84 protein-coding genes, 1 tRNA gene, 1 pseudogene and 1 riboswitch (2 of these 87 only partly in view) are annotated in these 115,343 nt (G+C 70.2%); of the genes and pseudogenes, 43 read left to right on the top strand and 43 right to left on the bottom strand.

From position 1 onward, the window contains the following. Positions 1–152, top strand: partial view of a helix-turn-helix transcriptional regulator gene (locus BKA14_RS01655; protein ID WP_184949171.1) — the end only. Its footprint begins 295 nt before the window's first position; 152 of the gene's 447 nt are visible here — the last part of the coding sequence; its start codon lies off the left edge, out of view; the stop codon is at positions 150–152. On the opposite strand, the gene BKA14_RS01650 is transcribed toward BKA14_RS01655, so the two are convergent. Beyond that, positions 153–245 (bottom strand) — tRNA-Sec (locus BKA14_RS01650). Positions 246–301: 56 nt separating this feature from the next. Here BKA14_RS01650 and selD point away from each other — a divergent pair. Both selD and BKA14_RS01640 read left to right on the top strand, forming a co-directional pair. Then, positions 302–1,315, top strand: coding sequence for a selenide, water dikinase SelD (gene selD, locus BKA14_RS01645; RefSeq protein ID WP_203722316.1), 1,014 nt, complete (start codon positions 302–304; stop codon positions 1,313–1,315). A 33-nt stretch (positions 1,316–1,348) separates the two neighbouring features. Then, positions 1,349–1,741 carry a MerR family transcriptional regulator gene (locus tag BKA14_RS01640; protein ID WP_184949169.1) on the top strand — a complete coding sequence of 131 codons (393 nt, stop codon included), beginning with the start codon at positions 1,349–1,351 and terminating at the stop codon, positions 1,739–1,741. Here BKA14_RS01640 and nrfD read toward each other — a convergent pair. From nrfD to fdh, 3 genes are read right to left on the bottom strand one after another with little or no spacing between them, the layout of a single operon-like run. Further along, the gene (gene nrfD / locus BKA14_RS01635; RefSeq protein WP_308441477.1) at positions 1,680–2,672 is read right to left on the bottom strand and encodes an NrfD/PsrC family molybdoenzyme membrane anchor subunit; all 993 of its coding nucleotides are present in this window, start codon (positions 2,670–2,672) and stop codon (positions 1,680–1,682) included. The genes BKA14_RS01640 and nrfD overlap by 62 nt on opposite strands. Beyond that, positions 2,669–3,781, bottom strand: a complete 1,113-nt coding sequence (locus BKA14_RS01630; protein ID WP_184949168.1) for a 4Fe-4S dicluster domain-containing protein — start codon at positions 3,779–3,781, stop codon at positions 2,669–2,671. The genes nrfD and BKA14_RS01630 overlap by 4 nt, the downstream gene beginning before the upstream one ends. Beyond that, on the bottom strand, positions 3,771–7,031 hold the full coding sequence (gene fdh / locus BKA14_RS01625; RefSeq protein ID WP_275412385.1) for a formate dehydrogenase: 3,261 nt from the start codon (positions 7,029–7,031) through the stop codon (positions 3,771–3,773). Before fdh ends, BKA14_RS01630 begins: the two co-directional genes overlap by 11 nt. A gap of 181 nt (positions 7,032–7,212) precedes the next feature. Between fdh and BKA14_RS01615 the strand changes: the two genes are divergently transcribed. The 4 genes from BKA14_RS01615 (at position 7,213) to fxsT (ending at position 13,590) form a co-directional block, all read left to right on the top strand. After that, positions 7,213–7,449, top strand: coding sequence for a hypothetical protein (locus BKA14_RS01615; protein ID WP_239092874.1), 237 nt, complete (start codon positions 7,213–7,215; stop codon positions 7,447–7,449). A gap of 206 nt (positions 7,450–7,655) precedes the next feature. Further along, complete coding sequence (locus BKA14_RS01610) at positions 7,656–8,090, top strand: hypothetical protein (protein WP_184949165.1); 435 nt, start codon at positions 7,656–7,658, stop codon at positions 8,088–8,090. 30 nt (positions 8,091–8,120) lie between these two features. Next, the gene (locus tag BKA14_RS01605) at positions 8,121–9,635 is read left to right on the top strand and encodes a VMAP-C domain-containing protein (RefSeq protein WP_184949164.1); all 1,515 of its coding nucleotides are present in this window, start codon (positions 8,121–8,123) and stop codon (positions 9,633–9,635) included. 112 nt (positions 9,636–9,747) lie between these two features. Then, positions 9,748–13,590, top strand: a complete 3,843-nt coding sequence (gene fxsT / locus BKA14_RS01600; protein ID WP_184949163.1) for an FxSxx-COOH system tetratricopeptide repeat protein — start codon at positions 9,748–9,750, stop codon at positions 13,588–13,590. A gap of 25 nt (positions 13,591–13,615) precedes the next feature. Here the strand turns inward: fxsT and BKA14_RS01595 are convergent, their stop codons facing one another. The 3 genes from BKA14_RS01595 to BKA14_RS44860 form a co-directional block, all read right to left on the bottom strand. Beyond that, complete coding sequence (locus BKA14_RS01595; RefSeq protein ID WP_184949162.1) at positions 13,616–15,427, bottom strand: HEXXH motif domain-containing protein; 1,812 nt, start codon at positions 15,425–15,427, stop codon at positions 13,616–13,618. Further along, positions 15,424–15,642 (bottom strand): hypothetical protein, encoded by a 219-nt coding sequence (locus BKA14_RS01590; RefSeq protein WP_184949161.1) that lies wholly within the window; start codon positions 15,640–15,642, stop codon positions 15,424–15,426. The genes BKA14_RS01595 and BKA14_RS01590 overlap by 4 nt, the downstream gene beginning before the upstream one ends. A 103-nt stretch (positions 15,643–15,745) precedes the next feature. Continuing rightward, positions 15,746–16,855, bottom strand: coding sequence for an effector-associated domain 2-containing protein (locus BKA14_RS44860; RefSeq protein WP_184949160.1), 1,110 nt, complete (start codon positions 16,853–16,855; stop codon positions 15,746–15,748). Positions 16,856–17,013: 158 nt separating this feature from the next. Here BKA14_RS44860 and BKA14_RS01580 point away from each other — a divergent pair, with 158 nt between their 5' ends. The 3 genes from BKA14_RS01580 (at position 17,014) to BKA14_RS01570 (ending at position 22,794) form a co-directional block, all read left to right on the top strand. Then, positions 17,014–18,357 carry an FAD-dependent oxidoreductase gene (locus BKA14_RS01580; protein ID WP_184949159.1) on the top strand — a complete coding sequence of 448 codons (1,344 nt, stop codon included), beginning with the start codon at positions 17,014–17,016 and terminating at the stop codon, positions 18,355–18,357. Positions 18,358–18,506: 149 nt separating this feature from the next. Continuing rightward, a complete protein-coding gene (locus BKA14_RS01575; protein ID WP_184949158.1) occupies positions 18,507–20,183 on the top strand; it encodes a GGDEF domain-containing protein in 1,677 nt (558 codons plus the stop codon). An 820-nt stretch (positions 20,184–21,003) separates the two neighbouring features. After that, positions 21,004–22,794, top strand: a complete 1,791-nt coding sequence (locus tag BKA14_RS01570) for an NAD-binding protein (protein ID WP_184949157.1) — start codon at positions 21,004–21,006, stop codon at positions 22,792–22,794. On the opposite strand, the gene BKA14_RS01565 is transcribed toward BKA14_RS01570, so the two are convergent. Further along, a complete protein-coding gene (locus BKA14_RS01565) occupies positions 22,735–24,909 on the bottom strand; it encodes a beta-galactosidase (RefSeq protein ID WP_184949156.1) in 2,175 nt (724 codons plus the stop codon). The genes BKA14_RS01570 and BKA14_RS01565 overlap by 60 nt on opposite strands. A gap of 251 nt (positions 24,910–25,160) precedes the next feature. Between BKA14_RS01565 and BKA14_RS01560 the strand changes: the two genes are divergently transcribed. From BKA14_RS01560 to BKA14_RS01535, 6 genes are all read left to right on the top strand, one after another. Next, complete coding sequence (locus BKA14_RS01560) at positions 25,161–26,471, top strand: extracellular solute-binding protein (RefSeq protein WP_184949155.1); 1,311 nt, start codon at positions 25,161–25,163, stop codon at positions 26,469–26,471. Continuing rightward, positions 26,468–27,364, top strand: a complete 897-nt coding sequence (locus BKA14_RS01555; RefSeq protein WP_184949154.1) for a carbohydrate ABC transporter permease — start codon at positions 26,468–26,470, stop codon at positions 27,362–27,364. Before BKA14_RS01560 ends, BKA14_RS01555 begins: the two co-directional genes overlap by 4 nt. 2 nt (positions 27,365–27,366) lie before the next feature. Beyond that, a complete protein-coding gene (locus tag BKA14_RS01550) occupies positions 27,367–28,254 on the top strand; it encodes a carbohydrate ABC transporter permease (RefSeq protein WP_184949153.1) in 888 nt (295 codons plus the stop codon). Positions 28,255–28,271: 17 nt separating this feature from the next. Next, the gene (locus BKA14_RS01545; RefSeq protein ID WP_239092870.1) at positions 28,272–29,306 is read left to right on the top strand and encodes a LacI family DNA-binding transcriptional regulator; all 1,035 of its coding nucleotides are present in this window, start codon (positions 28,272–28,274) and stop codon (positions 29,304–29,306) included. 90 nt (positions 29,307–29,396) lie between these two features. Then, the gene (locus BKA14_RS01540; protein ID WP_184949151.1) at positions 29,397–30,506 is read left to right on the top strand and encodes a glycoside hydrolase family 53 protein; all 1,110 of its coding nucleotides are present in this window, start codon (positions 29,397–29,399) and stop codon (positions 30,504–30,506) included. A gap of 254 nt (positions 30,507–30,760) precedes the next feature. Continuing rightward, positions 30,761–32,218, top strand: coding sequence for an NAD(P)/FAD-dependent oxidoreductase (locus BKA14_RS01535; protein ID WP_184949150.1), 1,458 nt, complete (start codon positions 30,761–30,763; stop codon positions 32,216–32,218). 5 nt (positions 32,219–32,223) lie between these two features. Here BKA14_RS01535 and BKA14_RS01530 read toward each other — a convergent pair whose 3' ends face one another. The 5 genes from BKA14_RS01530 to BKA14_RS01510 all read right to left on the bottom strand — a co-directional run bounded on the left by BKA14_RS01530 (position 32,224) and on the right by BKA14_RS01510 (position 41,677). Further along, the gene (locus BKA14_RS01530) at positions 32,224–33,045 is read right to left on the bottom strand and encodes an ATP-binding protein (protein WP_184949149.1); all 822 of its coding nucleotides are present in this window, start codon (positions 33,043–33,045) and stop codon (positions 32,224–32,226) included. 57 nt (positions 33,046–33,102) lie between these two features. Continuing rightward, complete coding sequence (locus BKA14_RS01525; protein ID WP_184949148.1) at positions 33,103–37,896, bottom strand: PDDEXK-like endonuclease domain-containing protein; 4,794 nt, start codon at positions 37,894–37,896, stop codon at positions 33,103–33,105. A 92-nt stretch (positions 37,897–37,988) separates the two neighbouring features. Then, the gene (locus tag BKA14_RS01520; protein WP_184949147.1) at positions 37,989–40,169 is read right to left on the bottom strand and encodes an MMPL family transporter; all 2,181 of its coding nucleotides are present in this window, start codon (positions 40,167–40,169) and stop codon (positions 37,989–37,991) included. Between the two features lie 35 nt (positions 40,170–40,204). Next, a complete protein-coding gene (locus BKA14_RS01515) occupies positions 40,205–40,771 on the bottom strand; it encodes a TetR/AcrR family transcriptional regulator (protein WP_184949146.1) in 567 nt (188 codons plus the stop codon). 138 nt (positions 40,772–40,909) lie between these two features. Further along, positions 40,910–41,677 (bottom strand): S1 family peptidase, encoded by a 768-nt coding sequence (locus BKA14_RS01510; protein WP_184949145.1) that lies wholly within the window; start codon positions 41,675–41,677, stop codon positions 40,910–40,912. A 227-nt stretch (positions 41,678–41,904) separates the two neighbouring features. On the opposite strand from BKA14_RS01510, the gene BKA14_RS01505 reads away from it, so the two are divergent. Further along, positions 41,905–44,100, top strand: coding sequence for an MMPL family transporter (locus BKA14_RS01505; RefSeq protein WP_184949144.1), 2,196 nt, complete (start codon positions 41,905–41,907; stop codon positions 44,098–44,100). A 293-nt stretch (positions 44,101–44,393) separates the two neighbouring features. Here BKA14_RS01505 and BKA14_RS01500 read toward each other — a convergent pair whose 3' ends face one another. From BKA14_RS01500 to BKA14_RS01480, 5 genes are all read right to left on the bottom strand, one after another. After that, on the bottom strand, positions 44,394–45,236 hold the full coding sequence (locus BKA14_RS01500; RefSeq protein WP_184949143.1) for a PHP domain-containing protein: 843 nt from the start codon (positions 45,234–45,236) through the stop codon (positions 44,394–44,396). A gap of 536 nt (positions 45,237–45,772) precedes the next feature. After that, on the bottom strand, positions 45,773–46,612 hold the full coding sequence (locus BKA14_RS01495; protein WP_239092868.1) for a PHP domain-containing protein: 840 nt from the start codon (positions 46,610–46,612) through the stop codon (positions 45,773–45,775). 72 nt (positions 46,613–46,684) lie between these two features. Next, entirely contained in the window at positions 46,685–48,733 is a 2,049-nt protein-coding gene (gene ftsH, locus BKA14_RS01490) for an ATP-dependent zinc metalloprotease FtsH (RefSeq protein ID WP_239092866.1), read from the bottom strand. 134 nt (positions 48,734–48,867) lie between these two features. Next, on the bottom strand, positions 48,868–50,088 hold the full coding sequence (locus tag BKA14_RS01485) for a hypothetical protein (protein ID WP_184949142.1): 1,221 nt from the start codon (positions 50,086–50,088) through the stop codon (positions 48,868–48,870). Positions 50,089–50,215: 127 nt separating this feature from the next. After that, complete coding sequence (locus BKA14_RS01480) at positions 50,216–51,088, bottom strand: NAD-dependent epimerase/dehydratase family protein (protein ID WP_184949141.1); 873 nt, start codon at positions 51,086–51,088, stop codon at positions 50,216–50,218. 84 nt (positions 51,089–51,172) lie between these two features. On the opposite strand from BKA14_RS01480, the gene BKA14_RS01475 reads away from it, so the two are divergent. Then, a complete protein-coding gene (locus BKA14_RS01475; protein WP_184949140.1) occupies positions 51,173–52,072 on the top strand; it encodes a LysR family transcriptional regulator in 900 nt (299 codons plus the stop codon). Here the strand turns inward: BKA14_RS01475 and BKA14_RS01470 are convergent. After that, the gene (locus BKA14_RS01470) at positions 52,066–53,307 is read right to left on the bottom strand and encodes an FAD-binding protein (RefSeq protein WP_184949139.1); all 1,242 of its coding nucleotides are present in this window, start codon (positions 53,305–53,307) and stop codon (positions 52,066–52,068) included. The two genes, BKA14_RS01475 and BKA14_RS01470, sit on opposite strands and share 7 nt — an antisense overlap. Before the next feature lie 1,976 nt (positions 53,308–55,283). On the opposite strand from BKA14_RS01470, the gene BKA14_RS01455 reads away from it, so the two are divergent. After that, entirely contained in the window at positions 55,284–55,655 is a 372-nt protein-coding gene (locus tag BKA14_RS01455) for an STAS domain-containing protein (RefSeq protein WP_184949138.1), read from the top strand. Here the strand turns inward: BKA14_RS01455 and BKA14_RS01450 are convergent. After that, entirely contained in the window at positions 55,566–56,540 is a 975-nt protein-coding gene (locus BKA14_RS01450; protein ID WP_184949137.1) for a sigma-70 family RNA polymerase sigma factor, read from the bottom strand. The two genes, BKA14_RS01455 and BKA14_RS01450, sit on opposite strands and share 90 nt — an antisense overlap. A 107-nt stretch (positions 56,541–56,647) precedes the next feature. On the opposite strand from BKA14_RS01450, the gene BKA14_RS01445 reads away from it, so the two are divergent. Then, positions 56,648–57,472, top strand: a complete 825-nt coding sequence (locus BKA14_RS01445; protein ID WP_184949136.1) for an alpha/beta fold hydrolase — start codon at positions 56,648–56,650, stop codon at positions 57,470–57,472. Positions 57,473–57,528: 56 nt separating this feature from the next. Here the strand turns inward: BKA14_RS01445 and BKA14_RS01440 are convergent, their stop codons facing one another. The 7 genes and pseudogenes from BKA14_RS01440 to BKA14_RS01410 form a co-directional block, all read right to left on the bottom strand. Beyond that, a complete protein-coding gene (locus tag BKA14_RS01440) occupies positions 57,529–58,950 on the bottom strand; it encodes a hypothetical protein (RefSeq protein WP_184949135.1) in 1,422 nt (473 codons plus the stop codon). A gap of 29 nt (positions 58,951–58,979) precedes the next feature. Then, a complete protein-coding gene (locus BKA14_RS01435; protein WP_184949134.1) occupies positions 58,980–60,275 on the bottom strand; it encodes a M23 family metallopeptidase in 1,296 nt (431 codons plus the stop codon). Between the two features lie 107 nt (positions 60,276–60,382). Further along, complete coding sequence (locus BKA14_RS01430) at positions 60,383–61,066, bottom strand: hypothetical protein (RefSeq protein WP_184949133.1); 684 nt, start codon at positions 61,064–61,066, stop codon at positions 60,383–60,385. Positions 61,067–61,072: 6 nt separating this feature from the next. Further along, positions 61,073–61,939, bottom strand: coding sequence for a carbohydrate ABC transporter permease (locus BKA14_RS01425; protein WP_184949132.1), 867 nt, complete (start codon positions 61,937–61,939; stop codon positions 61,073–61,075). After that, on the bottom strand, positions 61,939–62,904 hold the full coding sequence (locus BKA14_RS01420) for a carbohydrate ABC transporter permease (RefSeq protein ID WP_184949131.1): 966 nt from the start codon (positions 62,902–62,904) through the stop codon (positions 61,939–61,941). Before BKA14_RS01420 ends, BKA14_RS01425 begins: the two co-directional genes overlap by 1 nt. Then, complete coding sequence (locus BKA14_RS01415; RefSeq protein WP_184949130.1) at positions 62,901–64,223, bottom strand: ABC transporter substrate-binding protein; 1,323 nt, start codon at positions 64,221–64,223, stop codon at positions 62,901–62,903. Before BKA14_RS01415 ends, BKA14_RS01420 begins: the two co-directional genes overlap by 4 nt. Positions 64,224–64,311: 88 nt before the next feature. Next, positions 64,312–65,277, bottom strand: a pseudogene (locus BKA14_RS01410) (LacI family DNA-binding transcriptional regulator); the annotation flags it as partial. Positions 65,278–65,494: 217 nt separating this feature from the next. Here BKA14_RS01410 and BKA14_RS01405 point away from each other — a divergent pair. From BKA14_RS01405 to BKA14_RS01385, 5 genes are read left to right on the top strand one after another with little or no spacing between them, the layout of a single operon-like run. Continuing rightward, on the top strand, positions 65,495–66,742 hold the full coding sequence (locus BKA14_RS01405; RefSeq protein WP_184949128.1) for a Gfo/Idh/MocA family protein: 1,248 nt from the start codon (positions 65,495–65,497) through the stop codon (positions 66,740–66,742). A gap of 6 nt (positions 66,743–66,748) precedes the next feature. Further along, positions 66,749–68,161 (top strand): glucuronate isomerase, encoded by a 1,413-nt coding sequence (uxaC, locus tag BKA14_RS01400; RefSeq protein WP_184949127.1) that lies wholly within the window; start codon positions 66,749–66,751, stop codon positions 68,159–68,161. Continuing rightward, a complete protein-coding gene (locus BKA14_RS01395; RefSeq protein ID WP_184949126.1) occupies positions 68,158–69,435 on the top strand; it encodes an enolase C-terminal domain-like protein in 1,278 nt (425 codons plus the stop codon). The genes uxaC and BKA14_RS01395 overlap by 4 nt, the downstream gene beginning before the upstream one ends. Further along, entirely contained in the window at positions 69,426–70,877 is a 1,452-nt protein-coding gene (locus tag BKA14_RS01390) for a mannitol dehydrogenase family protein (protein ID WP_184949125.1), read from the top strand. Before BKA14_RS01395 ends, BKA14_RS01390 begins: the two co-directional genes overlap by 10 nt. Before the next feature lie 25 nt (positions 70,878–70,902). Then, positions 70,903–71,979 (top strand): Gfo/Idh/MocA family protein, encoded by a 1,077-nt coding sequence (locus BKA14_RS01385; protein ID WP_184949124.1) that lies wholly within the window; start codon positions 70,903–70,905, stop codon positions 71,977–71,979. On the opposite strand, the gene BKA14_RS01380 is transcribed toward BKA14_RS01385, so the two are convergent. Together BKA14_RS01380 and BKA14_RS01375 are read right to left on the bottom strand one after the other, a co-directional pair. Next, positions 71,976–72,485, bottom strand: a complete 510-nt coding sequence (locus tag BKA14_RS01380; RefSeq protein ID WP_184949123.1) for a hypothetical protein — start codon at positions 72,483–72,485, stop codon at positions 71,976–71,978. The genes BKA14_RS01385 and BKA14_RS01380 overlap by 4 nt on opposite strands. Positions 72,486–73,028: 543 nt before the next feature. Beyond that, entirely contained in the window at positions 73,029–74,036 is a 1,008-nt protein-coding gene (locus tag BKA14_RS01375) for a LacI family DNA-binding transcriptional regulator (RefSeq protein WP_184949122.1), read from the bottom strand. Positions 74,037–74,167: 131 nt separating this feature from the next. Between BKA14_RS01375 and BKA14_RS01370 the strand changes: the two genes are divergently transcribed. From BKA14_RS01370 to BKA14_RS01350, 5 genes are all read left to right on the top strand, one after another. Next, positions 74,168–75,319 (top strand): Gfo/Idh/MocA family protein, encoded by a 1,152-nt coding sequence (locus BKA14_RS01370; RefSeq protein ID WP_184949121.1) that lies wholly within the window; start codon positions 74,168–74,170, stop codon positions 75,317–75,319. Beyond that, positions 75,316–76,410: a dihydrodipicolinate synthase family protein gene (locus BKA14_RS01365; RefSeq protein WP_184949120.1), complete on the top strand. Its 1,095-nt coding sequence runs from the start codon at positions 75,316–75,318 to the stop codon at positions 76,408–76,410. Before BKA14_RS01370 ends, BKA14_RS01365 begins: the two co-directional genes overlap by 4 nt. After that, on the top strand, positions 76,410–77,213 hold the full coding sequence (locus tag BKA14_RS01360) for a sugar phosphate isomerase/epimerase family protein (RefSeq protein WP_184949119.1): 804 nt from the start codon (positions 76,410–76,412) through the stop codon (positions 77,211–77,213). Before BKA14_RS01365 ends, BKA14_RS01360 begins: the two co-directional genes overlap by 1 nt. Beyond that, positions 77,210–77,959 (top strand): DUF6807 domain-containing protein, encoded by a 750-nt coding sequence (locus tag BKA14_RS01355; protein ID WP_184949118.1) that lies wholly within the window; start codon positions 77,210–77,212, stop codon positions 77,957–77,959. The genes BKA14_RS01360 and BKA14_RS01355 overlap by 4 nt, the downstream gene beginning before the upstream one ends. A gap of 85 nt (positions 77,960–78,044) precedes the next feature. Beyond that, positions 78,045–79,922 carry a S41 family peptidase gene (locus BKA14_RS01350; RefSeq protein WP_184949117.1) on the top strand — a complete coding sequence of 626 codons (1,878 nt, stop codon included), beginning with the start codon at positions 78,045–78,047 and terminating at the stop codon, positions 79,920–79,922. Between the two features lie 224 nt (positions 79,923–80,146). On the opposite strand, the gene BKA14_RS01345 is transcribed toward BKA14_RS01350, so the two are convergent. Both BKA14_RS01345 and BKA14_RS01340 read right to left on the bottom strand, forming a co-directional pair. Beyond that, a complete protein-coding gene (locus tag BKA14_RS01345) occupies positions 80,147–80,716 on the bottom strand; it encodes a hypothetical protein (protein ID WP_184949116.1) in 570 nt (189 codons plus the stop codon). Positions 80,717–80,826: 110 nt separating this feature from the next. Beyond that, positions 80,827–91,806, bottom strand: a complete 10,980-nt coding sequence (locus BKA14_RS01340) for a LamG-like jellyroll fold domain-containing protein (protein ID WP_184949115.1) — start codon at positions 91,804–91,806, stop codon at positions 80,827–80,829. 155 nt (positions 91,807–91,961) lie between these two features. Between BKA14_RS01340 and BKA14_RS01335 the strand changes: the two genes are divergently transcribed. The 4 genes from BKA14_RS01335 (at position 91,962) to BKA14_RS01320 (ending at position 96,418) form a co-directional block, all read left to right on the top strand. Continuing rightward, positions 91,962–92,474, top strand: coding sequence for a type 1 periplasmic-binding domain-containing protein (locus BKA14_RS01335; protein ID WP_184949114.1), 513 nt, complete (start codon positions 91,962–91,964; stop codon positions 92,472–92,474). Between the two features lie 288 nt (positions 92,475–92,762). Further along, on the top strand, positions 92,763–93,806 hold the full coding sequence (locus BKA14_RS01330) for a pectinesterase family protein (protein ID WP_184949113.1): 1,044 nt from the start codon (positions 92,763–92,765) through the stop codon (positions 93,804–93,806). A gap of 264 nt (positions 93,807–94,070) precedes the next feature. Further along, on the top strand, positions 94,071–95,549 hold the full coding sequence (locus BKA14_RS01325; protein ID WP_260416347.1) for a pectate lyase family protein: 1,479 nt from the start codon (positions 94,071–94,073) through the stop codon (positions 95,547–95,549). A gap of 257 nt (positions 95,550–95,806) precedes the next feature. Next, complete coding sequence (locus BKA14_RS01320; protein ID WP_184949112.1) at positions 95,807–96,418, top strand: NADPH-dependent F420 reductase; 612 nt, start codon at positions 95,807–95,809, stop codon at positions 96,416–96,418. A gap of 10 nt (positions 96,419–96,428) precedes the next feature. On the opposite strand, the gene BKA14_RS01315 is transcribed toward BKA14_RS01320, so the two are convergent. Both BKA14_RS01315 and BKA14_RS01310 read right to left on the bottom strand, forming a co-directional pair. After that, on the bottom strand, positions 96,429–97,151 hold the full coding sequence (locus tag BKA14_RS01315) for an anti-sigma factor family protein (protein WP_184949111.1): 723 nt from the start codon (positions 97,149–97,151) through the stop codon (positions 96,429–96,431). Then, the gene (locus BKA14_RS01310) at positions 97,148–97,648 is read right to left on the bottom strand and encodes a sigma-70 family RNA polymerase sigma factor (RefSeq protein ID WP_275412384.1); all 501 of its coding nucleotides are present in this window, start codon (positions 97,646–97,648) and stop codon (positions 97,148–97,150) included. Before BKA14_RS01310 ends, BKA14_RS01315 begins: the two co-directional genes overlap by 4 nt. 244 nt (positions 97,649–97,892) lie before the next feature. On the opposite strand from BKA14_RS01310, the gene BKA14_RS01305 reads away from it, so the two are divergent. After that, entirely contained in the window at positions 97,893–98,657 is a 765-nt protein-coding gene (locus tag BKA14_RS01305; RefSeq protein WP_184949109.1) for a COG4315 family predicted lipoprotein, read from the top strand. Between the two features lie 94 nt (positions 98,658–98,751). Further along, positions 98,752–98,952 carry a hypothetical protein gene (locus BKA14_RS01300; protein ID WP_184949108.1) on the top strand — a complete coding sequence of 67 codons (201 nt, stop codon included), beginning with the start codon at positions 98,752–98,754 and terminating at the stop codon, positions 98,950–98,952. Here BKA14_RS01300 and BKA14_RS01295 read toward each other — a convergent pair. Next, entirely contained in the window at positions 98,942–99,679 is a 738-nt protein-coding gene (locus BKA14_RS01295) for a methyltransferase domain-containing protein (RefSeq protein WP_184949107.1), read from the bottom strand. The two genes, BKA14_RS01300 and BKA14_RS01295, sit on opposite strands and share 11 nt — an antisense overlap. Before the next feature lie 47 nt (positions 99,680–99,726). Between BKA14_RS01295 and BKA14_RS01290 the strand changes: the two genes are divergently transcribed. Together BKA14_RS01290 and BKA14_RS01285 are read left to right on the top strand one after the other, a co-directional pair. Next, on the top strand, positions 99,727–100,143 hold the full coding sequence (locus BKA14_RS01290; protein WP_184949106.1) for a MerR family transcriptional regulator: 417 nt from the start codon (positions 99,727–99,729) through the stop codon (positions 100,141–100,143). A 9-nt stretch (positions 100,144–100,152) separates the two neighbouring features. After that, positions 100,153–101,457: a GH1 family beta-glucosidase gene (locus tag BKA14_RS01285; protein WP_184949105.1), complete on the top strand. Its 1,305-nt coding sequence runs from the start codon at positions 100,153–100,155 to the stop codon at positions 101,455–101,457. On the opposite strand, the gene BKA14_RS01280 is transcribed toward BKA14_RS01285, so the two are convergent. Together BKA14_RS01280 and BKA14_RS01275 are read right to left on the bottom strand one after the other, a co-directional pair. Further along, on the bottom strand, positions 101,436–102,449 hold the full coding sequence (locus BKA14_RS01280) for a 1-aminocyclopropane-1-carboxylate deaminase (protein ID WP_184949104.1): 1,014 nt from the start codon (positions 102,447–102,449) through the stop codon (positions 101,436–101,438). The genes BKA14_RS01285 and BKA14_RS01280 overlap by 22 nt on opposite strands. Next, entirely contained in the window at positions 102,446–103,078 is a 633-nt protein-coding gene (locus BKA14_RS01275; protein WP_203722302.1) for a GntR family transcriptional regulator, read from the bottom strand. Before BKA14_RS01275 ends, BKA14_RS01280 begins: the two co-directional genes overlap by 4 nt. Before the next feature lie 995 nt (positions 103,079–104,073). Here BKA14_RS01275 and BKA14_RS01270 point away from each other — a divergent pair. From BKA14_RS01270 to BKA14_RS01255, 4 genes are read left to right on the top strand one after another with little or no spacing between them, the layout of a single operon-like run. Further along, positions 104,074–104,466: a YbaB/EbfC family nucleoid-associated protein gene (locus BKA14_RS01270; RefSeq protein ID WP_184949103.1), complete on the top strand. Its 393-nt coding sequence runs from the start codon at positions 104,074–104,076 to the stop codon at positions 104,464–104,466. Beyond that, positions 104,463–104,768: a hypothetical protein gene (locus BKA14_RS01265; RefSeq protein ID WP_184949102.1), complete on the top strand. Its 306-nt coding sequence runs from the start codon at positions 104,463–104,465 to the stop codon at positions 104,766–104,768. The genes BKA14_RS01270 and BKA14_RS01265 overlap by 4 nt, the downstream gene beginning before the upstream one ends. Beyond that, positions 104,768–105,769: a hypothetical protein gene (locus BKA14_RS01260; RefSeq protein WP_184949101.1), complete on the top strand. Its 1,002-nt coding sequence runs from the start codon at positions 104,768–104,770 to the stop codon at positions 105,767–105,769. The genes BKA14_RS01265 and BKA14_RS01260 overlap by 1 nt, the downstream gene beginning before the upstream one ends. 18 nt (positions 105,770–105,787) lie before the next feature. After that, complete coding sequence (locus BKA14_RS01255; protein ID WP_184949100.1) at positions 105,788–106,363, top strand: DUF6346 domain-containing protein; 576 nt, start codon at positions 105,788–105,790, stop codon at positions 106,361–106,363. Between the two features lie 50 nt (positions 106,364–106,413). Here BKA14_RS01255 and BKA14_RS01250 read toward each other — a convergent pair whose 3' ends face one another. After that, positions 106,414–108,201: a hypothetical protein gene (locus BKA14_RS01250; protein WP_184949099.1), complete on the bottom strand. Its 1,788-nt coding sequence runs from the start codon at positions 108,199–108,201 to the stop codon at positions 106,414–106,416. A gap of 856 nt (positions 108,202–109,057) precedes the next feature. Continuing rightward, positions 109,058–109,207: riboswitch (cyclic di-AMP (ydaO/yuaA leader) on the top strand. Positions 109,208–109,212: 5 nt separating this feature from the next. Between BKA14_RS01250 and BKA14_RS01245 the strand changes: the two genes are divergently transcribed. After that, positions 109,213–109,701, top strand: a complete 489-nt coding sequence (locus BKA14_RS01245; protein WP_184949098.1) for a C40 family peptidase — start codon at positions 109,213–109,215, stop codon at positions 109,699–109,701. A gap of 210 nt (positions 109,702–109,911) precedes the next feature. Here BKA14_RS01245 and BKA14_RS01240 read toward each other — a convergent pair whose 3' ends face one another. The 6 genes from BKA14_RS01240 to BKA14_RS01215 all read right to left on the bottom strand — a co-directional run. Then, entirely contained in the window at positions 109,912–110,619 is a 708-nt protein-coding gene (locus tag BKA14_RS01240; protein WP_184949097.1) for a Pr6Pr family membrane protein, read from the bottom strand. 5 nt (positions 110,620–110,624) lie between these two features. Then, on the bottom strand, positions 110,625–111,956 hold the full coding sequence (locus tag BKA14_RS01235; RefSeq protein ID WP_184949096.1) for an acyl-CoA synthetase: 1,332 nt from the start codon (positions 111,954–111,956) through the stop codon (positions 110,625–110,627). After that, positions 111,953–112,531 carry a hypothetical protein gene (locus BKA14_RS01230; RefSeq protein ID WP_184949095.1) on the bottom strand — a complete coding sequence of 193 codons (579 nt, stop codon included), beginning with the start codon at positions 112,529–112,531 and terminating at the stop codon, positions 111,953–111,955. The genes BKA14_RS01235 and BKA14_RS01230 overlap by 4 nt, the downstream gene beginning before the upstream one ends. A 31-nt stretch (positions 112,532–112,562) precedes the next feature. Continuing rightward, positions 112,563–113,240 carry an HAD family hydrolase gene (locus BKA14_RS01225; RefSeq protein ID WP_184949094.1) on the bottom strand — a complete coding sequence of 226 codons (678 nt, stop codon included), beginning with the start codon at positions 113,238–113,240 and terminating at the stop codon, positions 112,563–112,565. Continuing rightward, positions 113,237–113,776, bottom strand: coding sequence for a TetR/AcrR family transcriptional regulator (locus BKA14_RS01220; protein ID WP_203722298.1), 540 nt, complete (start codon positions 113,774–113,776; stop codon positions 113,237–113,239). Before BKA14_RS01220 ends, BKA14_RS01225 begins: the two co-directional genes overlap by 4 nt. Before the next feature lie 1,192 nt (positions 113,777–114,968). Beyond that, a protein-coding gene (locus BKA14_RS01215) for an esterase-like activity of phytase family protein (RefSeq protein ID WP_184949092.1) crosses the window boundary here: on the bottom strand, positions 114,969–115,343 show its 3' end. The gene runs 798 nt beyond the window's last position; the window shows 375 of its 1,173 coding nt (coding positions 799–1,173); its start codon lies off the right edge, out of view; the stop codon is at positions 114,969–114,971.

Genomic DNA, 115,343 nt, shown 5'->3' with positions numbered 1-115,343 from the left:
TCCTCGGAGTAACGAAGGCCCGCGTCAGCCAGCTCATGCATAAGGAAGGCTTCCCGACACCCGTAGCGAAACTCAAGATGGGTCCCGTTTTCCTTGAACGAGCCGTCCAGGAATACCGGCACGCGCGCGAAGAGGCCGGCCGGGCTGATTGACGGAGGCGGACGGGAATCGAACCCGCCCAACTCGGATGCCGAGTTGCACCGGTTTTGAAGACCGGGAGGGGCACCAGCCACCTGAACGCCTCCGTGGGAAACCATAGCCCGGTGGCCGGGCGGTTCGATCACGGGCGTGCCACAGTGGGGTGGTGACGACTACCGATGCTCCCAGGTTGACCCAGTACGCGCACGGCGGCGGTTGTGCTTGCAAGATTCCGCCGGGTGAGTTGGAAGCTGTGGTGGCCGGGCTGGTCGGCACGGGGGCGCCCAAGGGGCCGGGTGAGCTGCTGGTGGGGCTCGACGACGGGGACGACGCGGCGGTGGTGAGCTTGGCCAACGGCACGGCGGTGGTGGCCACTGCCGACTTCTTCACGCCGGTGGTGGATGACGCGTACGACTGGGGGCGGATCGCGGCGGCCAACGCGTTGTCCGACGTGTATGCGATGGGGGGCACGCCGGTCGTTGCGGTGAACCTGTTGGCGTGGCCGCGGGATCTGCTGCCCATGGAGCTTGCTGGTGAGGTGCTGGCGGGTGGGCTGGCGATCGCGCGGGAAGCCGGTTGTCACCTGGCGGGTGGGCACAGTGTGGACGACCCCGAACCCAAGTACGGCATGGCGGTGACCGGTATCGCGGACCCGGAGCGGCTGATGCGTAACGACGCGGGGGTGGCGGGGGTGCCGCTGACGTTGACCAAGCCGCTCGGTGTCGGGGTGCTCAACAGCCGGCACAAGTCGACCGGTGAGGTGTTCGACGAGGCGGTCGCGGCGATGACCACGCTCAACCTGCGGGCCTCGGTCGAGGCGCTCAAGGCGGGCGCGGTCTGCGCCACCGACGTGACCGGGTTCGGGCTGCTGGGCCACCTGCACAAGCTGGCCCGGGCGAGCGGTGTCACGGCCCGCGTCGAGGCGAGCAAGGTGCCCTATCTCGGCGGGGCCCGGCAGGCCCTCGAGGACGGCTTCGTCAGCGGCGGCACGCGGCGCAACCTGGACTGGGTCCGGCCGCACCTGGACGCGGATGTCAGCGAGGACGAGTTGTTGCTGCTGGCCGACGCGCAGACTTCCGGGGGCCTGCTCGTGGCGGGTGAGGTGCCGGGTTATCCGGTCGTCGGCGAGCTGCTGCCGGGCCGCGCGGACGGCGTGACCCTGGAGGTGCGCGCTTGACTTCGAGTGCACTCGAACTGGAAGGCTGAGGCCATGGCGAACGGGGTTACCGTCGGCGAGGCGGCGGAGATGGTCGGGCTCACCGTGCACACTTTGCGCTGGTACGAGCAGGAAGGTCTGGTCGAGCCGATCGAGCGCGATTCGGCGGGCCGCCGCCGTTACTGCGAGGACGACATCGGCTGGCTGCGGCTGCTCATCCGGCTGCGGACGACAGGCATGCCCGTACGGGAAATGCGTCGTTACGCCGAGTTGGTGCGTGCGGGCGACGCCACCCTGGAGGACCGCTTGCAGCTTTTCGTCGAGCACCGGGAGCGGGTGCTGGCGCGTATCGACGAGCTCAAGCAGGACCTCGAGATGCTGGACATCAAGATTTCTCTGTACGGGGAGATGGCTCGGGCGCAGCAGGAGATGACGACCGCGCGTTGAGCCGTTCGCGCTGCGGGACGACCGTGTAGCGGGGGTCCTTGGCCGAGTCGACGCCCGCCTCGAACACGCCGAAACGGGTCAGCAGGGAACCCGCGAGCAGCGACGCCCCGGCCAGCGCGGAGACGACCCGGCTGCGGCGGCCCACGACGGCCCCGACCGCGCCGGCGATGGTCAGGGCCCGGGCCGCGCGCAGCATCTTGCCCGGCCGGCCCGTGTGGTAGGGCTCGCTGAGCAGGCCGTACTTGGTTTCGACGCGATGCCCGGCGACCAGTTCGACGGCCGCGCCGGTCACCGCCATCCGGCGCGCGGGCCGCCCGGGGGCGGCGATCAGGCCCACGCCGGCCCCGCTGGCCAGCGCACTCCCGGCGAACATGAACGGCAGGTCCGGGTGGACGGCGTTCCAGCTCGGCACCGCGGTGTCGGCGAAGAGCACGGCCGTGTACGTGGCCAGGCCGGGTGCGAGTGCGGCGGCGCCGTAGCCCGCGGCCGACCCGACCGGTGGCAGCAGCTTGAAGACGCCGCGCGCCGGCAGCAGCGGCGCCACCTCGGCCGCCGCCGCGACCGCGGCCGCCCCGCCGAACGCGCTCAGCAGCCACGTGCCCACCGACATCGGCGACGTCGGTTTGGCCACGCGCAGCATGTGGTGGAAGCGTTCCGGCCGGCCCAGGTCCTTGATCAGAAAGAACGTGCTGGCCCCGAGCGCCCCCAGTGTGACGGCCCGGCCCGTACGGCGTAGCGCAACGTCACCGGTGACCTGCGCGCCCGCGGCGAGCAGTGCGGAGCCGGCGGCCAGCCCGCCGGTGAACAGGTAGATCGCGATGTCGTGGGTCCACACCGGCGGCCGCACGATTGGACGGCCGTAGTAGGACTGGAACTCGGCGCGGGGAACCATCGACCGGTCGCCGCCACCACCGCCGCGCTTCGGGCTCACCCGCGCCTCCCCGCGAACGCCACGACCGCCGTCGCGGCCATGGTCAGCGCGGCCAGTCCCGCCCGCTTCCACATGGCCGGCAGGTCCCGTGTCGGCACGTGCGGGTCCGGCGGCAGCCCGTACACCTCGGGCTCGTCCAGCAGCAGGAAGAACGCGCCGTCGCCGCCCACGCCGTCGTCGGGGCTCTCCCCGTACAGCTTGGCCTCGGGCACCCCGGCCTCGTGCAGCTGCTCGACCCGTTTGGCCGCACGCTGGCGCAGCTCGTCGAGCTCGCCGTACTGGATCGACTCGGTCGGGCAGGCCTTCGCGCAGGCCGGTGTCTGTCCGTCACCGAGGCGGTCGTAGCAGAGCGTGCACTTCCAGGCGCGCCCGTCGTCCTCGCGACGATCAATGACCCCGTACGGGCATCCGGAGATGCAATAGCCGCAGCCGTTGCAGATGTCGTCCTGCACGACGACCGTGCCGAATTCGGTGCGGAACAGTGCGCCGGTCGGGCAGACGTCGAGGCAGCCCGCGTGGGTGCAGTGCTTGCAGACGTTCGACATCATCAGCCAGCGGAAGTCGGTGCGGGGCGCCGGAGCCGACTTGCCCGGCAGATCCGACATGGGCATGCCGATGAACTCCCCGCCGGACGGGGCTGCACCGCCGGACCGAGCCCCGCAGCCGGACGAGGACGCGCCGCCGCACGAGGACGTGCTGCCGACGAAATCGGTGCCGGCAGTGGCGGCTGCGGCGAGCGCGTCGACAGCGGGCGGAATGCCCGGCTCGGTGCCCGTCGGCGCCCCGTGCCGCGCGGCGACCACATTGGTGGCGGGAACAGAGGAGGGCCCGGTCGGCATCCCGAGGAAGGCGCCCGACCCCCGTACGGGCTGCTCGATGAAGGCCACGTGCCGCCACGAGTTGGCCGTCAGCCCGCCCGTGTTGTCGTAGGAGTGCCCGAGCAGGTTGAAGCCGTCGTCCGGCACGTTGTTCCACGTCTTGCAGGCCACCTCGCACGCTTTGCAGCCGATGCAGACCGACGTGTCGGTGAAGAACCCCATGCGGGGCGGCGGCGCGGAGTAACCCGCGTCCTCCGCCGGGTCGATCGGGCCGTACAGGCTATTGCCCATCGTCCGCGTTCTCCTCCCCCACCGTCATGATCGGCGTGTGGTGGTCGGCGGCCAGTCCGGCCCGGTCCCGATAATCCTGCACATACCTCAGCAGTTCCTGCCCGGTGGGGCGGCGGCCCGGCTGGATGTCACACGTGCCGACCTTGCTCTCCTGGATCAGCACGTTGGGGTCGAGCGTGATGCCGATCAGGTCGTTGGCCGAGTCGCCGGTGACCAGACCTTCGCTGCCCCAGTGGTACGGCATCCACAGCTGGTGCACGATGCGGCCCTCGATGCGCAGCGGGGACAGCCGGTCGGTCACCATCACCTTGGCCTCGATGGCCGCGCGGGCGGTGACTATGTGCGCCCACCCCATGTGCTCGAGCCCGCGTTCGGCCGCCAGCTCGGGCGACACCTCGACGAACATCTCCGGCTGCAGCTCCGACAGGTACGCCAGCTGCCGGCTCATGCCGCCGGCCGTGTGGTGCTCGGTGAGGCGTGAGGTGCTGAAGACGTACGGGAAGACCTCGGCGTGCCGCTCGGGCGGACTCGGGTTGGTGAGGTTGTCGGACCGCTCGTAGACCTTGCGGGTCGGGTTGGCCTGCTGGCCGTAGAGCGGGTTGCGCACCATCGACTCGGCCGGCTCGTAATGCGTCGGCATCGGCCCGTCGATGAGCCCGCTCGGCGCGTACAGCCAGCCCTTGCCGTCGCCCTGCATGATGAACGCGTCGTCGCCGGAGATCGCCTCGACGCCGCTCGCGCCCTCGGGCGGACGGTAGGACGGCGGCTTCGTCTTCTCGAAGTCGGGCACGTCGTCGCCGACCCATTCGCCCTTCTCGGCGTCCCACCACACGTACTTCTTGCGCTCCGACCACGGCTTGCCGTCGGGGTCGGCCGACGCGCGGTTGTAGAGCGTGCGCCGGTTGGCCGGCCAGGCCCAGCCCCACTCGGGCGCGACGTAGTTCTGCTCGCTGCCGGGTTTGCGCCGGTTGGCCTGGTTGACGCCGTCGGAGAACACGCCCGTGTAGATCCAGCAGCCGCCGGAGGTCGACCCGTCCGGCTTCATCTCCGTGAACGAGCTCAGCAGCTTGCCGGTCGTCAGGTCGTACCCGTTGATCTCCTTGAGCACGGCCTCCCCGTCCGGTTCGTCCTCGCCGTACTCCCAGGTCAAATTGAGCAGACCCTGGTCCTGCGGACGCGTCGAGCCGGCCAGCCGCTCCCGAATGATCTTGCCGAGGTGGTAGAAGAACCAGAGTTCGCTGGTCGCGTCGCCGGGCGGCGCGACGGCCTTCTCCCGCCACTGCAGCATGCGCTGGGTCTGGGTGAAGGTGCCCTCCTTCTCGGCGTGCGAGGCGGCCGGCATGAAGAACACCTCGGTCTTGCACTCCTCGGGCACGATCTCGCCCGTCCCCACCTCGGGCCCGTTCTTCCAGAACGTCGCGCTCTCGATCATGTAGAGGTCGCGCACGACCAGCCAGTCCAGGTTGGCCATGCCCAGCCGCTGCGCGCGCCCGTGGGCCGAGCCGACGGCCGGGTTCTGCCCGAGCAGGAAGTAGCCCTTGATCTTGCCGTCGATCATGTCGAGCACCTGCTGATAGGTGCCGTGGTCGCCGGTCAGGCGGGGCATCCAGCCGTACCCGTAGTCGTTCTCCTCCGTCGCCGCGTCGCCCCAGTACGACTTGAGCAGGCTCACCGCGTACGACTTGGCGTTGGCCCAGAAGCCCTTCTGCTCGGGATGCCTGATCGCGTCGATCCACTGGTCGAACGTCTCGTGCTGGCTGACGTGCGGCATCGGCAGGTAGCCGGGCAGCAGGTTGAACAGCGTCGGGATGTCGGTCGAACCCTGGATGCTGGCGTGCCCGCGCAGCGCCATCACGCCGCCGCCGGGCCGGCCCATGTTGCCCAGCAGCAGCTGGATGATCGCGCCGGTGCGGATGTACTGAACGCCCACGCTGTGCTGCGTCCAGCCCACCGAGTAGACCAGCGCGGTCGTGCGCTCGCGGCCCGAGTTGGCTGTCCAGGCCTCACAGACCTCGAGGAACTTCTCCTGCGGCACGCCGCACAGCCGCTCCACGACCTCGGGCGTGTATCGCGCGTAGTGCCGCTTGAGCACCTGATACACGCAGCGCGGGTCCTGCAGCGTGGGGTCGCGGGGCACGTCGGCCGGGATCGGCGGGCCGTGCGACTCCTGCTCCAGGCCCGAGGCGGTCTCGCGGTCGACGTGCGAGTCCTCTTCCTCCTGGCCCTCGTCCTGCTGCCCCGCGTACTGCCAGCTCGACTGGTCGTACGTGTTGGTCTCGGGGTCGTAGCCGGAGAACAGGCCGTCGAGGTCCTCAGTGTCCTGGAAGTCCTCGCTGACGAGCATTGACGCGTTGGTGTACGCCAGCACGTAGTCGCGGAAATCCTTCTCGTTGCTGAGGATGTAGTTGACCACGCCGCCCAGGAACGCGATGTCGGCTCCCGCGCGCACCGGCAGATAGGTGTGCGCGAGCGCGCTCGTCCGGGTGAACCGCGGGTCGACGTGAATGACCTTCGCACCACGGTTCTTGGCCTCGATCACCCACTGGAAGCCCACCGGGTGCGCCTCGGCCATGTTCGAGCCCTGGATGATGATGCAGTCGGCGTTAGCCAGATCCTGGAGGAATCCGGTGGCCCCGCCACGGCCGAAGGAGGTTCCCAGACCGGGAACCGTGGCGGAGTGTCAAATACGCGCCTGGTTCTCGATCTGGATGGCGCCCATCGCCGTGAAGAGCTTCTTGATCAGATAGTTCTCTTCGTTGTCGAGCGTCGCGCCACCCAGACTGGAAATGCCCCGCGTCCGGTTCAGCGGCTTGCCGTCCGGGTCGGTGTCTTCCCAGGTGGCGTCGCGCGCGGCCAGCACCCGATCGGCGATCATCTGCATCGCCGTGCTCAGGTCGAGCTCTTCCCAATCTTTGCCGTACGGCCGGCGGTAGAGCACCTTTTTCTGCCGGCGCTCACTGGTCACCAGGCTCAGGCTGGCCGAACCCTTGGGACACAGCCGCCCCCGCGACACCGGGCTGTCGGGGTCACCCTCGATCTGGACGACCTTCTCGTCCTTCACGAAGATCCGCTGCCCGCAGCCGACCGCGCAGTAAGGGCAGACCGACTTGGCCACCCGATCAGCGGTCTCGGTGCGCGGCTGCAGCTCCTTGGACTTCCTCGACTGGGCGGCAGCCCCGCGCCCGAGCGGATCCGTGCCCGTGAGCTGCCGATACACCGGCCAGCCTTCGATCCACGTCTTCACGCCCACGACCAAACCCTAACCCCTCCCCCGGCGGCCCGCACGCCGTGACAATGGGACCGAAACCACCGTTTGAAGCCCGCCGCGAGTGGTATGCGCGCGCACGGTGGTGCGCTTGTGCCATCACCTCCCCGGCCCCGAGTTGTCCACAACCCTGCCGATCGGCGGTCCGGCCGCGATACTGGGGTCGATGACCGGTCCGGCAAGTCACGCTGAGATGCGGCGGTGCCCCCGCTGCGGCCACCTCACGCGAGCCGACCGCATGGTCAAGGGCTTCGGCCGCGACTGCGCCACCCAGCTCGGCCTCACCGGGCGCGCGGTCGACGTCGGCCATGCCGGGCCCGACCTCTTCGACCTCCTGCCCACCCCGGAGCCCGAAGACGAGTGCGACGGCTGGGACCGACCGGCCGACGCCCCACGACCCTGAGCGCGGCGGTGGACGTGACGCACCTCGGCGCGAATCCGACGACGCAGCACCATCACCGATTCGGCCCCCCTGCACGGCATTCCGCCAGCCGCATCTGCCCGTTCCGGCGAAGTCGGCCACTTGTACGCCATAGCAGTCCCGCGCGACTGTCCACTGTCGTCTAGCCGACAATTTTCTCGCGTGTCGATAACCAATACGATGGCGGCATGCCGCCACGGATTTCCGCCGAACCCATCGGTAGCGATGACGCTCCCGGCCCGGTGGCCGACTCCGACGTGGTTTTCCTGCCCGCCTTCGAGGCGGACACTCCGATCTATTCGGCGGCCGTGCCCGAACTGGTCGCCGCCCTCCGGGCGGCCGACGTCTCCGCTCGCACGTGGCACGCCGACGGGCTCGCCGAGTTCGCCGCGACCCGGGGCCCGGTCACCGAGGCGCTGATCCAGATAGCCGTCGGCATCGCCTCGTCCGGCGGGTGGTACGCGGTGCAGTCCTTGCTGGAGCGCCGCCACGAGAAAGTGCATCTGATCGCCGTCTACGAGAAGGACGGTCAGCGCTTCCGTATCGAGGTGACCGGCCCGGCCCCCGAGGTCGCGCGGGAACTGGGACAACTCGACCCGTTCCGTGTGGAGCCGCCGGAATGACACCGGCCGCCACGATCCCGAGCCGCGCTCATGGTTGACACGAGCGAAATGCGGCAGACTCCTCAGAAGTTGGCCGCGGACCGGCTGCGCATCGTCAAGGACGCCACCAACGTCCTACTGGCCTCGCCCGTGGTGCGTGACGCCAACGCCCGGGTGGCTCTGATGGACGAGTTGGATCTGGCCCTCGGCGCCGCGCTCGGGCTGCGCGAGGTCGGCCTTCCCCGTCCTCAACTCGCCCTGCTGGCCACCGCGTGCGTGGACCGTCCGGGTGGTCTGCGCAGTCTCGCCGAATGCCTCGACCTCCTGGAGTCTGACCCGAGACGGGTGCACGCCATCCTCCGGCTGGCTGATGAATGGCAGGTGCTGCAGCAGTTCGCCGAGCACGACCTGCACGAGCTGCGACCCGACTTGAACAACGTGCCGCTGACGGGTGATCTTCGCAGTTTCGTGGCCGAGCGCCGGGACGAGCCCCTGCCGCTCTACTGCGAGACCGCCTGGCATCTCTTCGCCCATCTCGCTGCGATCCCGGCGGCCGACGGGCCGGCTTGGCTACCGTTCCTGGAGCGATTGACCACAAAGGTTCACATCAGTGCCCAGGCCCGCCTGAGGGGCGTCGTCCAGAACCTCTCTGTCGTTTGGGGCGCTGTGGAGCCGGCTGCCGAACCCCCGGCGGTGACGACAGCTCGCGCCGGCACCGCGTATCTGGTCATCCAGTTCGAGAAGCACGGCGTCGAGGACGACATCTTCATCATGTCCCACTGGTATCAGTGGGCTTCGCCGTCCTGGCAACCGATTCGCGGTGAAGATCGCCGGGTGCGGCGCGACGAGCTGGAGACAGCCGTCGACCAGGTGGTGCTCGAGACGGAACGTCGCTGGGCCGACCGGGACGGCCCGGTGGCCATCGAGTTCGTTCTGCCCAGTGCACTGCTCAACGAGCCCGTCGACCGCTGGAGTAAGGACCTTCGAACCCGCAGCCGGCGTCTGGCCATCCACTATCCACTGGTCATCCGCAGTCTTGAGCGCATCCGGGCCGAGGAGTGGCACCGCGGCTGGCGAGGGCGTTGGCGAATCGTGCGAGAAGCGACCGTCCTCGAAGGCCTGATCCATTGCGCCTCCGGCGACGAGACCGACGTACAGCTGGAAGCGGAGCTTGAACGAGAGGGAACTGCGGTCGTTCTCGTCTTGAGTGAACCACCCCAGCCCAACACGGCAGGCGAACAACAGCTCTTGGTAGGGTTGCAGGAGGGTTTGCCAGCAATTGTCTGGTTTCGGGACACCGGATCACAGCATGAGGACCTTGAATCACAACGTGAGGAGCCGTGTGAGGTCATCTCGGAGATGGTGAAGGCGTGCCTGGACTCCCCGGAGGGAGTAGCGCAATTGCCGGAAGGTGTCGCAGAGTTAAGACGGAGGGCTTGGCGCGAAGACCCATCGGCGTCGACCGATCGTATGGGCCACAGGTTAGTGATCTTGTGGGACGATCCTGATCGGCAACCGACTCGCACCGGACCTGCCGGCAGTGACAACCGAGAGGTTCACGCATGAGCGGGAACGGTCACCGGGCGGCACGCGGCACCGTCGCTGGATCCCTTGTGCTCAGCGACGGCACGACCGCACGTCTCCGGTCGGCCCGATCCGCACGGGCGGCGATTCCTTCATGATGGACGAACCGCCCCCAGGGGTTGCCCCGCCGGCGCCCGGCCAACCGGCGTCCTCGCCGATCCGGCCCGCGGCGTTCGTTGTGCTCGACGACGATCCCGCCCTGGAGTTCTGGTCCACCGAGATCGACGAGCTCGAGCAGTCCGTACGGGATCTGAATGTCTTCTCCTCAGTCGAGAAACGATCGCTGGCCTTCACTCCCGGCGGCCGTCTGGCCACGCCCGACGGTTCTGAGGACCTCTCCGCGCCCGGTTCGCCACCGCGGGCGATTTTCCTGGTGACTCCGGGCCGCCTGCTGCCACCGCTCCGGCAACTGATCATCGGCTGGGCGCACGACGGCCTGACAGCCATCGTCAATCTCCTTCCGCAACAGCATTGGCGAGACCGTGACTTGCGGATCACCGATGCCACCTGGACGCCGGGCGATCCTCCGGGGCCGACCGCCGCGACGCCGTGGCACGTCTCCGGCCTCGACCTGCGCTCCGCCGAGGAGAAGCAGCGGGACTCGACGCGGACGGCCGTGCCGATCCTGGAGCGTGGCCGGGAGTGGCTCACCCAATGGGCCCGGCTTCTCGATCGGTCGGCTCGCAGTCCCGTCACCACGCCCGCGCTGCTGCTGTCATCCGATGGCGACACTCGTCCGGCCGGCCGGCCGCTGAGCGCCGCGATGCTGGTGGCCCGGTTCCGCACGACTGCTTCCCCCCAGGCATTCGCGTTGGCGACCCGGCTTGCCGCGGCCCCGCTGAACGTCCGCGCCATGCGGGCCTTGCAACGCACGGCGCTCCGATCCGGGCCGGTTCATCTGACCGAGGTGCTGACGAGCAATCTTCTGCTTCCGCCGAAGCACGGACGACGCGACAGCGACACGGACATCGTGTACGAGTTCGTGTACGGCGTACGGGAGCAGTTGCTCTCGCTCGCTTATCGCGACCGCACGATCGAGGTGCAGCACGTCGTCGAGCATGAGCTCGAGCGCGACGTCGAGGCGGTCCGCAATTTGACCTTGCGGGTCCGGGAGCCGCGCCGAGCCGCTTATCAGACGGTCAACCACGCCGCCCTGCCCTATCTCAAGGTCGAGCTCGCCGTCCATGTCGCGCTCGGCGGGCCAAATCTGAACGCCGCACAGCAGTTGAGCCGCAAAATCGGCAGCCCTGTCCCCATGCAGGCGCGCCGGACCCCCCTCGTTTTGCCCTCTTCGCGCATGGAGTCCGTAATGTCTGAGACAATTCCCTCTCAGGGTTCGCCGAACCCGATCGGCACCGCAGGGCAGAGTTACGGACATGAGCGGGAGGACAGCACCGTGCCCACGATCACCGACGGGTCGCGGACGACACAGCGGCGCGACATCCGCCTGCCGGCCGTCGTCGGTAACCTGCCCATGCGCAACCCGACGTTCACGGGCCGACGTGACCTCCTCGACGCGTTGCATCAGCGGCTCCGCGCAGGCACCACCGCGGTTCTGCCCGAGGCCCTGCACGGTGCGGGCGGCGTGGGCAAGTCACAGCTGGTCATCGAATACGTCTACCTCCATCAGCAGGACTTCGATCTGATCTGGTGGATCCCCGCCGAACGGCCGGCCCAGATTCAGAACTCGCTGACCGAGCTGGCCGGGCGGCTGAACCTGCCGGTGCAGTCGACGGCCAACACCGCAGTGCCGGCCGTGCTCGAGGCGCTGCGCGTCGGCCGCCCGTTCCTCAACTGGCTGCTGGTCTTCGACAACGCGGAGGACCCGGAGGACGTCGAGCGGTTCTTCCCCAAGGGAGGTCCGGGCAGCATCGTCGTCACGTCCCGCAACGCCAGTTGGGGCGGCATCGCCAACACCCTGGCGGTGGACGTCTTCGACCGGCAGGAAAGCATCGAGCTGATGCGGCGCCGCGACCCGCGACTCGCCATCAGCGACGCCGACCGCCTGGCCGAGCGGCTGGGTGACCTGCCCCTGGCGATCGAGGCCGCCGCGGCCTGGCGCAGCGAGATGAAGATGACGGCCGACGAGTACCTCTCGCAGCTGGAGCGCAGCCAGCCCGAGCTCGACGAGGACGCCGCGGTCAGCGAGCAGGACTATCCGGAACACGTCGCCGCGGTATGGAACATCTCGCTCAGTGGTCTGCGTGATCTGGAACCGTCGACGCTCCGGCTGCTTCAGCTGTGTGCGTTCTTCGCGCCCGAGCCGATCGGCAAAGTTCTGCTGTCCAAGCCCCGGAGCCTGCGCATCCACCCTGATCTTGACCCCTTGATGCGGAACACCGCGGGTCTCAACCAGGCCATCGGCACGATCGGCAAGCTGGCTCTGGCCCGTATCGACTACCGCACCAACTCCTTACAGATGCACCGCCTGGTGCAAAGGGTCCTGATCCACCAGATGGACCCGGAAACCCGGGAGGCCATGCGCCACGGTGCGCACGTGCTGCTGGCCGGCAACGACCCGGACCAGCCGGACGACTCCCTGCACTGGGGACGTTACGCGGAGCTCTACCCGCACATCATCGCCTCTCGTGCGGAACGTTGCCGGGATGAGCTGGTTCGCGACACCATCTTGAACGAGTCCCGGTACCTGTGGCGGTGGGGCGACCACGCAGAGGCCCGCAACCTGGCCCAGCGCGCGTACGACGCCCTGATCGAAATGGGGGACGAGACGCATCCGGACAGCCTGCGGATGGCGCACTGGCTGGGGTCGATGCACTTCGTCAACGGCAGCTATGCCGAGGCCGCCGCCCTGAACGCGAGGACGCTGGAGCTCTACCGGCAGAATCTGGGCGACGATCAAGAGGAAACGCTCAACGTGATCGGTGCGGTCGCCGCCGATCACCGCGTCGCGGGTGACTTCGCCGGTGCTCTCGAACTGTCGCTGACAGTGTATGAGCGCTCGAACGCGAAGTTCGGCGAGAGCTGGCCGTTCACTCTGCGAGCCGCGCACAACCTCGCGGTCAGCATGCGGCTGTCCGGCCTTTTCGGCCGGGCGCTGCAACTGGACGAGAACACGTACGCCCGGCTCGTTCAGATCTACGGAACCGACCACTCGGAGAGCATTCCCACGGCCGGGGGCATCAACCTCGACCGGCGAGAACTCGGCGACTACGTCGCCGCGCACCGCAACCAGGAGACTGTGGTCGCCGACGCCCGGCGGGTGCTCAAGTTCGAGGACCATCCGGATGTGCTTCGCCAGAGCCACTTCCTGGCCAGCTTCCGGCGCAAGGCGGGCCAGTTGACGGCGGCCCTGGAGTTGTCCAGCGAGGTTCTCCGTCGCTACCGCAGCCGGTACGGGGACAACAGCCCGGAAACGGTGCTCGCACTGCTCACCGTCTCCATCGACCAGCGGGTGACCGGCGACCTGGCCGCCGCGCGGGAAGCGGGCGAAGCTGCCGTCGCGGGCCTGCGCGAGTTGTACGGCGAGACCCATCCCCATACTGCCGGCGCCAAGTCGGACCTGGCCGTGACGTTGCGCTTGCTCGGCCAGTACGACGCCGCCCGGGCCCTCGACGAGCAGGCACTGCAAGAACTCAAGGAACGCCTGACGAACTCGCACGCCCTGGTGATCTCGGCTCGCATCAATCTGGCCAGCGACCTCTACGAACTGGGGGACTTCGAGGGCGCGCAAAAGCTCGACACGGAGAGCTTCGCCCAGTGCGTCGACCTTCTCGGCGTGGGGCATCCCACGACGCTGGCGTGTGGCGTCAACCTGGCTATGGACCTTCGCGGGCTGGGCCGCGACTCCGAGGCGAGCAGCCTCTTCTCCGAGATGATCGAAAAGTTCCGGGCCGGCCTGGGCGAGGACCACCCGGCCACCGCCGCGGCCGCGGCCGGCGTCCGAGCCAACTGCGACATCGACCCGCTGCCGTTGTAACGGATCGGTGCACCCGGTCGGCGGGTCAGGCCAGACGCCAACCCGCCGGCCGGGGCGCACCCAACTGTTCACCGCCCAATTGGTGGCCGAGCCAGCGGGCCGCCGCCAGCGGATCCGCCCGGCCACCGGCCGTGGCCATGGCCATCACCAGTTCCGGGCGACCGAGGAGCGCCCACGCCCCTGGATCAGATTTCCGGTCCAGGGTCAGTCCCAGGCCCACCCAAGCACGCGAGTCTCCGGCGTTCCGTTCCACATCACGCAAGTAGCACTCGCGGGCCGACTCGGTGCGGCCGGCGACCAACTCGACATCGGACGGATTGCCCCTGGCGGCATGCACGGCGGCCGGATCCGTCCCCGCGAGCGCGTGCCGGACCAACACTGCCCGGCCGTCGAGCAGGCCTTCCGCCGGAAACGGCATCACCCGCCGGTCGTCGTCCGACAGCATGGAGGCCGGAATCGGGTCGCCGCTCCGGTAAGCTGCGGCCAAAGCTTCACCGAGCGACTTGTCCACTTGCATGCAGTACGTCCGCCAGAGGGCATGATGATCGAGCGCCATGTCCTCGGCCAGTTCTGCTGTGCGGGGCGACACGGGGTCGTCCTGCCAGGACGCCAACCGGTCGTGCAGCAGGGTGACGAACATCTGGCCGATCTCGGTCAGCCGGCCACTGCCGGACAGCACTTGGACCGCTCCGTACGCCTGGCGCCGCCACAATGCGAACTCGAACTCGGCCAGCAGCTTCTCCGCGGCGACGGCGTGCCGGCGGTGGACCCGCCAGAAGTCCGCGATGCCGGCGAAGGCGTACACCCCCTGTAACAAGCCCTCGAGCGGGCGAGGATCGTCGCGCCAGGGCGCGTAATAGCGAACCGCCGGTCCACGCTCGAGCAGGGTGAACATGTGCAGGAGAGCACCCAGCTTCAGGTGCTGTCCCTCATGAACAAGGGTCATCGCGAGCTGGGTGGCATCGTCCGGCTCGGACAGCAGGATTCCGCCGTACGCCTCGGCGGCTGTGGCGGACTGCGGTCGGTACGGCTGCTGCCGGGGCACCGGCGTCAGCGTGCGCAGACTCGACGCTATCCCCGCTGCTCGCTCCGGCAGCTCTCGGACCAGTATCTTCCACGCCTCACCGAGCAGCTCGCGCCAGCGGTCGACGTCAGACACAGAGAGCGGCAAGGGCGGTTCAGGTTTTCGGAGATCACGAAAGGTGTCCCGGTCCAGCAGGGTCACTCGGATGCTCTGACCCCCGGCCTCGACCTCGAGCTGTATCGGCTCGTGCCAACGTGGATCTTCCGGTCCGGCCGTGACGACTACCGGCCCCGCGCTGAGGGTCAGTACGCAGCCGTCGAAGACCGCCTGGGTCTGCGTCGTGCCGTCCGGGAAGTCGGCGGTGCCCACGGTGGGCAGGACAGCGACGCCGAAGCGCACGGGAAGATTCAGTTCGTACGGCACCCCGGCCCGGAACGCGCATGCCGCTACGATGCCGTGCAGGTAACCGATTTCCGGCCACATGACCTCAGGCGCCCGGGCCCCCATCCGGCGGACGGTGTACGCGGCCCACAGTCCGACCTGTGGCTGAGCCAACACGTCCTCGACCGCCGCGGGCTCGGCCCGGTAGGCCTGAAGGAGGAGATCCCATACCGAATCGATCGGGGCGAGCGGCCCCGTCACCGCGGCCACGGCCCGGCACGACTCCAGGAGCGTGAGCAAGGCAGTCAGACGCCAACTGCGCTCGGTCGCCGACAGCGGCCCGACGGCGCGCTCATCGCCGCCTCCGCCGGCCAGAATCCGGAACTGTTCCAGGTCGATGTGGTGTTTACGTCCCCCGTCAACCCCGGTCAAGGGCAGGCGTCTTCCGCGTCCGGGCTCGGCTTGCCCGGCTGATCCGTGAACGACGGGTTGTAGCCGCTGATGCTGCTTTCCGAGTCGCCGATCCGCTCCCTCACCCGCGTGATGGCGGCGGCGATGCCGGAGAGTTCGGCGGAGCGCAGGGTCGCCACGTTCTCCGTCGAGAGATCGATCAGCTCGGACTCGATTCCGGCCGAGTTTTCATCCATCCGCGGTTGCCTCCAGGACAGAGATGTCGATAGCCATCATCGCCTACCCCTCAGCGCAACGGAAGCGTTACACGGAGCAACCCGGAATCACATAGCATTTCGTCTATTGCTGGAGCCGATTCGCGGCCGCCTCGAAACGGGCCGTCGCCTCGTCCCCGGCGAAGAAGCGCACCGCCTCGACCAGTTCGGACAGGGCGCCCGGCCAGTTCAGGCACGTGCGCACAATCGCGGCCGCGTCGGGGCGGGCAGCCGGGTTGCGCCGAATCTGACCGTAGACCGAGCCCCGCAGGAGCATCAGGATCTCCTCGCGGTCGTTGGGGCGGCGGAACTCCTCGATCTCGGTCAAGGCGTCCACCACGGGCTTCAGCCGGGCCGGTGCGACGTGCGCCGGCGACGGGGCCGGCACCGCCGCCGCGCGGCGCAACACCTGCCCCTCGTTGCCCAGCGCGTCGCGGAACCACAGGTAGGTGGGGGTCTGCCGGAGTGAGCCGGTGGCGCGCATCGCCGCGAAGCGGGCCTGCAGGGCGCCGGTCAGGGCCGGCGGGTCGGCCAGCAGGGCAAGGCCGTGCTCGGTGAGCAGGCTCAGTACCTCGCGGCTGAACAGGCCGGCGCGGCGGCGGCTCAGGTTGGCGGCGGGCTGGCCGAAACCGGCCGCGAGGTAGACGTCTTGGGCACGGCCGGGAACGGGTTCGCCGGCGGCGAAGGTTTCGTGGCCGTCGACGCGGGCCGAGGTGCCCGGGCCGTGCACCTGGCAGACGTCGATCAGCCACACCTGCCGGTTCAGGCCCGGCACCCGGTCGGTGCCGAAGCGGCGCAGCAGCGAGTCGAGGTCCAGGTCGACGGGATCCTGTTCGGTGGCGTCGGGATAGAAGACGCGGCGACGGCGGTCGAGGTCGACGTAGCCGTGGCCACCCCAGAGGACGTACAGGGTGCTTTGCGGGCTGGTGGACAACTCACGAATGAAGACCTGGCGCACCGTCGAACTGTCGGCGGGCCGGCAGTCGACGCCGGCGGGCAGCACGTCGGGCGCGGGCATGGGTGACGCCAGCACCGTGACCTGCTCGGCCGGGACTCCGTGTGTGACGAAGAACTCGGCGAAGCGTACGGCGTCGTCGACCGGACCGGCGAGGGACCAGGCTGGACCTCCCTCGTACGCGTCGACCCCGACCAGCACTGCCCGGGAGTCACTGGGGGCGGGGACGGCGGCGCTCACGAACTGCACGATACGGCGCGCCGGCCACAAAACGTGACGCGTGTCATTGGATCTTGTGTTGACCTGAAGTTAGGTTGAGGTTCTAGGTTAGGCTCGCCTAAGTTTTCGGGGCAACGACGTCCCGTCCGCTGGTGACGAAGAGCTAAGGAAACGCATACATGGATCGCCCTCTCAGGGTTGCCGTCGTGGGCGCCGGTCCGGCCGGCATCTACGCGGCCGACATTCTCACCAAGGCCGCCCCGAACGCCACGGTCGACATCCTCGACCGGCTGCCCACCCCGTACGGGTTGATCCGATACGGCGTGGCGCCGGACCACCCGCGGATCAAAGAGATCATCGTGGCTTTGCACAACGTGCTGGAGAGCCCGCGGATCCGGTTCATCGGCAACATCGACTACGGCGTGGACGTCAAGCCGGAGGAACTCGAGCAGTTCTACGACGCCACGATCATCGCGACCGGGGCCGACAAGGACCGCGAGCTGGACATCCCCGGGATCGACCTGCCGGGCAGTTTCGGCGGTGCCGACTTCGTCTCCTGGTACGACGGCCACCCGGACGTACCGCGGGAATGGCCGTTGACCGCGACCAAGGTGGCCGTGATCGGGGCCGGCAACGTCGCCGTCGACGTGGCCCGGGTGCTGGCCAAGACGGCCGACGAACTGCTCGAGACCGAAATCCCCGAAAACGTGTACCAGGGACTGCTGGCCAGCCCCGTGACCGACGTCCACCTGTTCTCGCGGCGCGGCCCCGGCCAGGTCAAGTTCACCCCGATGGAGCTGCGCGAACTCGACGAGTCGCCCAACGTCGAGGTGATCGTGCACCCGGAAGGCATGGAGTTCGACGAGGGCAGCCTGGCCGCGATCCGGGCCAAGCGTTCGCTCAAGATGTGCGTCGACGTGCTGCAGAACTGGTGCGCCCGCGACCCGCGGGACCGGCCGCGCCGGCTGCACCTGCACTTCCTGCAGGCCCCGGCCGAGATCGTCGGCTCCCCCGAGACCGGCGTGACGGCGCTGCGCACCGAGACGCAGGAGCTGACCGGCGACGGCAACGTCCGCGGCACCGGCGAGTTCACCGACTGGGACGTGCAGGCGGTGTACCGCGCCATCGGCTACCTCAGCAAGCCGATCGCCGACCTGCCGTTCGACCACGCCACCGGCACGATCCCGCACGACGCGGGCCGCGTGCTCGACCTCGACGGCAACCGCGTCCCGGGCCTGTACGCCACCGGCTGGATCAAGCGCGGCCCGGTCGGCCTGATCGGGCACACCAAGAAGGACGCCAGCGAGACCGTAGCCAGCCTCCTGGAGGACGTCGCGAACCTGCCCGCGGCGACCCGCGACGACGTGCTCCCCTACCTGGACCGCCGGGGCGTCGGCTACACGACCTGGGACGGCTGGAAGCGCCTGGACGAGCACGAGATCGGTCTCGGCGCCCCGCACGGCCGCAAGCGGGTCAAGGTGGTCCCGCGCCAGCACATGATCGACATCAGCAACGGCATCTAGGCGGCTGCCGGGCGGGGCTCCAGCACGATCACCAGCCGGAGCCTCGCCCGCTCGTCACCGTCCGAACGGCCACAAGTCCGACGGCAGCCATCTCCCACAACCGGTCAGTTCCCGTACGGAACCGACGAACAGGTGAGGGGAGGATCCCGTTGGCCAAGAGCACAATGCTGCCGGCGCAGTACACGGTCTACGCCGTGACGGTGGCGCTCGTCCTGGGCGGGGCGGCCACCGGCCTCGCACCCGCCGAGAAAATCGCCGGGCCCGCGATGCTCTGGTTCGACCTGGTCATGGTCCCGTACGGGATCCGCGCCTGCCGCCACCCCGGGCTCGACCCCGCCATCCGCCGGTTCGCCCAGGTCCTCACGGCCGTCCTCGCGCTCACCGCCACCGTCACGCTGATCTTCCTGATCACCGGCACCAAAGCTTTCCCGCAGGTCGGCGACGCCGTGCACCTGCTCGTCACAGTCATCCTGTTCGTGGCGCTGATGACGGTGCCGGTACGCCGGATGACCACCCGCGAACGTTGGAAGACGCTGCTCGACGCGGGCACGGTGGCCGTCGGCGCGTCGATGGTGCTGTGGTACCTGGTGATCGGCCCGGCGCTGCTCGGCAGCCGGTCGTGGCCGATCGTACTGGCCGCGGCCTGTTATCCCGTGGTCGATCTGCTCGCGCTGTTCGGACTGGCCCGGGTGCTGATACGTGGCACCCGGCACATCTCCCGCCGCACGTTCACCATGCTCGGCGGGGCGGTGTTCGCACTGCTCATCGGCGACTCGTACATCGGGTACGCGCAGGCGCACACCGCCGTGGTGGAACGCTCGACGTTCTCGTTCCTGTGCTGGCTCACTACGCATTTCCTGCTGGCCTGCGGCGCGATCGAGCTGTGGCGGCAAGTGGCCCACCCCGCCGAGAACCGTGACACCCGCCAACGGGGCGCCGCCGCCAAGATCCCGTACGGGGGAATCGGGGTCGGGTATCTGCTGATGGCGATCGCGGCCGTGCGTGAAGGCAGCGCGTTCCCCTGGCCGGGTCTGGTGCTGGGCAGCATGGCCATCACCGGGCTGGTCGTGCTGCGGCAGGTGCTCGTGCAGTCCGAGATCACCGAGGCGGCCGAGACCGACGTGCTCACCGGCCTGGCCAACCGGGCCCGGCTGCACGACGAACTGGCCCGTTCGCTGCGCCGCAACGCCCGCACCGCCGTGCTGCTGATCGACCTCAACGGCTTCAAACAGGTCAACGACACCCTCGGCCACCAGGCGGGCGACGATTTGCTGGTCGCCGTGGCCGACGCGATGCGTTCCTCCGTACGCCCGGACGACGTGGTCGGACGGCTCGGCGGGGACGAATTCGCGGTGCTCGTGCGCTCAGTCACCGACCGGGCGGGCGCTGCGGCGGTGGCCGGCCGGATCAGTGCGGCGATCGCCGGGCCGTTCGTCATCGGGGACCGGCCGGTGACCGCCTCGGCCAGCATCGGGGTCGCGGTCAGTGCACCGGGCAGCCTGGACGTGGATGAGCTGCTGCACCGGGCGGACGTCGCCATGTACGAACAGAAGCGGAACGAGCGGAACGGGGGCGGGCGGAACCGGGGCTCTCGGAACGAGGGCGAGCACAACCAGGGCCTGCGGAACCAGGGGGAGCAGAACCGGGGCCTGCGGAACCAGGGCGAGCCGAGCCGGGACAGGGCGGAGCGGGACGAGCGGGCGGACGACGCGGGGGCGCGGCACGGCCGCAACGACGAACGCTGCTGCCCTACCTGCGGCCAGAGCCGGAACAAGGATCGGGAACGCGAAGCCACGCCCAGCACGTCGGAACAGCCACACCCGTAAGCCTGTCAATGCCGATCGGCCCAGTATGCGTAACGTGATCTCCACAGGGGCCCGCCCTACCGGGGGACCCCCGCCCTCGGCCATTCTAGAGAGCGGAGCCGATCTTCGCGGGCGAGCGGCGGCCGGCCTGTGGACGAAGCCGGATTGTGGATAACTTGGGCTGCAACAAACCTGCACAGGCAGCTTATTGACCATCATGTATGCGTGGTGGCAGATTGCAGAGGCCGGGCGCCGGCGAGGGCTCCCGCCGACGCTCGGCTGCAGAACCGACGACCAGCCGACCTGGCCGACGGCCGGCCGGCCGAAGCGACGACGAGCCGGGCGAACACGGACAAGCGAGCCGAGCACGCCAGACCAGCCGGGCAAGCACGGACAAGCAAGCCGAGCACGCCAGACCAGCCGGGCAAGCACGGACAAGCAAGCCGAGCACGCCAGACCAGCCGGGCGAACACGGACAAGCAAGCCGAGCACGCCAGACCAGCCGGGCGAACACGGACAAGCAAGCCGAGCACGCCAGACCAGCCGGGCGAACACGGACAAGCAAGCCGAGCACGCCAGACCAGCCGGGCAAGCAACGTGGCCCAGCAAGCAACGCGGCCCCACAAGCTGCGCGGCCCAGCAAGCATCACGGCCGGCGAGCGAAGAGCGGACGGGCGAGCAAATACGGTCACGCCGTGTGCGGCTTGGACCGGCCGACCGACGCGAGCCGGCCGAGCAGACACCCCCAGTGGGTCGGGTCGGCAACGAGGGGGCCGGAGCGGCGGCAACCCAGCGGCTCGAAGCGGCGGCGAGCCGGCCGTGCCCCGGTTAGCCTGCTCGGATGGACGGCAGTTGTGCGGGCTGGCGGGGTCACATCATCGTCTGCGGGCTCGACGACGTGGGCCTGCGCACAGTCGAGCAGCTCCACCTGGCCGGCGTGGCCGTGGTGGTCGTGGAGGACGACGCCGATCCGCGGCTGGTTCGGGTGGTGCGGGGGTGGGGTGTCCCGGTTGTGGTGGGCAGCCCGCGGCTGATCGAGACGTTGGGTGAGGCGGGGCTGCCGGGCGCGGCCGCCGTCATCTGTGTGCTGGCCGATGATCTGCACACCATCGAGGCCGCTCTGTTGACGCGGGAGAACCGGCCGGACATCCGGGTGGTCGTGCAGCTGCGGAATGCCGCGGTGGGGCGGGCCTTGTCGGCGTTGTCGGTGTCGGTGCTCGACGTGGCCGGGTTGTCGGCGCCGTCGCTCGTGGAGGCGTGTCTGCGCAGCGGCACGCATGAGCTGGATCTGGACGGCACCCGGTTCGTCGCGGTGCAGACGACCGCGGACGGGCACGGTCCGCTGCGGTCGTGGTACGGCGCTTTGGCTCCGCTGGCCGTGACGGGGCGCGACGGCATGGTGGTGTGCCCGGGCCGCGACCACGAGGTGAGCCCGGGTGATGTGGTGACGCTGCTGGGCACTCCGGCCGAGCTGGCGGCGGCCGGTTTGAGCAGTGACACCGCACCGGTTGTGGCGCGGAAGCCCAGCGGCAAGCTGCACCTCGTGCAGACCGTGCTGGCCGCCGTCGACCGCCGCCTGGCGTACACCTTGCTGGCCTTGTTTCTGCTGCTGGTCTCGGCGATGGTGGTGCTCCGGCTGGGTTACCGGGAACCGGACGGCACCCGCATGACAGTTCTCGACGCGGCGTATTTCGCTGTGGAGACGATCGCGACCGTGGGGTTCGGTGATTTCTACTTCCGGGAGCAGCCGTCGTGGTTGCGGGGTTTCGCGATCGCCCTGATGATCTTGGGTGTTCTGCTGGCCACGTCGTTCTACGCCCTGTTGACGAACACGCTGGTCTCGATCCGTCTGCAGGAGGCGCTGGGCCGGCGCCGGCTGACCCAGTTGACGGGGCACGTCGTGGTGGCCGGGCTCGGCTCGGTGGGCGTGCGGGTGGTGGAACGCCTGGCCGACGCGGGTCTGGACGTGGTCGTCATCGAGCACGACGAGCACAACCGGTACGCCGATCAGGTGCGCGACCGCGGGATCCCGGTGATTTTCGCCGACGCCACCCTGCCCCGCACCCTTGACCGCGTGCAGGTGGCCGAGGCCCGCGCCGTCGCTGTGCTGACCAGCGACGACCTGGTCAACTTGGAGACCGGCCTGGCCATCCGCGACCAGCTGGGCGAGAGCGTGGACGTGCCGGTGGTGCTGCGCCTGTTCGACCGCAGCCTGGCCGCCACCGTGGAGCGCCATTTCGGCTTGGGCCTGGCCCGTTCGACGGCCGCCTTGGCCGCGCCCTGGTTCGTGGGGGCCGCGCTCGGTCTCGACGTGATCGCCACGTTCTACGTCAGTTCGCAGCTCATGCTGGTGGGCCGGTTGACGGTCGCGCGTGGGGGCGGGCTGGACGGGTTGGCCATGCAGGACCTTTCCTCCCGTACGCGGGTGGTCGCGATCAGCCGAGCCGAGGGTGACGGCACTCTGGAGCACCCGCCGCGCCGCGACACCCGGTTCGGCGCGGGCGACCGGGCTTTCCTGATCGGCCCGTACGAGGAGCTGCTGCAGGTGCTGCGCCGCGACAGCCCGGGGCCGCTAAACGATCTCGCGCCACGTCGCCCGGCCCAGCACCCGTACGCCGTCGAGGGCCAGTAGCTGCTGCCCGTCCGCGGCGAGCAGCCGCTCGCGGGCGCCGGGGGGCAGCGACACGGTCGAGCCGGCCGCGAGCGGCAGCAGGTGCAGGGTCAGGTCGGCACCGGGGAGCCAGCCCGTGTCGCGCAGGTTCACCGTCCAGGCCGAGCCGTCCCAGAAGCGGTCGGTGACGGGGCGCCCGTCGACACGCAGCTGCCCGACGTCGCCCGCCCAGTCGATACGCAGGAACGCGTCCACGCCCGAGGGGATCGGCGGAATGGTCAGCCGGTGCACCGCGGCCATTTCGTCGAACGTTTCCGGCGCGGGCGCGGATTGCCGGCCGTCGTATTTCCCGTACGCCACCGGAACGGTTGCGGCCGCCGGCCGTACGGGCTCGGGGGTCACCGCGGCCGTGAACCCGGATCGGTCGCCGTCGAGCGGGAGCGGCGCGAAGGCACCCGCGCCCGGGTCGTAAACGTGCACCGAGGGCGGTTCGATCGCGACCACTTCGATCAGGCCGTCGGGGCCCCACCGCAATTCGTCGCCGGAAAGCAGCAGCCGGCGCCGCGGCCCGTCCTCGTCGACCCAGACGGGCGCGGACGGCGGCAGTACCAGCAGGTCGAAGGCGCCGAGCCGAACCGGCGAACGGCCGGGCTCGACCGCGGAAACGACACCGTCGACCGCATACGTGACGTCGACACCTTCGGCGGCGACGAGCACCAGCGTCGGGGTGGGGCCGGGCAGCACGGTCAGGGCCGACGCGGTGGCCCAGTCCAGCACCGCGTCGCCGACCGGCAACCGCAGCGGCCAGCAGGCCAGCGTGCCGGCCGGAATGTCGACCGGGGCGGCCGGAACCGTCACTTCGTGCCGCCCCATTTCCACCCGGAACTGCGCCCCTTCGTACGGGGGCAGCGGGAAGTGCGGCTGGTGCCAGGTGAGGAAAAGGAAACCGCCGGAGCCGTCGCTGCGCAACGCGTAGCGCATTGTCGAGGAGTCGTCGACACCCTCCGGCCGTACGGGGGGAAGGGTTGACGGCATGTCCGCCAGCCGGGCCCCGAACGCGGCCAGAAAGGCGTGCTGCCGCCGTAGTTCGCGATGGCTGGCCGCGAGCAGACCGGATTCCCCGATCGGTGCGTGGAAGTCGTAACCGAGCGGGGGCATGTCGTTCGGATAGCCGGTGGCGTGCGATTCCTGAGCGCCGGGCGGATTGGTGCCCCCGGCGTACATGTAATAGCCCTGCCAGGCCGATCCGTTGCCGATTTTGCCGTGTGCGATGGCGGCCACGTCGAGCGCGTCCGGCCAGGGCCGGCGGTGGTAGGCGGTCGCCATGCCCCCGCCCAGCTCGCAGGTCGCCGGGGGGAACAGCGGCGACGGAGTGCGGGGTTGCGGGGTGCTCAGTTTGGCCTCGTGCATGCGCCGCAGGTCGGCACCGATGCCCGGGTCGTCCCAGACGTGCGAGTAGAAGTAGTGGTCGCGGAACGTCGGGTCCCAGGGCGCGTCCGCGTCGACCCAGAATCCGTCGCCGTAACCGCCGTAGAGCGGCAGCACCTCGTCCTCGGGCAGGTCGGCGCCGCCCCACGCGGTGGCCGTCCACAGCGGCGCCGTCATCCCGGCCGCCCGGGCCAGCCGCTTGAGCGTGACGAGGTGACCGGGCTGGTCGTAGAGCTCGTTCTCGACCTGGATCCCGAGCAGCTCCGCCCCTCCTACCTGCCCGGCTAGCTGGCCGAACCACTCCTCGACCAGCTCCAGGTAGTCCGGGTCGTCGGTGCGGTGCGCGACCGGCGACCGCTGCACCCAGTCGGGGAACCCGCCGTTGCGGCTCTCGCCGTGGCACCACGGTCCGATCCGCAGCATCATGTGCAGCCCGGCCGCCCGCACCTCGTCCAGGAACGCGGCCACGTCGAGGTTGCCGTCGAAGCGCGGTTCGCCGCGGCGCGCGACGTGGTGCAGCCAGAACACGTAGCTGGAGACGACGGTGATCCCGCCCGCGCGCATCTGCCGCAGCCGCTCGGCCCACCGGTGCCGGGGCACGCGGCTGTAGTGCAGTTCGCCCGAGACCGGCACGACCGGCCGGCCGTCCAGCGACAGGTGCCGGCTGTTCAGCGAGACGCCCGGGCGCACGTCCTCGTCGTTGCTCATCCGAGGGTGCAGCGGCGGCTCGGACCACGGGTGGTGCGCGACGAACAACATGGGTCCCCCAGAACCTGTAACCGGTCACAGCCTGCCGAGCACGCACGATACCGCGCTGTAACGGGCCAGAAGCAAGGTCTTGACAATCATGAAAGCGAGGATCACTGTAACCGGTCACAGGTCCTGTTCGGTGACGCACGTCTCTCCCCGGCAGTGACTGCGCCGCGCGCCTCCGCGGCCCCATCGATCGAGGAGCAACGATGAAGAAGACACTCGCTTCGGTGTTCGCCGCGGCGCTGCTTTTGACGGCCACCGCGTGCAGCTCCGGCGACGACTCCGACGACGCCCCGGCCGCCGATCCCAACGAGAAGGTCGCGCTCACCTATTGGAGCTGGGCGCCGAACATGGACAAGGTCGTTCAGGGCTGGAACGCCACGCACCCGAACATCCAGGTGACCGTCAACAAGCAGGACGGCGGCGACGCGGCCGTGGCCAAGCTGCTCACCGCGATCAAGGCGGGCAGCGGCGCGCCCGACGTCATGCAGGCCGAATATCAGAAGATCCCGACGCTGGTGGCGGCCGACGCCGTGGCCGACATCGCCAAAGAGGCGGGCGACCTCAAGGCCAAGTTCGGTGAGTCGGCCTGGAACTCGGTCACGCTCGGCGGCGAGGCCCTCTACGGCGTCCCGCAGGACTCGGGCCCGATGATGTTCTTCTACCGCTCCGACGTGTTCGACAAGGCCGGCGTGGCGGTGCCGAAGACCTGGGACGAGTACGCGGCGGCCGCTCGCAAGATCCACCAGGCCGATCCGAAGCAGTATCTGGGCACCTTCTCCTCCAACGACCCCGGCTGGTTCGCCGGTCTCTCGCAGCAGGCCGGCGCGTCGTGGTGGGGCGTGCAGGGCGAGTCGTGGACGGTCGCGATCAACGACCCGGCCACCAAGAAGGTCGCCGACTACTGGGGTGGCCTGGTGCAGGAGGGCGTGATCGACAACAAGCCGATGTACACGCCCGAGTGGAACGCCGCCCTGAACGACGGCACCCAGGTGGGCTGGCTCGGAGCGGTGTGGGGCCCGGGCGTGCTGGAGGGCAATGCCGCCTCGACCAAGGGCAAGTGGAAGACCGCGCTGCTGCCCAACTGGGACGCCGCGGCCCCCGCCAACGGCAACTGGGGCGGCTCGGCCACCAGCGTCACCTCGCAGAGCAAGCACAAGGCGCAGGCCGCCGAGTTCGTGAAGTGGCTCAACACCGACCCCGCGGCGCTCAAGGCCCTGGCCGGCACGGCCAACGTCTACCCGGCCGCCACCGACGCCACCAGCGTCGCGCTGAACCAGCCACCCGCGTTCTTCAGCAATCAGCCCGACTTCTACACGCTGGCCGCCGAGGCCGGAAAGATCACCAAGCCCTTCACGTACGGTCCCAACGTCAATGTGGCCTACAGCTCCTACAACGACGCCTTCGGCAAGGCCGCGGAGGGCAAGCAGGCGGCCGGCTTCGGCGCCGCGCTCGACACGATCCAGCAGGCCACGGTGGGTGACCTGAAGAACGCCGGATTCACCGTCGCCGGATGAGAACCCGAGGCGCGCCGTACGGGTTCCTGGCCCCGGCGCTGGTGCTGTTCGCGGCGTTCCTGGCGGCGCCCGTCGTCTACGCCGGCTATCTGAGCCTGCGCCGGGTCAAGGTCAGCGGCCTTGGCCTGGGCGCGGGCGCCCGCAGCGAGGTGTGGGCCGGGCTCGGCAACTACACCCGGTCGCTGACCGACCCCGAGTTCGTGCCCAGTGTGCTCCGCGTGGGGGCGTACGGGCTGGTGGTGGTGCCGGTCATGCTGGGCCTGGCGCTCGTGCTGGCCCTGCTGCTGGACGCCGGCCGCACGCGGGTGGGCACGTTCACCCGGACCGCGATCTTCCTCCCGTACGCCGTGCCGGCCGTCATCGCCTCGCTGCTGTGGGGCTTTCTCTACCTGCCCCGGGTCAGCCCGATCGTCGACGTGCTGGACCGCGTCGGCATCACCGCACCGGACGCGCTGAGCTCGGGCTGGGTGCTCTACGCGGTAGCCAACATCGCCGTGTGGGGCGGCACCGGATTCAACATGATCGTGCTCTACACCGCGCTGCGGGCCATCCCGACCGACCTGTTCGAGGCGGCCCGCATCGACGGCGCCTCCGACATCCAGATCGCGCTGCGCATCAAGATCCCGATCGTCGGCCCGTCGCTGATCATGACGTTCCTGTTCTCGCTCATCGCCACGCTGCAGGTCTTCGCCGAGCCGATGACCCTGCGGCCGCTCAGCAACACCATCTCGACCACCTGGACGCCGCTGATGAAGGTCTACCGGGACGCGTTCGTGCGCAATGACATCTACTCCGCGGCCGCGACGTCGGTCGTGATCGCGGTGGCCACCTTCGTCATCTCGTACGGGTTCCTCAAGCTCGTCGGCTCGCGGGCCTTCAGTCAGGAGAACTGATCATGGCCGTGCTCATGTCGCCGCCGGCTGTGCGGGCGACGCCGGCCGCGGAGCCCAAGCCGCGCCGGGTCAGCCCCACCGCCACCGTGCTCCTGCTGCTCGGGGCCGCGTACTGCCTGCTGCCCGTGCTGTGGGTGCTGATCGCCTCCACGAAGAGCGCGAGCGAGCTCTTCAACACGTTCACGTTCCTGCCCAGCACCCACCTGTTCGACAACATCGCGTTCCTGAGCGGCTATCGCGACGGCCTCTACTGGCGCTGGATGGTCAACTCGGCGATCTTCGCGGGCGGCGGGGCGGCGGTGTCCACGCTGGTCAGCGCGATGGCCGGGTTCGCCCTGGCCAAGTACGAGTTCCGAGGCAAGCGGACGGTGTTCAACCTGGTGCTGGCGGGCGTGCTCGTGCCCGGCGTGATCCTGGCCGTGCCGCAGTACCTGCTGCTGGCCAAGGTGGGCCTGACCAACACGTACTGGTCCGTGCTTCTGCCGAGTTTCATTTCCCCGTACGGGATCTATCTGTGCCGGATCTTCGCCGCCGCCACCGTGCCCGGCGAGGTGCTGGAGGCGGCCCGGATGGACGGCGCCGGCGACGGACGGGCGTTCTTCCGGGTCGCGCTGCCGATGATGCGCGGCGGGCTGGTGACGGTCTTCCTGTTCACCTTCGTGGCCATCTGGAACAACTACATGCTGCCGTTCATCATGCTCGGCGACGACAAGCTCTTCCCGGTCACGGTGGGGCTCAGCGGCCTGCTCAACCAGGGCGCCACCCAACCGGCCATGTACACGTCGGTCGTCACGGGCGCGTTTCTGTCGATCGTCCCCCTCGTCGTGCTGTTCCTGACTATGCAACGGTATTGGCGAGTTGACCTGGGTGCGGGCGCGGTGAAGATGTGACCTCTATGCTTCCCCACGTGCCAGCCCCGTCCTCACCTGGACGTAAGCGGCCCACGATCCGCGACGTCGCGCGCGAGGCCGGGGTCTCCTACGCCACCGTCAGCCGCGTCCTCAACGGGCGCGAGTGGGTGAGCCCCGAGGCCGTCCGCAGCGTCCGCGAGGCCATTTCGCGTACGGGATACACGGCCAACCCGCACGCCCGCTCGCTGGCCACCGGCAAGTCGGGGTCGATCGCCTTCCTGCTCACCGAGCCGCAGCACCTGCTCTTCTCCGACCCCAACTTCTCCGTGTTGCTGCGCGGTGTGGCCCAGGCCCTCTCCGACCGCGAACTCACCCTGATCCTGATGATCGCGTCGACGCCCGAGGAACGCGCGCGCACGATCGCGTACCTCTCCGGCGGCCACGTCGACGGTGTGCTGCTGGTGTCGCCGCACTCCGGCGACCCCCTGCTGGGCCAGCTCGTCCAGGCCGAAGTGCCGATCGTGGCCTGCGGGCGGGTCCTCGGCTACGAACAGGCGATCAGCTCCGTGATGGCCGATGACCGCAACGGCGGCCGCTCCGCCGTCGACCACCTGCTCGCGGCGGGCCGCACCCGGATCGCCACGATCACCGGCCCGCAGGACACCGCGGGCGGCGTCGACCGGCTCCAGGGCTATCACGACGCGCTGATCGCGCACGGTCTGACCATCGACCCGGCGCTGATCGTGCACGGCGACTGGAGCCGCGAATCCGGTGCGACCGCCATGCGTACCCTGCTCGAACACTCCCCCGACCTCGACGCCGTGTTCGCCGCCTCCGACGCGATGGCGGCCGGCGCCCTGCGCGTGCTGCGCGAAGCCGGCCGCGACGTGCCCGGCGACGTCCGGGTGGTCGGGTTCGACGACTCCGGCCTGGCCGCCACCACCGAGCCCCCGCTGACCACGGTTCGTCATCCCCTCGACCGGGTCAGCGAGGAAATGGTCCGGCTGCTCACCGATGTGATCGCGGGCCGCACTCCCCTCTCCATCACCGTGCCCACGACGCTCGTCGTGCGCGAGTCCTCCCCCGCCTGAGCCTGCCCGCTCCGGCGCCGCTCCACCGCTCACGGCTCCACCCCGGCGTCTCCACCGTCGCCGGTACGTCCCCCGTTGTGAGGGAGCCATATGAAACCGTCCCGCGTACGTGCGGCTCTGGTCACCGCCGTCCTGGTGACCACGGCCGCGCTGACCGCCACCCCCGCCCGCGCCGCCACCACCCTGACCATGCGCGGCGCCGACGTGTCGTCGCTGCAACGCACGCTCGACCTCGGCGGCAAGTACTACAACGCCTCCGGCACCGCCGCCGACCCGTACGACATCCTCAAATCGGTCGGCGTCAACTACGCCCGGCTGCGCATCTGGAACAACCCGGCCAGCGGCTACAACAACAAGGCCAAGGTGCTCCAGCAGGCCCGCGCGATCAAAGCCAAGGGCCTCAAACTGCTGATCGACTTCCACTACTCCGACACGTGGGCCGACCCCGGCAAGCAGTACACCCCGGCCGCTTGGTCGTCCCACTCGCTCAGCCAGCTCGGCACCGACGTCTACAACTACACGTACGACGTCTGCACCGCCCTCAAGTCCCAGGGCACCACACCGGACAGCATCCAGGTCGGCAACGAGATCAACGTCGGCATGCTGTGGCCCCGCGGCCAGGTCGTCAACAACAACTTCGCACCGCTGGCCACCTTGCTCAAGCAGGGCTACAACGCGGTCAAAGCATGCAACAACGCGACCCAGGTGTGGGTGCACGTGGCCGACGCCGACAGCATGGCCAACATGCGCTGGTTCTACGACGGCATCAAAGCTCAAGGTGTGCCCTGGGACGTGACCGCGCTGTCCTACTACTGCATGTGGCACGGCACGCTGGCCAACCTCTACAACGTCATCACCGACGCCCGCACCCGCTACGGCAAGCCCGTGGTCATCGCCGAAACGGCCTACCAGTTCACGACGGCCGACGCCGACAACGAGCCCAACTCCATCCCCGGCACAGTCCTCTGCGACAACATCCCCGCCACGTGGGCCGGCCAGGCCCAGCAGTTCACCTGGGTCCAGAACACGGCCCGCAACGCCGGCGCGGTCGGCGTCTTCTACTGGGAACCCACGTGGTACGCCATCAAGGGCAACGGCTGGGACCCGGCCGACATCAACGGCACCGGCGACGGCTGGGACAACATGGCCGTCTTCGACTGGTCCGGCCGCGTCAACCCCGGCATCCGCTGGACACCCTGACCCCTCGGGGCGGGCCGGGCCTCATCTCAGGGCCCGGCCCCGCTCTGTCTGTGAGCCGTCCGACCCCACCAAACGCTCACGTTATCGCCGGGCACTGGGGCATGATGACCACATCCGGGTTTTTCCCTAGCCAGGATGGGCAAGCAAGGAGCCGGGAGGCCCCGAGCGGACCTCCACAGTGTCGATACTCACGGCATAATTGGCCTGGTCAGGGTGCTCTACTAGACGAGACACCGAGCACCGAGGGAGTGGTAATGCAGCGGCATCGGGTGGCAGTCATCGGGGCCGGCTTCGGGGGTCTGTTCGCCATCAGGGCGCTCCGGAACGCGAACGTCGACATCACGCTCATCAACGGCACGGCTTACCACCTTTTCCAGCCTCTCCTCTACCAGGTCGCCACGGGCGTCCTCTCCGAGGGTGAGATCGCCCCGCCGATCCGTGAGGTGCTGAAGGGCCAGGACAACGTCGACGTGAAGCTGGGCTGGGCCCGCCAGGTCGACACCGAGCGCAAGGTCATCGACGTGGCCGGCCCGGGCATCGACTACACGGTCGAATACGACTCGCTGATCGTCGCGGCCGGCGCCTCGCAGTCGTATTTCGGCAACGACCACTTCAACGACTACGCGCCCGGCATGAAGAGCATCGACGACGCGCTCGAGCTGCGGGCCAAGATCTTCGGTGCCTTCGAGATCGCCGACTTGCAGACGGACCCGGAGGCGCAGGAGCGCTGGCTGACGTTCGTGGTGGTCGGCGCCGGCCCGACGGGTGTGGAGATGGCCGGTCAGATCGCCGAGCTGGCCCACCGCAACCTGGTCGGGCAGTACAAGCACATCGACCCGCGCAAGGCCCGGATCATCCTGATCGACGCGGTCGGCGCGGTGCTCAACACGTTCGGCGACCACTTGTCGACCCGGGCCCTGCGTCAGCTGCACCTGATGGGTGTCGAGGTGGAGCTGAACACCAAGGTGGTCGACGTCGACCTGACCGGCATCGAGGTGGAGTCGGAGCGCGGGCATCAGCGCATCCCGTCGATGACCAAGGTGTGGGCGGCCGGTGTGCAGGCGCCGCCGCTGGCCAAGCAGATCGCCGAGTCGGCCGGGGCCGAGACGGACCGCGCGGGCCGGGTCATGGTGCAGCCCGACTTGACCGTCCCCGGTCATCCCGAGATCTTCGTGCTGGGCGACATGATGCACCTGCCCGGTGACGACGGCCGCCCGCTGCCCGGCGTGGCGCAGGTGGCGATTCAGGGCGGGCGCTACGCGGCCGATGTGATCAAGCGGCGGCTGCGTCACAAGGACGCGCCGGCCCCGTTCAAGTATTTCGACAAGGGCAGCATGGCCACGATTTCGCGGTTCTCCGCGGTGGCCAGCATCGGCAAGTTGCGCCTGTCGGGCTTCATCGCCTGGATGATGTGGCTGGCGGTGCACGTGGTCTACCTGGTCGGGTTCAAGAACAGGTTCACCACGGTGCTGCACTGGGCGGTCAGCTTCGTCGGCCGCGGGCGTTCGGAGCGGGTCGCGACCGAGCAGCAGGCTTTCGCGCGCCGGGCCATGCGTGACTACGGCGACCCCTACCGGCGGGTGCGTGAGGCCGAGGAGGCCCAGATGCCCGCCGAGACGACCACCGGGGTCCCGACCGAGACGACCACCGCGGTGCCGGCCGGCAAGCACCCGGCCGAGGCGGAGAAGACGAAGGCCACCGTCGGTCGCTGACGGTCTCAGGGCCGCACGGTCGCCCAGACCATCTTTCCGGTCCGGGTGGGCAGAGCTCCCCACCCGGCCGAGGCCGCCTGCACCGTCCGCAGCCCTTGACCCCGGACGTCCCACAGGTTGCCGGGTGGGTCGCGGGGCGGGTCGACCAGGTGGGGCATCCGCGGCTCGCCATCGGCGACGATCAAGTGCAGGCCGCTGCCTCGCCGGACCACGACCACGTGGAACGGTGTGGCCGCGTGTTCGGCCGCGTTGGCCGCGAGTTCGCTCATCACCAGACGGGCCGGGTAGAGCACTTCGGGCAGCCCCCACGCGCTGCAGGCCTGGCTGACCAGGTTGCGGGCCAGCGCCGGGCTGTCGGGGTGCGGCGGCAGTTCGAGCCGAAGCCGGTCGGCGAGCGGGCCGCCGGTCAGGACCGCCGCTTCGGCCTGTGACAGATTGTCGAAGACGGGCAGGAAGTAGGGGGCGCCCAACCGGCCGAGCCGCCGGGTCAGGGGGGCGCCGGGCGGCAGGCAGGCGGCCACCCGGACGGCGGGTTCCATCGTGGTGCCGACCTGGGACACGGTCAGCCAGGCGGAGGCGCTCGCGGCCTTGGCGTCGATCAGGTCGCACAGGTCGACGACCAGGGCCGCCGGATGCTCACTGAGCGCCTTCTTGACGGCGGTGAACGCTTCCCGGCGCAGCGGCGTGCCCCAGGTCCCGTGCACGGTGACGACGGTGACGGCGCTGTCCGCGTCGGCTGTCACCGCGACGGCCCCGCTGACGTCGCGGGGGTCGTGACGGCCGGGGGCATGACGTCCGCGCATGACCGGCCAACGATTGTCGTCCATGGTGAGCGACGCCTACCCGGCGCAGAGATCACCATGCGCGAATACCGGCTATTACTCCTAAAGGGTGTCACCCGATCGGGTCACCGTGGTGTCGGCGGGCAGCAGTTCGCCCGAGATGGCCCGGTACGGCGGCCATTCCGGCACGGCGAGCTGGTCGACGCCGACCGGGTCGGCCAGCGCCCGGTCGATCGCCGCGCGCAGCCGGTTCTGCTCCTCGGCCGGGTTCTGATACCAGGCCACCGACCAGATCCGGTGCGTGTGCCAGCCCAGTTCGCGCAGGGCCTCGTCGCGCAGCCGGTCGCGGTCGCGCGCCGACGGGATGTGCTGGTATTCGGGGCCGTCGAACTCGATGCCGATCGCGAACACGTCGTCGTCCTGGTCGGGGTGCAGCACGGCCAGGTCGATCCAGTGCCCGGCGGCACCGACCCGGCGGCGGGCCCGATATCCCCAGGTGGTCAGGGCGGTGAGCACGGCGTCCTCGAACGGCGACGCGTCCTCGCGGTCGCTGAGCTCGCGGCCCAGCGTGGCGGCCGACCGCTCGGCGTACTCGAGGTAGGCCTTGAGGTGCCGTACGCTCTCGTTGCCCATGTCGGGGACGTCACCGGACCGGATCGACGAGACCACCTCGATCCGCTCGCGGGCGCGGGTGATCGCCACGTTGAGCCGGCGCCAGCCCAGCGGGCGGTTGAGCGATCCGAAGTTCGTACTGATCTTGTCGTTCTCGTCGTAGCCGTAGCCGATCGAGATGATGATCACGTCGCGGACGTCGCCCTGCACCGCCTCCAGGCTCTTGCAGAAGAACCCGTCGAGCCGGTCGTTGTTCTCCAGGTGGTGCTCGAGGTCGGGTCGTTCGGCGATCGCCCGGCGTACGGCGTCGTCGACGGCGTCGGCCTGTGCCACCGAGAGCGTCACCACGCCGAGCGTCTTACCGGGCCGGGTCGCGTAGTGGTGCAGCACCCGCTCGGCCACCGCGTCGGCCTCGATCGGGTTGTCCGACGTGGTCTGCCGCCGGTAGACGCCGTCGACCAGGAACATCTCGACGCCGTGCTCGGGTTCCTGCGGATAGCTGCGGGCCATGCCGACCAGCCGGCCGTGGTAGTAGGCGAGGTTGGCGAACGCGAAGAGCGCCTCGTGCCGGCTGCGGTGATGCCAGCCCAGGTGCAGCGTCGGGAACGTCTCGCGGGCCAGCTCGAGAATGGACGGGAAGTCGGTGACGTCGTCGGAGACCCGGTCGTAGTACGAGGTCGGCGGCAGCTGCCGGTCGTCGCCGCTGACGACCAGCGCGTCGCCGCGGTAGATGCAGTTGATCGCGTCGGCCGTGGTCACCTGCGACGCCTCGTCGATGACGACCATGTCGAACTCCATCTCGGGCGGCAGGTAGCGGCTCACCGCGAGCGGGCTCATCAGCAGGCACGGTTTGAGGCCCTGCACCGCGTGCCGGGCCTGGGCCAGCAGTTCCTGCACGGGCAGGTGGCCGGACTGCTTGTTGCCCTCGCGCCGGATCACGCCGGGCTCACCGGCGGCCGACGCGGAGGGCCGGCGGGCCTCCACCGCGTACACGATGTCGGCCAGCGCGGCCGAGGTCAGCTCGCGGTCGAGCAGCCGGTAGACGTCGACCAGGTGGGTGCGGTCCTCGGCCGCGGTCGGTTGCAGGCCCGGGTCGTCGCGGATGACGGCGTCGGCCCAGCCGCGGTAGAGCGAGCGCTCCAGCACCGGCCAGACCTGCTCGATCGGGGTCTCCTCGTCGGCGCAGAACTCCAGCGCGTCGGCCAGGCCGTGCTCGACCAGCACCCGCCGGGCGTCCTCGTGCCGGAACCACTCCTGCTGCCCCTCGCCGTCGTGCAGCAACTCGACGAGCAGGTCGCGGGCGTTGTCGTAGTCGCCCAGCCGCTCGGTGAGCTCGGCGTGCCGGGCCGGGCCGAACGCGTCCAGCACGTGCCCCCGCGCCGACTCCCAGCCGGCCACGGCCGGGGACAGCTCCTCGGTCGGGTGGGCCTCCATCAGCGCGTGCGCCTGCTCACGCGTCATCGGCGCGTCCTCGCCGGTCATCAGCCGCCGGGCCTGCACCGTCCACGCGACGACCTCGTTCATCGCCTCGTCGTCGGTCTTGGTGCCGCGGTAGACCGTGCCCAGCACGGCCGAATGCGTCGTGGCGTCGGCCCAGATGGCGGCCTCGGCGTCGGTGGCGGCCTGCCGCTGCTCGGCGATCTCCATGGCCTCGGCCAGCGTGAGGTCGCGCCCGGTGGGCACGCTGTAGGAGCGGATCATCTCGGCCGCGGCGTGCAGCGGGGCGATGTGGGCGCGCAGCCACGTCACCGCGTCGGCGATCGCGCCCTCCCCCAGCTCGGGCCGCGGGGCCCGGGCCGGCGCGGGGCGCAGCGTGGTGCGGAACCGGGTGAACTCGTCGCGGGCCTCGCCCACGATGCGCAGCAGCGCGCTGTTGGGCCGGGGCGCGCAGACGTGCACGGTGACGGCGGGCAGCGCGTCCGCGGGCACCTCGCGGATCACCTCGTCCGCGGTGTGCAGGGCTTCCTGGACGGCGTGGAAGTCGGTGTTCATGCCCTTCCAGTGCCGGCCCAGCTGCTCGGCGTGCTCGGCCTCGGCCGCGGCCAGGTCCTCGAGCGCGTTCTTCCAGGCGGCGGCGTCCTCGACGTTGGCCACGGCCTGGGCCGGCTTGACGTCGGGCAGGGCGACCTCGGCGGCCAGCTTCTTGTCGCGCCGGTAGGGCCGCAGCAGCTTGCGCGGGCCCCGGTTGCGGGTGAGCCGGTCGGCCACCTCGGTGATCGGCTCGCCCAGCACCGTCTCGTCGAAGTGCTGGCGGGCCTGGGACTCGGTTTCCCGTACGCGGTCGATCGCCAGCCGCAGGGCGCGCACCGCCGCGTGGGCCGCGGGCATCCCACCGGTCTCGAACCAGGCCGGTTCGGGCTTGTGCTCGCGGTTGATCAGCTCGGAGATCGTGATGACGCGGTTGGAGTCGGGGAACGTGACCACGTTGGGCAGGCCCAGGCGGGCGGTGACCCGGTCCAGGCTCTCCTGGCGGCTCTCCAGCCGGTCGGCCTCCTCGGCGAACTTGTTGGCCAGGTGGTCGGCCTGGGCGGCGTTGAGCGGCTTGAGGTCGACCGCCTCCGGGATCAGGTGCGACAGGTCGGGGATGCCGGACATGTCGTCGGCCGAGGGCAGCTCGGACCACGGGATCCCGCCGTAGCGCAGTGCGGCCAGGTGGTGGGTGAGGTCGGTGGCCGCCTTCTGAACCGGCTGGATGGTGTCGATCGTCAGCCAGTCCTCCTCGACCTTGACCGGGCGTTTGCCCGCGTGCGCCGAGAGGGCGGCCAGCCGGGCCGCGCCGGACGGCTCGTGCAGGTCGAACGCGTCGGCCAGGGTCGAGTTGGCGATCACCGTCTCGGCCAGTTTGCCCAGCGCGTGCAGGGCCTGACGCAGCCGGGCGTCCAGCGGTTCGCGGTCGACGGCCTCGCGCCACACGTACGATTCGCTGCGCACCCGCCCGAGCCGGGCCACCGCCTCGTGGATGCGGTGGACGGCCTCGCCGGTGAGGTCGTGCGGGTCGACCTGCGCGACCGGGGCCGCCGGCACGTCGAGCAGGCGGGCACAGATGCCCAGCACGTCGAACAGGCTGCGACCGAGCGGTTGCCGGATCCGGTTCAAGGCTTCCGCGTACGAGGTGAGCCTCTCCCGGCGCTCGCGGACGGCCCGCCGGTCGATCGGGTCCATGGTCGCCAGCGGCACCGCTTCGGTCTCGAGCGCGGCGGCCAGCACGTCGGCCACCTCGCGCCGCCCGGTCAGGTCGCTGTGCAGGGCGAGCAGGTAGTTGCCGAGCCCGGCCTCGGTGAGCCGGCGTTGCACGGTGTCGAGCGCGGCGGCCTTCTCCGAGACGACCAGCACCCGCTTGCCCGCGTGCATCAGCCCGCCCACGATGTTGGCGATCGTCTGCGACTTGCCGGTGCCGGGCGGGCCTTCGAGCACGAAGCTGCGCCCGGCCACGGCGGCGGCGACCGCGACGCGCTGGGTGGCGTCGGCGTCGAGGATCAGCGGCACCTCCTCGGGCGGGGCCACGACGTCGATGCGCTCGACCGGGGTGGGCTCGAAGGCGAACGTACGGTCGGCGTCGCGGGTGGCCAGGGCGCGCACGACGGGATGCTCGACGATGTGCGGCTCGTTGAAGAACAGGTCGTAGTACATCGCCTCGCGGTGCACGCTCAGGCAGGACAGCGTGACCGTCTCGTCGGCGTACCAGCCCCGCCGCTCGCCGATGGCCACGTCGACCTTGGCCCAGAGCACGGTGACGTCGAGCTCGGCCAGCGAGTTGATCTCGGGGATCTCGATGTCGAGCTCGCCCATGCGCACGACCAGGGCCGGGTTGACGATCGGGTCCTCGGGGCGGGCGATCAGCCGCGGGCCGGCCGGGTCGATCTCGACCGGGATGAGCAGGATCGGGCTCTCGTACGGGGAACCGTCGTCGTCGGACCAGTGCAGCATGCCCAGGCCCAGGTAGAGCGGCGAGACACCCCGGTCGAGCATCTCCTGCCGGGAGCGGCGCCAGAACGCGTGCAGCAACGCACCGAGCTGCTCCTCGGCCAGCTCGGTGCGCAGCACGCGCCCGGGAGCGTCGGGGTCGTCGGATCCGAAGGCGTACCCGCCGCCGTCCTGCAGGACCTTGACGATCGCCTTGGGCGCCGGGCCGGTGATCTCCACGGCGCCCGAGGCGACCCGGGCGAAGTTGAGCAGGGGGTTGGCGCCGGTCAGGTCGACCAGGCCGGAGCGCCAGGTCTCCAGGGCCGACCTGACCTCGGCACCGGGCAGCCCACCCTCATCGTCTTCATGTTCCGGCCACATGTCTCAATTCCAGCAAGCCGGACTACGTTACGTGGGTGGATTGGGCTACCTGCTTCAGGATATTTGCGGCGTAAGCCGTTTTGAGCGTGGTTTTACACCGCGTGGGCGTGTTCCTCGATGTCGCGTGCGTCGTCCGGAACGTGCCGTTCCAGGGCCGTGCCCTCCACGTCGACGGCCGGCAGCCAGGCCAGCCACTTCGGCAGCCACCAGGCCGAGCGGCCCAGCAGCGCGATCGCGGCCGGCACAGCCACCATCCGGATCACCAGGGCGTCGAACAGGATGCCGATGGCCAGGGCGAACGCGATCGGCTTGATCGTGTCGTTGCCCTCGGGCACGAAGCCCGCGAACACCGCGAACATGATCGTCGCGGCCGCCACGACCACCGGCGCGGCCTGCCGGAAGCCGGTGATCACGGCGTCGCGCGGGCTCGCCCCGTGGGCGTACGCCTCGTGCATCCGCGACACCAGGAAGACCTGGTAGTCCATGGCCAGGCCGAACAGGATGCCCACGATGATGATCGGGGCCAGGCTGAGCAGCGGCCCGGTGGTCTCGGCGTTGACCACGTCGGCCAGCCAGCCCCACTGGAACACCGCGGTGGTCGCGCCGAGCGCGGCACCGATCGTGAGCAGGAAGCCCACCACGCCCACCACCGGCACCAGCAGCGAGCGGAAGACCAGCACGAGCAGCACGAACGCCAGCCCGACGACCAGGATCAGGTAGATCGGCAGGGCCTGGTCGAGCTTCTCGGACACGTCGATGCTGACGGCGGTCTGCCCGGTCACGTAGACCTCGGCGTCCGGCCCGTCGGCCACGTCGTCGCGGATGGCGTGCACCAGGTCGATCGTGGCCGTGTCCTCCGGGCCCGAGGCCGGGATGATGGAGATCAGCGCGGTGTTGCCGCCCTGGCTCGGCTGCGGTTCGGCCACGAAGGCCACGCCGGGCAGGGCCGAGATCTTCTCCCGTACGGTCGCCGCGTACGCCGGTGCTCCGGTGCCGTCGATCAGCACCAGCAGCGGGCCGGCGAAACCCGGTCCGAACCGCTCGGAGATGATCTCGTCGGCCTTCTCCTGGGTGCTGCCCTCGGCGGCCCGCTGGATCAGCGTGGTCTGCATCGAGAAGAACGGGATCGCGATCACGGCCAGGGCCGCGACCGCCACGATCAGGCTGAGCGCCCGCTGGTGGGTCACCATGCGCGCCCACCCGCGATAGAAGCCGCGGTCCCGCACGGGGGCCTCGACGGGGTTGGACCGGGCCGCCTTGGGCAGCGCCCGCAGGCCGATCGCGCCCAGGAAGGCGGGCACGAGCGTGATCGCCACCAGCACGGCGACGACGATGGTGGCCGCGGCGGCCAGGCCCATCTCGGTCAGGAAGGGAATGCCGGCGACCGACAGGCCGGCCAGCGCGATCACCACGGTCAGACCGGCGGTGACCACGGCCGAGCCGGCGGTGCCGACCGCGAGCGCGACCGCCTCGGGCACCGGCAGGCCGCGGCGCAGCTCCTGGCGGAACCGGGTGACGATGAACAGCGCGTAGTCGATGCCGACGGCCAGGCCCAGCATGACCGCCAGGATCGGGGTGGTCGCCTGCAGCTCGGTGAAGCCGCTGAGCGTGACGATGCCGAGCGCGCCGATGCCCACGCCGATCAGCGCGGTCAGCAGGTTCATGCCGGCCAGCAGCAGCGAGCCGAAGGTGATCGCGAGCACGACCAGCGCCACGACGACACCGATGATCTCGCCCGCGCCGCCGATGTCGGCCCCCGACTCCTGCGTGGCGTCGCCACGGGCCTCGACGGTCAGGTCGGCGCCGCGCGACTCGTCGACCACCGCGGTCAGCGCCTTACGCTGCTCGGGGGTGATCTGCTCGGGCTTCACGTCGTACGTGACGGTGCTGTACGCGGCGCGCTGGTCCCGCGACACGGTGGGCGCCTGCGGATCGAGGGGGTTGGTGGCCGAGACGACGCCGGGCAGCTTCTGCAGCTTGGCCACGACCTGGGCGACCTGGGCGGCCGCGGCCTGCTCGGTGATCTTGCCGGTGCCGGGCGCCTCCATCACCACCTGGGCGGTCGCGCCGGACGAGGCCTCGCCGTAACGCTGCTCCATGAGTTCGAGCGCGGTGGTCGACTCCTGCCCGGGGATCGAGAAGGAGTTGGCCATCTTGCCGGAGAGGGTGGCGGCCCCGACGCCCAGCGCGATCAGGGCGACCAGCCAGGCCACCATGACGATGGCCTTGTGGCGGACTGCCCCCATTCCGAGGCGGTGCAGCAGTGTTGCCATGTCCTTGTTCCCTTGCTCGTCGGTGCGGGCGCGGCTTATGCGGACGCGGCCCGGCCGTGGCCGAGCGCGTCGTAGCTGACGTCGATGAGGTCGTCGAGGGTGACGACGAGCGGTTTGGCCTGCAGGGTGACGCCCACGACGGCGAGCGCACCCAGGGCGCCGACCACGCGGACCGCGCGGATCGGATCGGTCTCGGGATCGGTCGCGAAACACTCGAAGATCACGTCGCCGATGGTTTCGAGGATGCAGCCGAGCTCACTCTCGGGCTCGCTCACCAGGCCGCTGAGCAGGAGCGCGACGGTGCCGCGGCTCTCCAGGGCGAGGCGGGCGATACCGGCGACGGCCGCTCGGTCACGACCCGGGCCCGGCGGCAGGTCGCGCACCGCGGCGGCCACTTCGCGGATCTCCCGCAGAGCGTGATCGACCACCGCTTGCTGCAGTGCCTCCTTGGTCGGATAGCGGTGCAGCAGACCGGTCTTGGAGTAGCCCACCGCGTCGGCGATGCGCTGGATCGACGTCTCCTTGAAGCCGTGCCGCGCGAAGAGGGTCGCGGCGGTCTCCAGGATCTCGTCGTCGATCTGTTGCTTCGTCGGTCGCGGCATGCGGACCACCCTAGTCGGATATGGACCAAGTTGGTCGGTAACCGACCGTGGCGGTCCTCACAGTTCACCCTCTCCCAGTTCACCGCACACGAAAGGGCCGGCTACGGGTTTCCCCGCAACCGGCCCGGCGAACGACTGTCAGCGTGTGACTTCGGAGACCCAGGAGGCGAGATTGTCCACCCGAGCCGCGTTCTCGACGCTGTCGTGCGGGCACGACGGCCCGTTGCTGACCACCGCGACCAGCAGCGGCGGCCGCTTGCCCCGTTCGACGAAGAACGGGCCACCCGAGTCGTACGGGCAGGGTGTGGTGTCAGCCTGCGGGGCGAACCCCTCGACTCCCGTGACCGAGTCGCTGAGCGCGACCACCTCCATCTCTCCTGTACGCAGCCAGGTCACCGGAGCCGGGTTCACGCTCGTGGTGGACCCGTAACCTGTGACCCGCAGAACGTCCCCGATCGCCGGCGCCGTGCGGCCCACCCGGATCGGGCGGACGTCACGAACCGGCTCGGCCAGCTTGGCCAGCGACACGTCAGCGGTGCTGGACTGCCGCACCGCCACGATCTCCAGCTCGTGCCCCCGTGACGTGTCGGTCAGATCGGTGCGGCCGATCGTCGCGATCGTCGAGTCGGCCACCGGGCGCTCGACCCGCACACCGTTCTGGTCACGGAAGCAGTGCCCGGCCGTGATCACCCACTGACGGGCGACCAGCGCGCCGGAACACGCGCTGTTTCGCTTGCCGCCGTCGGCGGTCGGGATACCGGTCATGGTCAGCTTGACCGAGAAGGCGTATCGGCCCTTCTTGACCGGGTCACCGTTCGCGATCGCGTGCGCCGGGCCCGCGGACCCGAGAAGCACGATCGCGGCGGCGCCGATCGCAGTGAGAATCGACCTCTTTCGCTGTCCCATGTGGACAACCTAACCAAAGCGATCAAGGGCCGCGAATCGGGGAAGTCCCGGGGGAAACCCTGAGCCGTATGGGCGATTTGTGGGCTTTTCCGCGGCGTGTCGCCACCCCTTTCCGCTTCGCCGGCGTGTCGCGGACTCGGGGGCCGACCGGGGTTCGGCCCCGATGTACCCAGCTTCCGCACTCCCTACCTTCAGCTTCGACACAGGAATCGCAGCGGGGGGCAGTGATGGGTAAGCGACCGGTAACCGTACGCATGGCGCGGTGGAGCGCCGAACATCCGTGGCGCGCGATCGCCCTCTGGGTGGTCTTCGTGGCGGTGTGCTTCATGGGCGGCAACGCGGCCGGCATGAAAGAGGCCACCGCGCAGGACGACGCGATCGGCGAGGCCGGCCGCGCGTACGTGATGATCGACAAGGGCGGCTTCGCCGACGAGCCCGCCGTCGACAACGTGCTGATCACCGCCCGTACGGGGAAACTCGACACCACGGCCGCGAACAAGGCCGCCGCCGACGCCACCACGAAGCTGCGCACGGTTACCGGGGTCGCCGAGGTCGGCCGGCCGATCCCGGCCAACGACGGCTCGGCCCTGCTGGTGCCGATCACGATGAGCGGTGACCCGGAAACCGCCGCGGACCGCGTCGAGCCGCTGCGCACGGCCACCGCCGAGGTGCAGCAGGCCCACCCCGGGCTGCGGATCGAGCAGGTCGGCGGGCCGTCGATCGGCAAGGCGCTGGACGACACGCTGGGCGCCGACTTCAAGCGGGCCGAGATCCTCAGCCTGCCGGTCACCCTGGCCATCCTGATCCTGGTCTTCGGCGCGCTGATCGCCGCGGGCGTGCCGGTGCTGCTGGCGTTGTCGTCGGTGGCCGCCGCGATGGGTCTCTCCACGCTGGCCTCGCACCTGGTCCCGTCGACCGACACGACGTCCAGCGTCATCCTGCTGATCGGCATGGCCGTCGGCGTCGACTATTCGCTGTTCTACGTCCGCCGGGAACGGGAGGAACGGGCGAAGGGCCGCGGGCACGTCGACGCGGTGGAGATCGCCGCCGAGACCTCCGGGCACGCCGTGGTGGTCAGCGGCACGGCCGTGATCATCGCGATGGCCGGGCTGTTCCTGGCCGGGGACTCCACGTTCTCGTCGCTCGCGGTCGGCTCCATCCTCGTGGTCGCGGTGGCCGTGCTGGGCTCCCTGACCGTGCTGCCCGCGATCCTGGCCAAGCTGGGCCGCTGGGTCGACCGGCCGCGGGTGCCGTTCGTGTGGCGGCTGACCGCCCGCAACGACGGCTCCTTGTGGCGGCGCGTCCTCTATCCCGCGCTGCGCTGGCCCGCGGCCACTTTGATCGTCAGCGTGCTCGCGCTGCTGGCCCTGGCCGCGCCGGCGCTGGGCATGAACCTCAAATTCCCCGGTACGGAGGATCTGCCGCGCACGACTCCCGCCATGCAGGCGTACGACCGGCTGACCGCGGCCTATCCCAGCAACGGCACCAGCCACCTGATCGCCGTGACCGGCCCCGCCTCCACGGTGCAACCGGCTCTCGAGAAGCTCGCTCGCAGCACCCAAGGCGACCGCTTGTTCGCGCCGCTGGAGCAGAACGGTCCCGACATCGAGGTCTCGCCGGACAAGACGGTCAGCGTGCTGCACGTGGCCACGCCGTTCTCGTCGCGCAGCTCCGAGGCGGCCGACTCGCTGCACCGGCTGCGCAGCGACCTGGTGCCGGCCGCCCTCGACGGCCTGCCCGGCGTCACCTATGCGGTCGGCGGCGACGTGGCCAACAACGAGGACTACGCCGAGCACATCTGGCGGACCCTGCCGATCGTGGCCGGGGTCGTGCTGCTGCTGACGTTCCTGATGATGGCGTGGACGTTCCGCTCGATCGTGGTGGCCCTGACGTCGATCCTGCTCAACCTGCTCTCGGTCGGGGCCGCGTACGGGCTGCTGGTTCTGGTCTTCCAGGGCAGCTGGGCGCCGGACCTGCTCAACTTCACCTCGATGGACGCGATCGTCAGCTGGCTGCCGCTGTTCCTGTTCGTGGTGCTGTTCGGCTTGTCGATGGACTACCACGTGTTCGTGGTGTCCCGGATCCGCGAGGCGGTGCTGCGCGGCGTGCCGACCCGGGAAGCCGTGGCCGAGGGCATCACCGGCTCGGCCGGCACGGTCAGCAGCGCGGCCCTGGTGATGGTCGCGGTGTTCGCCATCTTCGCCACGCTGTCCACGATCGACATGAAGCAGCTGGGCATCGGCCTGGCCGCCGCAATCCTCCTGGACGCCACGATCATCCGCGCGGTGGTCCTGCCGTCGGCGATGACGCTGCTGGGCAAGGCCAACTGGTGGGCGCCCCGCTTCATGCGCCCCCGCGGCCGGCACGCCGCCCCTGCCGTGACCCCACCCACCCCCGCGCCGGAGCTGGCCGGCCGCCACTGACCGCCCGTCACCCCGAGGCCCCCGGCACCGCCGCCGGGGGCCTCGGCCTGTCCACGAGGGCCACTTCGAGCACCGCACCCCTCGCGCCACGCCGCTTCTGAGCCGCGCCGCGCTCCTCGCGCCGCACCGCCGGCGTCACACCCTCGCGCCATGCTCCTCGTGCCGCACCCCAGCGTCACACCCCTCGGCCGGAGCCCTCGTGCCGCACCCAGCGTCACACCCCTCGCGCCGCGCTCCTCGTGCCGCACCCCGAGCCGCGCCTCCTGCGCCGTACTCCCTTTTGGCGTCGCTTGTCAGCGGGTCCAGAAGTCGTGGGCCTCGCGGCCAGGGCGGAAACCGTGGGCCTCGACCATGTGCGCGGCCTCGCGGAAACCCCGGGCCAGGGCTGACGGCAGGTGTGCGTCGCTGCCGAAGGAGACAGTGCGGCCGCCCTCCTCGCGCCACCAGCCGACGATCTGCGGGTCCAGCGGGAGGCGGGTGTTGACCTCCAGCGTGCGGTCGCCGTCGGCCAGGGCCCGCAGCGCATGCCGGAACTCGGGCTCGAAATCGGCCGCTTCGAAGGGCGCCACGTCGGCGGGCCAGAAACGGATCGCGTAGTCGATGTGGGCGAACACGGCGAACACGTCGCCGGCGGCCACCACCGAGGGCACCTCGGCCAGGTAGCGACGGACGAGTTCGCCCGGCTTGACCTGCTCGAGCAACACGGGCGGGCTGGTGTGACCGCCGGCCACCGGCAGGCAGTGCAACGATCCGAGCACCCGGTCGAACGGCCCGGCCGCCAGAATGTCGGCGACCGCGGCCGGGTTGAGGTGCGGCTCCCCGATCTCCAGCCCGCTGAGGATGCGCAATCCCGGAAACCGTTCACGGCAGTCGTCGATCGCCGCGAGGTAGGCCCGGGCGTCGAACACCGGCGGCCGCACCACCAGGTCGTCCCCGGTGAAGGGCACGTAGTGAGGACTCACCGTCAGCGACTCCGGGGTGGCCAGCCAGTGGTTGAAGTCCAAGTGCTCGGTGAACGCGACAGCCGGAAGCCCGATCTCGACGGCCCGGGCGCACGTCCCCACCATGTCCCCGGCCGACGTGTCCCACGACCACTCGCTGTGCACGTGACTGTCGCCCGGCAATGTGTCCGGCATGCCCATCCCCCTTAGTCGGCGCCCACGCTATCCACCGGCAAGCGGCGGCCCGGAGACAGACACCCGAAGCACAAGCAAACAATGACCAAGCCCACTCCGCCCGCCGCCATCCTCGAACACCCGGCTGATCCGACTCGTCACGCCCCGCGGAGGCAGCCCGCCGGGCTCAGCAACCCCGAGGTCCTGGGGTTTGCGGCGGCCGGCGAGCTCAGCCGCGACAAATCTTGTGAGTCTTGGGCCAGGATGTCGCGGGCGGCAGCAGTTCAGCGGCGCCAGATGTCGCAAGGCACGGACCGGGGTTGTCGGCGCGGCCGGGTGCTCGGCGACGGCAGACGTCGTGGGGGGTCCGGATCGTCGCGGACAGCCGGGCAAACTAAGCGGCGCGGAGTGTCGTGGGGCATGGCATTGTCACGGACAGCTGGGCAAAGTCAGCGACGCCGAGTGTTGTGGGGGCGGGGATCGTCGCGGACAGCTCGGCAAACTCAGCGGCGCTGAGTGTTGTGGGGCTCGGCGTTGTCGCGGGTGGCCGGGCGGGCTTACAGGCGCCAGACCTCGTGGGGTTCGCGGGCGGGGCGGAAGCCGTGGGCTTCGACCATGTGGGCGGCCTCGCGGAAGCCGCGAGCCAGAACCTCGGGTGAGTGCGCATCGCTGCCGAAGGACACGGACCGGCCGCCCTCCTCGCGCCACCAGCTGACGATCTCCGGGTGCAGGGGCACGCTGGTGTTGACTTCGAGGGTGCGGTCGCCCCGGGCGATGGCTCGCAGGGCGTGGCGGAACTCGGCCTCGAACGTACGGGGGTCGAAGGGCTCGGTGGCGGGCCAGAACCGTACGGGGTAGTCGATGTGGGCGAACACCGAGAACACGTCGCTGCCGGCGACGACGGTGGGGATCTCGGTCAAGTAGCGCCGGAACGCCTCGGTCCGTCCCCAGTGTTCGACCATTCCCGGCGGCTCGTAGTACCTCCCGGCGACGGGCAGGGCGTGCATCGAGCCGAGCACCCGGTCGAATCGGCCGGCGCTCAGCACCCGGGCGACGGCCTCGGTGTGCAGGTGCGGCTCACCGATCTCGAGCCCGCTGAGCACCCGCACGCCCGGGAAGCTCAGGCGGCACCGTTCGATCGCCGCCAGGTAGCCCGCCGCGTCGAACGGGGGTGCGGTCACCCGGCCCTCGGCGTCGGCGAAGGACGCCAGATGCGGACTTTCCTGCAAGGTGTCGCGGTCGGCGGTCCAGACGATGTGGTCAAGATGCTCGGTGAACGCGACCGCGGGCAGCCCCAGCTCGACGGCCCGCGCGCAGGTGGCCGCCATGTCGCCGACCGCCGCGTCCCACGACCATTCGCTGTGGACGTGACTGTCAGCCGGCAGCATCTCGGCCATGACCCACCTCCGGCCTCTCACGGTAGGCGGTCGCGGAGGGAACAGCAGCCCCTCCGCGACTCCCGCGAAGTGTCAGGCCCGCTCGGTGGGGTCGGCGGCCGAGGCGGAGACCGCCGGAGCCGGGCCGGCCGCGGTCTGGTGCGGGATGCCGGGGGCCGGGGCCGAGCCGGGGGCCTCGCCGCGGGCGACCGCGCCGGGAGCCTCGGACGGGCTGATGCCGGCCGCGGCGTAGGCGTCGGCCTCGTCGAGGGTTTCCGTCTCGAGCAGGCGGTGGGCCAGGCTGTCGAGCTGGGGCCGGTGGGAGCGCAGCAGTGACAGGGCCTCGGCGTAGCAGGCCTCCACGATCTTGCGGACCTCGGCGTCGATCAACTCCTTGGTGGCGGGGGCGACCCCGTCGAGGCCCAGCGGCGACTCCTGGCCGGGCGGCGGCAGCACGGTGACCGGACCGATCGCCTCGGACATGCCCCAGCGGCCGACCATCTGGCGGGCGATGTTGCTGACCTGGTCGAGGTCGCTCTCGGCGCCAGTGGTCATGTCGCCGAAGACCACCTCCTCGGCGGCCCGGCCGCCCAGCGCGCCGATGATGCGGCCGCGCAGGTATTTCGCCGAGTAGCCGTAGCGGTCGCTCGACGGGCTCTGGAACGTCACGCCCAGGGCCTGACCGCGCGGAATGATCGAGATCTTGCGGACCGGGTCGGCGCCGGGCGTCAGCATGCCCAGCAGCGCGTGGCCGGACTCGTGGAACGCCGTACGCTCCTTCTCGCCCGCCGTCAGCATGATGCCGCGGACCGTGCCCAGCACGACCTTCTCCAGCGCGTCGGTGACGTCGGCATTTTCCACCTGGCTGTGCCCGCGCCGGGCGGCCAGCAGAGCGGCCTCGTTGACCAGGTTTTTCAGGTCGGCCCCGACCATGCCGGGCGTGGTCGCGGCGATGCCGTCGAGATCGACGCCGGGCGCCAGCGGCACGCCGCGGGTGTGCACGCCGAGGATCGCGCGGCGTCCGGCCAGGTCGGGCGGGCTGACCACGACGCGGCGGTCGAAGCGGCCGGGCCGCAGCAGCGCCGGGTCGAGGACCTCGGAGCGGTTGGTCGCGGCCAGCACGACCACGCCCTCGCTGCCGGTGAAGCCGTCCATCTCGGTCAGGATCTGGTTGAGCGTCTGCTCACGTTCGTCGTTGCCGCCGAGCGACTGGGCGCTGCCCCGGGCCCGGCCGATGGCATCCAGCTCGTCGATGAAGATGATCGAGGGCGCGACCTTTTTGGCCTGGTCGAACAGGTCACGCACCCGGCTCGCGCCGACGCCCACGATGGCCTCGATGAACTCGGAGGCCGAGATCGAGAAGAACGGCACCCGGGCCTCGCCGGCGACCGCGCGGGCCAGCAGCGTCTTACCGGTGCCGGGCGGGCCGGAGAGCAGCACGCCGTGCGGGATCTGGGCGCCCAGCTTGCGGTATTTCTCGGGTTCGCGGAGGAAGTCGACGATCTCGGTGACCTCCTTCTCGACCTCCTCGATGCCCGCGACGTCGGCGAACGTCGTGCGGGGGCCGGTCTCCGGCTGGTAGAGCTTGGCGCGAGACTTGCCGAACGAGCCCAGCGCTCCCCCGGCGCCGCCGGCCATCCGCCGATAGATCCAGACGAACAGCGCGACCAGCAGGATCGTCGGGCCGAAGCCGATCAGCAGCTGCTGCCAGATCGGGCGTGGGGCGTCGGGCGAGTTCGCGTTGACCGGCACGTCGTTGCTCTGCAGCGAGGCGAACAGGTTGTCGTCGGCGAAGGACGGCCGCTGGGTGGTGAACCGCTGGACCTGCTCCGACTTGGTCTCGCCGGTCGGTGTGTACGCCGTCTCCTTCTTGAACTCGCCCTCGATGGTGTCGGCCGTCGAGGTGATCTCGCTGACGTTGTTCGCCTGGACCTGGGTCAGAAAGAACGTGTACGACACGGGGGCGCGTTCGGCCGGGCTCAGGAAGAACGACGAGATGATCCAGTTGAGGGCGAGCAGGACGACGAGCATGCCGCCGAAGCGCAGCCAGGTGGAGCGCGGCCTTTTCGGGCCACCGGGTGGATCGCTGGGCGGGGCGCCCTCCACCCGCCACGGATGAGGGCGCTTCGACTCGTCGGCCATGGCGCGAAGCTACCCCTGCCGGGTGACACAAATGCACCGACGTGACGCGCGTGACTGATGCCAGAAAACAAAAGAAGACGCGCGCCCGGGTGGGGGTCCGGGCGCGCGCCTGTCCGCGGGACGGCGGAACTAGATCACTGGTTGAGCGAGCACGGGGCGAGACCCTCGGCGTTCAGGTTCGGCTTCACGGCGTTGCGGCCGATCGCGGTCTCGATCCGGTTGATCGTGGCGAACCGCTTGTCCTCCAGCGGGCCGAGGATCGCGTTCTGGATGAACGCCGGACCGCCCTGACCCACCGACGTACGGATGCGGTTGTTGGCCTCGGCGATCTGCGTGTTCAGCAGCTCCAGGTTGCGCTGCACCTCGGCCGCGGCCTGGGCCGGGATCGTGGGCAGGTTGTTCAGTGCGGGGCAGTTCACCGTGGGGAGAGCGGCGTTGCCGTTGCCGGCGTTGCCGTTGCCGGCGTTGCCGTTGCCGGCGTTGCCGTTGCCGGCGTTGCCACCCGTGTTGCCGGCCGGGACGTCGGTCGGCTGCTCGGCCGAGGCGCCACCGTTCTCGTTGAGCGAGCACACCGAGAGGCTCTCGGCGTTCAGGTCGGGCTTGGCGGCGTTGCGGCCGATCGCGGTCTCGATGCGGTTGATCGTGGCGAACCGCTTGCTCTGCAGCGGGCCGAGGATCGCGTTCTGGATGAACGCCGGACCGCCCTGCCCGACCGACGTACGGATGCGGTTGTTGGCCTCGGCGATCTGCGTGTTGAGCAGCTCCAGGTTGCGCTTCACCTCGGCCTGGGCCTGGGCCGGCACGGCGGGCAGGTTGTCGACGGCCGGGCAGTTGATCGTGGGAAGCCCGGCCGCCGCGTCGCCGCCGCCCGCGTTGTTGCCGCCGCCGTTGTTACCCGCGGCCGGCACGTCGGTCGGCTGCTGCGCCGAGTTGCCGCCGTCCTCGTTGAGCGAGCACTTCGAGAGGCCCTCGGCATTCAGGTCGGGCTTGGCGGCGTTGCGACCGATCGCCGTCTCGATCCGGTTGATCGTGGCGAACCGCTTGTCGGCCAGCGGGCCGAGGATCGCGTTCTGGATGAACGCCGGTCCGCCCTCACCCACCGACGTCCGCAGGCGGTTGTTGGCCTCGGCGATCTGCGTGTTGAGCAGCTCCAGGTTGCGCTTCACCTCGGCCTGCGCCTGGGCCGGCACGGCGGGCAGGTCGGCCACGTTGGGGCAGTTCACCGTCGGCACGGCCTCGGCAGCCGAGGCAACACCCAGGCCGACGCCGACGGTGGCGAGCGCAACCCCCGCGACCGCGCCGATCTGCCAGCGGCGCGCGTTCGTGCGGGACTTGTTGAACCGGCTTCTGTACATTGGGACTGCGCCTTCCGCCAGGGGGACCATTTTTGGCTTCGGCCATCCATACGGGAGCGCTCCCACGGTCGATCATCACTTAAGGAACACTTAAGATGATCTTTCCGGTCGATCGCAGAACTGCAGGTCAGGCGGGGTCGTACTCGCCGGCGGCAAAGGCCTCGAGCAGCGTCGGCCGCGACGGCTTCCAATCGAAGACCCGACGCGCCTTCTCCCCCGACGCCTGCTGATCCATCAGCAGCGCCTCGCCGAAACCGCCCAGCCGCGCCACCGTGCCGGCCGGGTCCTCGGCCACGACCCGCCCGTCCAGCCCGAGCCGCCGGCTGGCCACCTCGCCCAGCGCGGTCACCGACGGGCTGTCGCCGCTCACCGCCAGGAACCGCTCACCCGTGGCACCAGTGGTCAGCGTGGCCACGTACAGGTCGGCCAGGTCGTCGACGTGCACGGTGGCCCAATGCTGCGTGCCCGGCCCGATCAGCTGCAGCGCCGCCGGGTCGCCGACCTGCGCTCCCGCGAAGACCAGGGCGGGGATGCCGGCGCCGTACCCGTGGACGACGCCCGGCTCGACCAGCAGCGAACGGATCCCTGGCGCGGTCAGGGCCCGGTTGTCGATCTCCTCGCGCCACGCGACCAGGGCGGGCGGCGCGAGCGGGGTCTCCTCGGTGAGGTCGGCGCCCGGCCCGTGCACCCAGATTCCCCCCGTACGGACGAGGGTCGCGCCGGGTCGCAACCCGTCCAGCACGGCGCCGACGAAGTCACGGTCGGCCTCGGCACTGCTGGCGTCGCCCGGAGTGGCGGTCGCGATCACCGCGTCGGCCTCGGCGGCCAGACCCCGTACGAGATCACGATCGCGCATGTCGCCGGTGACCAGTCGCGCTTCCCCACCCCGTACGCGGGAAGGGTCTCGAACCAACGCCGTGACGCTGTGGCCGGCGCCGCTCAGCGCGAGGAGCACACGGGAGCCGATGTAACCGGTCGCACCGGTCAGGAAAACGTTCATGACAGCCACCTTGGCCCGGGCGACTGTGCGCCGCCAACGAATAGTTCCGATCTCACTGATAGCCCACGGCGATAGGCTGGCGAGGTGGAACAACGCCAGCTTCAGTTCTTCGTGGCCGTCGCCGAGGAACTGAGCTTCACCCGGGCCGCGCGGCGCACCCATGCCGTGCAGTCAACCGTGTCGGCCAGCATCCGCGCGCTCGAACGTGACCTCGGCGCCACCCTGTTCCGGCGCACCACCAGCAGCGTCACGCTCACCGAGGCCGGGCACGCGCTGCTGCCCGAGGCCCGGCGCGCGCTCGACACTCTCGATCAGGCCCGGGCCGCGGTCGACGGCGTACGGGAAGGAATCGGCGGCAGCCTGCGGATCGGCACACTCTCCGGGCTCACCATGATCGACCTGCCCGCGCTCGTGCGCGACTTCCGCGACCGCCACCCGCGCGTGCAGCTCAGCCTGGGCACCGCGGCCACCGGCACCGAAGGGCTGCTCGCCGGTCTGCGCGCCCACGAACTCGACGTGGCGTTCGTCGGGGTGCCCTCGACGACGATCCCCGGCCTGCACGTCGACGCCATCACGACGTTTCAGCCGCGGCTGCTCGTGCCGGCCGCCCACCCACTCGCCGGACGGCAGCAGGTCAGCGCGGCCGCGGTGGCCGACGAACCGTTCATCGACCTGCCGCCGGGCTTCTGCAACCGGGTCCGCACCGACAACGACTTCCGGCTGGCCGGCGTGACCCGGCGGGTCGTCATCGAAACGGGCGACCTGAGCACGATCCCGGGCTACGTCGAATCGGGCGCCGGGCTGGCACTGGTGCCGCCGCTGGTGACAGAGACGGGAACACGCGTGGTGCCGGTCGACCTGGAACCGCCGGCCGCCCCGTGGGTGCTGGGAGTAGCCCGCGACGCCACCAGCGCGCCGACGCGGGCGGCCCAAGCTTTCCTCGGCCTGATCGGCACCCACGTGCTCCGCCGCGACCGCTACTGACCCAGGATCTCGGCCAGCCACGGGTTGCGGAACGTGCCGGCCGGGTCGTACTTGCCGACCAGCGCGCGGAAGTCGTCGAAACGCTCCCAGCCCTGACGGATGGTCTCCGGCGTCATCGTGAACACCTTGCCCACATGCGGCCGCGGCGACAGCGGGGCCAGCACCTGCTCGAGCTCGGCCACCACCGGGGTCACGGCGCTCGCGTCGGCGATCCACGTGAAGTGCAGCGCCATGCTGTCACGGTAGTAATTCGGGCTCAGCCACAAGTCGTCAGCCCGGATCGTGCGGATCTCACAGACCTGCAACACCGCCGCCACCCGCTCGCGGATCGAAGCCACGGCGTCGATCGCGGCCAAGCCGTCCTCGCGGGCCACATGGTATTCCGACTGCAGTTCCTCGCCGCTGGACGGGGTGAACTCCAGCCGGAAATGCGGCAGCCGCGTGTGCCACGGACCCGGCACGCCGCCCTGCTCGGTGCTGTTCTGCGCGGGCATGCCCGGCACCGGGTGGCGCGGGCCGTCGGCCAGGCGACCCCCGTACCACTCGTCGCCCAGCGGCTCGATGCGCTTGAGCCAGGCGTGGCTGATGTCACGGCTGGACCAGTTCGTGAAGAGGCTCACGCTGTACCCGTCGGCGAGCATGTCGAGCAGGTGATCGTCGAGCGAGGCGCGGGGCACATGGTCGTACACGTACTGCCGGATCTCGAACGTGGGAACCACATCCACCGTGAGCGCGGTGATCACGCCCAACGCGCCCAGATGCACGACCGCGCCCTCGAAGCCGGCGTCGCCGCGGGACAACGTGACCAGCTCGCCCGAACCGTCGACGAACTCCAGCGACGAAACCGCCGTGGCCAGGTTGCCGTGAGCGACCCCGGAACCGTGCGTAGCGGTGGCGATCGCCCCGGCCACCGAGATGTGCGGCAACGACGCCGTGTTGTGCAAGGCCAGCCCGTTGGCGTGCAACTCAGCGGCGATGTCGCCGTAACGGGTGCCGCCGTCGATACGTACGGACCTGCGGTCCTCGCTGATCTCGATGATCCGCGGCAGATCGGCGAGCGAGATCAAGGTGCCGTCGGTGTCGGCCATCCGGTTGAAGGAATGGCCACTGCCCAGCACGCGAATCGGCCCGCCACCGGCCACGATCTCCTGCACCTCGGCGACCGAAACCGGCCGGCGCAGCGTCCGCGCGTTGAAGACGACGTTTCCGGCCCAGTTGGTGACTTGCTCGCTCATCAGCCCAGCCTAAATGCCTTCCCCGTACGCCGGGCAGGCCGTTCGCCCCTCACCGGGCACAAGGCCGCACGGTCCGAGCGCCAGGCGGGGGGCGAGGTCCGGAACGGGTCAGGCATGGGCCAGGCGCGGAGCCAGCCAAGCGTGGGCCAAGCTCAGAGCGGGCCAGGCGCGGAGCCGGCCAACCGCAGGCCAGGCCCGGGGCAGGCCAGGCCCGGAGCCCGCCAACCGCAGGCCAGGCGCGGAGCGGGCCAGGCGCGGAGCCGGCCAACCGCAGGCCAGGCCCGGGGCAGGCCAGGCGCGGAACGGGTCTGACGCGGGAACGGGCCTGGCGCCGAACGAACCAAGCGCGGGCCAAGCTCAGAGCGGGCCCAGCGCGGGGCGGGCTCAGCGCGGGGCGGGCCCAGCGCAGAGCGGGCCCAGCGCAGAGCGGGCCCAGCGCAGAGCGGGCCCAGCGCAGAGCGGGCCCAGCGCAGAGCGGGCCCAGCGCAGAGCGGGCCCAGCGCAGAGCGGGCCCAGCGCAGAGCGGAGCGGGCCCAGCGCAGAGCGGGCCCAGCGCAGAGCGGGCCCAGCGCAGAGCGGGCCCAGCGCAGAGCGGGCCCAGCGCAGAGCGGGCCCAGCGCAGAGCGGGCCCAGCGCAGAGCGGGCCCAGCGCAGAGCGGGCCCAGCGCAGAGCGGGCCCAGCGCAGAGCGGGCCCAGCGCAGAGCGGGCCCAGCGCAGAGCGGGCCCAGCGCAGAGCGGGCCCAGCGCAGAGCGGGCCCAGCGCGGAGCGGGCCCAGCGCGGAGCGGGCCAGACGCGGATCGGCCGCCCGGCACGGATCGCCCGGAGCGCGGGCCCAGGCAAAGACTGCAGGCCGAAGCACGGACTGCAGGCTGAAGCACGGAGCGCAGGGCTGAGACACGAGCGCGGAACCGGACGACCGAGACCGGGCATGAGGCATGGGGCATGGGTGAGGCGCAGGCCGGAGCCCAAGGCGTGAGGCGCGGGGCGAGCCAGGCCGGGACGCATGGACGGACGAGGGCGCCGGGCGCGACACGATGGTGAGGACGGTGGCCGAGAACGGGGGTGGGGGCACCCGCGACGGCAGGTCGAGCCACGCGCGCAGGGCGGGGCAGCAAGCGGGGGCCGGGTCAGCATGAGGGCGCGGGGGCGGACCGGGCGCGGGGGCATGGGCAGGCGCGGGCCGAGCTCCCGGCGCAGGACACGGGGCGGGCCAAGCGCGGGGGCGCGCGGACGGACCAATGCGAGGGGCGGTGGGCGAGGGTAAGGACGGACGGGCAGCCGAGAACCGGGCGGGAGCTACCCACGGATCGAGCGCCAGAGGCGGAGCGCGGAGGCGGGCCGGGCGCGGAGCGCGGAGGCGGGCCGGGCGCGGAGCGCGGAGGCGGGCCGGGCGCGGAGCGCGGAGGCGGGCCGGGCGCGGAGCGCGGAGGCGGGCCGGGCGCGGAGCGCGGAGGCGGGCCGGGCGCGGAGCGCGGAGGCGGGCCGGGCGCGGAGCGCGGAGGCGGGCCGGGCGCGGAGCGCGGAGGCGGGCCGGGCGCGGAGCGCGGAGGCGGGCCGGGCGCGGAGCGCGGAGGCGGGCCGGGCGCGGAGGCGGGCCGGGCGCGGAGGCGGGCCGGGCGCGGAGGCGGGCCGGGCGCGGAGCGCGGAGGTGGGCCGGGCGCGGAGCGCGGAGGTGGGCCGGGCGCGGAGCGCGGAGGTGGGCCGGGCGCGGGGCGCGGACCCGCGCGAGGGAGGAGGTCAGACGTGGCAGGCAGGCCAGACAGGGGCGCGGGCCAGCGGGCGGGCACAGACCAACGCAGGGTTGGAAGCAGGCCGGAGGCGAGGACGGGGCCGCGAGGGGTCGGAGGCAGGTGCGACGGCGACGGCCGGCGGGTGGGCAGGAGGACTGGGTCCGGCGCCAGGGTCGAGCCTCAAATCCGGAAGCTGCGCCGCGGAAAGCGATGAGTTCGCGACTGCCCGTGGGTCATAGACGGTATGACGGTTCCGTTCGCCGTGGGGGCGGGGATCGCCCGTGCGGACATTCCGTGTCTGTGTGGGCGGCTGGCCGACCTGTTGCGGGGGCGAGCCGGGCCCGGCGAGGTCGTGTGTGACGTCGCCGGGGCCCGGCCCGACGTGGTGACCGTCGAGGCCCTGGCCCGGCTGCGGCTGACCGCCGGGCGGCACGGCCGGCGGTTCGTCGTGACGGGGGCCCGGCCTGAGCTGCTGAGCCTGTTCACGTTGATGGGGCTGGGCGGTTTTCTGGCCGCCTGGGAACGGTCAGGCGGGCAGGCGGTCGGGCAGGCCGAACAGCGGGAACAGGTGCTCGGTGTCGAGGAAGTTGTTGACGCCGGCGATCAGCCCGTCTGAGATCTCCAGCACGATCAGCGCCCACGGTGTGTGGCCGTCGCCGTCCACGGCCACGCGATATTGGGCGAAAGCGGGCAGGCCGTTGGCCACCACGGGCAGCAGGCGGGAACCCTCGCAGCCGGCGCCGGTGCCCGACATCCACGCGGTGATGTCGTCGTGGCCGCGCAGCCACAGCGGCAGCGGGGGCATCGAGAGCGTCGCGTCCTCGTGCAGCAGGGCGGTGAGGGCGGTCAGGTCGTACGCCTCGAAGGCCTGCACATAGCGCGCGAGCAGCTTTTTCTGCTCCTCGTCGCCGGGTTCGAGCACCTGGGTGGTCTTGTCGGTGGCGGCGATCGTGGCCCGGGCCCGCTGGAGGGCGCTGTTGACACTGGGCACGGACAGCTCGAGCAGGTCGGCCACCTCCTGCGCCGACCAGGCCAGCACTTCGCGCAGGATCAGCACGGCCCGCTGCTTGGGCGGCAGATGCTGCAGCGCGGCCACGAAGGCGAGCCGGATCGACTCGCGGTCGGCCACCACCTGGGCCGGGTCGGCCACCGCGGCCAGCACCCGCCCGTCGGGCACCGGGCCGACCCAGATCTCGTCGGGGCGCGGCTCGCCCGGGTGGGTCGCGTGACCGGAGCCGGCGGGTGCGAGATCCATCGGGCGGGCCCGCCGCTGCGCGCTGCCCAGCATGGTCAGGCAGACGTTGGTGGCGATGCGGTAGAGCCAGGACCGCAGGGCCGCGCGGCCCTCGAAGGTCTCGTAGCTCTTCCAGGCGCGCACAAGCGTGTCCTGAACGGCGTCCTCGGCCTCGAAGGCGGAGCCGAGCATGCGGTAGCAGTAACCGGTCAGCTCGGGCCGGAACGTCTCGAGCTGGGTTTCGATCGGGGTGGCCACGTCGCTCACGGCTACGAAACTAGCCCAGGGGTACGACAGAAAAAACTTCCGCTCACACCGATGAGTTCAGATGACGGGCCCGGTCGTAGAGGCAACTGACGACGAAGGAGCCCGACATGAACACCTGGACCGCAAACCAGCTCGGCAAGGGCGAGTACGCCGAGGTCAACGGGATCAACCTGTACTACGAGACGCACGGCGAGGGCCGCCCGCTCATCCTGCTGCACGGCGGGCTCGGCTCGGGTGAGATGTTCGGCCCGCTGATCGGCCCGTTCGCCCAGGGCCACCAGGTCATCCTGCCCGACCTGCAGGGCCACGGCCGCACCGCCGACATCGACCGGCCGATCGACATCAAGCACATGGCCGACGACATCGCCGCGCTGATCGACCACCTCGGCCTCGTGAAGCCGGACGTGGTGGGTTATTCGCTCGGCGGCGGCGTCGCCCTGCTGCTGGCGATCCGCCACCCGGAGAAGGTCGGCCGCCTGGTCACGGCGTCCGCCGGCATTCGCCGCAACGCGACCTACCCCGAGATCCTCGAGCAGCAGGGCCAGGTCGGCCCCGAGGCGGCGGAATTCATGAAGGAGACCCCGATGTACGAGCTGTACTCGCGGGTCGCGCCCCGGCCGGAGGACTTCCCCCGCCTGCTCGGCAAGATCGGCGAGTCCATGGCCGTCGACTACGACTACACCGAAGAGGTCCGCAATCTGCAGGTGCCGACCCTGATCGTGGCGGCCGACGCCGACATGTGCCCGCCCTCCCACTTCGTCGAGGTCTTCGGGCTGCTCGACGGCGGTCTGCGCGACGGCGGCTGGATGGGTGAGGGCCGCCCCAAGGGCGGCCACGCGCTGGCCATCCTGCCCGGCCTGACCCACTACAACATCTTCATGTCCCCGCTGTTCGCCACGGCCGCGCTGGAGTTCGTGGACAGGGCGGAGTGACCCGCGACGAGGAGCCGCAGGCACCCGGGCGGATGCCTGCGGTCCTGTTTCCTCGCTTACTTGCAGCGCACAGCGTTGAGGTCGATGGCGTAGCCGCCGTGCTTCTTGTAGTAGGTCAGCACCTTCTTGAAGTCGTCGCAGCGGAGCTGATAGGTGTCGGTTTTGGAGTTGACGGCGCGGGTCACAGCGCCCATGTCGAGCCGGTCGGCGGGGCTGTTGAGATCGTGGGTGACCGTCCAGAACCACCGCGCGATGTCGGCGCTCCAGCCGAGCTGACGCGCGTCCTCCGGGGTCTTGACGAAGTCGTGCTTGAAGTACGACGTGGCCGCCGCGTAGTTCCCCTTGGTCGTCAGCTGGATGTAACCGCGCCCGCAGTAGGGGGCGTACGCCCGGCTCGAGCAGCCGATCTCCAGCCGGTTGTACTGCACCCCGCTCTCGATCTTGAGGGTGGCCAGGAACGCGGCGACCCGCGCCGGGCTGTTGATGTTGCCGCGGCGCATGGCCGCGTTGAGCGACGGCAGGCCGTCGGTCACGGCGGCCGTCGGGTTGATGCCGAAGGCCTCCTTGAGCAGGCCCGGAGTGACGGTCGCGTCGGCCGGCAGGGTGGAGCCGGCGTCACCGGAGTAGACGACCCGGCCGGAGTAGGCCGCGGCACCGAAGGCGAACACCCCGCCGTCGGCGGCGATCAGCAGATAGCCGTCGTTGCGGACGCCGGCCATGCCGATCACGGGCTTGGCCAGGCGCTGACCACCCATCGAGCCGTAGAAGCGGGCGTCCCCGAAGGCGAAGATCCCGCCGTCGGAGGCCACGAGCCAGTAGCCCTGCCCCGTCGGGGTCGCCGCGATGCCGACCACCGGCGCGTTGAGCGGTTTGCCACCCATCGAGCCGTGGAACTGGGCATCGCCGAACGCGAAGATCCCGCCGTCCGCCGCGACCAGCCGGTAGCCCCGGCCGGACGGGGTCGCCGCGATCCCCACGACCGGCGCGTTGAGCGGTTTGCCACCCATCGAGCCGTGGAACTGGGCATCGCCGAACGCGAAGATCCCGCCGTCGGAGGCCACGAGCCAGTAGCCCTGCCCGGACGGGGTCGCCGCGATGCCGACCACCGGCGCGTTGAGGGGTTTGCCGCCCATCGACCCCTTGGCCGGGGCGTCCCCGAAGGCGAACACCCCGCCGTCGCGGGCTGCCAGCCAGTAGCCCTTGCCGCTCGGGCTGGGCACGATGGCGCTGATCGGCGCGCTGAGCGGTTTGCCGCCCATGGAGCCGTGGAAGCGGGCGTCGCCGAAGCTGAACACGCCCCCGTCACCGGCGGCGACCCAGTAGCCGAGCCCGCTCTTCGTGGCGGCCAGGGCGACCGGTGGCTTGGTCGTGGTGGCATCGGCTGCGGACGCCGCCGTCGCACCGGACGTCAGACCGGCGAGGCAGACGGCCGCGGCGAGAACGGCGGCTCCGGACCGGCGCCGCGAGAAGAATCGCATCACAACAGTGACTCCCATGGCTGGCAGGGCTAGGACCGGTAGCTGCAGCCGGTGGTCGGCAGTCCGCGGACGTCCGGCGTGGACCGGCCCGCGGCCAGCGCCGACACGAACGGCTGCGGGCAGCGCAGCACTCCGGGGTAGCGGATCTGGAGGTGCAGGTGAGGCCCGCTGCTGTGCCCCGTGTTGCCGGAAAGGCCCAGCTGCTGACCGGGCGCGACCCGGGCGCCCGTGGCGACGCCCTGGCTCGAGCCGTGGCAGTACGTGTACTGCACACCGTCGTAACCCTGCAGGACGATGCCGAGGCCGCAGCCACCCCCGGGCGCGAGCCGGGTCACCGTGCCCGCCGTGATCGCGTAGTAGGGCGTGCCAACCGGCACGGCGATGTCCAACGCGGCATAGTCGTGGTGTGCCGCCGTCAGCGACGACTTGGCCGCCCCGGCCGGCAGCACGTAGCGATAACCCGTGGGCGCCGCCGGCCGGGTGTACGTGACCCGTCCGTGGAAGGCCGCGTCGCCGTAGGCGAAGATCCCGCCGTCGGCGGCGACCATCCAGTAGCCACGGCCGGACGCCGTGCGTGCCATCCCGACGACGGGCTGGTTGAGCTTGAGGTTGCCGGCGGAGCCGAAGAAGCCGGCATCACCGTAAGCGAAGATTCCACCGTCGGCAGCCACCAGCCAATAACCACGCCCGGTCGGCGTGGCCGCCATTCCCACTACCGGCTGATTGAGCCGCAGACTCCCGGCCGATCCGAAGAAACCGGCATCACCGTAAGCGAAGATCCCACCGTCGGCAGCCACCAGCCAATAACCACGCCCGGTCGGCGTGGCCGCCATTCCCACCACCGGCTGATTGAGCCGCAGACTCCCGGCCGACCCGAAGAAACCGGCATCACCGTAAGCGAAGATCCCACCGTCGGCAGCCACCAGCCAATAACCACGCCCGGTCGGCGTGGCCGCCATTCCCACCACCGGCTGCCGCAACTGCAGTTTGCTCGCCGAGCCATAGAAGCCGGCGTCGCCGTAGGCGAAGACGCCACCGTCCGCCCCGACCAGCCAGTAGCCGGACGACCCCGCGCTGCGCGCCATCCCGACGATCGAGCCCTTCAGCGCAAGGGCGCCGGCACCCCCTTTGTACTGGGCTTTTCCGTACGAGTAGACCGCCCCGCGGGACGTCACCTGCCAATAGCCGTCACCGCCCGCGGTCGGCGCCAGCCCGACGATCGGGTTGTCGGTGGTGTCAGCCGCTCGAGCCGCGCCCGGATCGACCGCCAGCACCGCGACGCCGGCCACCAGCATCGCCAGCGCTTTCTTCCATGGATTTCGCAATTTTCGACGCCTCGCCCTGTGAATGGGTGGTCTCAGAACCACTTCATTACAGATGGCGGAGCGCTGCCGGCATATCGTCCACCGGTATCGGACCGGCACCTATGGTATTACCCTGAAAGTGATTCACCGGCCGTTCGTCCATGGCCGCCGGCAAAAGGAACGACGGGTTCCGGGAAGCCGGTGGATTGTCCGGCGCCGAGTCGCTCACCCTGCTCGGTTCCCTGCACGCCCCGGAGGGGGACGACCCGCCGCAGTACGGTGTGGACGGCGAACAGGGTGCAGCCTGCCAGCACCGGCACCAGCGCCGGATGGACGAAAGCGGCCAGCAGCGCCGCGAGCAGCACCACGCCGGTCGCGGCGAGCAGTATCGCGGGGTGGGCCGCGACGAGGGCACGGGCCCGGCGTAACGGGTCGGGGCGGCCCGACAACCCGGCCACCAGCGCCACGAAACCGGCGGCCAGGGCGGCCACCACGAGCAGCACGACGACCAGGGGCCGGCCGCCCGGGACGGCTCCGCGGCGCAGGGCGGCCACGTCGATCGCGAGCAGCCAGGCGGTCGCGAGCACCAGCGGGCCGGCCCAAGCCCAGGGCACGAGACGCGTACGGAAGGAACGCCACAGCTCCGCCGCCGTGGGCCAGCGGCCGAGGGTCAGCAGTTCGTCGAGGGCGGCGCTGCCCGTGCCGACCGCCGCCCCCGCCGTCACGACGGGCAGGCACGCCAGCGTCATCAGGATGCCCAGCAGGGCCAGGTCGGCCGCCAGTCGCAGCGAATCACGCCAGTCGTGCGGCATGACAGATCACCCCTTCAGGCCGCTGGTGTTGATGCCCTCGACCAGCAGCCGCTGGAAGGCCACGAAGAACAGGAACACCGGGATCAGCGACAGCAGCGACATCGCGAACATCGGCCCGACCGCGCTCTCGCTGGTGGAGTCGATGAACAGGGTCAGCGCCACCGGCGCCGTGTAGTCCTTGAGCTCGGACAGGAAGACCAGTTGGCGGAAGAAGTCGTTCCACGTCCAGATGAACGAGAAGATCGCCGTCGTGACCAGGGCCGGGCGGGACAGGGGCAGGATCACGTGCCGGAAGATCCCGTACGGGGAAGCGCCGTCGATGACCGCCGCCTCGTCCAGTTCGCGCGGGATGCCCCGCATGAACTGCACGATCAGGAACACGAAGAACGCCTCGGTGGCCAGGAACGCGGGCACCAGCAGGGGCAGGTAGGGCCAGTCCCCGCCGACCCAGCCCAGCGACCGGAACAGGATGTACTGCGGGATGATCAGCACGTGCCCGGGCAGCAGCAGGGTGCCGATCATGACGGCGAACCAGACGCCACGCAGCCGGAACCGCAGCCGGCCCAGCGCGTACGCGGCCAGCAGGCACGAGATCGTGTTGCCGAGCACGGTCAGCAGCGAGACCAGCGCGCTGTTGAGGAAGAACCGCCCGAAGCTGACGTCGAACTTGGTCCAGCCCTCGGCGAAGTTGCCGGGCGTGAATTTCTCCGGGATCAGCCCGATGTTGCTGACGATCTCCTGGGGCGACTTGACCGAGGTCCCGATCATCCAGATCAGCGGGTAGAGCACCACCGCCACGATGATCAGCAGGGCCAGGAGCCGCAGGAGCGGGCCGCGGGCCGGCGGGGCGGCGCGGTCGGCTGCAGAGCTCATCACCGCTCCTCGTTGTCGGAGTAGTGGACCCAGAAGCGGCCCGTGGAGAACAGCAGCACCGTGATCGCGCCGATGACGAGCAGGAACACCCAGGCCATGGCGGAGGCGTAGCCCATGTCGAGCTCGACGAACCCCTTGATGTAGAGGTTCAGCGTGTACATGAGCGTGGAGTCGACCGGCCCGCCGGTGCCGTTGGAGAGCACGAACGCCGACGTGAAGCCCTGGAAGCCGTTGATCGTCTCCAGCACCAGGTTGAAGAAGATGACCGGCGAGAGCATCGGCAGCGTGATGTGCACGAACTTGCGCCAGGCGCTGGCGCCGTCGACCGAGGCCGCCTCGTACAGCTCGACCGGCACCTGCTTGAGCCCGGCCAGGAAGATCACCATGGGCGCGCCGAACTGCCACACCGCCAGCAGGATCAGCGTGTAGAGCGCCCAGTCGGGGTCGTTGACCCAGGGCAGGCCTTCGATGCCGAACAGCGCCAGGAACGAGTTGAACGCCCCTTCCCGGTTGAACATGCTGACCCAGACGATCGCCAGCGCGACGCTGCCACCGAGCAGCGAGGGCAGGTAGAACAGCCCGCGGAACACCGAGATGCCGCGCATCGTGCGGTTGAGCAGCAGGGCCACGCCGAGCGCGGCGGCCAGCTTGAGCGGCACGGCGACCAGCGCGAACGTGATGGTCACGGTGACCGCGTGCCAGTACGACTGGTCGGCGGTGAACATGCGCCGGTAGTTGTCCAGCCCGACCCAGCTCGCGTCCCCCAGTGAGATCAGCGGGCTGTAGTCGGTGAAGCTGAGGTAGAGCGAGATGAGCATCGGGATCGCCGTGATGCCGAGCAGACCCAGCAGCCACGGCGAGAGGAACACGTATCCGGCCACGTTTTCGCGGCGCCGGCGGACCCGCCGCCCCGGCCGGTGAACGGCGGGGGCAGCGGGGTCGCGGGTCAGAGTCGAGGCGGTCACGAGGCGCCGATCGCCGCCTTGGCGGCGCTGACGTACGCCGCGGCGGCCTGCTCGGGGGTCTGCCGTCCGTAGACGACTTCCTCGGCCACCCGGACCAGCTCGGAACGCACCTTGCTGTGGCCCTGCGGCGGCACGGTGGGCGGGTTGGGCCCGAACTGCTTGCCCAGCTCGTCCTGGACGGCGATGGTCTGCTTCATGTTGGGGTCGGTCACCGAGGCCGCGATCTGCTGCCGGATCTCGGTGTTGGGCGGCAGGCCGCGGTCGGTGCCCAGGATCTTCGCGGCCTCCGGGTCGTTGGCCAGGAAGTTGATCACGTCGACCGCGGTGTCCTTGTGCTTGCTGCCGCGGAACGCCGAGAAGTAGAGCGACGCGCGCGCCCACTGCACCGTGGAGTCACCCGGGTAGGCCATCAGGCCCAGCTCGTCCTTGGTGTTCTTCTTGAGCTCGGGCATCTGGTTGGTCCAGACCCACGACGTGCCGGCCTTGCCCGTCACGATCAGCTGCTTGCTGACGTCGCTGGCGTTGCCCTCGTGGATGACGTCGGGCGTCGGGGTGGCCCCCTTGGCCCGGGCGTCCTTCCAGAGCGTGAACCACTTGGTCATGTCGGCCTCGTCGAAGCCGAGCTGTTTGCCCGCGTACAGGTCCTTGCCGTTCTGCCGCAAGAAGACCCAGAGCGCCTGGTAGACCGCGCTGGCGTCCTGCGTGCCGGGCAGCTTGGCCTTCTTCGAGACGTCGGCCGCCCAGTTGATGAACTCTTCCCAGCTCATGCCGGTCTTGGGCTCGGGCAGGTTGTGCTTGGCCAGCAGCGTCTTGTTGTAGACCAGGCCCTGGGTGTTCTCGCCCATGGCCACGCCGGCCAGCTTGCCGTCGACCTCGCCGTACTTGCGCAGGCTCTCCGGGAACTTGCTCACGTCGAGCTTGCCGTTCTGCGTGTACGGCGTGAGGTCGAGCGTGACACCGCGGCCCGCGTACTCGGAGATGTAGTTGTCGTCGATCTGGAAGATGTCGGGCGCGTTGCCGCCGGCCGTGAGGGTGGCCAGCTTGTCGAAGTAGCCCTGATTTCCCTGCCAGGTCTTCTTGAACGTGACGTCCGGGTGCTTCTGCGTGTAGAGCGCGAGCGCCTGGTCGGTCAGTTCGGCGCGCTTCTCGGCGCCCCACCAGAAGATCGACAGTTCGGTCTTACCGGAGTCGCCGCCGCCTTCGTCGTCACCGCCGCAAGCCGCGGCGCCGAGCAGAAGCGGAACTGTAAGGGCGGCGGCGAGTAACCGGCGCCGGGTAGTACGTTGAGCGGGCGTGTTGCCCCGCGTGATGGGCTCCATGGCGCTTCTCCTTCGCACAAGCGACACCTCCGGGGGCGTTCACGTCGCCCGGGTCCGCAGGGCTGTGCGGACCCGGGCCCTAGGCCTGCCCCGTCGAGTCGCGTATGACCAGTTCGGTCTGCAGATGTATCTGGGCGGTGGTGCGGCGGTCGTCGCCATGCGCGAGGAGCATGTCGACGGCCGCCCGACCAGCGGCGGCGGTGGGGGTCGCCACCGTGGTCAGCTTCGGGCGGGTGAGCCGGCTGAGCATGATGTCGTCGATCCCGACGACGCTGACGTCGGCGGGCACGCGGGCCCCGGCGGCCAGCAGACCCTCGATGAGACCGATCGCCATGAGGTCGTTGTAGGCGAGCACGGCGGTGGCGCCGGCCCGCAGCACGTCCTCGGCGATCGTGAGCCCGCCGACCTCGGTCGGCGGGTTGGGGCCGATGATGGTCAGCTCGGCCCCCTCGGTCTTGGCGGTGGCGGCGGCCGAGCGGCGGATCTCCCGGCTCGTCCACGACCCGCGCGGGCCGCTGAGCAGAGCGATCCGGCGGTGGCCGAGCGTCGTCAGGTGCTCGATGGCGATCCGTGCGCCGCGGGCGACATCCATCACCACGGCCGGGATGCCGGCGATCTGCCGGTTGACCACGACCAGCGGCACCTCACGGCTGAGCTGCTCGATCAGCGTGTTGCTCATCCGGGGACTGACGAGCAGCACGCCGTCGACCTGTTTGGCCAGGGCGCGCACCACCTCTTCCTCGACTGCCGCGTCCTCGTTGGTGTCGGCGACAAAGATGTGGTGGTCGTGCTTGCGGGCCTGGCTCTCCGCCGCCTTGATCAGCGGCGGGAAGAACGGGTTGGCGATGTCGGCCACGATCAGGCCGATGTTGTACGTGCGGCCGGTGATGAGCGCGCGGGCGGCCCGGTTGGGCCGATAGCCCAGCTGCTCGGCGCAGGCCAGCACGCGGGTGCGGGTGTTCGGGTTGACCAGGTGCGGCGCCGAGAACGTGCGGGACACGGTGGAGATGTGCACGCCGGACGCCCGCGCCACGTCGCGAATGGTGACAGCCACGGCAGCAACCTCCTTTGTGGCCCCGGTCACGTGATGACAGCCATTAATGCAAGCGGTTGCACACAAGTCAATGGGTCGAAGTTACGAATAGATTGCATGGGAGCGCTCCGCACGTGCTCTTATTTGGTCAAACCACCATCAAAACTACCGACTTCTTGACGCCCTGAAATCGATCTGTCTAACTTCCCTGCAAACCTTTGCTGCCCCGGGAGGACACATGGCCGGGAAAAAACGGATCGCCGTCATCGGTACCGGCTCGCGCGCCGAGATGTTCATCCGCGCGGTCACCGACGACCACGCCGACACCGCCGAACTGGTCGCCCTGGCCGACGTCAACCAGGCCCGCATGGACGTCCACAACGGCTGGCTCAAGCGTCCTGTGCCGACCTATCAGGCCGCCGAGCTCGAACGAATGATCTCGGAGACGCGGACCGACGAGCTGATCGTGACCAGCGTGGACAGCACCCACGCCGAGCACATCGTCACCGCGCTCGAAGCCGGCTGCGACGTCATCACCGAGAAGCCGATGACCGTGGACGCGCCCAGCTGCGACCGCATCCTCGACGCCGTCGAACGCACCGGCCGTCGTGTGCAAGTCGCCTTCAACTACCGGTTCAACCCGGTCCACGAGGTCGTCCGCTCACTGCTGGCGGGCGGCGAGATCGGCGAGGTCGGCTCGGTGCACTTCGAGTGGCTGCTCGACGTGCGGCACGGCGCCGACTACTTCCGGCGCTGGCACCGCGACAAGGCGAACTCGGGCGGCCTGCTCGTGCACAAGTCGGGCCACCACTTCGACCTGGTCAACTGGTGGCTGGGCGCCGCGCCGCGGGAGGTCTACGCGTCCGGGCGGCTGTTCTTCTACGGCGATCAGGGGCGCGGGCGCGGCCTCGACAAGGAACGGTTCGCGCTCGACCTGGCCGCCGATCCGCGTCTCAAAGCGCTCTACCTCGATGCGCAAAAAGAAGACGGCTACCGCCGCGACCAGGACGTGTTCGCGCCCGGCGTGACCATCGAGGACGACCTGGCCGTGCTGGTCCGCTACGACACCGGCGCCACCATGACCTACCACCTGACCGCGTACGCCCCGTGGGAGGGCTACCGGCTGATGGTCAACGGCAGCAAGGGCCGGCTGGAGCTCGAGGTGATCGAGAGCGACCACGTCAGCCCGGGCGCGGCGGGCATGGTCAAGCACGGTGCCAGTCCCGAGTCGGGCTCGGTGACCCTGACCATCCGGCCGTACTGGACACCCCCGTACGCCGTGGAGCTGCAACCCGTCGACCGCGAGGGCCACGGCGGCGCCGACAAGCGCCTGACCGGTGTGCTGCTGGGCGGGCAGACCGACCCGATGAACCGGTCGGCCACCGCCCGCGACGGCGCCCTGGCCCTGCTCACCGGGCTGGCCGCCAACCAGAGCCTGCGGGACGACGCCCCGGTGCGGGTGGCCGACCTGCTCGAGAAGGAGTAACCGCCAGTGCCCGACCCCATCTTCGTCACCGACCCGCGGCACGCCGGCCTGGCCCGCGACCTGTACGCGGTGGCTCGCGACCTGCCCCTGATCAGCCCGCACGGGCACGTCGACCCGGCGCTGCTGGCCGAGGACGAGCCCTTTCCCGACCCCGCGCGGCTGCTCATCGTGCCCGACCACTACGTCACCCGGATGCTGCTCAGCCAGGGCATCCCGCCCGACCGGCTGGGCGTGCCGCGGCGCGACGGCGGCCCGGTCGAGACCGACCCCCGGGCAATCTGGCGCCTGCTCGCGGCGAACTGGCACCTGTTCCGCGGCACCCCGTCGCGGCTGTGGCTGGAGCAGACGTTCCGCACGGTCTTCCAGGTCGACATCCCGCTCACCAAGGACACCGCCGACGACCTGTACGACGCGATCGCCGCGCGCCTGGCCGAGCCCGAGTTCCGCCCGCGGGCGCTGTTCGAGCGGTTCGGCCTCGAGGTGCTGGCCACTACCGAGTCGCCCACCGACGACCTGGCCCGGCACGCCAAGCTGGCCGCGGACGGGTGGGGCGGCCCGGGCGGCCGGGTGATCAGCACGTTCCGCCCGGACGACGTGGTGGACCTCGAACGCGACGGCTGGGCCGGCAACGTGGCCCGGATGGGCGAACTGGCCGGCGAGGACACGTCCACGTACGCCGGTTATCTGGCCGCCCTGCAGCGCCGGCGGGAGGCGTTCATCGAGGCCGGCACCACGTCGTCGGACCATGGGCACCCCACCGCCCGTACGGTGAAGCTCTCCCCCGCCGATGCCGCCAAGCTCTACGAACGCGGGCTGCGGGGCGACGTGTCAGCGGCCGACGCCGAGACGTTCCGCGCGCACATGATCTTGGAGTTCGCCCGTATGTCGATCGACGACGGGCTGGTCATGCAGCTGCACCCGGGCGCGTCGCGCGACCACAACCGGGCGCTGTTCGCCGCGCACGGGCGCGACGTGGGCGGCGACATCCCGCAGGCCACTGATTACGTGCACGCGCTGCGGCCGCTGCTGGACACGTACGGGATGGACTCCCGGCTGCGGATCGTGCTCTACACCCTCGACGAGACCGCGTTCAGCCGCGAGCTGGCCCCGCTGGCCGGCGGCTATCCGGCACTGTTCCTGGGCGCGCCGTGGTGGTTCCTCGACACGCCCGACGCGATGCGCCGCTTCCGGGAGACGGTCACCGACTCGGCCGGTTTCTACAACACCGCCGGGTTCGTCGACGACACCCGGGCCTTCTGTTCCATTCCCGTACGCCATGACGTCGCCCGCCGGGTCGACGCCGCGTATCTGGCCTCGCTCGTCGTGCAGGACCGGCTGCCGTTCCCGGAGGCGGCCGAGACGATGGCCGACCTCGCCTACCACCTGCCCAAGCGGATCTTCAAGCTGGAGAAGGCATGACCACCATTACGGGCGTCACTGTGCACGACGTACGGTTCCCGACCGCCGCGGCCGGTGACGGCTCCGACTCGATCAACCGGGGCGACTACTCGGCCACGTACGTCGAGCTCGCGACCGACGGCGGCGTGACCGGCACCGGCTTCACCTTCACCAACGGTCAGGGCAACGAGATCACCTGCGCCGCCGTACGGGCTCTGGCCCCGTCCTTGATCGGCGTGGACCTCAACGGTGATCAACTTGCCTTTCTGCGGAGTTTGACCGCGCATCCGCAGTTGCGCTGGATCGGGCCGGAGAAGGGCGCGCTGCACATGGCGACCGGCGCGGTCGTCAACGCGGTGTGGGACGCGAAAGCCAAGCTGGCGGGCAAGCCGATGTGGCAGTTCCTGGCTGAGCTGCCGACCGAGGATCTCGTGGCCGCCGTGGACTTCCGGCATATCTCGGACGCTCTGAACCCCGCGGAAGCGGTCGAGATCCTCGACAACGGACGGGACGGGCTCGCGGACAGGCTGGCGCTTCTCCGAAAAGACGGCTTCCCGTCGTACACGACCAGCGTCGGCTGGCTGGGCTACCCCGACGACAAGGTGCGCGCGCTGACCCGGCAGGCGTACGCCGAGGGCTGGCGCGCGATGAAGATGAAGGTGGGCGGCCCGATCGAGGACGACGTGCGGCGGGCCGGGATCATCCGCGCCGAGATCGGCCCCGACGCGCTGCTCATGATGGACGCCAACCAGATCTGGGGCGTCGACGAGGCGATCGCCAGCATGGCCCGGCTGGCCGAGTTCGACCCGTACTGGATCGAGGAACCCACGCATCCCGACGACGTGCTCGGCCACGCGCGCATTCAAGAAGCCGTTTCCCCCGTACGGGTGGCGACCGGCGAAGTGGCGGCCAACCGCGTCATCTTCAAGCAGCTCCTGCAAGCTTCCGCCATCCGCGTGATGCAAGTTGACGCGTGCCGGGTCGCCGGCATTCCCGAGGTGCTGGCCGAACTGCTGCTGGCGGCCAAGTTCGGCGTGCCGGTCTGCCCGCACTCGGGCGGCGTCGGGCTGTGCGAGCTGGTCCAGCACATCGCGATCTTCGACTACCTGCGCATCGGCACGTCGCTGGACGGCCGCATGGTCGAATACGTCGATCACCTGCACGAACATTTCACCGACCCCGTCCGTACGCGGGAAGGTCGTTATCTCGTGCCGACAGAACCGGGCTACAGCTCCGACATGCGCCCGGAGTCGATCGCGCAGTTCTCGTTCCCGGACGGCCCGGCATGGAACTGAACCGCTCGACGCTCGCCCGGGTGCCCGCAGCCGCCCGGCCCCGGACCGACGCTCCCGCCGCCGGCATCGTCCACCTCGGCCTGGGCGCCTTCCACCGCGCGCACCAGGCCGTCTTCACCGAGGACGCGATGGCCGCGGCCGGCGGCGACTGGGGCATCGTCGGTGTCGCCCCGCGCTCGCCCGACGTCTTCGAGGCCATGCGCGCGCAGGACGGGCTGTTCAGCGTGACCACGCTCGACCCGGCCGGCAACAGCACCCGGGTGATCGGCTCGTCGGCCGGGCAGCTGCGCGCGGCCGCCGACCCCGACGCCGTGGTGGCGTTGCTGGCCGACCCCGCGATCAAGATCGTCACGCTGACCGTCACCGAGAAGGGCTACAAACTCGACGCGGCCACCGGCCGGCTGCTGCTCGACGACGACCTGCGGGCCGACCTCGAAACCGGCCGGCCCCCGCAGACCGTGCCCGGCCTGCTGATCCGCGGCCTGTGCGCGCGGCGGCGGGCCGACGCGGGACCGATCGCGCTGGCCAGCTGCGACAACCTGCCGGCCAACGGGCACCGGCTGCGCGGGCTGATCGACAAGCTGGCCGCGGCCACCGCGATCGGCGACTGGGTGCGCGAAACTGTCACGTTCCCCGGCTCGATGGTCGACCGCATCGTGCCGGCCACGACCCCGGTGACATTGGCCGGGGCCGCACAAGCGCTGGGCGTACGGGATCAGGCCGCGGTCAACGGCGAGCCGTACTCGGCGTGGGTGATCGAGGACGACTTCCCGGCCGGACGCCCCGCGTGGGAACAGGCCGGCGCGGTGATGACCTCGGACGCACGCCCCTGGGAACGATTGAAGCTGCGTACGCTCAACGGTGTGCACTCGGCGATCGCCTACCTGGGCGGGGTGGCCGGTGAGTCGACCATCGCCGGCGCCCTGGAACTGCCCGGGATGCGCGAAGTCGTGCGGCAGTACATCGCATGCGACGTGGCGCCCAGCTTCGAGCCACCACCCGGTGTCGACACCATCGCGTACGGGGAAGAGGTCCTGACCCGGTTCGAGAACCCGGCCATCGAGTACCAGACTGTGCAGGTGGCCATGGACGGTTCGCAGAAGATGCCGCAGCGCGTGCTGCAGACGGTGCAGGACAGGCTCGCGGCCGGCCACGTGCCCCGCTGGGGCGCCCTGGTGGTGGCGGCATGGATGCGCTTCGTCCAAGGGAGCACCGACGACGGCCGCGCGCTGCCGCTCAACGACCCGCTGGCCGACCGCATCCGAGCCCACCTCGCCGCGGCGCCGTCCACCCCCGACGGCGTGGCCGACGCGCTGCTCGGACTGGACACCGTGTTCACCCCGGCCCTGGCCGAGGACGCCGGGTTCCGGGCGGCACTGGTCGAGTGGCTGACCGCCTTCGAGAAACACGGAGTCGCCGCCACTTTGGCCGGTGCCGCATGACGCCGCTCTGCCTGGGGGGTGCCGCGTGACGGCTCGGGTAGCTTTGATCGGCGCCAACGGGCACGGCCGGTGGCACCGACGCTCCATCGGCGACTTGCTGGTGGGCCTGGCCGACGTGCAGCCCATCACACCGCCGCCGGACGTGCCCGCGTTCACTGATCACCGTGCGCTGCTGGCGGAGACCCGGCCCGACGTCGTGGTGATCTGCACGCCGCCCCACACGCACCTGCCGATCGCCCTGGACGCGCTCGACGCCGGCTGCGACCTGCTGCTCGAAAAGCCGCCGGTCACCTCGCTGGCCGCGCACCACACGCTCGCCGACGCCGCGGCGCGGGCCGGACGGGCCTGCCAGGTCGGCTTCCAGGCGCTCGGGTCACGGGCGTGGACCCGCTTCCGGGCCGCCCTCGACCCGTCGCTCACGGCGCTGACCGCGGTGGCGTCGTGGAAACGCGACGACGCCTACTACGCCCGCGCGCCCTGGGCCGGCCGCCGCACGGTCGCCGGCCGCCCCGTGGTCGACGGCGTCCTGGTCAACCCGCTCGCCCACGCGGTGATGCAGGCCCTCGCGTCGGGCACGGCGGCCGGGGCCGGACGCCCGCGCCTGCTCGAGGTCGAGCGCTACCGGGTCCGCCCGATCGAGGTGGAGGACACGGCGTTCGCCCGCATCACGTTCGAGACCGGCTTGACCCTGCTGGTCGCGGTCACCCTGGCCGGCGAGGACTTCATCGCGGGCGAGATCGAGGCCCGCGGCCCGTTCGGCCGGGCCCTGCTCGAATACCCCACCGACCGCCTGGCCCTCCCCGGCGACCCGGCCCCGGTCGAGGTGCCCGGCCGCACCGACCTGCTGACCAACCTGCTCGACCACCGCACCACCGGTGCTCCCCTGCTGGTCCCCCTGGAGTCGACGATCGACTTCACCACCGTGCTGGAGGCCCTGACCCTGCCCGACACCCCGGCCCCGCAGCTCATCGACGTGCCGGACCGCACCATACCCGGTATCAACGCCCTGCTCCGGTTGTCGGCCGACACGCTGTCCCTGCCCTCGGAACTGGGCGTCCCCTGGGCCGCCAAGCCGGACCGCCGCCGCCTGCCCGCAGGCTAAAGTCCGATCACCTCCGGCGCCGGGCTCAGACCGTGCCGGAGCGAATCGGCGATCGCGTCGCGGCGGCGCAGGGCGGCCCGCCAGCCGACCACCTCGACCTCGGTCGCCTCGCCGGAGGTCGAGGTGGCCCGCACGATCCACGGGCGGCGGAACAGCACCCGGGCCACCACCGAGGCGAGCAGCAGGGCCAGCACGATCAGGCCGTCCAGGATGATCAGCAGCAGCGGCAGCAGCACCCACCAGAACAGCACCGCCACCAGAACCAGCGCGAAAAACACGACCGCGAGGACCACCAGCTCGTCGGCGATGCCGCTGCTGCCGCCACTGCCGCCGACATTGCTCGCCACCTCGGCCCCGCTGCTCAGCGCGTCACCGGGGCTGACATCGTCGCGGCGCTTGGACCGCCACCCCCCGAACCGCCGGGCCATGACGCGCCACCTCGGCTCCCACACCACCCGCACACCCCACCGCGTCCCATCCGGCGCGGTGACCTCCACTGTTCGCACCGGTTCACGGTAACGATCCGCGCCAACCGGGATCGCGCCGTGTCGTTCACCTGCCGCCTCGGGAAACGCCGAGAGGGCGGGGTCATGGACGAGCGGAACCGGTCACCTGCCTGACCGGGCGGCAGGGGGGGGTTCAGCGAGGTGTGATCGTCAGGGCAGGCGGCAAGGCGGCGGCGTGCCATAGACCGTAACCGGGAACTGGCCGACGTACTGTTTCGTCCGGCTGAGCCGATGCGCGGAGTTGACACCCGGATCGTCCACGCTGATCGGTCCGGACGGCCGGCTCCAGTACGTCGTAGCAGTCCGCACTTGCACCGGTGCCGAGGTGATGCGCGACCTACGGCCGAAACACCCAAACCTGCTACGTAGTCGCCGCATCCGCGCTGCAGGGCAGAGTCGACGCCATGACGAGGCAGACGGGCGAGGGCGCGAGACTGGGTGGCCGCATCATGACTCCCACCTGAGCAAGGTGGGGACGGGGAAGGTGGGCGGCTGACGATGAGGGTAGCCCGGGTGTGATCCTGTGAACGTGGCCCGGCTACGTCAGTGCGGCTGGGAGACCGGCCACGTGCTTTCGCGGCGGATGAGTTCGGCTGAGACCGTCTCCACGCGAGGCGGAGCGTCGGGCGGGGGTGGGTTCAGGGCCAGCTCCATGGCCCGTTCGCCGAGTTCGGCCAGGGGCAGCCGGATCGACGTCAGCGACGGGGTGACGTCACGGGCGATGGGCATGTCGTCGTAGCCGATCACGCTCAGGAAGCGGCCCGCCGTGCGCATCGCGGCCAGGGCGCCCACGGCCATCGAGTCGTTGAGGGCGGCGATCGCGGTGACCGTCGGGTCGGAGGCCAGCAACCCGGCCGCTGCCGTCTCGCCGCCGTCACGGGTGAAGTCCGAGTGGACCACGGTGAGGGAACGGCCGTGGGCGGAGGCGGCCCGCTGCAGGCCGGCCAGACGATCAGCTGTTGTCGTCAGGGCCGCGGGGCCGGCGATGACCCCGACCGACGTGTGGCCCAGCTCGAACAGGTGAGAGCCGGCCAGGTAGCCGCCCTCCTCGTTGGCGGGCAGCACCGCGTCGGAGGCGTGGTGGTGGCGGCCGATCACCGCGATCCGGCCGCCCGTGGCCTCGAAGGCCGTCATCCGCGCGTCCAGTTCCTGTTCGGCGTCGGAGGACAGGTAACCCGAGCCGGCCACCACGATCGCGGCCACCTGGTGGGCGTGCAGCAGGTCGATGTATTCGAGTTCGCGGGCCGGCTCGCGGAACGTGTTGCAGATGATGGTCAGGCGACCGCTGGCCGTGGCCACCCGTTGCAGGCCGCGGGTGATCTCGGCGAAGTACGGGTCGGAGACGTCGTGGACCAGCACGCCGACGGCGTTGCGGTTGTTGCGGGCCAGCATCTGGGCGTGCGCGTTGGGCACGTAGCGCAGTTCGGCCACGGCGGCCAGCACCCGGGACCGCAGCTCCTCGGTGACGGGCTTGGAGCTGCCGTTGATGATGCGCGAGGCGGTCGCCGTGGACACCCCGGCGCGGCGGGCCACATCGGCCAACGTAGCCACGACCACCTCCGGTAAGGGAAACCCGCTGAGGATACCGCCGACAGTCTTGCCCGCCCGGCACCACGCCCCGTACGGTATCAGGAAAGCGCTTACCTAAGCGGTTTGCGAGCGAAGCGGAGGCTGGAGAGAGCATGGAACGCACCCCCCTCGGCATCATCTTGAACGGTGTCACCGGCCGGATGGGCCTGCGTCAGCACCTGATACGCTCGATCCTCGCCATCCGCGAGGACGGCGGCCTCCCGCTGCGCGACGGCACCGTCCTCTGGCCCGAACCCGTGCTCGTCGGCCGCAGCGAGTCCAAACTGCGCACGCTGGCCGAGCAGCACGGCCTGACCGACTGGACCACCGACCTCGACGGCGCGCTGGCCCGCCCCGACGTGCAGGTCTACTTCGACGCCCAGGTCACCTCGGCCCGGGTCAAGGCGCTGCGCACCGCGATCGAGGCGGGCAAGCACATCTACACCGAGAAGCCGGTCGCCGAGAGCCTGGCCGAGGCCGTCGACCTGGCCCGGGAGGCGGACGCGGCCGGCATCAAACACGGTGTGGTCCAGGACAAGCTTTATCTTCCGGGCCTGCAGAAGTTGCTCCGTCTGGTGCGCGGCGGCTTCTTCGGGCAGATTCTCTCCGTACGGGGGGAATTCGGCTATTGGGTTTTCGAGGGTGATTGGCAGGCCGCGCAACGCCCGTCGTGGAACTACCGGGCGGCCGACGGTGGTGGCATCACGCTCGACATGTTCCCGCACTGGCACTACGTCCTGGAGCAGATCTTCGGTCCCGTACGGTCGGTGACCGCCCGCTCCGTGACGCACGTCGACCGCCGCTGGGACGAGGCCGGCGAACCCTACGCGGCGACCGCCGACGACGCCGTCTACGGCTGGTTCGAGCTCGACGGCGGCATCATCGCGCAGATCAACAGCTCCTGGGCCGTCCGGGTCAACCGCGACGAACTGGTCGAGTTCCAGGTCGACGGCACGCACGGCAGCGCGGTGGCGGGCCTGCACCACTGCCGCATCCAGCCGCGCGCCGCCACCCCCAAACCGGTGTGGGACCCGGACGTGCCGACCGCGCAGCGCTTCCGCGACCAGTGGCAGCAGGTGCCCGACAACGAGGTGTTCGTCAACGGTTTCCGCGCCCAGTGGGAGCAGTTCCTGCGCTACGTGGCCGAGGACGGGCCCTACACGGGCGACCTGTGGGCCGGCGCGCGGGGCGTGCAGGTGGCCGAGCTGGGCCTGCAGTCCTCACGCGAGGGCCGCCGCCTCGAGATCCCGGAGCTGGACCGATGAGGTTCAGCGGGCGTGGCAGCGAGTTCGCGCCGGGTAAGCCGTTCACCAGCCGGATCGCGTACGCCGCGGCGCCGGTCACGGCCGACCCGCGGGCCGAGAACATTCCCGGCGCCCCGGCCGCCCTCGACTGGGACACCACGCTGCGCTTCCGGCACCATCTGTGGTCGTACGGCTTCGGGGTGGCCGAGGCGATGGACACCGCGCAGCGCGGCGCGGGGCTGGACTACCCGGCCACCCGTGAGCTGATCCGCCGCAGCGCCGCCGAGGCCCGGTCGGTCGGCGGCGCGATCGTGGCCGGCGTCGCCACCGACCAGCTGCCACCCGGCCCGGCGAGCCTCGACGAGATCACCAAGGCCTATCTGCAACAGCTGCACGACGTACGGGACGCCGGGGCGACGCCGGTCCTGATGTGCAGCCGGCATCTGGCCGCGGCCACCCGCGAACCCGACGACTACAAGCGCGTCTACGGCGAGCTGCTGTCGCAATCGGACAAGCCGGTGCTGCTGCACTGGCTGGGTGAGGCGTTCGACCCCGCGCTGGCCGGCTACTGGGGCAACCACGACACCGTCCTGGAAATCATCGACGAGCACCGGGACCGGGTCGCCGGCATCAAACTGTCGCTGCTTGACGCCGACTACGAGATCGAGATGCGGCGCCGGCTGCCCGAAGGTGTCCGGATGTACACCGGGGACGACTTCAACTATCCGTCTCTGATCTGCGGCGACGAGCGGGGCCACTCGGAGGCGCTGCTCGGTGTGCTGGCGGTGATCGCCCCACCCGCGGCGGCGGCTTTGCGCGCGCTCGACGAAGGCGACCTCGACGCCTACGACCGCGCGCTCACGCCGACCCTGCCGCTGGCCCGGCATCTCTTCGCCGCGCCGACCTATCACTACAAGACCGGCATCGTGTTCCTGAACTGGCTCGCGGGCCATCAGGACCACCTCACGATGGTCAACGGCGCGCAGTCCGGACGCTCGCCGCAGCACCTGCTGACGCTCATGAAGCTGGCCGACGAGGCGGGGCTGCTGCCCGACGCCGAGCTCGCTTCGCGCCGCGCCGGCGCGTGGCTGACCACGGTGGGGCTGGCGTGATGAGGGGATTCTCGCTCAACCAGGCCACCACCAAACGCTGGCCGCTCGACGAGCTGGTGCCCGGCTGCGTGGCCGCGGGCGTCACGGGGGTCGGTCTGTGGCGCGAGGAGGTCGCCGACTACGGCACCGACAAAGCCGCTTCCCTCGTACGGGATGCCGGTCTCACGGTGACGTCGTTGTGCCGCGGCGGGTTCTTCCACGACGACGCCTGGTACGACGAGAACCGGCGCGCCATCGAGCAGGCCCACACGCTCGGCACCGACACGCTCGTGCTGGTCAGCGGCGGGCTGCCGGGCTCGAGCCGGGACATTGACGGCGCTCGCCGGCATGTGGGCGACGCGATCGGCGCGCTGGTGCCCGACGCGCTGGCCGCGGGCGTCCGGCTGGCCATCGAGCCGTTGCACCCGATGTTCGCCTCGGACCGCTGTGTCGTGTCCACGCTCGGCCAGGCCCTGCAGCTCGCGGCGCCCTACCCGGCGGAGGCCGTCGGGGTGGTGATCGACACCTATCACCTGTGGTGGGACGACACGGTGTGGGACGGGATCGCGGCCGCCGGCGCGGCCCACCGGATCGCCGCCTTCCAGCTGGCCGACTGGATCACCCCGCTGCCCGAGGGGGTGCTGCTGGGCCGTGGCCTGCCCGGCACGGGCTCGGTCGACATGCGGCGCTTCGCGCAGGCCGTACGGGCGACCGGGTACGACGGATACGTGGAGGTCGAGGTGTTCCACGAGGAGGTCTGGTCGCGGCCCGGCGCCGACGTGCTCGCGCAAGCTCTGGCCGGCTACGAGGCGGCCGTCGCGTGAGCGTCCTGCGCGTCGGCGACACGGTCGTCGCCACGTACGTGATCGACCCCCCGCTCGACATCCGGCTCGCGCCCCGGCCCTACCTCCACCCCGTACGCACCCTCGGCGGCACGGTCGTCACCGACGAGCTCTGCTTCGACCACCCCTGGCACCTCGGCGCGTCGGTGGCGATCGCCGACGTCAACGGCTGGAACCTGTGGGGCGGCCGCACGTTCGTCCGTGACCAGGGCTACACCTGGCTCGACGACCACGGCACGATCCGGCACGACGGCTGGCTGCCCGCCACCGTGCCGGGTGGCCTGTCGGAGAAGCTGCGCTGGTGCGACGGCCACGACCGCACGCTGCTGACCGAACGCCGCTCCATCACGGCCGCGGCGGCGCCCGGCGGGTGGGAGCTCTCCTTCCGGTACGCGGTGACGACCGCACCGGGCCTGGAGGTCTCCCTCGGCAGCCCAGCGACCAACGGCCGTACGGGGGAAGCGGGTTACGGCGGTTTCTTCTGGCGCTGCCCGGGCGAACACGCCGTCGCCGACGAGCCCCACGGCAGCGCAGCCGAATCGGTGACCCTGACCGTGGACGACAAGTACGCGCTGACGTTCCGCGGCCTGTCCGGCGCGGACCGCTGGTTCATCCGCACCGAGGGCTACATCGGCGTGTGCGCCGCCCTGGCGTGGGAGAAGCCGCTGGTCGTCCCGGCCGGAGAAACCCTGTCCCGGCACGTACGGGTGCTGGTGGCCGACCTCTGAGACCGTCGATGGGTCCTTGATCGGACAGTCCCGGGTGGTATCCGCGGACCTACGCTGAACCCCTTCGCGTCGGGAGGGGATCATCATGACCCAGGCTGTATCACTGACGGACTTCCTCGGCGCGACCGAGATCGGGCGGCTCACGACCGCCCAGCGCAAGCTGATCGTCGAGCAGGCCCTGCTCGTGCTCGAGCAGAGCTATGCCCTGCTGCCGTTCAAGATGGCGCGCTACGGCATCAACCCGCTGCAGCGGCTGCGCCTGCTCTCGCAGCGGCTCGACCGGGACGGCGACCCCGGGCTCGAATGGCGCATGCACGCCGAGCTCGTCGACGTCTTCAACTCGCTGCGCGACCTGCACACCCGCTACACGCTGCCGCAGCCGTTCAGCGGCGCCGCGGTGTTCCTGCCGTTCCTGCTCAAGGAGTTCACCGAGGACGGCCGGCGGCGCTACCTGGTCAGCAAGCGTCAGGCCGACTTCGACCTGCAAGGCTTCCGCCCCGGCGTCGAGGTGACCCACTGGAACGGCGTGCCGATCGCGCGGGCCGTCGAACGCTTCGGTGACCGGCTGCCCGGCGCCAACCCCGACGCGCGTCACGCCCGGGCGTTGCAGATGTTCACCGTACGGTCGCTGGCCTTCGCGGCGCCCCCGGACGAGGACTGGATCACCATCGGCTACCTCGACGAGCAGGGCCAGGCCCGGGAGGCCCGGCTGACGTGGAGCGCCACCGCGATCACGCCGGTGGCCGAGGGGCCGAGCGCGACGACCGGCACCCCGCTCGGCGTCGACATCGAAGGCGCCCAGCTGGCCCGGCTGCGGGCCGCCCTGTTCGCCCCCGAGGCCCTGGCCGCCGAGGAGACCGGGCAGGAACTGGCCACCGACGACCCCGGCGTGGTCCCGGTCGCCCCCGACCTGTCGACGGTCTTCGAGGCGCGCCGCGTCGCCGTGGGCGGCCGCACGGTCGGGCACCTGCGGATCCGTACGTTCATGCCCACGTCGGGCGGCGTCGTGGCGTTCGTCCGCGAATTCGCCCGGCTGCTCGGCGCGCTGCCGCCCGACGGTCTCGTGCTCGACGTGCGGGGCAACGGCGGCGGCGCGGTCGTCGCCTCCGAGCTGTGCCTGCAGGCGCTCACCGCCCGTCCGGTCGAACCGGAACCCGCCCAGTTCGCGGCCACCGCGCTCAACCTGCGCCTGTGCCGCACCCGAGACGACCTGCAACCCTGGCTCAAGTCGATGGACCAGGCCCTCGAATCGGGCGCCCCCTACTCGGCGGGCATCCCGTTCACCCAGCGCGAATGGTTCGACGCCGTCCCGCAGTCCTACTTCGGCCCGGTCGTGCTGCTCACCGACGCCCGCTGCTACTCGGCCACCGACATCTTCGCCGCGGGCTTCCAGGACAACGGCATCGGCCTGGTGCTCGGCACCGACGGCAACACGGGCGCCGGCGGTGGCAACGTCTGGCAGCTGACCGACCTGATCGGCGCGCTGCCCGGCCCCTTCAAGCCGCTGCCGCTCGGGGCGGGTCTGTCCTTCGTCATCCGCCGCGTGCTGCGGGTCGGGGCCAACGCGGGCACCCCGCTGGAGGACTACGGCGTCGTGCCCAACGAACGCCACAGCACCACCCGCCGCGACATCCTGGCCGACGATGCCGACCTGCTGGCCGCGGCGGTGGCCCTGCTCGAGAAGTCACCGGCCCGCCGCTTCGACGTCGACCTGTCCACCGCCGGCGGCGACCTCACCGCCACCTTCGGCGTGCTCGGCATCGACCGCGCCGACATCGAAGTCGACGGGCGGCCCCGCTGCAGCGCCGACCTGGCCGGCAACCCGGGCCCGATCATCGTCACCGGCGCCGGTGACGCCCGCGTGGTCCGCGTGGCCGGCTTCGACAGCGGGGCCGTGGTCGCGCTGCGCACGTTCGTCCGCAAGGGCGACCTGCTCCACCCGCTGGGGACGCTGGAGGACTGAACACCGCACCCACCCGCGCCCGACCGGCCACCACACCGGTCGGGCGCCACGCTGCTCGCCGGAGCCAGTCCGAACCTCTACGACCACGCTCCGCTCCGCCATGCCCGGCCATCAGGACAGCCGCCTCACCGTCGAGTACTCATTCGGCAAGGCCGAACGCGGCGCGTTACCACCATTCCCGCTTGGGTCGCCGCCGGCTGCGTGTGGGGGGCCGGGCAGCCTCCTCAGCCGAAGTCGGCCCAGCCGGCGTCAATCAGCCATTTGATGTCCCGCATGTATCCATCGAAGTGTTTCGAGCGCCTGGGGGCCGCCACGACCATGGAATCAAAGGGTGACTGGGCGAACCTGCGGATCCACACGCTTGCGTACTCCGGCATCTCCACTTGCCCCGCACCGGCCAGACGCTCTCTGCGCAGGACGATCTGCGTTTCTCCGTCGGTCCTGACCAGAGAACCGGGCAGAAAGGTCAACTCGACCTCGGCGAACTCCGCCTCTGAGATGTCGAGCGCCCAGTCAACGACCTGATACCTGGCAAGCATGGCACTGACGAATGCGTCCCTCTTGCGAAGGCTGGGGTGTGGCCCCAACAGGCGGAACGAACCGATCCTTCCCCGCAGAACCACCCGCTCGAAGATGCACGCATGCAGTAGTTGAGGTTGCCGGCAGGAAAGGCCCTGAATCAGGGAGTCCTGGAGGTGAACGCCCTGAACCCCGCACTGGTCGGCCTTGCAGTCCGTCAGGCGCAGGCCGTCCACCACCAAGTAATGGTCCGGATCATCCGTCTGCGCGAACACGCAGGACGTGAAGCTGCACCTCGAGAACCCGTACCCGGACACGACACTTCTGCGTCCGGTGATCTTCACTCCCGAGAAAGCGTCACCCTCAAAGGTTGTCACGAGCACCTCTACTGGAAAATCTCCGCGAGGAGACTGTTGCTTGGGCTTCGATAGGTCAAGATCTGTCTTCGCCCGCCATATAGTCGACTTCCGTTGTCGTCAACTGCATTCAAATGTTGTCGCATGGTCGACTCGGCAGGGCCGGTGATGTCGAGATTCAGGGACTGAGAACCAACTGCGATGACAAAGTCAGGCACCCGCTTTCCAAGCCGCGAATTACCCAGATGAGTGATATTCGGGTCATTCGCCACCAGCGGATGCGCCGCCAGCGCCGACTCGAACGCAATGCCGTAGAACATACGCCACTTCCCCGCGTTCTTCTTTCCTTCCCTTAGTTGCCCATCTGTGAAATACGGCAGGAGCTGTGCGACATCCCAGTTCTCGATGTCCGCGACAGCCGCTTGGATCCTGGCGAAGCTCGCTTTCCCCGACACCCCGAGATGGTTCGCGGGGTTGTTGCCGCAGTTGTGGACAAGTATCGGCTCATCGCCGGCTATCACATAGTACGTGTGGATGTTGTCGACCGTGAGGTCGCGCATCACTTCGGCGCCGGTGAAGGTGTGGACCTTCGTTACGTACTGGATTTCGCCGTTCGGGCCGACCAGCGTGGACGTGCCGGGTGTCAGCTCCGCGGCATCGACCCAATCGCCGGTCGTGGCGTCCCAGAACGGGTGGTTGGCTGTGGTCTCCAGCGTCGACTCGGTCGGGCCGCGGGTACTACGGCCGCCCTTGCCCTCGCCCTGCGTCCGCACAGCACGGTCGGCCGGGGCCGGCGCACTGGACACCGTGACGTCGGTCAGGTCCCGGTCACGGTTGGCGTGGAGCAGTGTCACCTGCTGATCGCTGTTGTCGCCCGTCTCCGGATCGGTCGTCACGACCTTGTCGCCGACATTGACCTCGGAGATCGGTCGCATGGTCCCGTCGGCCATCAGCACCCGGGTGTCCGGAGCGAAGCTGTGACACGCCTCTCCCGCCGCCTGCGGGTCGTTGCCCTTGTCCGGTTTGACGAAGTTGCGCTGGTCCGCCGGCTGGTCCGACACGGACGGCCGGTCCGAACCCTCCGGGCGGTCCGGACGGTCGGGCCTCTCCTTGTCCGGCTTCTCCGTCTTCTTCGCCGACGTCTTCGCCTTCGGGGGCTTGGTTTGTTCTGATGCCTTCGCCTTCGGACGATGCTTCGCCTTGTGCTTCGGCTTCTTCTTCGCCGGCGGCTTGGCTTTCTTCTTGGGTGGCTTCGGCTTCTTCGGCACCTTCTGCATGAGGTCGCTCAGATGCTTGCGGGCCTGGTTCATGAGCATCGACGCGCGGTTCATCAAAGTGCGGGCGCCGTCGACGATGCGCCGCCACATGCGGTAGCCGTTCAGGGCGCGGTCGATCGCCTTGTACAGCGATCTCATCATCTTGAACGCCTTGACCGGGCCGAGGAAGTTGGTGGCCAGGTCGATGCAGTCCATGACGCTGCCTTCGAGGCAACCGACAACGGCGTTGTAGCCGATCATGTCGAGCAGCATCCCGACGCCGACCTGGATCAGGATGTCGTAGAGAGACGTTTTGCTCTCGCGCTCGCCCCGCTCGTAATCGGCCTGCTGCCGGGCGATCTCCTCGCCGGTGAACTGCACGTCGCGCTGGTGCTGATCCAGGTCACGGTGGTACTGGTCGAGCTGCGCCTGGTACTTCTTCAGCTCGCACTCGTAGTCGTACGTGCCGCATTTGCCGTCCACGCCGTAACCGGTGGTGTCCGTGTTCCCGAGGGGGTCGCCCTCGGCGTACGCGAACCGGTTGGCTGCGCCGGAGCCTGGGGTCGGGTCGTTCGACGCCGGGTCGCGGGTGTCGAACGCGCCGGTCTCCGGGTCGTACCAGCGGGCCCACATGTTGACCTTGCCGGTGCCCTCGTCGGTCCACTGCGACTGGAAGCCAAGCTTTCCGATCATGCCGCCGGAGGCCAGGACCTTGCCCCAGGGGTCGTACGCGACGGAGGCGGCGAGGGTGGTGCCGTCGCCGGCGAACTCGCCCACCACGTCGGTGTGCAAGTCCGTCCACGCGTAGCGCTTGGTCGCTCCGGACGCCACGCCGACCAGACCGCCGCCGGCGTCGCGGACGTACGTGGCGTTGCTGTCCCCGGCCACCGTGTTGGTGAGGCCGGTGTAGGTCAGCCCCGGTTTGATCAGGCGACCCAGCGCGTCATAGGTGTATGTCTTGGTCGTGCCGTCGGGCGTGCTCTGCGAGAGCACCTGGTTGAAAGCGTCGGTGACCGTCACCTGTTCCAGGCCGCCTTCGACCGTGCTCGTGAGCGTTCCGCGCGGCGAGTAGTGGTATTGCGTCCCGTCCGACGAGGACGTCAGCTGGTTGCGCTGGTCGTAGGCGAATGTCTTGCCGTCGGCCTGGGTCCGGTTGCCGGACTTGTCGAACGCGTAGATTACCGGCTTGGTGCCGTTGTCCCACAGGATCAGCCTGTCGGCCAGGTCGTAGTCGTAGGTGTTGGTCGTGGCGCCGGCGAACCCGGTGGTCGTCTTCGACTTCAGGTTGTCGTTGAGGTCCCAGCCGTACGCGATCTTCGCGACGCTCGCGCCGCCGGCCGTCTTCAGCTCGTCGGACGTCAGCCGGTGCAGGTCGTCGTAGCCGAACGACCGGATGTTGCCGGTGGTGTTGTACCGGATCGAGCTGACTTGCGACATCGTGTCGTACGCGTACTTCATGTCGACGCCCGCGCCGGTGTTCACCACCTTGTCAGGCCGACCGGCGTTGTCGTACGTGTAGGACGTCGTCCCGGCCGCATCGGTGCGGGAGGCCAGCGCCCCGTCACGGTTGTACGTGTAGGAGGACGTACCCGAGACCCCGCCGATCGCCGTCGGCAGACCCCTGTCGTCGTAAGCGACGGTGGTCGTCCCGGCCAGACCGGTCATGACGGTCGGCCGCCCGGTCAGGTCGTACTCGTAGGACTTGTCGGCCGTCTCGACCTGGGCGCCGGTGCCCGAGCTGCGCACCAGCCGGCCCATCTCGTCGTACTCCGACGTGACCCGCACCCCGCCCGGGGAGTCCACCTGGACCGGCCGCCCACCCTTGTCGTAGATGGTGGTGAAGGTGCGGTCGGCCAGGCCGGGGTGGGCGTCGGTGGCCGGCTCGATCTGCGATTCGGGCAGACCCCAGCTGTTGTACGTGGTGACGAAGCGGTTGCCCCGTCCGTCGGTGAACCGGGTGCGCTGCCCGGCGACGTCGTACCCGAAGGTCGACACGATCTCGTCGGAGCCGCTGATCGGTTCGGTCTGCGACACCAGCTGGCCTAGCGCGTCGTAGGCGAAGGTCTTGGTCGTGCCGCGGGCGTCGGTGGCCTCGACGAGGTTGCCGGCGGCGTCGAACCGGCTGGAGACCGCCCGCAGCGGCGTGCCGGACGCCGAGAACGCCTTGCTCTCGAGCAGCCGGCCGGCCAGGTCGTACGTAGCCGTCTCGTAGGTGCCGTCCGGGGCCGTCACCTTGGTCGGCCGCCCGGCGCCGTCGTACTCCGTTCTGGTGATGTTGCCGGCGCCGTCCTCGACCGAGGTCTGCTCGCCGGCGGCGTTGTACTCCATCCACGTCTCGACGCCGGCCGCCGTACGCACCATGTCGGGCCAGGGCGTGGAGAGGTAGTGGATCTGCGACTCGTTGGCCTCGCCGGTCTGCCGCACCGCCTGGGCGCTCTTCACCGTGCGGCCCATGAAGTCGTACGTGGCACCGGCCTTGGCCTGGGTCGGGTCGATCTGCTCGAGCAACTCACCGTTCTCGGTGTACTTGAAGCTGCTCACCCCGCCGTCGGCCGCGGTCACCTCGGTCGTACGGCCGAACCTGTCGTACTTGAACCGGGTGGTCGCGCCGAGCGGGTCGGTGGTCGACTCGACCTGCCCCGCCGCGTTGAAAGTGTTGGTCGTCTTGGCCGTGACCGGCATGGACGAACCCGGCGCCCGGTAGCCCGGGGACTCGGTCTCGATCGGGCGCCCACCCGCGTCGTACCGGGTGACGGTCTTGTTGCCTCGCGGGTCCTGCTGCTCGGTGAGTTCGCCGAAGGTGTTGTAGCCGACCATGGAGACCGCGATCGTGGCAACCGGCTGACCCTCACCGGTCACCGTGTTCACCTGGGGCGACCGGAGCACGACGGGACGCCCGGCCGCGTCGTTCTCCACCAAGGTGGTGCTGCCCCGCGGGTCGGTCGACGAGGTGACCGAGCCGTCCGGGTCGAGACTCTGGCTCGTGCGCACGACGCGCGCGGCGAGAGCCTTGTCCGTGCCCGCCCTCACCGTCTTCACCTGGGTCTCGGTGAGCGCCCGCTGGAGCACGATCACGTCGTCGACCTTGCCCAGCGGTGCCGCCGAGGACGAGACGTCCCCGGCCTGGACCGCGGCGGCAGGCAGTGGCACGAACCCGGCGTCGGCCGTATCCGGGGTGCCCGTCACCGTGCCGTCGACGTAGAGCGTGGCCTTCCGCGTCGCCGGGTCGTAACCGGCGGCCAGATGGACCCACTCGCCGGCCTTCGCGGTCCCGTTGGCGGTCCGGACCGTGAGCGTGACCGGCGAGCCATCGGCCGTCTGGCCGTTCATGGTCAGCTGCCAGGCGCCGCCCGTCACGTGGCTCAGGCTCATGGCGGTTCCGCCGGTGGCGCTCGGCATCGACAGCAGACCGCGGCTGGTGGACGTGTCGCTGACGTTGACCCAGATGCCGGCCGTGTAGGCCCGGGCGGTGTCGACCACCGCCTGGTTCGATCGGACGTACGCGGGGGAACCGGTCAGTGCCGCGGAGCCGCCGTGGTCGGCCGACCAGCCGACTTGGTCAGTTGTCTCGCCGCGCGAGTTACCGACGGAGTCGGCGGTGGTGCGGTCGAAGATCGAGTCGAACTTCCACCGGAACACCGGGGCCAGCGGGTCGGCCGACGTGTAGGTCGTCTCGGCCAGGGCCCGGCCGAGCTTGTCGTAGAACGCCTCGGACCTGCTCACGACGGTGGCGCCCTGGGTCAGCGTGGTGGTCAGCACGTCGTCGCCGGCCGAGTAGGTCTGTGTGGTGGTGCGGTTCAGACCGGCCGGGTCGAGCGTGGCGGTGAGGCCCCGCGCGGCCGCGTCGTAGGTGCGGGTGGTCCGGGTCTTGCCGTTGTTGGTGAGCTGGGAGACCAGGTTGCCGGCCGGGTCGTACGCGTTCTCCTCCTCGAGGAAGGCCGCGGTTTCCTCGGAGGCGCCGTTGTACCGGGTGACCTTGGTGAGCAGGTTGTTGTCGGTGTAGCGGTAGGCGGTGAGGAAGCCCCGCGCGTCGGTGATCGAGGCGAGCCGGCCCGCGGCGTCGTATCTCATCTCCTTGACCGGCCTGGGTTCCCCGGGCACTTCGACCTTCAGCTCGTGGCCAAGCGGGTCGTAGGTCGTCCGGATGACGCTGTCGTCGGCGTGCGTCTGCTCGTTGACCCGGCCGTACGCGTCGTAGCCCAGCTTTACCTTGTTGCCGAGGGCATCGGTCTCGGTCGTCCGGCGTCCGTACTGGTCGTACTCGTAGGTCACGGTGCGCGGCGCATCCCCGCCCGACGCGTCGGACACGGTCTCCGACGACACCAGGCCGTCGGGGTTGTAGACCTTGGTGGTGACGGGCGTGTGGGACAGACCGCTGACTCGATTGACCACTTCCGCGCCGGTCTCCACGACGACCCGGTCCTGCCCGTCGTGGACGTACGTGGTCGTCGACCGTTTCGTGTCACCGACGTACTCGGACTCCTCGATGGCCCGCCCGAGGACGTCGTACGTGTAGCGGGTCTTGAGGCCCGCCGGGTCGGTCATCTCGCGGACGTCACCGTCGGCCTCGTAGGCGATGGTGACGACACCGCCGCCGGGCTTGACGATCCGCGTGGGCAGGCCGGGTGGCGACGAGCTGTAGGTGACCGTGGTCCGGCGGCCCAGCGGGTCGATCTCCGCGATCCGGGCGGCCGTGTTCTCGTTGTACTCGTAGATCGTGCGGTAGGTGTTGTCCGTGGCCGACTTGGACCCCGGACCCCGCCGGGTGAGCAGCCGATCGTTCATCACCCGCGGCGACAACTTCTCGTCGGTCGAGTTCGGCCAGTAGGTGAAGTAGCTCGTCGAGCACTTGTTCTCGGACCGGTCCTGACAGGTCGCGGTCGAGACGACGTTGCCGCGGACGTCGTGCTCGTTGATGGTCATGTTCCCCATGGGGTCGGTGACCGTGCGCAGGTTGCCCTTGCTGTTGTAGCCGTAGCGGGTCGTGTTGCCCAGCGCGTCGATCTCGGCGAGCTTGCGGCCGCCCTGCAGTTCGTGGACGTCCGTGCTCACCACGACCTTGTCGGTGTCCGGGTGCTGCACGGAATAGGCGACCGACGGCACGGCAGTGGAGGTGGCGGCTGAGCGAGCCTTGAACTGGGCCTCGACCATCTTGCCGTCGAGGGGCTTGTCGTAGAGCGCGACCTCGGCGATCTGGCCCAGGAAGAAGCGCCCGGTCGGTCTGACACTGTCGTGCGTCCCGGGCGTGTAGCCACCACCGAGGTACCCCGCCCCCACCGTCATGTGCGTGGCGACGCCCTCACGCCAGGGGCCCCGGGCGAGGCTTCCCTGAGCCTTGCCGTCCAGGTAGAGCGTCTGGTTGTCATCCCAGGTGACCAGCGCGACGTGATGCCACTTGCTGTCGTTGACCCGGGCCTCGCTGCGGATCGGCTGCCCGCCGTCGGTACCACCGGGGAAGCGGCCGCGGAGCCGGCCGTCGGAGTCGACATAGAGGGGGGTGATGACCTGGTAGTCGACCGTACCCGGCGCGATCGGATCGATGCCGTAGCTGAACAACGGATAGCCGTTCACCGAAGTCTTGAACCACATCGAGATGGCGTAGGTGTCCATGTCGATCGGGTCCGGCGGGCAGTTCGGCGCACAGACGCCGATGTTGCCTGGCCTTCGCACGATGAGCTGGGAGCTCGTGCCGTTGAAGGCCGCGGCTTTGCCGTGCGGCTCGAACGGGCCGCTGGCGGTGTTCAGCGAGACCGAGCTGTACCGGGCCGCGGTGCCGTTCACCTCGTTGAACGGAATGGTTCCGCTCGTGTCGTTGAGCCGCCAATAGTTGCTGGGCACCCCGGCCAGCACGGCGCTCTCGTGCAGCTTGGTCGTGCCGCCCAGCTTCGGTCCTTGCGGCTGCCACGTTGCGCCGTTGCTGTCGGTCACCTGGCTCACCCGGCCGCTGACCCGGTCGTAGGTGACGTCGGCGGCCACGCCCCCGGAGGGGCGGAGCACCTTGCTCACCTGACGGACCGGCGCCCGCGCGGCGTAGAGGTCCTTGACAGTCTGCTCGCTGACCGGCCCGTCGTAGAGGGCCACCTCGGCCATCGAGCCGGCGAAGTGTTTGAGGTAGCCCATGTTGCTCAACGAGTCGACGGTGTCGTTTCCGGGCCAGCCGCCGCCCAGGAAGCCGGCGCCAAGATAGGAGTAGACCGGGTTGAGGTCCTGCACATCGCCGGAGAGTGAGCCGACCCGTTCACCGTCGATGAACATCGTCTGCTCGTTGCCGGCCGCCGACAGCACCACGTGATGCCACTGTTTGTTGGCCACGTTCACCGAGGACTCGACCACTTCGTGCGAGCGCGGGAAGTAGGTCTGCCAGAGGGCGCGCACCTTCTTGTCGCACGCGCGCTGGCCGATCGCCTCGGGGGAGCTGGAGGTCGCGTCGATCCGGCTGAAACACTGGTAGGACCAGTCGTTGACGATCTGCCCGTTGGCCTGCACGTCCCACTTCTGCTTGGCGACGCTGTCGCTGCACGTTTCCGTGACGACATATACCTTGCCGGTGGCGTCGCCCTCGGGAGCGAGGCACTTCGTCGTCCCGCCGGTGGTGACGTACAGCTGACGCTTCGCCGACCAGTTGAACTGCTGGTTCGGAGCAGCCGCGCCCGTGCACGACTGCAGGGTCAGCAGCGCGCCGTTCACCGAGGAGTTTCCGGACACCCCGACGCATTTGCCGGTCTCCGGGTGCAGCAGGCTCCCCAGTCCGGTAGCCGTTCTGGGTGCGGTCGGGAAGCCGCCCTTGAGCTTGCCGTCCTTGTCGATGTAGAGCGTCGGGTTGTAGCCGGAGCTGGTGCGATCGTTGGCGTTGCTCTGCCACGATTGCCCGTACAGCACCCGGGCCCGGGTGCTCGCGTCGGCCTTGAACCACATGCTGATCGCCTGGTTCGAGGCGTCCCCGGCCAGCTTGGCCGGCACCACGACCTTCGACGACGCCCCGTTGAAGCCGGTCGCCCGGGAGGCCGTGCCGGCGAGCGGGCCGTCGACGCTGTAGTTGACGTCGACGTAGCTGCCCCGATCGGTGCCGGCGTTCTCAAGCACCGAACTGGCGGCGACCGCGCCGCCGGCCTCGTTCAGCCGCCAGTACGAGCTGGGCTGGGAGTTGCTCACCGCCGTCGGGTAGAGCGAGCCGTCGGTGTGCTGGTAGGTGTGGCATTTGCTGTCGGCGGCCGGCGGGCAGACCGAGATCAGGCCGCCGGCATCGGTGTAGTTGTAGGCCCACGTGTTCGCGGCGTTGTTCACCACGTCGGTACGGACCGCTTTCACACGGGGCGGGCTCAGTTCGGTCTTCCACTCGACATACAGCTTCCGCCCGGACGCGGACTCCAGCTCGGTGACCTGGTTGCCGGTCCATTTGAGCTTCAGCTCGCGGCCGAAGACGTCCTTGACCCCGCTCAGCGATCGGACACCGGTCGAGGTGTTCTGCAGGAACTCGTACTGCGTGCCGTCCTTCTCCCACAGCTGGTAGCCGCCGGTGATCGACCTCAGCACGGTCCCGCGTCCGGCCGGTGAGGTCCACGTGGTGCTGCCGATGGCGAGCTCCCAGTCACGACCGAACGCCAGCTCACGCCCGTCCGGATAGGTCACGACGGCCGTCTTGCCGCGGTTGACGACCTTCGCGTCGAGGATGCTGGACCAACCGGCGCCGAAGGCCTGACCGGTGCGGGGGTCGCTGCTGTTGTAGTACCGCGTGATCTCGAGAGGCGGGCCGATCGTGGTGACAGCCGCGTCCCGGGCCGTGGTGGTGTAGTTGCCGATCGCCGGGTCGAACGAGCGACCCGAGTTCTGGGACAGCCCGGACGTGATGGCCGGCTGCGGCACGACAGTGAGGAACAGGTTCTTGAACAGCGCGTCCTTGTTGGTGCCCTCACCGTCGTCGACCAGCACGCTCCAGTAGTAGGACTCGCCCCACTTGATCTCTGTGCGGCTCGGGATCACCCATGACTTGCGCTTCTGCACCGGCGACCGGAAGAGCTCGGTCTTGGCGTCGTTGGCGTAGACGATGAAGGTGTACGTCAGGGATTTGGGCCCTACGTCCGGGTCGGACGCGTCGGCCAGGAGCTCCGGCGTCAGCGTGTTCACCGCCTGGCCGTAACTGGGGTACTGCTCGTTGACCTGCGGCGGCTCGTTGGCGGCCGCGGTCACCTCGACGAACGGCTGGAACTCCCCGGCCTCGACGTTGCCCGACGTGAACCGCTTGAACGCCGCGGTGTCGCTCTCCGAGGTGGTCAGGGCCAGTCCGGCGTCGGCGGCCTGCCCGGCCGACCAGTTCGCCACCGCGCCGGGGGCCAGCGGCACGCTCCACCATTTGCCGACAGCGCGGTCGGCGTCGGCGTTGGCGCACGCCAGTTCGCTGTCGGTGATGCGCAGGGTACCGATCGGCGCGGAGTACGAGGGGGCGGCGGCCAGGCCACCGGCGTCGGCCGGTGCGGCGCCCTTGAAGGTCTCGGTCACCCGGCGCACGGAAATGGGCTGCCGGTTCCCGCAGTCGGCCGACCAGGAGTGGTAGAGGTGCAGCGTCGCGGCGCGGACCCGCTTCGCCCCGAAACCGTCGGCCGCTTTGGCGTCGAAGCCGACGAACGACCGCGAGACCGTGGCCTTGTCCTTCCAGGTGCCGACGGGCAGGTCGTCGGTGTCCCGGTTGGTGGTGGTGGCGTCGCTGTCGGCGAAGGTGTCGGTGCGGGCGTTCGCGGTCAGCACCGTGGCCCCGAGACGGACCGGGTATTCGCGGGCCGGGTCGGTCAGCCAGGCCGGGTCGGCCGTCACTTTCAGCGCCGGAGCGCCGTCGACGGTCGTCAGGTCGTAGGTCACCGCGGACGACTGGGCGCCCGCACCGGACTTCGGATCGATGCGGGCGTCCTCCAGGTGACCCGGCGCCATCCGCAGCGCCACGTCACCGTCGGCGTCGGCCAGGGTGATCGAGCCGTCCGCCCCGCGGCTCACGGCCAGCCCGTCAAGGTCCAGCGGGAGCACCCACTCGTTACCCGCGGCCGGCGTCTTCAGCACGATCGTGGTGCGCAGCCCGTCGGCCAGGGATTCCGCTTCGATGTCCGTCGAGGACAAGATTTCCCCGTACGTGGCCACGGACCCGTCGATCACGACTGGCGCGGGAACGGCGCCGCCCACGCCGTAGGCCATGGAGTCGCCGGCGGCCGTCGTCAACGTGGCCAGCGACGCGTCGGTGCCCTCGGGGGCCAGGCTCGCGGTGATCGAGTTCGCGGTCGTCTCGATGCGGCCGGCCCGGCGGGTCAGGTCGGTGTCGATGGGCTGATAACGCCCCTCGGCGTCCCGGTAGTTGACGCGGCTGCCGTAGAGCCGGCGGGTGACCGACCCGTCGGCGTTCTTGAACTCGGTGAACCGTTCGCCGGATCGTTCCGGCACGCGCTTGCTGGTTTTCTCGTCGAAACTGTCCGCGCCGGCCGCGGGCGGGGCCTGCCACGGCCCGGGCTGCTTCGGCTCGGGCAGCGACGCGGGGACCGCTCCGATGCCGCGCCCGGCCGGTTGACCCGACCCGCCGTTGGCGCGGGTCTTGTCCCCGGAGACGTAATGGCCCCGGTCGCCCGGGCCGGCAGGCGTCTGCTGCACCGGCATGCCCAGCACGTCAGCCAGGGCCACCGGCTGTTCCAGCCACTTCAGCAAACCGCTCAGCGGGAAACCGCCGTCGGCGGGCACAGCCCCCGGAGGCAGCCCGACCGTCAGGACCAAGCACACAGCAATGACCACACCGACCCAGCGGCGCATGAAGTTCCCCCATGAATTGCCGTGACCGATGAGCGGCGGCCACGCAACAGCGAAGAGATCATGAAGGCATCGACGCATCTACACAAGGCGTTGTCTCGACAGCTTTCCCCACGTAGCATCCGCCGGTGCCTCAACGAGCAATTCCGGCTCCGCCCACCCGCAGGCGCCTGTGGTGGGTGGCCGCGGCGGCGACCGTCGCGGCCGTCGCCGGGCTGACGACGTGGCTGCTGTGGCCGGAGCCGCCCCGGCAGTTCGAGTTCGTCGACGCCACCGCCTGTCTGCTCACCGACGAGGCCGGCGTGACCGGCGCCGAGGCCCAGCCGGTGTGGAAGGCGATGCAGGAGAGCTCACTGACCCACCGAACCCGTGTGCAGTACCTGTCAGTTCTCGGCCCCCGGACCACGAAGAACGCTCGCGTCCACCTGACCTCCCTGGCCGGAAGCCAGTGCGGTGTCATCGTCGCCGTCGGCCGGGTGCAGACCGACGCCGTCGCCGAGTCCGCCGCGGCCTTCCCGCAGGTCCGGTTCCTGAGCGTCGGAGCGGACGCCGGAGCCGGCAACGTCGCCACCGCCTCACCCGGTGAAGTGCGCCACGCTCTCGACCGCGAACTCGGCAAGCTGGCCGACTCAGCCTCCTGACGGTCCACGCCCCGTTCGGCTGCGCCGATTGCCGCGACCGCCGCCAACCCACCCGGCCTTCGACCGACGCCGCCTCCTGACCGTTCGTCTCCGCTGTTTGCAGATCTTGACGGTCTAGCTGGGCTTGCGGGCGAAGTGTTTGCAGGAATGCCCGGTTCTCTTGATTTGCTTCTCCAAGGCGGCCTACGGTTCGTCGGGAAAGGCCTTACCTCATAGGTTTTTCCGATCGGTGGGAGATTCGACATGCGGCGGCGGACGTTTCTCGGGGCCTCGGTAGGGGCCGTCTCGATGGCTTCGCTGTTCGGCGGGCGGGCGGCTTCCGCGTCACCCGGCGCAGTGGCCGACGGGGTCGAGCAGGCCGGGGGCGATCGGCGGGTGCTGGTGGCCGCAGACGGCAGCGGAGACTTCGCCGGCGTTCAGGAAGCCGTTGACGCCGTGCCGGCCGGCAACAACTCGCCGTTCGTGATCGCCGTGCGGCCGGGGACGTACAGGGGAAGGGTTGTCGTTCCCGCGGACCGGCCACTGATCACGATCGTCGGGCTGGGACGGCGCGCGGCCGACGTCGTGATCGCCGATGATCGGGCCAACGGGACGCCCCATCCGGCCGGCGGCACATGGGGGACGACAGGCAGCGCCTCGGTCACCGTGGACGGTACGGACTTCCGCGCGCACAATCTGACGTTCGCGAACCTCTTCGACGAGGCCGCGCACCCTGAGATCACCAACCGGCAGGCGGTCGCCGTGCTGACGCGGGCCGATCGGGTGGCGTTCACGCGCGTACGGTTCCTCGGCAATCAGGACACCCTGTACGCGAACAGCCCGGCCGCCGCGACGATCGCCCGGGCGTACTTCCGGGAGTGCTACGTCGAGGGGGACGTCGACTTCATCTTCGGGCGCGCCACAGCCGTCTTCGACCGGTGCCGGGTGCACTCGCTCGACCGGGGATCGGTGCCGAACGGGTACGTGACCGCGCCGAGCACCGACATCGGCAACCCGCACGGGTTCCTGTTCGCCCGGTGCGCGTTCACCTCCGACGCCCCGCCCGGCACGGTCTTCCTGGGCCGCCCGTGGCACCCGAGCCAGGACCCGGACGCGATCGGCCAGACCGTCATCCGCGACTCCCGCATCGAGGCCCACATCGGAGCGACACCGTGGAGCGATTTCGGCACGTGGCCGTGGGAGGACGCCCGGTTCGCCGAGTTCCGCAACTATGGGCCCGGCGCGACGCCGACTGCCGACCGCCCCCAGCTGACCCCGGCCGAGGCCGCGACGCAGACGGTTCCCGCCTTCCTGCGCGGCGCCGACGGCTGGGCTCCCGACCGGCACCGGTGAACCGAACCTGCCGCAGCACCGACCGCCATCCGGGAACCGAACCTGCCGCAGCACCGACCGCCATCCGGGAACCGAACCTGCCGCAGCACCGACCGCCATCCGGGAACCGAACCTGCCGCAGCACCCGACCGGCTGTGAGCCCGCGACTGCAAATTTCCTGCGTTGCCGGATCCATTGACGAGGGTCGACCGTCGTGTGACCGTGGCGGCAAGCGCTTTCCTGCATGTCACTGCGGTTGTCACCGGCCGCTGGAGAGGACCCGTCATGCGCACAGCTCCCGCGGCCGGGATCATGGCCGCGTTGCTTCTCACCCTGGCGGCCCCCACGCCGGCCGGAGCGGCCCCGACTTTGACCGGAGCAGCTCCCGCGCCGGCCGGAGCAGCTCCCGCGCCGGCCGGAGCAGCACCCGCGCCGGCCGGAGCAGCACCCGCGCCGGCCGGAGCAGCACCCGCGCCGGCCGGAGCAGCACCCGCGCCGGCCGGAGCGGCACCCCGAGTCTCCGAGGCGGCCCTGCGGGTCGCGCGGGAGGGCATCGCCGCCGGCGACGGGTGGGCGGCCTCGGGCGCGGGCACCACCGGCGGAGCGGCCGCCGCGGACGTGTCGGTGGTGCGCAACCGGGCCGAGCTCATCGACGCCCTGGGCGGGAACGCGCTGACCAACGGCCAGAACGCCACCCCGAAGATCGTCCTGATCAGCGGCCGGATCGACCTGCGCCGCGACGACGCGGGCACCACCCTCGGCTGTGACGACTTCGCCGATCCGGACTACTCGCTCGACGCCTTCCTGGCCGCCTACGACCCGGCCGTCTGGGGGCGCGCGACCAAGCCGACCGGGCCACTCGAGGAGGCCCGGGTGCGCTCGGCCAAGCGGCAGTCGGACCACATCCGGATCAATGTCGGCAGCAACACGACGATCGTCGGCATCAACGGGGGCCGGCTCGAGCACGGCAGCCTGGTGCTCACCAACGTCAGCAATGTGATCGTCCGCAATCTGGAGGTCACCGACGCCGCGGACTGCTTCCCGGCCTGGGATCCGACCGACGGCTCGGCGGGCAACTGGAACTCGCTCTACGACCTGGTGTCGCTCAGCGGCGCGACCAACGTGTGGCTTGACCACAACACGTTCAGCGACGGCAACAACCACGACCGGGATCAGCCGGTGTACTTGGGCCGGCCCTACCAGGTGCACGACGGCGCGACCGACATCATCCGCGGGTCCGACCTGGTCACGCTGTCGTGGAACGACTACTACGACCACGACAAGACGATGCTGATCGGCTCGACCGACACGCCCGGCGTGGACGTGGGCAAGCTGCGCGTCACCGTGCACCACAACCGGTTCGGCAACGTGATCCAGCGGGCTCCCCGCGTACGGTTCGGGCAGGTCGACGTGTTCAACAACCTTTACACGGCGACGGACGAGGAATACGGCTACTCGCTGGGGGTGGGCGTCGAGTCGAGCATCTACGCCGAGAACAACTACTTCCGGCTCAGCGCCGACGTGCCGCCGTCCGAAGTGATCGCCTATTGGAAGGGCACCCGCATCACGGCGCTGGGCACGCTGGTGCAGAGCTCGCACCGGCCCGCCCAGCCGGTCGACCTGGTGGCCGCCTACAACGCCGCGTACGACCCCGATCTGATCCCCGACGCCGGCTGGACCCCGGACCTGCGCACCCGCCTCGACCCCACCGCGGCGGTGCCCGCACTGGTCAACGCCGGAGCCGGCATCCGTCGCATCCTCTGACCCCGTACGCGCACCGGCCATCCACCCGACCGCGAGGTGGCCGGTGCTGACCATCGCAGGCCGACGCCGCCGCGCGGAGCGCCGAGTTCTCCAAGCGGCATGCGGTCAGCGGGCCGCAGGGGGCAAGCCGAACGGGTCGCGCACCACGGCCGGCGGCTCGAGACGTTTGTCCGAGTCGCCGGGACGTACCGGAAATTGATTCGACGCATTTTCCTGAGCCGGCCTCAAAAGACGGGCAAAGCGGGCACCCTAGGTGCATGCACATCGGCGTGATCGGGGCAGGTCAGCTCGGCGCGACGCTGGCCGAGTGGTGCGCGGAGAGCGGGCACGACGTGGCGGTGACCTCGCGGCATCCGGAGCGGCTCGCGGGCGTGGTGGACCATCTTCTGGGGCACGGTCAGGCGCTGCCGATCGCGCAGACGGCCGAGTTCGCCGACGTGGTGCTGTTCTCGCCCAACTGGGAGTCGGCGTACGAGGCGATCGAACTGGCGGGCACGACGCTCGACGGCAAAATCATCATCGACGCCACCAACCCGACCGGGCACATGGGCGAGACCAGCGGGTTCGAGCAGCTTGTGCAGATGGCGCCGAAAGCGCACTGGGCCAAGGCGTTCAACACGCTGCCGACGGCCACGCTGAACCGGCGTCGTGGTCATGACCCGCTGCTGGCCGAGTTCGTCTGCAGCGATCATCGGGACGCCCGGGTGGCCGCGTCGACGTTGATCCGTGACATGGGCTTCGCGCCGTTCTACGCCGGTGGCGCGGAAACCGCCCGGCTCACCGAGCCGGGCGGGCCGCTGCAGCAGAACGAGGTGGACGTCTTCCACGCGCAGGACGCCCTGGCCGAGGCCCTGACCATCCTGCGGTAGACGTCAGACGTCAGACGTCGACGGAGACGAACTGCGTGCCCGTGGTGTTCACGATGCGCACGGACCGGACCTGCTCGGGGTCGATCAGCGCGCTGCCGTTCAGCGTCGTGCCACCCGACTCCCCCGCCGGTGACACCAGCCAGCTGCCGGCCACCGCCGTGGAACCGTCGCGCCCGACCACCTCGATCACACACTTCTGACCGGCGGGAATCCCTCCGACCGTGGCCGACACCCGGACCCAGCCCGCGGCCGGTGTCACCGCCACTTCCATCCGCGCGCCGGTCGACGCATCAGTTCCCGAGCCGACCCGCGCCCCGGCCGGCACCGACAGGGTGGCCGTAGGCTGGGCCAGTGGCTCGGGTGACGGGGCCGTGCCCCGCCCGACCAGCACCCCACCCACCACGGCCAGGGCCGCCACCGCGGCGGCGATCGAGGTCACCGTGGCGACCCGCTTGTAACGCCGGCCGGACGACTCGCGGCGAACCTGGCGCAGCGCGCGCTGCAGCAGCAGGTCGGCGTCGTCGGGCGGGCCGTCGAGCAGCATCGCGTCGGGCACCTCGCCGAGCTGGTCGGACCACTGGCGCAGCGAGTCGCGCTCGGCCCGGCATTCGGCGCAGCCCGCCAGGTGGGTGTCGGCCTGGGCCTTCTCGTCCTCGGAGAGCATCTCCAGCAGGTAGCCGGCCATGTCGACGTGCTCGTTCGCCGTGTTGTTCGCGCTCTCCGGCGTGCTCATGATGCCAACCGTTCCGTGCCGGCCTCGCGCAAGGCCCGCAACGCATAGAAGGATCGGGATTTGACCGTCCCGGGCGGGATGCCGAGCGCCTCCGCGGCCTCGGCGACGGTGTTGCCTTTGAGATAGACCTGTTCGAGCACTTCACGATGCTCGGCGGAAAGTCTGCTGAGCGCGTCGACCACGACCATCGACGTGACCACGCGGTCGGAATGGTCCTGTTCGACAGCGGCGTCGGGCGGGCTCTCGGCGACCTCGGGCGGGCGCCTGTTCCGCGCGCGGATCTGATCCAGCACGATGTTGCGGCAGACCGTGAGCAGCCATCCCCGTACGGAGCCTTTGCCGTTGTTCAGGCTCTCGGGATGCCGCCAGGCGCGCACCAGCGCCTCCTGCACCACGTCCTCGGCGGCGGCGCGATCGCGGGTCAGTTGCGTGGCATACGCGAGCATGGCCCGTCCATGTTCCTGAAACAACGATCTGACCAGCGCTTCATCGGCCACCTCCCGGTGCGGTCTCTGTCTGCTCGACGGCATCCTTTTCTCTCCCCGCGGCACTCTCACGTGCACGCCTCGCGTCTTCAACGAGAACGACATCGATGAAAGTACTGTGCTGCGGCTACTGGAAGTACGTCGCGGGTCGCCCGCCCGGATCAAGATTTTTCGAAAGTGGCACATCCGAGTGAACCGCCGCGCGGGAGCCGTCGTGTGGAGGGCAGGCCCAACGATCCGAGACAGGGAGCCGGCCATGCGGAAGATCTACGTCACGGCAGTTCTGGCCACCGGTCTGGCCGCCTTGTCGGCCTGCGGGAACCAGACCCCGAACGGCGAGGCCGGCCCGGCCCGGGTGCCGGTGGCGGTGCAGGCCAGCCAGGCCCCGCCGAACCCCCTGGGCCCCGGCGAGCTGCCCGACCTGGCCGGCGTCGAGGAGATCCCGCCCTCGGCGGAGGTGCTTCCGGCCACCACTGAGCCGGCCGCCGCGGAGGAAGAAGCGGCCGAGGCCCCCGAGCCGGCCGCCTCCCCCACGGTCGCCAAGAGGCAGAAGTGGGTCAAGATCTTCAGCGGGCCTTCCCAGCAGGACATCACCCCGCCCAAGTCGCGCACCGCGGGCAGCAAGACGGTCGAGCTCAACGCCACCGAGAACGAGCAGATCGGCACGTACGTGGCCGACGGCGCCGGGCGCACGCTCTACCGGTTCGACAACGACTCCAACAAGCCACCCAAGTCGGTCTGCAACGGCGACTGCGCGACGGCCTGGCCCCCGCTGCTTATCAAGAGCCCCGGCAAGATCTTCCCGGACGGCCTCGACCCCAAGATCCTGGGTTACGTCGAGCGGGCCGACGGCACCTGCCAGGTCACCATCAACGGCTGGCCCGTCTACTACTTCGTCGCCGACGCCAAGCCGGGCGACATCAACGGCCAGGGCCTCAACGGCAAGTGGTTCGCCATCAAGCCCGACGGCGGCAAGACCGCCGCGGCGCCCGGTCCGCTCTCCTCCAGCGGCACCAAATAACTGAGCCGGCAATTCCTATCGGGGGCGTGCCCGGTGGTCCTGGGGGGGACCACCGGGTGCGGCGTTCTCAGGCACGGGCTCGGTGTGGCGGGTCGTGCCGGCGCACCGACTGGTGATCGCGATCAACGCGAACGGCGGCAACGCGCGCGGGCTGACCGACGACGTGCTCGACGGGGTCGTCAGCGAGCTGATCGGCATCACCGTGCCCGACGACGGGATCCCCTCCACCTTCACGTTCCTCGAGAACGGCACCTTTCTGTACGGCGGCCGGACAGCACGGCGGGTCAGCGGGTAGCGGCGGCCAGGAACATCGGCATCGCCAGCAGCAGCCGGCCGGTCTCGGCGCGCCGGTCCTGGTCGGCCAGCCACGCTCCGGCCTCGTCCGGCGTGATCACGCCGGCCTCCCGGGCGGCGTCGGCGTGGCTGGTCAGCAGCTGCCGCGCGCCCGGGTCGGTGAAGACGGCCGTGTGCACGACCATTGAGACGTCGCCGAAGCCGTGGTCGAGCAGCAGGTTGCGGTAGGCGCGGGCGATCCGGGGGTGCTCGATCGTGTCGGCGCGGGCGTGCACGATGCGGCGGGTCACCTCGGGCAGCCCGGAGTCGATGACGATCGTGTCCCAGTCCTGCCCGACCAGCACGATCCGGCCGCCGGGGGCCAGCACGCGGCGGGCCTCGGTCAGCGCGACGCCCGGATCGGCGAGCACGTGATAGACCTTGTCGGCGCGGTAACCCTGGACGGAGGCGTCGTCCAGCGGCAGCGCGGTCGCGTCGGCCTGCCGCACGTCGATGCCGGGAAACCTGGTCCGGGCGGAGGTAAGCATCGCCGGGTTGGTGTCGACCCCGACGGCGCCGGCGCCCATCTCGAACACCGCCCGGCCCGTCCCGCAGCCGACGTCGACGATCGCCTGGCCGGGCGAGTGCCGCAGGGCCTCGTACGTGTGCCGCCGCAGGCTGACAGCGTGAGGGGTCGACTCGGCGGCGTCGAGCGATTTGATCAAGGATGCGGAGTCCAGGTAGCCCATGGCGGCGAGTGTGCGACTTAAGGTCGACCTGAAGTCAAGGAGGACCGATGGAGCTGACGATCGGCGCGCTGGCGGAGAGGTTCGGCCTGGCCCCGCACGTGCTGCGGCACTGGGAGGACGAGGGTCTGCTGACGCCCTCGCGTACGGTCGGCGGCCGCCGTGTCTACGGGGCCGGCGACGAGACCCGGGTGGCCGAGATCCTGATGGGCAAGGACGCGGGGTTCAGCCTGGAAGACCTGCGCGAGCTGTTCGCCGCGCCCGATCGGGAACGTCGACGCGCGGTGTTGCGCGAACAGCTCGCCCAGGTGCGGCAGCGGATTGCCCGGCTCACCCTGTCGCAGACGCTGCTGGAGCACGGACTGCGCTGCGAGCACGAGAACTATCAGGAATGCCCGCGGTTCCGCGACATGGTGCTGTCCCGGCGGGACGGCGTCGATCTAGCCGTCGCGCTCGACCATCACTAGGGTCGGAGCATGTCGCTGCCGCGCTTTCCTGACGGGTTCCTGTTCGGCTGCTCCACGGCCTCCTACCAGATCGAGGGGGCGGTGAACGAGGACGGGCGCGGGCCGTCCATCTGGGACACGTTCGCGCACACGCCGGGCAAGACGCTCGACGGTGACACCGGGGACGTGGCGTGCGATCACTACCACCGGTACGGCGAGGATGTCGCGCTGCTCGCCGAGCTGGGTGTGGGGGCGTACCGGTTCTCGATCGCCTGGCCGCGGGTGCAGCCGACCGGTGCGGGCGAGCCGAACAAGGCGGGTCTCGACTTCTACGACCGGCTCGTCGACGCGCTGCTCGAGCGGGGCATCACGCCGCTGCCGACGCTGTTCCACTGGGACCTGCCGCAGGCGCTGGAGGATCAGGGCGGCTGGCTGGCGCGGGACACGTCGTCGCGGTTCGCCGACTACACCGCGCACGTCGCCGCGCGGCTGGGTGATCGCGTACGGCGGTGGATCACCCTCAACGAGCCGGTCGTGCACATGGCGCAGGGTTACGCGTACGGGACGCACGCCCCGGGACGCACCCTGCTGCTCGAAGCTCTGCCGGTGGCGCACCACCAGCTGCTCGGTCATGGCCTGGCCGTGCGCGCGTTGCGGGCCGCCGGCGCGACCGAGGTGATGCTGACGAACAACTGCACCCCCGTACGGGCGGCCGACGACACACCCGCCGCCTCCGTCTACGACGCCTTCCACAACCGGCTCTTCAACGACCCCGTGCTGCTGGGCACGTATCCCGAGTTTCTCGGAGCCGCCCTCGACGGCGTCGTGCACGAGGGCGACCTGGAGATCATCCGTACGCCGATCGACGCGCTCGGCATCAACTACTACAACCCGACGCTGGTCGGCGCGCCCGCCGGTGAGTCGCCGCTGCCGTTCGACCTGCGGCCGATCGAGGACGTCCCGACCACGGCGTTCGGCTGGCCCGTGGTCCCGTCCGGGCTGACCGAACTGCTCACCGGGCTGCGGGACACCTACGGCGACGCCCTGCCTCCGATCTACATCACCGAGAACGGCTGCTCCACGACCGAGGGCACCGACGACCCGTTCCGCCGCGACTACCTCGACACCCACCTGCGGGCCCTGCACGACGCCATTACCGCCGGTGTCGACGTGCGTGGTTACTTCGTGTGGTCGTTGCTCGACAACTTCGAGTGGGCCGAGGGCTATTCACAACGGTTCGGGCTCGTCCACGTCGACTTCGACACCCTGGCCCGGACGCCTCGAGCCTCGTATCACTGGCTGCGCTCGGTGATTCAGGAGAACAGCGCGCTGTAACCGTTGAGGGCGGGCTGGCCACCGAGGTGGGCGTAGAGCACCGTCGCGTCGGCCGGGATCTCCCTGCGGGCCACCAGGTCGATCAGGGCCGCCATCGACTTGCCCTCATAGACGGGGTCGGTGACCATTCCCTCCGTACGGGCGGCCACCCGCATCGCCTCCAGCGTGGTCTCGTCGGGGATGCCGTACGTGCCCGCGTGGTAACGCTCGTCGAGCAGAATCTCGTCCTCGGTCAGATCACGCTGCAACCCGATCAGCGACGCCGTGCTGCGGGCGATCCGGGCCACCTGCGCGCGGGTCTCGGCGGGCTTGGCCGAACCGTCGATGCCGAGCACCCGCCGGGGGCGGCCACCCGCGTCCCGTAAGGCGGCAAACCCGGCGATCATGCCGGCCTGGGTGCTGCCGGTGACCGAGCAGACGATCACGGTGTCGAAGAAGACGCCGAGTTGCTCCTCCTGCTGCGCCACCTCGTACGCCCAATTGGCGAAGCCCAGACCGCCGAGCTTGTGGTCGGACGCGCCGGCCGGGATCGCGTACGGCTTGCCGCCGGAGGCCTCGATGTCGCGCAGCGCCTGCTCCCAGCTCTCCTTGAAGCCGATGCCGAACTCGGAACGGACCAGCCGCACCTCGGCCCCGGCGAGCCGGCTGATCAGGATGTTGCCGACCTTGTCGTACACCGGATCCGGCCAGTCGACCCAGCTCTCCTGGACGAGCACACACTTGAGCCCGGCCCGCGCGGCGACCGCGGCGACCTGCCGGGTGTGGTTGGACTGCACACCGCCGATCGAGACCAGTGTGTCGCATCCCTGGGCCAGCGCGTCAGCCACGAGATATTCCAGCTTGCGCGTCTTGTTCCCCCCGTACGCGATGCCGCTGTTGCAGTCCTCCCGCTTGGCCCAGACGGCGGCGCCGCCGAGGTGGGCGGTGAGCCGGTCGAGCTTGTGCACCGGGGAAGGGCCGAACAGCAGCGGGTAACGGTCGAACTCGATCATGTGGTTCTCTCCTCCAGCGAACGCCAGATCAGCGACGTGAGACGGGTAGCTTCGGACACATCGCCGGCGACGCAGGCGGCGATCAGGTCGTCATGCCGTTCCACCGAGCGGCGGGCCTGGTCCTGGGCGAACTGCAGGCGTTCGAGCCGGCGGATCAGCGGCGTGTAACGCTCGATAGTGGCCGCCAGGGCGCGGTTGCCGCTGGCCCGCACGAGCACACCGTGCAGATCGTCGTCGGCGGCCATGGCGGCGTCGATGTCGCCGAATCGGCCGGCCTTCTTGAACCGGAAGTTGGCGTCGCGCATCGCTGTCACGTCGGCGGGTTCGAGGTGGCCGACCGTGAGGCTCGCGGCCAGCTCATGCATCGACCGCACGACGGCGGCGGCGTCCCGCACCTCGTCGGGCAGGACTTCGGTCACCCGGGTGTAGCTCTGCGGTTTGGTCTCGACCAGGCCCTCACCGGCCAGCCGGGCCAGGGCGTCCCGCACGGGCGCGCGGGACAGTCCGAGCAGATCGGCCAGTTCGGCAGTGCTCACCACGGTTCCCGGCGCCAGTTCGCCCCGGACGACGGCGTCCCGGATCGACTCGTACGCCGTCTCCCGCAACAGCCTGCGTTGCACCCGCTCCACGCCGCGCCCACCTTCCGCCCGCGCCCCACTCAAGACCGCACAGACCACCCGACGGCGTTCGATCCGATCACTGAAATGTTAGATGCCAGATGCTAACCCTCCGGCCTGCACCCCCGCAACGTCACGGCCGCCGGCTCGCTCTCGCCGCCCACCGAGATGTCAACGGCAGGCTGATCAAGCCGATAGATCGTCCCCACGAGTGCGACGCCGTCGCCCTGAGCGCTGGAATGTCAGATCCCAGGTGTCAGCCGAACCGCCAAGCGCTACGACACCCGCTGCAGCATCAGCGCCACCAGGCTCGCTGACATGTCAGATGCCTTACATCGCTTGAGTCGCCAGTCGTCCCGCCGCACGCTGATATGTCAGATGCCACCGCACGTGAGCAGCCAACCCGAGACGACCCGGCCAACCGACCAGCGTCAGGCACAGAAGCAGTACGGCCGCCAGCTGGAATGTCAGATGCCACCGCACATAAGCGACAACCCGAGACGACCAAGCCAACCGACCAGCGTCAGGCACGGAAGCACCACGGCCGCCAACTGGAATGTCAGATGCCACCGCACATAAGCAACAACCCGAGACGACCAAGCCAACCGACCAGCGTCAGGCACAGAGGCACCACGCCCGCCAACTGGAATGTCAGATGCCACCGTACGTAAGTAACCAACCCGACAAGACCAAGCCAACCGGGGCAGCGTCAGGCACGGAAGCACCCCGGCCCCGAGCTGGAATGTCAGATGCCAGACGCTGCCTGGTGCGGCCGCCACGGCGGGGCGGTGCCGATCGGCTGGAATGTTAGATGCAGGCGGAGCTGACACCGCCTCGCCGCAACGGCTCCGTGCTGACATGTGAGCGGTCAGACTGCCGGCGGGCTGTTCGCGGTGGCTTGTTGCGGCTGGATACGGTCGGTCCTCGCATCAGGGGACATCGCCGTCGGTAATCGTTCGTTACGATGCGGGACTCGATCACCAGACGTTGACGACGAAGGGTAGCCCGTGCCGCTCGATCCCGAGGACTTCCTGGTCGACTGGGAACGCAAGGTCGAACAGCAGACCGCCATGACGACCGAGCTGAGCCGGCGCATGCAGGACACCCGGGCCGCCGCCGAGTCGCGCGGCGGCGAGGTCGTGGTCACCGTCGACCAGTCGGGCGGGCTGGCCGCCCTCACCCTGACCGATCGGGCCCTGCGTCTCTCACCCGGCGAGCTTGCCGAGCTTATCCTCGAAACCAGCCGCCGCGCCCAGGCCCGCCTGGCTGAGCGGATGACCGAGCTCGTGACCGGCATCTACGGCCCGGGCTCGGACACCGCGAACTTCATCGGCGGGGCGTACGCCGAGCAGTTCCCCCCGCCACCCGAGGACGACGAGACCGAGGAGCGCCGCCGATGAGCGACGTCTACATCGATTCCGCGGCACTGCGCGCGCACGCCAAGATGGTCGACGAGGCCGCCCGGATGTGTGACGAGGCCAGCTCCGGCGCCGAGTACATCGACATGCACGACGAGGTGTACGGCATCCTGTGCAGCCCGCTCGCGCTGCCGTTCATCCAGCCGCTGCAGGACTTCGCGTTGCAGGAGCTCAAGACCGGGGCCGACGCGACCGCCCACGTGGCCGAGCTGCTGCGCGCGGTGTCCGACGACGCCGACATGACCGACAGCAACGTGGCCGGGCGTTTCAAGGCGGGCAACTGATGAGCGACACGGCGCTGACCCGCGGGAGCCTCATCGCCGCCGAGGGCGAGACCAAGTCGTACGAGGGTGCGGGCCTGTTCGAGTCGGCGGGCGGCATCGTCGACGGGATCAAGGACGGCGACTGGATGACCGTGGGCGGCAACGCCGTCGCGGGCGCCCTGGGGCTGCTGGGCGCGGTCATGGATCCGCTGCAGGCGGTGTTCGCGGCCGGCGTGGGCTGGCTGATGGAGCACGTGAGCTGCTTGCGGGAGCCGCTCGACAAGCTGTGCGGCGACCCCAAGGCGATCGAGGCGCACGCGCAGACGTGGCGCAACATCGAGCAGCGGATCTACGAGGCCACCGACTTCTTCGTGGCCGAGGTCAAGAACAGCACCGCCGCATGGGCCGCGAAGTCGGCCGAGGCCTATCGCGCGATGGCCCGCACCCACGCGGAGTCGATCCAGGCGATGGGCCAGGTCGCCGATTTCATGGGCCGGACGAGCACGATCGTCGGGGCGATGGTCGGTGTCGTGCGCAACACGATCCGCGACATCGTGTCCGAAGTGATCGGCGCCTGCATCTCCAAGGCCATCCAGGCCTTGACCGTCGTGCTCATCCCCAAGGTCGCCGCCGAAGTCGCGATCCTGGTCGCCGAATGCAGCACGAAGGTGCTCAACCTGCTCAAGCAGCTGTTCGCGGCGATCAAGAAGCTGGGCGTGTTCACCAAGCAGATGGACGGCATCCTGCAGCAGATCGGCCAGTCCAGCCGTAACGTCCTGCGGCTGGAGGCGTTCCGGATCGAGGCGATCGGCACCGCGGGGGGCACGGGCCGCAGCGGCTTCAAGACCGCCTACGACCTGATCAGCGAGGGGCACAAGAACGTCTACGGCACAGTCGACAAGGTGATCCAGGAGACCGCCAAGGCCGCCCCGAAGACGAACGGGGCCCAGAACTCCGGGTCGACGGGCGATACCCTCAACGGCGACAACCCCACACCGACGCCCATCGATCTTCCGCTCTGAGCCCCGAGGAGCCGTCCCGTGGACCCGCAGAACGACCGGATCACCGACCGCCTCGCCCAGATCCGGGCCCGCGAGGCCGAACTCGACGCGGAGGAGGCCCGGGCGGCCGCCGCCCCGCCGCCGGTCGTCGAGCGTCGTGAGGGCAGCACGCTCCGGTCCGCCCTGTTCATGATCGTGACCGTCGTGATCGCACTGGCGCTGACCGGGTCGGCGGTGACGCTGTCCCGGCTGGCCGGGCGGAGCATGGACGACACCACCCGTACGGGAAAAGCCACCGTCCTCTCGTGTGTGCAGCACGGGCCGATCAGCACCAAGGGCTTCGGCTACTGGGACGCGTGCACGGCGTCGTTCGACTGGAACGACGGTCAGCAGACGCGGATGACGGTGTCCGCCGTGTTCACTTCGGACGACATCGGCAAGGTGATCGAGGTCGGCGACGCCGGGCGGTACCGGCAGAGCCAGCAACTGGCCCGGGCCGACGACGACTACCGGCCGTGGCTGCGCTGGATCGGCTACGGGCTGGGTTTCCTCGCGCTGGTCCCCGTGTTCCTCATCGTGATGATCGTCCGGGCGTCGTTCCGCCGCAAACGTTAGAAGCGGCGGCGCTGCCGGGACAGCGCCGCCGCGTCCTCCCCGGGTCCGGTTCAGCGGCGCCGGCTGCGGCGGGTCAAGGCCACGGCGGCCACACCGAGCAGGATCAGCAGCAGTCCCCCACCGGCCGCGGCGGCGATGTTCGCGCCGGTCAAAGCCAAAAAGCTTGCCCCCGTACGGGGTGACGGCCGTGCGACGGCAGGGGCCACCGGCGGAGCCGTCGCCGCGGCAGTGGCTTCGGCCGGGGCGGCGGGCTTCTCGAACGTTCTGAGCCTCGGCCGGATCGGGACGGTCAGCAGCGGCGGGGCGGACGCCTCGGCGTACAGGTGGCCGAGCGCGACGTCGAGCAGGTGCGCGCCGCCCGTCATGACCTCGACGCGCACTGCCGCGGCCTCCGCCCGTACGGCGTCTCCGGTCTTGTCCTGACGGACTGAGCCCAGCGAGATCTTGGCCGTCAGCAGCGACGACGACGTGAGACCACCCAGCAGCTCGACCCCGACGCCGGCGTCCCGCGCGTCGAGGGTGGCGGCCGGCCGGCCCGCCGCGGTCACCTCGAGCACAGCCGGGCGATAATCGACCTCGTCGTGGGCGGGAAAGCCGGTCGCGGTGACGGTCAGCGCGGGCTGCGTGACGACCTTGATCGACACCTGCTGCGGGGTGCCGGCGAACAGCGTCACATCGGACAGGGCCACCCCGGCGCCCGCGGTCACGGCGAGACGACCCTTTTTGCGTACGAGGTCGGTGCCGCTCCGGGCGGAGCCGGTGGGGCCCAGCTTCAGCAAGCTGGTGGGCTCGCCGGCTCCGGCCGGACGCATCGCGCGGATCGCCGGGATGGTGCCGCCCCCGCCCAACAACTGCGCACCGGCGAGCATCGTGGCGCTGCGGGTGAGCGGTCCCGTCCCACCGCAGCGGTACGCCTCTTCCCAGCGCGCGTCAGCGGTCGACTTACCCAGCCGGATGGTGGCCAGACCGCCGGCGTTGACACCGACCAGCCCTTTGTCGCCTACGCGGTGCCCGTTCTTGTCCGCGCGTTGCCCGAAGGCGTCCACGCGTTGCCCAGAGGTGGCCGCGCGCTGCTCAAAGGTGTCCACGCGCTGCCCGGAGGTGGCCGCGCGGTGCTCGGAGCTGTCCGCGCGCTGTCCAGAGGTGGCCGCGCGCTGCTCGGAGCTGTCCACGCGCTGCCCGGTGTCTGCGCGACGCCCAGAAGTGGCCGCGCGATGCTCGAAGTTGTCCACGCGCCGCCCAGAGTTGTCCACGCGCTGCCCGGTGTCTGCGCGACGCCCAGAAGTGGCCGCGCGATGCTCGAAGTTGTCCACGCGCCGCCCAGAGTTGTCCACGCGCTGCCCGGTGTCTGCGCGACGCCCAGAAGTGGCCGCGCGATGCTCGAAGTTGTCCACGCGCCGCCCAGAGTTGTCCACGCGCTGCCCGGTGTCTGCGCGACGCCCAGAAGTGGCCGCGCGGTGCTCGGAGGTGGCCGCGCGGTGCTCGGAGGTGGCCGCGCGAGGTCCGGAGTTGGCTGTCTGCCGGCCGGGCTCGGGATTCCCGATCTCGGGCGCCGGATCGGCGGCGGGCTGGTTGGGCGTGGGGGACGGGCCGCTTCCGGTTCGGGCTGGGGCGTCGGTCTCGGCCGGGCCGGGGCCGGAGGGCGCGCGGCTCTCGGCACCCGTGCCCGCCCGTGGGGCGCCGGGGACCCGCAGCCCGAGCAGTTCGGCGTCGGCGTAGCGGCCGGTGGCGACCGTACGGTGAGGGCTGCGTTCGCTGTCGACGTCGCCCCGGGCCGAGGCGAGCCGCACGTCGGTCAGCGCGGGCAGGTCGGGGCGCAGCACACCGGCATCGAGCACGGTGATCTTCGCGAGGGCAGCCCGGGCGGTGGCTGTGAAGCGGGCCCCTTCACATTCGTCAGCTCGTCCGTGCGTGCCGGCGGGCACCGCGACGACCGCTTCGCCGGAGGGTCCGTGCGAGGTAGCGGGCATAGCGGCGTGCGCTTCGGTGGGGACCGCGATGACCGCGAGGGCGGTCAGGGCGGCGGCCGCTCCGGAGAATGCAGGATACGTCCGGGGTGGGCGGCGGGAGCACGGGGTCGGCATGCAGGGGCCTCGCTTGATGATCGGCGACGTGTCCGGCTTGACCATCGAAAAGCCGTTTGCGGAGGGTACGGCCCTATCAGCGGGTTTGGCTCATCAGCACATTCCGGCAAGTCCGACATTGCTGGGCGTAACGGCTCGCCTGGATCCAACGAACGATCTTCCGGGTCGTCACCGGTCGATCATCCCTTGTAGAGACCCTGCCGCCACGAACGTGTCACCGCACGCCGCACCTCCCTCGATTCCGACGCAATCTTTCGTGAGCGCCGTCCAAAGTCAACAGCTACCTAAGAGATGCCTTAGGTTGCTGCGCGTAGTCGCGACGGGGTGCGGCTCAGGTGCCGGATCCCCCGCCGCCGCCTGTCCGGCCGACAAGTTGGGTGATGAGGGTCACCGGACCGGCGGCCCGAAATGACGCCGGTTGACCACGGCTCGTCCTGGGTGTCCGGAGCGACATCGGACGCGGATTCCGATGTGTGACCAGCGAGTTTTCTGGGGCGGCTGCGAAACATGGCGGATGGCCCGACCCGGCCGATCGTTGCCTGCGTGCCCCGAGCGGGGCACAAGCCAGGCCGCCCCGGGACGCCGAGTCCCGCCCACCACGGGACGGCCCGACCTGTCATCGACGGAACTTCAGTGGGCGGGAACGGGGGAACCAGAACGCCGGCCCGAGCGCCGGCTAGGGGTGAGGTCGCCTCACGCGACGGGCCGCCTTCAGGCCTAATCCGACAGCTAACCTCGCAGGCGGTTGAAGGACCGAGGATCGTCTTGTCTGTCTCCACGAAGCTGCGCCGCCTGCTCGTGCCGGCCGCGGCCGCGCTGATGTCGGCCACCCTGCTCGTCGCCCCGGCCCAGGCCGCTCACGTCTCTCCGGCTGCCGCCGCGTCGGCCGCCCTGGCCGCGCGTGGCAACGCGGTCGTCGCGGCCGCCCGGGCCCAGCGAGGCAAGCCCTACAGGTACGGGTCGCGCGGTCCCAACGCGTTCGACTGCTCGGGCCTGACCGGGTACGCCTACGCCAAGGCCCACGTCGCCCTGCCCCGCACGGCGCAGGCTCAGTACCGCGCGGCCAAAAAGATCACGGGTGCCGCGGTGCGGCCGGGTGACCTGGTCTTCTGGGTTTCGGGGAGCCGGGCCTACCACGTGGCCGTCTATGCGGGGGCGGGTCAGGTGTGGCATGCCCCGAAGCCTGGTGACCGGGTCAAGCTGGCCAAGATCTGGAACTGGAAGCAGGTTCGCTACGGGCGGGTCGCCGGCTGATCCGGTGACCTCCCGGACCTCCCGGACAGCAACCACTTGACGGTGTCGGCTCTGCCCGGTTTCCGGGCGGGCCGCCTCCGCCGCGGTCAGCGATCACGATTGGTCGTCGACCGGCCTGGGGCCGGCAGTCGTCCAGGTCAACGGCGCCCTCTTGATCAACTCCGGTGTGCCAACCCACCCCACCGGGGGACCCCCGACCCACCGCAGATTTTACCGGGTGGGGCCGATCTTGGCGGGGGTGCCTGTGGACGGCTCGGGATTGTGGACAACCGGGGAATCCTCAGCGGGGCGTGCCAGGCGAGCCGCCAGGCGGTCGACGCCGAGCAGCGCGGCCCCGAGGACGGCGAAGATCACGGCGAGCTCGGCGAACTGGCCGGCCACCCAGTCGTAGCCGTGGGTCGTGGGGTCGAGGAAGAAATACGGATAGCGGACGCTGACCGTGGGGAACAGGATGGCGCGGGTCACCGACGTCACGCCGTACGCCAGGGGGAACAGGATCCACAGGCCCAGGTCGCGCCACGGGGAGACACGGCGGGGGCCGAACAGCACCCAGTCGGTGAGGACCAGCAGCGGCACGGCGTAGTGAACCAGGAACATCGACCAGTTGGTGACGCGGCTCGCGGGATCGGCCACGGCCAGGCCGGGCAGCGGGTTCGCGCCGTTCTGCAGCATGAAGTGCGAGATCAGGCCGGTGATGACGATCCACAGGGTGACCGCGCCGCGCAGCCGGGGTGCGGCGGGGCCGGTCGTGCCGCGACGCACCATCCAATACAGGACCGCGCCGAAATAGCCCAGCGTGATCAGGTTGCTCTGGCACGTGTAATACACGATGCGGTGATCACCGATCAGCAGGCCGGCCAGGCCCGAGCCGACGATCAGCAGCCGCAGCCAGAACTGCGGAGTCAGCCAAACTCTCATCGCGCCTACCGTAGTGCGGCCTTCTGCACCTTGCCCATGGCGTTGCGGGGCAGGCCGTCGACCAGGTGCACCACGCGCGGACGTTTGTGCACGGACAGGCCGGCGGCGACGAAATCGATCAGTTCGCGCTCCGTCGTCCCGTCCGCGACCACGTACGCGGTGATCTGCTCCCCCAGGTCGGGGTGTGGGGAGCCGACGACGGCGGCCTCGCGGACCGCGGGATGCAGCAGCAACGCGTCCTCGACCTCACCCGCGCCGACCCGGTAGCCCCCGGTCTTGATCAGGTCGGTGGAGGCGCGCCCGACGATCCGGTGCCACCCGTCCGCGCCGATCGTGGCCACGTCACCGGTCTCGAACCAGCCGTCGCGCTCGGGCCGGCCGTGATGCAGGTAGCCGTCGAACAGCGTCGCCCCGCGCACCTGCAGATGCCCGATCTCGGGGCCGGGCGCCAGGGGTGTGCCGGTGTCGTCGACCAGCCGCGTCTCGACCCCGGGCACGGGCCGGCCGACGTGACCGGCGCGGCGTTCCCCGTCGGCGTGCGCGCTCACCGTGATCAGCGTTTCCGTCATGCCGTAGCGCTCGACCGGGGCCTGACCGGTCAACTCGCGCAGCTGCTCGAACACCGGCACCGGCAGGGGTGCGCTGCCGGAGACGAGCAGACGGGCCCGGCCGAGCGCGCGGGCCTCGGTGGGGGCGGCACAGATCCGCGACCAGACGGTGGGCACGCCGAAATACAGCGTCCCGGCCGCCGCCGCGTACGCCTGCGGGGTGGGTTTTCCGGTGTGCACCAGCCGGGAACCGACGCGCAGCGGCCCGAGCACCCCCAGCACCAGGCCGTGCACGTGGAACAGCGGCAACCCGTGCACGAGCGTGTCGTCCGGTGTCCACTGCCAGACCGCGGCCAGCGCGTCCAGGTCGGCCGCCAGCGCTGCCCGCGAGATCACGACCCCTTTCGGGGCGCCCGTCGTGCCACTGGTGTAGAGCACCAGCCCCGGCCGTACGGGATCCGGCTCGGCGGGAACATCGGTGCTCACGGCCCGCGGCACTGCGTCGATCAGCTCGGCGCCCGAGTCGCGCAGGATGTGCGCCCGCTCCAGCTCCCCCGCGTCGGGCGGGATCGGCACCACCGGCACCCCGGCCAGCAACGCCCCGGTGATCGCCACCACGGTGTCGAGAGTGGGCGTCGCCTCCACGGCCACCATCCGCCGCCCCGCGATGCCGCCGGCCACCGCCGCGGCCCGGCCCAGCAGCTCCTGCCGCGACAGTCCAACCCCTTGCGCCCGTACGGCGTCAGCTTGATCATCCGCATGGTGCAGCGCACCGAGCAACCGGCTCATCGGGCGGCCTCCAACCGTGTGACCATCGGCGACAACAAGTCGTTGAGTTCGCGGACCAGCACGGTGACGGCGCGTTCGGCCAGCTCGGGCAGCTCCGGACCGGGACTGTCGGGCAGTGCCGGCAGGCCGGCGAACGTCAGCGGCGCCTCGACCACCAGCATCGAGCGGGCGTGCGGGATGCGGGCCAGCTCCTCCTGCGACGGCGCCAGGAACTGGCCGAACGTCTCGGGCCAGCCGCGCCAGCCCCGATCCTGGGTCCAGCTCCTCGGACTGCTCAGCTCCCCCGGCCACGGCGCGACCAGGTCGACGGCGGCGGTGAGGGAGCCGTCCCACGAGTTGCGCCTCAGCTCGGCTCTGAGCACCCGCCGATGCAGCCGTACGAACCCCGGGTCGAGATGCGGCGCGGTCGCCAGCCGCCAGGCCACACAGGCGAACCCGACAGGCGAGATGTCACCCCAGCAGTCGTCGAACTCCTTGGCGTGCACCCACACGTGCTCGGCAAAGCGGCTGCGCCCCAGGCCCGCGTTCTCCCGGTCGTACTGCTCGTCCACCCAGGCAACACGCAACGGACCCACGCCCCCACCCTAGCCACCCGGGGGCCACCGGTCAGCGCAGGATCGTGGTGGCTACGTCACGGAGGTGAGGGCCGGTGGGGGCGGCCGGGTCGACCAGGAGGGCAGGGATGCCGGCCGCACGGGCTCCGGCGATGTCCGCCACCGGGTTGTCGCCCACCATCCACACCGGTGAGGGTCGCTTCAAGCGGTCGAGCACGTGGTCGAAGAACCGGGGGTGCGGCTTCTCCCACCCGACCAGGGCCGAGCTGAAGACCTCGTCGATCACGTCGGACAGACCCAGGTCAGCGACCAGGCGGTCGAGCTCCGGGACGTGGTTGCTGACGATCACATTGGTCCAGCCCGCTCGGTGGAGCCGGTCGAGGCTGACGACCGTGTCGGAGAAAACCCTCCATCGGCGGGGATCGGTGAAACGGTGCCGCATCAGCTTCGCCGCGGCTTGTGCGAGGTCAGGCCGTACGCCCGCGGCGATCAGGGCGTTGCCGAGAACGCCCTGCAGGGAAGCCCACCACGCATCCGGGTCGGCCAGGTGGTGATGCGGCCGATCGTGCTCGTGCCACGGGAAGCCGGACCGCAGGTGCGGACGGAGCTCCGCCACGCTCAGCGGCGACGGCTCGCCCGAGGCCTCGGCCAGGCAGTCGAGCAGGCACGCGCTCCACATGCCGGGGCGATGGGCCAGCGTGCCCTCGAAGTCCCAGAGAACCGCCTTCACGACGCCGGGCGTGGGGGGCGCAGGCCGTCGAAGACGATGGTCAGGACGCGGGCTCGCAGGGGGGCGCCCTCGGCGGACTGGTCGGGCACGCGCGAGACGGCAAGCATCAGGGCGGTCAACTCGGGGACCGTGACGTCGCGGCGGATGACGTCGACCGCCTGCGCCCGCTCCAGCAGGGCGCCGAGGGTGCGCGGGAGCTGCTCACGGGCGGGGGTGAACGCGTCGTGCAGCTCGGCCGCGGAGAAGGCGTCGGCCCACGCCTGTTTGCCCGCGGCGACCTCGGCGATGCGGGTCAGGAACGTCCAGATCGCGGTGCCCGGGTCGTCGGACTCGGCCAGCTGCTCGGCTTCCTCGGCGAACCGGCGCAGGCGCTCGCGGAAGACCGCCTCGATCAGGGCGGCCTTGGTCGGGAAGTGGCGGAAGACCGTGCCGATGCCGACGCCGGCCGCGCGGGCCACTTCCTCGGTCGACACCGTTGTGCCCCGCGCCACGAAAACCTGCTCGGCCGCGGCCAGCACTCTCGACCGATTCCGCACAGCATCAGCACGCGGCGCCCGCGCGGTCATATCTGCCCCCGTCCCTTATGTCGCATTAACAGCCGACTGACCGATCATCAGCCTAGCGTCCCCTTTGTAACGGAGTTATCACTCCACTTTAGACAAAGACAGGTCGAACGGAGACACCGTTTCCACTACCTGCGGAACGATCACAATCCGGGACGGTAAAACCCTCGAGAAATTTCTTCATCACACCGCCTGACGGGTCCTCCACTCCGGACAAAGTGGCCACGGCGCCGCGGGTTGATCGGGGTGGGGATTTGTTGCACAGGCGGCAAATCCGACGATCGCGACGCCCGTACGGGGTGTGTGCTGCCGACGGCGGACGCGAACGGTTCGCTCCGGGAGAGAACACTGGGGCGACGCTTGCCGTGGATGGGGTTCCGTGGAAGCGTCGCGCCGTGCCGAGTGGTATTCGTCTCCGGATACCGGCGGAGGTGCGGCTCGGGGGCCTCCGGATGCGAGAAACGGTATTTGGCTTGCGGACGTCGCCGGGCTCGCCCACGGTCCCAACCAAGTTTCGCACCGCCTCTAGGGCATCCTAGGAGGCTAGGCCGTCGATTTCTGCCACGGGATGTGAGCGAACGACATGGGGTGAACAGACGCGGTGCGGACGACACACGGCATGAGCCAACGCGTGGCTTGGGCGAGCGACGCGGCACGGGCGAGCGGCGTGACGGGCGGACGAACGGCCTGGGCGCGGCGGGCGCGGCGCGGATCGGGCGAGCGACGCGGTATGAGCGGCTTGAGCGCGGCGGGCGCGGCGGGCGCGGCGCGGACCGGACGAGCGACGCGGCGTGAGCGGCCTGGCCGCGGCGGGCGCGGCGCGGACCGGACAAGCGACGCGGCACGGGCGAGCGGCGTGACGGGGCGGACGAGCGGCCTGGGCGCGGCGGGCGCGGCGGGCGCCGCGCGGATCGGGCGAGCGACGCGGTGTGAGCGGCTTGGACGGCGTAGCGCAGGCGAGCGGCGCGGAGCGGCGGCGGCGCGACGCGGGTGCGGGCGAACGGTCGGGCGAGCGGGGCCGCGCTGGTGCGGGCGAACGCCGGCACGAGAACGCCGGCCCCGCGGGAGGTCGGGCTCTGGGGAGCTTGACGGCCACGGGCCGCTGAAAGCCGGGTGGAGTGCGATCAGCGGCCCGTGTCAGCCCGTACGGAAAAGGGAGCGCAACCTAAGGCAGGAGGCGCTTGTCAGGGCGGAGCGACCGGGGCAGGCCGATCGTGATCCACTCGTTGTTGTCGGCGGCGGTGGCGCTGCGGCCGGTGGAGAACGGGAAGTTGTTGTCGTTGAGGACGGCGATCGTGCGGTCGTCGAGGATGACGACGTCTTCGATCGTCTGGAAGGGGAACGTGAAGGTCGTGCCGAAACCGCCGAGTTTGCGGGGGTTGGACACGTTCATCAGGTCGACAACCAGGCGCTTGTCCAGCACGGAACCGCGGGCGGTCGCTTCGTAGATTTTCTTGGTGACGGCGGTGGCGCCCTGGCCGTTGTCACGCTCGATGATCAGGAAGCGGCCGTTAGCGATGGTGATGGCGTCGCCGATGGC

It is taken from the genome of Paractinoplanes abujensis (assembly GCF_014204895.1).
In the GTDB taxonomy this organism is placed as follows: domain Bacteria; phylum Actinomycetota; class Actinomycetes; order Mycobacteriales; family Micromonosporaceae; genus Actinoplanes; species Actinoplanes abujensis.
The sequence above is the reverse complement of the archived record's forward strand: the minus strand, read 5'-3'. Positions and strand labels throughout refer to the sequence as shown.

Coding starts and splice junctions, on each gene's coding strand:
- BKA14_RS01640 (WP_184949169.1), top strand. CDS start 1,349: ATGGCGAACGGGGTTACCGTCGGCGAGGCGGCGGAGATGGTCGGGCTC.
- BKA14_RS01630 (WP_184949168.1), bottom strand. CDS start 3,781: ATGGGCAATAGCCTGTACGGCCCGATCGACCCGGCGGAGGACGCGGGT.
- BKA14_RS01615 (WP_239092874.1), top strand. CDS start 7,213: ATGACCGGTCCGGCAAGTCACGCTGAGATGCGGCGGTGCCCCCGCTGC.
- BKA14_RS01610 (WP_184949165.1), top strand. CDS start 7,656: ATGCCGCCACGGATTTCCGCCGAACCCATCGGTAGCGATGACGCTCCC.
- BKA14_RS01605 (WP_184949164.1), top strand. CDS start 8,121: ATGGTTGACACGAGCGAAATGCGGCAGACTCCTCAGAAGTTGGCCGCG.
- fxsT (WP_184949163.1), top strand. CDS start 9,748: ATGATGGACGAACCGCCCCCAGGGGTTGCCCCGCCGGCGCCCGGCCAA.
- BKA14_RS01590 (WP_184949161.1), bottom strand. CDS start 15,642: ATGGATGAAAACTCGGCCGGAATCGAGTCCGAGCTGATCGATCTCTCG.
- BKA14_RS01580 (WP_184949159.1), top strand. CDS start 17,014: ATGGATCGCCCTCTCAGGGTTGCCGTCGTGGGCGCCGGTCCGGCCGGC.
- BKA14_RS01570 (WP_184949157.1), top strand. CDS start 21,004: ATGGACGGCAGTTGTGCGGGCTGGCGGGGTCACATCATCGTCTGCGGG.
- BKA14_RS01565 (WP_184949156.1), bottom strand. CDS start 24,909: ATGAGCAACGACGAGGACGTGCGCCCGGGCGTCTCGCTGAACAGCCGG.
- BKA14_RS01560 (WP_184949155.1), top strand. CDS start 25,161: ATGAAGAAGACACTCGCTTCGGTGTTCGCCGCGGCGCTGCTTTTGACG.
- BKA14_RS01555 (WP_184949154.1), top strand. CDS start 26,468: ATGAGAACCCGAGGCGCGCCGTACGGGTTCCTGGCCCCGGCGCTGGTG.
- BKA14_RS01550 (WP_184949153.1), top strand. CDS start 27,367: ATGGCCGTGCTCATGTCGCCGCCGGCTGTGCGGGCGACGCCGGCCGCG.
- BKA14_RS01540 (WP_184949151.1), top strand. CDS start 29,397: ATGAAACCGTCCCGCGTACGTGCGGCTCTGGTCACCGCCGTCCTGGTG.
- BKA14_RS01535 (WP_184949150.1), top strand. CDS start 30,761: ATGCAGCGGCATCGGGTGGCAGTCATCGGGGCCGGCTTCGGGGGTCTG.
- BKA14_RS01530 (WP_184949149.1), bottom strand. CDS start 33,045: ATGGACGACAATCGTTGGCCGGTCATGCGCGGACGTCATGCCCCCGGC.
- BKA14_RS01525 (WP_184949148.1), bottom strand. CDS start 37,896: ATGTGGCCGGAACATGAAGACGATGAGGGTGGGCTGCCCGGTGCCGAG.
- BKA14_RS01520 (WP_184949147.1), bottom strand. CDS start 40,169: ATGGCAACACTGCTGCACCGCCTCGGAATGGGGGCAGTCCGCCACAAG.
- BKA14_RS01515 (WP_184949146.1), bottom strand. CDS start 40,771: ATGCCGCGACCGACGAAGCAACAGATCGACGACGAGATCCTGGAGACC.
- BKA14_RS01510 (WP_184949145.1), bottom strand. CDS start 41,677: ATGGGACAGCGAAAGAGGTCGATTCTCACTGCGATCGGCGCCGCCGCG.
- BKA14_RS01505 (WP_184949144.1), top strand. CDS start 41,905: ATGGGTAAGCGACCGGTAACCGTACGCATGGCGCGGTGGAGCGCCGAA.
- BKA14_RS01500 (WP_184949143.1), bottom strand. CDS start 45,236: ATGCCGGACACATTGCCGGGCGACAGTCACGTGCACAGCGAGTGGTCG.
- BKA14_RS01495 (WP_239092868.1), bottom strand. CDS start 46,612: ATGGCCGAGATGCTGCCGGCTGACAGTCACGTCCACAGCGAATGGTCG.
- ftsH (WP_239092866.1), bottom strand. CDS start 48,733: ATGGCCGACGAGTCGAAGCGCCCTCATCCGTGGCGGGTGGAGGGCGCC.
- BKA14_RS01485 (WP_184949142.1), bottom strand. CDS start 50,088: ATGTACAGAAGCCGGTTCAACAAGTCCCGCACGAACGCGCGCCGCTGG.
- BKA14_RS01480 (WP_184949141.1), bottom strand. CDS start 51,088: ATGAACGTTTTCCTGACCGGTGCGACCGGTTACATCGGCTCCCGTGTG.
- BKA14_RS01470 (WP_184949139.1), bottom strand. CDS start 53,307: ATGAGCGAGCAAGTCACCAACTGGGCCGGAAACGTCGTCTTCAACGCG.
- BKA14_RS01455 (WP_184949138.1), top strand. CDS start 55,284: ATGACGGTTCCGTTCGCCGTGGGGGCGGGGATCGCCCGTGCGGACATT.
- BKA14_RS01445 (WP_184949136.1), top strand. CDS start 56,648: ATGAACACCTGGACCGCAAACCAGCTCGGCAAGGGCGAGTACGCCGAG.
- BKA14_RS01440 (WP_184949135.1), bottom strand. CDS start 58,950: ATGCGATTCTTCTCGCGGCGCCGGTCCGGAGCCGCCGTTCTCGCCGCG.
- BKA14_RS01430 (WP_184949133.1), bottom strand. CDS start 61,066: ATGCCGCACGACTGGCGTGATTCGCTGCGACTGGCGGCCGACCTGGCC.
- BKA14_RS01425 (WP_184949132.1), bottom strand. CDS start 61,939: ATGAGCTCTGCAGCCGACCGCGCCGCCCCGCCGGCCCGCGGCCCGCTC.
- BKA14_RS01415 (WP_184949130.1), bottom strand. CDS start 64,223: ATGGAGCCCATCACGCGGGGCAACACGCCCGCTCAACGTACTACCCGG.
- BKA14_RS01405 (WP_184949128.1), top strand. CDS start 65,495: ATGGCCGGGAAAAAACGGATCGCCGTCATCGGTACCGGCTCGCGCGCC.
- BKA14_RS01395 (WP_184949126.1), top strand. CDS start 68,158: ATGACCACCATTACGGGCGTCACTGTGCACGACGTACGGTTCCCGACC.
- BKA14_RS01390 (WP_184949125.1), top strand. CDS start 69,426: ATGGAACTGAACCGCTCGACGCTCGCCCGGGTGCCCGCAGCCGCCCGG.
- BKA14_RS01370 (WP_184949121.1), top strand. CDS start 74,168: ATGGAACGCACCCCCCTCGGCATCATCTTGAACGGTGTCACCGGCCGG.
- BKA14_RS01365 (WP_184949120.1), top strand. CDS start 75,316: ATGAGGTTCAGCGGGCGTGGCAGCGAGTTCGCGCCGGGTAAGCCGTTC.
- BKA14_RS01360 (WP_184949119.1), top strand. CDS start 76,410: ATGAGGGGATTCTCGCTCAACCAGGCCACCACCAAACGCTGGCCGCTC.
- BKA14_RS01350 (WP_184949117.1), top strand. CDS start 78,045: ATGACCCAGGCTGTATCACTGACGGACTTCCTCGGCGCGACCGAGATC.
- BKA14_RS01330 (WP_184949113.1), top strand. CDS start 92,763: ATGGCTTCGCTGTTCGGCGGGCGGGCGGCTTCCGCGTCACCCGGCGCA.
- BKA14_RS01325 (WP_260416347.1), top strand. CDS start 94,071: ATGCGCACAGCTCCCGCGGCCGGGATCATGGCCGCGTTGCTTCTCACC.
- BKA14_RS01320 (WP_184949112.1), top strand. CDS start 95,807: ATGCACATCGGCGTGATCGGGGCAGGTCAGCTCGGCGCGACGCTGGCC.
- BKA14_RS01315 (WP_184949111.1), bottom strand. CDS start 97,151: ATGAGCACGCCGGAGAGCGCGAACAACACGGCGAACGAGCACGTCGAC.
- BKA14_RS01305 (WP_184949109.1), top strand. CDS start 97,893: ATGCGGAAGATCTACGTCACGGCAGTTCTGGCCACCGGTCTGGCCGCC.
- BKA14_RS01295 (WP_184949107.1), bottom strand. CDS start 99,679: ATGGGCTACCTGGACTCCGCATCCTTGATCAAATCGCTCGACGCCGCC.
- BKA14_RS01290 (WP_184949106.1), top strand. CDS start 99,727: ATGGAGCTGACGATCGGCGCGCTGGCGGAGAGGTTCGGCCTGGCCCCG.
- BKA14_RS01285 (WP_184949105.1), top strand. CDS start 100,153: ATGTCGCTGCCGCGCTTTCCTGACGGGTTCCTGTTCGGCTGCTCCACG.
- BKA14_RS01280 (WP_184949104.1), bottom strand. CDS start 102,449: ATGATCGAGTTCGACCGTTACCCGCTGCTGTTCGGCCCTTCCCCGGTG.
- BKA14_RS01265 (WP_184949102.1), top strand. CDS start 104,463: ATGAGCGACGTCTACATCGATTCCGCGGCACTGCGCGCGCACGCCAAG.
- BKA14_RS01260 (WP_184949101.1), top strand. CDS start 104,768: ATGAGCGACACGGCGCTGACCCGCGGGAGCCTCATCGCCGCCGAGGGC.
- BKA14_RS01240 (WP_184949097.1), bottom strand. CDS start 110,619: ATGAGAGTTTGGCTGACTCCGCAGTTCTGGCTGCGGCTGCTGATCGTC.
- BKA14_RS01235 (WP_184949096.1), bottom strand. CDS start 111,956: ATGAGCCGGTTGCTCGGTGCGCTGCACCATGCGGATGATCAAGCTGAC.